Below are 115,343 nucleotides of genomic sequence, written 5' to 3'. Positions count from 1 at the left end.
TCCCTTGCCCGAGACGCCCATCGAATCCTTCATGACAATACGCCCGCCCTGTTCCAGCACGGATTTCATACGTTCAAATCCGGACGTAAGTTCCTCCAGAGAGTAACACTCACAGCCAGGAATCTGACGGATACCCAGTTCGGCATTAAGCCTTCGGGAATAGCCCTTATCATTGACTTTGCGGAAAATGTCAGCCGGAGGTACGGCAAGAGGAATACCCGTGCGTTGGGCTAGTTCTTCTTCATGATCCGAGGCTCCGAAGGGAACCAGATAAGCCTGTATATCCTGTCTGTCTGCAAGTTCACGCAGCCTGTCCAGCGTACGCTGACAATGCAGGATGTTAGCTGTAATGTTCAAGCCCGGTTCATTATATTCAGTAGCAATTAAACGTGATTGACCAAAACCGATGGCCTGTGCATCTGCTATAAACCCGGAATCCGGCAGCTCCTTGAGCAATACGACATCCTGTTCACCTGCCAGAAAAATCCCCAGCTCCTCCATCCGGTTTACAACGTCAGCACCCGAACCAACACTCAGGGAAGGCAACTTCAGTACCCCCTGCTCATTCCAGTATTCTTCGACTTCAAAATTGTTTATATAAATAAAAACAGCTTCATCATGACCTGTAAGCGCCTGCTTCAGCTTTCTCGAAAATCCGGTCAACAGTGCGGTCAATCTCATCACCTCGTTCTTCTGCGAACTGCATCACCGCCACGCTGAATGTTGCTCCCAGCCCAACCGTGACAAGCAAATAGTAGTCGTCCTTCTGCAAAAGCCCCTGATCTGAAATCTCTTTCAGATTGATATAGGGATCGGAACAGAAGCAGTGCCCGATTTCTCCCACATTGGATGTGTACACACGGTCCAATGGATAGGACAATCGTGCAGCAACCTTTTTCCAGGAAGACAGATTCACATTGTGCGGGACAATATAACGGATATCCTCCAACGTCAGGCCCGCCCCATCGATTGCCTCGTGAATGACATCACAGAGCTGGGGTGTATAGATTTCCTGAAATTCCTTGAGCGTCTCGGGATCACCTGTCAGCACGTTGCAGAATTTTCCAAGGGTTACGTTCGTAAGCCCCATCATCCTGCTTCCCGGCCCGGATTTACCAACCAGTATGGCGGCCGCAGCTTCGCCCATAACGGTTGTATTGGGGATGAGCTGTACAATGGGACTGAATGTTTTTTCGCCTGTTACGATTAAAATATGATCATCCTCTTCCAAAGAGGGCAGCAATGTTGCAGCAACATCCAGCGCAATCAGACCCGAGGCACAGTTCTGCTGTGTCAGTGAAAACGCTATGGCATGATGCATATCGTAAGCCTGCTTCAGACCTTGCAATACCTTCATTGGAAAGGGGAAATTTTCCTGAATTGTGTGGCAATAAATGATATACTTGATGGAAGATGGAACAACCGTCGGACTGTTTACCACCTGGGCGAGCACACGTCCTAACAGCTTAGTCAGATCACCGTCTTTGTCTTGCGGAACCTGTTTCAGACCGTGAATTTTCTCTAACACTTTGGTCTGGGCTTGTTTGAGTCCCAGATGTTCGTTCAACTCCCGGACAGGAACGACGAACTTGGGAATGTATGACCATATTTGCTTGATATGCATCGGTTCAGGACACCTCGTTATACCCATCATACGGAGCACTCTCAATATAGGGAGAGAGCTTCATCCGAAGCTCTCATCTATTGGACTAACCATAATGCCATAGTAGATACAAGGGATTATGCACGAGCCGATACTGCACGAGCCGATACTGCACGAGCCGATACTGCACGAGCCGATACCGCACGAGCCGATACTGCGCGAGCCGATACTGCGCGAGCCGATACTGCGCGAGCCGATACTGCACGAGCACTAACTTCACGTGTTTCGCCCAGCACGTTCACTTCCGATTGTACTGCTTCCAACTCTTTGTTCTTCAATTGTTCCAATGTAATGGGAGTCGCTTTAATGACCATTGATTTATTCCTCCTTTCGTCTTGGATACTATCATTCTATAATCTCCCAATTTGGAATGAAACTGTAAAAGGAGGTAAATGGATTTCTCGCATGCCTTACCCCTTACTGATGCCAACTCCAAGCATTCAATATACAACTCACAATTTCACAACGTAATTACAAACTAAATCAAGGGACGGTGAATGATCATGATCGGACCCAAAATTCGGGAAATCCGGGAGCAACTTGGACTGTCTCAGAAACAACTGGCAGGTGAGGACATGACACGCTCTTACATCAGCCTCATCGAAAAAGGCAGAGCCGTTCCCTCTCAGCGTATGTTGAAAATCATTGCTAGAAGACTCAATACACCAATGGAGTACTTCTTGGGAGGAAGTGCGACAACAGACACCGATATTGGTGAAGCTGTCCTGGACAAAGCCAAAGCCTACTATGCTGAGCAGAATGATCCTGCCTGTATTCGTATGGCTCACAAAGTTCTGACTCTGACGGAAGATGCACTGGATCAAACGGAAGCCTATCTGCTCATCATGCGAAGCCACAATAGGCTTGGCGATTACCGCCAAGCTCTGGATGATGGGGAAACTGCCGCTTTTACAGTCACCCGAACAGGAGACCGGGAGCGCATTGTCGACTATTACCTGGAAATGGGAAGAGCTGCATTTCATGCAGAACTGTTTCACGCTGCCCGAAAATACTACGAACAGTCCTATACGTACAGCAGCAAACTCAAACATCTGCAAGATAAACATATCCGTTCGTTAACCTTTCTCGGAACAACCCATTTGCGGCTCGGTAACGTGGATAAGGGACTGGATTATTATCTCAAGGCCGAAAAAGAAGCCCAATTGACCGGGCAACCGGAGTTATATGGCGAGATTACGCTAGGTTTGGGCAAGGCCTATTATATGTCCGAACAGGACGGACACTTACTCTTAAGTTATGACTGGACCAAGAAATCGGTAGATTCATATAAACAGGCCAATAGTAAATCCTATGTACTTGCTCTTCACAATCTGGCTGTCATTCAACTTCATATGGGACAAAAAAAAGAAGCCCTTCCCTTGCTGGCAGAATGCGCCGATATCTACGACACACGCAATCTGCCTCACAAGAAGGCTTCTATATTAGAGGAAATCAGCAAAATTTATCTCGAAGAACGGCAACTTTTACTGGCCGAAACAGCCATCAAAGAAGCTCTTCAACTGCTGGATCAACGAGATGAAGGCATGCTCCGTGCAAAACTATATCGTCTTCTCGGCATTGTATTTCATGAGAAAGACAACACCAATGAAGGCTATTACTTCCTTCGAATGAGTTACGATCTGCTTAAACGCATTCATGCAGATCGTGAGGCTGACATTAGCCACAAACTTCTATTGCTTAGCGGACAAGAACAGAAGATGAGCTATGACGAATATAAAGCCTATATCAAATAAAACGGCCCCCATCTTCTCCTAACAACTATTCAGGAATAGGATCATTCAGATCAAGCGGGTGCACCGTTATTTGCTTATATGACGAGTGGCCCAAGGATATACGGGACTGAAGAGCTTCCCCTGAATTTTGAAGATGTCCATTGTACAATGAAAACAACATGACAATGGCCATAGACAACCCGCTCGCAACAATCCGAGGCTTGAATCTTTTATTATCCACGTCCATCTCTCCTTGTGCATATGGTTTGGCAGCCGAACATACCGTGTACACTTCAGCGAACCTAAGATGTATTGTACGGATAATTGCAATGACTTTAAATACGTTAATTACCATTTACCTCCACTTGCACATGAAACTCACGTATAAAAGGTCATATGAGCTTTGTCTTCGCGATAATAATTCAGCCTTTGCTTCATCGTACCTGTATGCAGTTCGAACAGATGACCATCCGGATCGGTAAAATAAACAGATAATGCATCCCGCGGATCTCTTGGCCTTCCGGGAAGAATGTCAGCCCCGGCTGCTCGCAGCTGCTGCACAGACTCGTCGAACTCCTCTTCTGTAACGGTAAATGCAATATGGGTATAGGTTCGTTCCGTATAGTTGCGAATAACATCCTCCTGATTCAGGGCAATCCACAGACCGGCCAGCTCAAAATAAGCCAGTTTGCGTCCTTTCACCTGAATTCGGGCACCGAGAGCCTGCTCATAAAAGGTAATGGCCCGCTCCAGATTGGATACGGAAAAGCACAAATGATTAATTCCTTGAATATTCATGTGGCTCCTGACACCTCCATCGATTTAAGGACCTATCCTTATTATGGTATATTCTGTGCAAAAAACAACCGCTCTGCTGCTTCCTCCCGCACCTTCTTCTGGGCGAATGCATAGGTTATCCGTATCAATGAACGTTCGAGGAGGATGTAAAGCGAATGAATCCTGTTTATCCTTTTTATGGTGAGAGAACGGTATGCAAGGAGCAGAAGTTGGCATTTCCACCCCAGCATCAGGACCAGCAACCCGGTCTGGAAACCCTGATGGTGCCTGAACCGATCAGTGAAGATCCTGCCTATATCGGCAGCTGCAAACTCCAAGGTAAAGTTGCCATTATTACGGGTGGTGACAGTGGAATCGGCCGGGCGGCCGCCATCGCTTTTGCCAAGGAAGGTGCGGATATCGTCATTGCTTATCTATATGAACGGACAGATGCCGAAAGGACTCGTGAACGGATCGAAGAACTGGGACAGCGCTGTCTCTTAATTGAGATTGATCTCCGCTTAAAGAAAAACTGTGAAGCTGTCATTCGCACAACCATGGAAACCTATGGGAAGATTGATATTCTGGTCAACAATCATGGCGTACAGTATGTGCAGCCAAGCATCGTTGATATTACAGAAGAACAGCTGTATCACACCTTTCAGACAAATGTGTTCGCCTATTTCTTTCTGATTCAGGCCGCTCTCCCCCATCTGTGCAGAGGTGCCTCCATCATCAATACAGCTTCCATTACGGCATATAAAGGCAATACCCAACTGATCGATTACTCTTCTACCAAAGGAGCCGTCATATCGCTGACTCGTGTACTCGCCCAATCGCTCGCTGCACAGGGAATCCGTGTGAATTCCGTCGCCCCGGGACCCATCTGGACACCGCTCATCCCTGCCAGTTTCTCCGCGGAGGATGTACAGGTATTTGGAACAGATACGCCCATGGGTCGGGCTGGTCAGCCTTACGAATTGGCGGCAGCCTACGTTTATCTCGCTTCCCGCGATTCATCCTACGTCACAGGTGAATGCATTCATGTCAATGGCGGCGATATGGTAACGACTTAGGTTGATGTCAGGTTGGATTTGGCAGGTGTGACAGGATATCGGTTGTCCGGTTGCGAAGAGGGGTAGGAGTATGATCCGGTTATGCCGGAAGCTGACATCTAGCGACAAGGAGCTGAACAACCTGATAAACTTCGATCCACTCTACCAACCGTACCCCTCTTACCGCGTGCCTGTGTATGCCAAGCAAGGCATGGTCGCCACGTCACAGCCACTGGCTGCACAAGCCGGGCTGGATGTTTTGAAAAGAGGCGGCAATGCCATCGATGCCGCCATTGCAACTGCGGCAGCACTCACGGTGCTGGAGCCAACGTCCAATGGCATTGGAGGCAATGCTTTTGCCCTCGTGTGGACCGAGGGCAAACTGCATGGCCTGAATGCCAGCGGCCCTGCGCCTCAGGGCATATCCATTGAGGCGCTTCAAGCGGCAGGCCATACGGAGATGCCGAAGCTTGGAGTTGTTCCGGTGACGGTGCCTGGCTCACCGGCGGGCTGAGCTGAGCACAGCACATTGCACAGGCACTCGCCCGCTAAGGGCATGATATTCAAGTGGCGCTTGATCCATCCCAGTTTGGAGGCGGTCAGATCATCTGGTGCAACCCGGACAATGGCGTATTATGCGGGGTACGGAAACGCGAGCCGACGGCTCGATCGCGGCTTGGTAAACTCGCGTAATTTCTATACAGCCATAATCCTCCTATGATCCGTATAGGATCTTATTCAAAGACACAACAGAGATGATTCATGTCATCGCTGTTGTGTTTTTTCGACTTTTAACGTCAGTAAACAACATACTGTTGTTATTCACGCATCCTTTTAACCAGATAAATGTAAAACTAATGTGTAATTCATGAAAAATACTTATTTTTTCGTAAATTCTCACTACATACCATAAATCACAGTGCCTTTCTGACCGATATAGATAAAGGGAAATCAGTAAAAAGCGACTATAGAAATGAGGGTACCACACATGAAAACAAACAAGAACAGACGCGCGGGTCTCACACTAATGATGATGCTGACGGTACTGATCCTGGGGGCATGTTCAGCCAATAATACAACAACGGGAACAGACACAAGAACAAAGGTCGGAATCGTGCTTACGGAAGTGGGTCTGGGTGATCGCTCTTTTAATGATGCTGCTTTTGATGGACTGGTTCAGGCCAGAAATGAGAAAAGCATTGTCTTTGACTATCGTGAACCGGGCGAAAATGGATCTACTGAAGCTGCATTTGAGGAATTTGCGGAAGCCAAATTCGATCTGATTATCGGCCTGAGCGATACGGTCCAAGCGGATATGGAGAAAGTTGCAACCAAGTATCCTGACCAGCAGTTCCTCATGATTGACAGTCAGTCCGAACTGCCTAACATTGCCTCCATTTCATTCCGGGCGGAAGAAGGAAGTTATCTGGCAGGTGTTATTGCCGCTATGGCTTCAACGGAAGATCATGTGGGCTTTCTTGGTGGAATGGAGATAGCTGTCCTTCGTAATTTCGAACAGGGCTTTAAACAAGGTGTTCTGGCTGTCAAGCCGGACGCAACCGTTGATGCTGTCTACGCAGGGGACTTCGGTAATGCCAAGCTCGGTGAACAACTGGCTGCACAGATGATTCAGGAAAAGGGCGCTGACGTGATCTACGTAGCTGCCGGTCTCACAGGCGTAGGCGCACTGACGGAGATTCAGAAATTAGGGAAATACGCCATCGGTGTAGATACCGATCAATTCTTTTTGGCAGAGAAAGCCATTCTTACGTCCATGCTAAAAAATGTGGATGTCTCTATCTATAATGCCGTTAACACGTTTATTCAAAACAATCATACCTTCCCTCAAAAGGAAATCGTGGAGGGGCTGGCGGAGAACGCCGTGGGTCTGACTGCTCTACATAATATCACGCTCAGTGATGAACAACAGCAAACCTTCGAAGATCTGAAGGCAAAGATCTCTTCCGGTCAAATCAAAATTACGCTTGATCAATAACCCATCGGATACGAGGAGGTACGCACATGAAACTACAGGGAAAACTGATACTTAATGCTCTAATTTCACTACTACTATGTCTTGCGCTGGTAGCTTATATCATCATGCAATTGCTCGGTATGAATGCCAAAAATCAAAATCTGGTACCTGCCATGCTCAAGGTGAGTGAACTGAATGCCAATCAGATTCAGACCCAGCAGGCACTGGACGTCTATTCGTTCTCCATGACAGCAGGAAACCAGGACGCCGTGCTTCGCTTGCTGGATGAAGGTCAAACGATGATTCAGGAGCTTACGGACGGATTACTGGAAACGGATCAGCAGTTGCAACTTATACAGTCCATCGATACTAAATTACAAGCTCTCAACGAGGGAGCCACCGAAGCGATGAGCGCGATGAAAAGTGCGGAAGCGAAACGTTACAGCACTCGGGTTCGGGGCATACAGAATGATATCTATTCGTTAGATGAGATAACTCGGGATCGTTATGATCAATACACCGTCGATTTGGAACAGGATATCCAGCAAACGTGGCAAGTCGCTCTCGGTGGAGCCATCGTATTGCTCGTCGCCGTGATGCTGTTTAATATGTATACTTCACGCCAAATTGCCCGGCGTATTCGTACACTCAAAGACGCCGCGGGACAAATTGCGGACGGTGACCTGACCGGACAATTACCGGAAGCTCGGGGCAAAGATGAACTCGATGACCTGAGTCGCTCCTTCGGGATCATGACTCATAATATCCGCGGTATTATTCAATCGATTGGTGCGGCGGGTCATCGTGTTGATCTAATGGCGCAAGATATTGACCGCGGCAATGATACGGCCCAAGCGATTGTGCAGCAAGTATCCCGCACCACGGAGGAACTCTCGATTGGCAGTCAAAAGATTGCCGAGGATCTGAGTGAAACAGTAATGGTTGTGGACAAGATGCAGTCTACCTTCAATAGCAATCTGGAGGCCACTTCCCAATCGGTAATCGATGGTCGTGAAGTATTAACTACCGTTGAGGAAGGCAATAAGGCTGTAGCAGAGCAACTCCGTCTGGCCGAAGTGAATCGCATGGCGATGTCCGAGGTGGAACAAACGGTGCGAGAACTGGAAGAAAGTGCGGTTCGAATCACGACGATGACGGCATATGTATCGGAGATTGCCAAACAAACAACCATGCTCTCGTTAAATGCCTCCATAGAGGCTGCTCGCGCTGGAGAAGCCGGACGTGGCTTCGCTGTTGTTGCGGGCGAGGTGAATAAACTCGCCGAACAATCTGCAAAATCGGTCAAACATATCTATGCGGCTGTGGGCGAGATCACAACCTCCATGGACAAGGTGAAGAACTCTGTAGCGCAAAGCATGCAGTTATTCGGCGAACAGGAACAAGCCACCAGCCAGACTCGTGAATCCTTCTCCGCCATTCGAGAAAGTGTGGAGCGCATTAGTACCGGCATCCATCAGCTTGCTGAGGACATGCAACACTCCAATGAACTCAGTACACAGGTGCAACAGGCCATCGAAAATATCAGTGCCATCACCGAGCAGTCGGCTGCCAGCAGTGAAGAGATTACCGCCTCCACGTCGGAACAACAACGTTCCTTCGCTGATGCAAGTATTAAGGTGAAGTCATTGCGTGATATCAGTACAGAGATGCATCAGGAACTGCTTCGTTTCCGGCTGTAGGCAGGATGCAGGGATAATTCAGACCCGAAGCAGGCAGGATGAACAACCAAGCAAATAAAGGGGAGCCTCCGTCATGAATCATGACAGGGCTCCCCTTTTCAATAGCTAATCCTCGTTATTTCATCTAATCATTGTTCCCAAAACACGCGCAAGTCGGTAACCAGACACGAAAGTTGATAACAAGGCATTAGCGTTTCAGATCCAAACGTTTAACGAACTGAGCAAACCTTATTGGACCACTAATTGTCCCGTCCTCACAGTGCATCGATGATGTCTCCGGCCAGCAGGGACGAGGGGTCACCACGCAGCAGGGCTGCTCGTTCGGCGGCCTGTCCATGGAGATATACGCCGAACGCGGCGGCTTGCTCCGCGCTGAGCCCTTGGGCAAGCAGACCGGCGATGATGCCGGTCAATACGTCTCCGGCACCGCCAGTTGCCATACCGGCGTGCCCGGTGGTGTTGATGTACGCCTCGCCGGTTAGCGTTGCGATGACCGTTCGTGCTCCCTTGAGCACAAGGGTCACGCCCTGCTCGCGGGCGTATTTTGCAGCGTGTCCAATGCGGTCACGCTGCACCTCTTGGGTCGACATGCCCAGCAGTCGACCCATCTCGCCAGGGTGCGGCGTCAGGATTGTCGCCGCACTTCGCTGGCCCCAGTCGCGAGGCCCATGTGGGCCAGCGTCTGCCAGCATGTTAAGGGCGTCCGCGTCGATGACGAGCGGACGATCCGATTGTTGCCACAGACGGCGCAGCCAGTCTGTGTCGCCCTGGAAGCGGCCGAGGCCCGGGCCGGTCGCGAGCACGTCGCGGCTCTCCGCGAGACGCAGCACGGCGTCGGCGGAAGCCGCGTTCCATTCGCCGCTGTCGCCATCGGAGGCGGCAGCAAGCATGAGCTCGGGCACGGTGCCGATGACATACGGCAGCAGTGCCGCGGGCAGCGCCCATGTGGCGAGCCCGCAGCCTGCGCGCAGCGCGGCTTTGGCCGAGAGCAGGCCAGCGCCGCTCATCGGCAGACTTCCTGCGGCCAGTAACACGTGGCCGTAGGTGCCCTTGTGGCCGTCCGGTGCCCGGAGGCGGCCTGTATCCACGCGCAGCGCACCGCGCAGCACCTCGTCCGTCAGCAGACGGACCGAGGGGCCATGCTCTGGCGCAAGCCGCGCGGGAATGCCGATGGCGCGCACCACAATGCGCCCCGCGGCAGAAGCGCCCGGGTACTGCACCAGCCCGCGCTTGAGCAGCGCGAGGCATACGGTCACCCGGGCTTGAATGCAGGGCTCGTACACCTCTCCCGTGTCGGCGTCCAGCCCGCTTGGCACATCGGCGGACACGATCGGCTTGCCGCTGTCGTTCGCCGCCTTAATCAGCGCCGCGTAAGCTCCGCGCGGCGCCCCCCGTGACCCGGTGCCCAGCAGCGCATCCACGATGCCTGTGCACCGGCTGAAGTCCACGGCTTCGCGCCCGTGGACAAGAGCGGGGATGCCAAGCTGCGCGGCGGCATCCCGTTGCACTGCGGCTTCGCCCCGCAGTGCACCTGGGCCATCGGCGTAGACCAATGTCACGCCAAGCCCTGCTTCAACCAAATGGCGCGCGGCCACCAGCCCATCGCCGCCATTATTGCCCTTGCCGATCAGCATGTACCACTGCTGATCTCCCGGGCGCTCCATCACCAGCGCCGGATCGGCGATGATGTCGCCACCATAACCTTGCCGATCACCGGGCCCGGTGTGTGCCCGCCTCGCTTCTGTCTTGCTGCAATAGCCAAGCTGCCCCGAATCCACAAGCAGCCTTCTGCCTGCACTTCCCGGCACAGCTTGATGACTTCCTCAGCTATGGCGCGGCCTGCATTCTCCATCAGACTCGCAGCAGGAATACCGAGCTGATGAATGGTATGTTCATCCACAGCTCTCATCTGTTCAGCGGTTACGATAAACAACGTTCATCCCTCCCCGTGACAAGCTCTTCTCATACCCAAAAGCAACAACTTCGCACCTAAACGCTGTATCCTATATGTCTATCTATATCTTCCCTTTACCTCATATAGTTACCACGATGCGCTCCATGCATCATTGGAAGCTCTATCGATCACGTTTACGAAATCTTAAAATTCAGCCTTCCAAAACCTGTCTACGCTTAATAACCTACCGTAAACCGCGCTTGGATAAATTGCGGATCGTCCAGTTCGTCCACCAATGCCGCTGCAAAATCACCAACCGAAATCGAGCTTTCTCCGATATCATCCGTAATCACACGGTTCATGCCAACCCGGAACTGGCCTGTACGACGTCCTGTTGTGATTGTCGCAGCAGGGCTCATGTAGGTCCAGTGAATACCCGATGCTTCAATCAGGTCATATGCATCTGCATGGGCTTTCGCCAGTGGTTTGACTTCTTCCGGGAATCCTGGCGTATCCATCAGCATCTCACCGGAATCGGTTAGCAAACTTCCCGCTCCACCAACTACAACCAGACGTCCTGCTTTTGCCCGGCGCACACCCTCGATTAACGAACGTGTCACTTCCAGCATCTCTTCTTCTCCACCGAACTTCGGTCCATATGCACTCACAACCGCTTCCTGACCCGCTGCAAAATCAGCAACCTGATCCGGGTTAAGCAGATCTCCCTGTTCTACACGCAAACGCTCATGAACCATCTCAACCTTCGAAGGGTCACGCACCACCGCTGTCACTTCATGCCCACGATCCATCAGCTCCCACAGTATCATCTTACCAATCGCTCCGGTTGCTCCAAAAATGGCTACTTTCATATGAATTCCCTCTTTTCTGTAGATATCATCTCATCAACTTACCGTTATTTTAATACTTAATCCTATTGTTATATACCTTAAACGGCTCACGCCATCTTAAACCGGATGTGACATCTTGTAAACGTTAATGTTCATTCGCTTAACCTCTCCAACTATGCACCAGACCACGAACAACACTTCCCCAATCGCTTTTCCTTTCCATATCATTACCTTAACCATCGCCAAAAAAGCCGCATTTGCGGCTTCAACATCACGTATTTATCTTACGTGGATACGCTACTGCTGGTTAGAAAATCAACAGCCTTCTGCGCCCAGATTCGCTCCGAATAAGCCTCATGCGCCATATCCTGTACAATATGAAGCTCAATCCTGCTTACAGCTCCAGACAATCGCTTGTTTTCCATAATGTCCCGATATAACCTCTCTGTCTGCTCTACAGGACACAATTGATCAGCCTGTCCGTGAATGAGTTGAATATCCACCTCACTAAGCCCGGATACATGAGCTGTTGGGCTTCTATCCCGCAGGGCAGATTGATCATGCAAAAGCTCACCAATTTCCGTTTGCAAGAATGATCTCAGCTTCGCTCCTCCGCCTGCGTACAGTCCTTCCAGATCCGTAAACGGTGCACAGGCAACCACAGTACTCCATAGCGCCGGACTTTTACCCGCTACCAGCAATGCAAGATAAGCCCCATAACTCACTCCATAGAGAGATACGTTTGAATAGGAAGATAACATCTGCTCCCGCATGAATTGGATGACATCTGCATCCACGCCGCCCCAATCATTCTGAATGCGCATCCTGTAATCCGTGCCGAACCCTGAACTACCAGGATAGTTCAGCCCGATAACCCGCACTCCTGCCTGATATAATCCGCTGATGACCGGACTAAAGCTGTCAAACAGGCAATTATGAGGCCCGCCATGAAGATAGATGACCACCTGTTCTGCACCCTCCGGATGTATGTCCATGTACGGAATCATGTCATGCCCATAAGGAACCCATCCATAGATTACATCGGGTTCCTCGTCAGGATGCTTGCCAATTCTCTCATCTCGCTCAACCGGGAAACGGGTAATCGTACGCGTTTGTTCCGAAAACCGATATATCCCCGGCACTGGAGGACGTATGATAGATTCATATTTTCCGATCAATCCCTGCCTGTCCCTGCTGAGCACCGCCTGTGTCAAGATTCCAGGATAATCATACAGCTCATACCTCTTCTCTCTGTCCAATGTATATTGAACATATTGCCATCTGCCAGAGGTGATCCCTTCACAGAGGACGAGCTGCTGATGTGGATCGAGTTGCATTCTAATCAGTTCAGAGAAGGGTTCGCTATCCCTTGAACATACATGTACCAGCTCCTCTCCTTGCCTGATCCATCCAGGCTGGAAGCCACCTTCCACAGGAATCGATACCGCTACCAGATCACCCTGCTTATCCATCACAGGGTAGACATATTCCGTATAGGGGATTTCGGATGATGGAAGGATATCTTCGGAATACGAATACACTCTTCCAAATCCACCAACGTTTACGCCAACCTCTCGTGTTGACGCAGACCATAATACAAATTGCGGATTATCCAGATCAGGAGTAACCCATCGTGCCTCATCCTTTTCTGGATCATAAAGACCTATACGGACAGTTCCTGAACGATGTCTAATGGAAAATAGCAGGAGTAATTTCTCCTCTTGCCAAGCGGCCTTCATCACAGGAAATGGAAACTTCACAAATAGGCTTTGGACCAGAATTACTTGCTTCTCATTCTCGTATATATGAAGCCATTTCCCCGACTTGTTCTGTGTGATCACCAGAACACGGTTCCTGCCCATAAACTGAATATGCTGCGTGTGCTGATCTGACTCTGTCCCATGTTCAGAAAGGCTCTGACGGCTATCCATGCGGCCTGTATCATCAAGAGTGCACCATTCACATGTATTGTCATCATAGCCCAAGAGCATACTTGTTCGTTCCTTACTCACACTCATTCGTGTCAGGAATGGATAGCCCAACCGGATTTCCTCCTCTCATTCCAGTACTTTAACTGCTCCCATCCCTCCAATTGCGATTTCAGTTTATCAATATACTGGTCCTGCGTGTATGCATCTAGGGGCATAACGGTCCCCAGTCTGCCTAATGTTTCCCGTATCAATCTGATCTGTGGCAGACTGGCAGCCGGCAGCCCCATCATCAATAGACGGTACACCCGGGATGCCCGTTCCTCTGATCCTTGAGTAATCAGCGCTCCAGCGATTTCCACCGCACGACCAAGCAGTTTCGAATGGATAGTGTTTGTCTTCATACGTAATAATTGAATCAACAGTTCATATTCCTGCTCCTGCTCACCAAGCTGTTGATGTAATACCATTTTTAATTGCAGTACATGCCCCAGCCAATCACCATACGCATCAACACATAACTTCTCCGCAGCCAGCAACGTCTTACCTGCCTCTTCATAGTGATCCGCCCGGAGCTGCAAGCCCGCAATGTTTAGTAACGTCTGAATCTGAAAAACTTGCTTATCAGGTCCATCAGGAAGCTGGTGTATACGCTGGCCCGCCTGTTGCTCCAACGTAATTGCACGTTCTACATTGCCCTCCTGCATCTCAATTAATGCTTCACCATTATCAAGCGCAGCCCATTTCCCAGTACGATACGTTTCCGTTAGTTCTTCATCGACAAGGATTTCCCGAGCTTTCGAATAACAGTGTCGCGCTTCGGCATACTGCTTCCCGTTTTTGGTCAACAGCTGCCCCAGCTCAAACCAGAGTACTGCCTGCTGTGTCACTGACAGACGTTGAAATAACGAATTATGGTCAAAAAAATGAAAACAGGACCTGTAGCGGGCCGAATCAGCCGATTTGGACAACAAAACCCAGGCCAGCCTATTGTAGAGCGCCAATGCTGCCTCTTTTTCCTTCCCTTTATCCTTGCTTACCATTTGTAGCTGTTCTTCCAACAAACGTCGGGTCTGATCGGGCGTATCCCTGACAAGGGATACCGGAAGTTTGGGTATGTCCTCAGGATGACTCGCCATGGTTGGATAGCGATGAAAAAAAAGCACTACACTTACTCCCCTTAGCTTCTGTCGATACAGGATATAGTGGATGGCTCCCAGATCTGCAGGGTGAAGGTAGGAAGATACTTCAATCAGAACCCATTTCCTATTGCCAGGCGTCCATCCTGATCTTTGGAATCTCAATAACGCATTTTTACATGCCACAAGATCATCTATTGGCTGAACTGGACTTAGTTGATAGATCAGCGGGAGAGTAGCATACGGATCACCAACCGCGATTTGTATAACCATATCCTGCCAATGCGTTTTCAGTTTGTGAATTTCATGCTTCACCGCATCTGATGTCCCTTCAACAACAAACAATCCAGGTTCATGACTCACACGAAACCATTTACTTCTCAGATCATGATAATCCGTACTTTCCAGTGAGACAGGTATCATGAAAGCTCACTCTCTTTCGTGATGTGGCATACGTGTATAAGTTCAGGTACCTGTTGTAAATTCAGTGCCGTCATCAATTGATAACTGCCCCGGTTGTTTGCATCCAGTGAAGCTTTAATCCGCTGATTCGGATCGGAACTGCACCGATGGAGACCATATGCAGCAAGCCATCGGGCCCATCCTTGACGTTTCGCTTCTGGTATTGTGAATATATGAGCAAGGAGTACACTGCCAAATTCATCGCTTAACAGGCAGCCCCCGATCTTCCTTGCCTCCAGTTTCACAAGCCCGGAACCTTTCAGCAACTCGCCATATACACCCTGATATATATCTCCGATAGCTTGACGAGCAGCTTCCCAACCTGGACAGGTAGGATCACTGGCCTGAAGCAAGTGTGCAAGGGAATCCTCCTGCCCCTCCGCAGACATCCAAACCGCGTCTTCATTAGGCATAGCCGGCACGGGAACGTCCTTCAACTTGCCGAAAAACCGATACCGATGGGCAAGAACATCTACCCGGTATCCAAGCTTCTCCCACGGAAATGAAGCAGGAGCAGTTGCATATAGAGAGGACCATGTGATTGTATCCAAAACGGATGACATCCGATCTTCCCAATAAGGATTGGAATGTGCTTCACTCCATAAATCCAATGTATACTGCCCTTCACCCTGATCAATTAGCATGAATGAAGATAGGGTTTCGTCGTTTCCAGGTCCAACTGCATAATAGCGATCCCCCGTCTTCCCCGATTCGTGCTGGCATTGTGGCAGGATATCAGATATGGACGTTAGCATCATACGCTCTCCCCTCCCTGTTATAATCGAAACCTGAATAAACCAGTGGTTCGGATGCAACAGACGGATAAAACCGGCGTAGCAGGAATGTATAGATCCCCATATAACCGGTCATATAATCCGGGGAGAAGGACTCCATGTCCTCCAGAGGCCACATCCATATGTCTTTCTGTTGATCACTTCGCAATACATGCAAGCTCCGCGTGTACTCCGCTAGTTTGGTTTCATACCTGCCTGGGAACCTGCGGTTGGCCAAAAGTAGAAAATCTCCATTGCCTGCAATTCCGTGACACTGCCCAAAAGAAGCAAATACCGTTGCCTGTGCCACTGCATCCGCTGCTTGAAGTCCAAGTCTGGTACAGAGGGGATCTTGCAAAATATCAGCCGCTGCCATTAGAAATCGACCAATACCCGCCGATCCATTACACCAATGCACCCAAAGTGTATCCGGTTTTTCCGGCGATGCAGGCCACAGACTCACGCCATTCTGTCCTCCATGACTCGTACGATCAAGTGTATCTACAATTCGCTTCACAGCAGAATAGTACGCTTCCTTTCCTGTACGCTCCGCCAAGGCAAGCAGATAATATCCGATACCTGCGATGCCATGAGAAAATCCAAGGGAATGATGGCCTTTTTTGTCCGATTTATCTTTCACTCTCCACAAACTCAATGATTCATCTGTCTGCTCTTCTTGTTCCAAAATATAAACACCCAGTTCCTCTGCTCTTGCCAGAAGTTCAGGGCGGCCTCCAATACGGTATATCTCAAGCAGCATCAATCCCAACCCCGCCGCTCCATGGCTAATATTGGTCTGCACTGGCTCATGTCGGGTGATTTCCAATGCCAGATCCTCTGCACGTCGAAGCAACGATGGATCATTTATTCGTTCAGCCGTCTCTGCCATTGCCCAGGGAACAGCACCATATCCAAAGTATAATGCTACAGGTGTCTCATCTGGAACGTAACGGTGATTCGTCAAAATCCATTCCAATACTTCACGTGCATATTGATGGTATTGTCTGTTTTGTGTAATCTGACCAAGCTGATTAAAACCAAAGATCATCCCTGTCCAGCCAAAGTTGAAATTCGCCGGATGAAACATCTTGCTCATGCTGTTTTCCGGGAACAGCTGCAAAGGGTTATTAAAATCAAGAGAAGTATACAGTGTGTTTACCATACACTCGGCCTGACGGAGTACTTCCTTTGCCTCCATGCCTGATGTGTCCTTCTCTATTACATCCCTGCTTCCTCCTGAATTGACCTCTTGCTGCTCCAGCAATGCAACCAGTGTTTCACGAATTTCTGATAACTCCCCATATCCGCCAGACATGATCTCGATGCCCAGACTTCCCAAGCCACGAAGCTGTGTATTACTCTGATGATCCAGATAAGCCTGTGCAGCTTCCAGGTGGGATTGGCGATATTTCAGATAGGGGTCGATGGATGAAGCCATGTAATAGAAGACGCCTCCCAGCGCATACAGATCATCCGCATAACTGGATCGCCTGCTGTGCTCACGTCCCCGTGGTACATAGCCCGGAGTATGACCGGTCAATGGATCGGCCTGACTCTCATCACTTCTGACATAAGCCAGTTCAAGATCAATCAGGCGTACACTTCCGTCCGTCAGCACAACAATATTGTTGGGCGTCAGATCATTGATCACAATTCCTTTATCGTGACATTGCTGCACCATATCGAGAATATGTATACCCATCCGATGCATATCCGCCCGGTTGTAATCTGCGGCTACATGTCTGCGATGGATATATTCACGCAAGCTGATGCTTTCAAAATACTCCAGGATCAGATAGCGGTTATTTTCAGTACTAAACAGATCAAGCGGCCTTGGGGTAACCCCCGTATCCTTCATCAGATCAAGCACGCGATATTCATTATCCAAATAGTTATGAGCAGAGCGCCCGCCACCGTCTACACGCATGCGGTAGACCGCTTCTTTCATGACAGCCTGTTCATAGGATGTGCCAGAGATGAGAAATACTCCTCCCTTACCGGACTTCTTGAGCACACGTCTCACACGAATATTTCGTATACCAAATTCATTGTTATTGGAATCGGAATAACGAGAAGCAGCCCGATTCTTCTCCATCGCCTGAATCCGCAGTAACTCCTCAGGTTCATTCACCCACTCCGGTTTATACCTGCCAGGTGTTCTTCGATCCTCCTCCAGCTTACCTTCTGGATTCTGGATGGCATACACTTTTGCACCCGAATAACGGTCGTAATAGAAACGATCAGTGAATGCACCATAACGATAAAATACACACTGGCTACCGAGGTATGCCCGATCTGTCGGAATAGCTGGTCCTTTCAGATCGCTTGTATATGAATGCATTAGCTCAAGTAACTTAAGGAATTGCTCTTCGTCTCGTGCGTAGATGGTAACACACTTCCCAGTCTGAGGGAGAGGTATCGAACCGTTAGATGTTTCAATCAGTTTCAGCCCACTGCTCACTACTTTCCATTGCACATCATTTTCTGTGAGAACAGGTGCAATGCGTCGCAGCAATTCAGCTCCTTCCACAGGAATAACCGATAAATGGATTTTCCAGCCTTGTGCGGGAAGCCTTAATTCCTCCGGTCTAAAACAAATCCAATGGCCGTCATTCGACCATTGGATGGATTGGGGAAGTTCCCGGATTATATGTTCCAAAGCGTTCTCAAAGGCGTCCTTCTTGGGCGTTACGCTTGCGAATTTCAATGAGAATCACTCCTTTTTGGATAAAGTAAGAGGGGGAGGTACAATTATTTTAGTAATGCGCGAAAATCAAAGACTTATCTTTCAAATGATTCAGTGAATAGAGCGTGTAAAGAAGTTCCTAGCTCTCAACAACGATTGTTTGTGAGCTAGTCCAGCTGCACACTGTACACAAGCTTGTTTCTTCAAACATGTTGTTATCTTCTTCAACCTCTAGCGCCATCAAATCCTGTACAGATAAAATTTCCTTGTTTTCCATGATATATTACCTCCCATTTGTCTCCCCCTCTTAATAAACCAAATTCTACATAAATTTTGATATTCCTTCTTTTTAATTGAATTATTTTACATAAATTATTTATCAAATCCATTTATCTCACCTGATCATGTCAAATGATATGTTTCTTTGGACTAAAAAGAGGCGCAATATGACACCAAATTCCAAACTACATCGAGGTCGTTTGTTGCTGGGTACGCTTGCTACGTTCCTCACGGAAAGGTCGGACAAACAGGCTTGCCATGCCCATACAAATAACAAATGTACCAATCCCCATGTACACCCATGAAGGGTTGTAGGTTTCAATGAACCACCCTCCCAGTAACAACCCAAGCGGATTACTAATGCCACTCATCAAGACACCCATACTGTTCATAACACGTCCTCTTTTTTCTTCCGGAGTGGATAGAAGAATGGAGGTAACCAATGGCACATTCACCAGAGCAAGTCCCATCATCAACAAAAATGAACACGCAATCGCGATATACAGGTTAGGAAACATCGGCATGAGCAGCAAACTTGTGCCTGAGATGAGATAACTGATCAAAAACCAGTGAGCGAGTGAGAGTCGTTTGGCATATTTGCCACTGAGCAGAGAGCCTGCAATACTGCCAGCGGCAAAGGCTGACTGAAGCAGACCGTAGCCTTGTGGTCCGGCTTGCAGCACCATATTGGCAAAAATCGGCGTGAAAATGTGCAGTGGCGCACCCGCAAAATTGATAATAGCTCCAAAGATAATGCAGCAGGCCAAAATTTTACGGGAAAACAGGAATGTAATCCCCTGCATGCTATCTTTAACAAAACCGGAGACTCCTTTTTGTTTCACTACTTTGGTTACAGGGATGCGGATAAAGAAAATGGATATGGCGGACAGCAGAAATGTAACGGCATAGATGAACAGGATGGACTGAACGGAGATGAGCGCGATCAATATCCCCCCCATGGCGTATCCAAGTAATTCAATCGTTTTGGAGGAAGAGTTCAGTAGTGCATATGCTGGAGCTAATTGTTTGGTAGGCTCTGGCAAAATAGCGGGGATGACTGTTTGGGTTGCCGGATTGAACAAAAAACCAAGGATTGCAATGAGCAGATTGGCTGCGTAAATATGCCACGGAAGCATGGATCCTGTCATGAACAAAAGCGCCAATATGCAAGCTATGCCTGCACGCAATATATCTGTCCAGATCAAAAGCTGCTTTTTCGGCAGGCGATCACTGATCGTAGCCAGGGGAATGCCCAAAAATGCATAGATCAAGTACGGCAACATCGGAATCAGTGCGGCAGCAAGTGCCGACTCTGTTAATTGAAGGATATACCACATCGTCGCCATAGAAAATAAAATCTGTCCTGCACCCGAAACCAATCTGCCAACAAGAAGCACAACAAAAGAAGGAAGGCGCAAAACCGCTCGATAGCTGTCGCTGCGAACTTCATTTTTCATCTTTTTCACGCACCTCTCCCTCGTACGTAACAGATTCATCATCACTCGTACGATGCAGACGCGTAACCAAACCTGAATCTCGAATGGTCTGTTGTATCTTGGCTTTTACCCGTTCCAGTTCAGCCGTATACTCGCGTATCTCGTTCAATAAGGTCTGATGGGTTCGTATACCTTCCCTAATCAACATTGCAGTCGCATCAGAACGGTTTTTGGCAAGTTCAAGAAATACAAGCTGATCAATGATATCAATCTCTTCCTGACTTAATCGAACGGAAACAACTCCCTTCGCTCCCGAAAGATTTTTGTTCGCCTGCTCCACAGATCGTTCCACCATCTGGTTAAACTGAGCTTTCTGGTCATTGTACATATTCATTTCCTCCATTCTTCACGAGTGCAACCGTATATCGTAATTTGTAAATCGTAAATTGGTTTTAATTCACATTATACCTGTAAATAAATGGTTGTAAAGCAAAAAACCTTTGGATTTATCCAAAGGTTCGCCGAATATGTTATTTAACTAGTTCACTAGTCTCCCTGCCTCCACCACATACCCTCCGATTTTGGGCTGGTGTATTCAAATCCAAATTGAGCATACAGCCGATCAGCGGGAACATCCGCCAGTAGACTGACCAAACCACGGGCAGGTACTGCTTCACGCAGATAATTCATAATCTCGCTCATGATCAGTTTTCCATACCCCATTCCCTGAACATCCGGGTGTACAGCAATATCGACGACCTGAAAGAAACAACCTCCATCTCCAATCACTCGCCCCATGCCTATCAGCATATCCTCTTCACGCAGACATACGGCAAACAGGCTATTCGGTAGTCCAATCTCAGCCCCCTCCCTGCTCATTGGACTAAGGCCGGCAATCTGCCGCAGGGCAAGATACTCCAATGCTGCGGGTGGTGTGTGTTCAATATTCACATGATCCATGAATTGTGCCCCTTTCTGCTTGAATTCATCTAATTCCTGTGTAATAGTGAGAGAAAGCTTACGTGAAGCGTGTTTCATGATACGTGAAGTTGCTGCAAAGGAGGAACAAGTGTGTTTCAACGCTGGATTGAAGATCTAACATCGCGCCCAGGCGCTGTGGCTGTGCTGTTTGGCGTCATGGCTGTGCTTCTGGGGATATACATATGGTCTGCCACTGAAGTTCGCCGTAGCCACGAAAGGCGAATGAGAAGGATACGAGATACATTATACATAAGTACAGCCCTCTTGGGACAACTTAGCATCCAGGAAAATCGGAATTATGAACGGTCGGAACACGAACATAATGATCTGATCACAGCAATGTTAGCCTGCAAAGCCGCATCTTACCTATCCACTCAACTGCAGGATCAGATTCGTGACTGTATCAAGGAACATGACCCTGCCAAACTCGGACTCATGCACAGAGCACTGGAACGAGAATGCACCGTATTATCGGATGAACTCAGCCGGGATACGCATGCAGATCATTGGGGCACAGCGGTCTGGACCATCCTTCGGCCCGTAGCCGAACCAGCCGCATTGGCGGCTACAGGGTTTCTGGTTACAGATCTGGTATTTCGTCAACGGATGTTGGATGTGCCTGTAGACTCATGGGAGAGCATGTTGCCATGGATTCGAGCAGTTTCTCTAATGATCACCATAATATATGGTTACCTGCTCTGGGCCAGCCCACGCCGGGATACACCAGGTACAGTAACCAAAATGCTCTCCTTGCTGATCGCGCTATGCTGCTTGCTCCATCTGATTGGACTTGTTGCTGCGCCCTATGCCCTTGGATTACAGCTGATTCTATTCACTACAGGTTTTGGAGTTACCGGAACCCGCTCTCGCAGTGATCGCCCCTACGCAGGACATACGGATCTGGAACCAACGAAGCAAGTCTCTACGGAGATGGAAGGGAATACACGTCGTACATCTGGTACCCATACTGGTGAATAACTTATGCTTGGCCCCTCCATATTATTGAACTTAGATGGCTGGACTTTCATTAACTATATCTTGCGTGTCTCTTAGTCACGTAAAAAAGGGCTGAAACTACGTTGTAGTTTCGGCCCTTTTCTATATACTACTCTTGTATTGCGAAGAATGATCGGAATGTTATTCTGTCATTGAAGTTGCATGTGTAACATTCTTCAGTTCACTTTACATAACGGATAATTGCGTCACTTATTTGGCTACAACATGTGCAATGACGCGGCCCTTTTCGTACGTGACAGTCACGTCATAACCATCTGCCGTTACACTGTCGAACTCACCTGTAATTCCATTCGCCGTGATTAACGTAATATCTTTGGAACCTTCGATTTTATAGTTGGACAAGTCCAGATTGAGACTTCCTCCATCAATATAGAGCTTTCTGCCGACATTCAGCTGACTGCTGTCATCATCCATGACCAATTCCAACGTACCATTATCCATGGTAAAGTTTCTATTTAAGTTGAGTGCTCCATCGACATTCACAACAACTGTTCCATTTTCTACATACAGATCACCTGTACCAAAAGCCGTTGCAGATTCGGCTACCAGCGTTCCTGCTTGCAGTAAGGTTCCGCCAGTGTAGCTATTTTTTCCCGTCAATGTAAGAGTTCCTGTTCCCTTTTTCGTGAGCATTCCATTACCGGTGATATCATTTCTCCACCAGTCTTCTGCATTGAAGCGCCCTTTGGAAGCGTCCATATCCACAGTTACATTGTTCAAGAATGCCCCGTATCCATCCGCAGCCGTCACCAGATCAATTCTACCCCAGCCCTTGGATTCATCCAGTACAGGATATCCAGAGTCAATGGATGTTGTATACAATACTTGTCTGCGTTGTTCATCTGTTAAATACGGTTGACGTGTTTCTAACAGGGCTTCTGCTCCTTGCGGTACAACTGGAGCCAAACCTTTGGTTCCCGTTTGTGGCAGACCATACGTCATCTTTTCTCTATAGAAGGCTTTATTGGCATCATGATCTTCCCATTTGCGTTCATCGTAAGCACTCTTGAACGTGTAATCCTCTGTTACGGTGTGTGCATACTCATACAGACTCAACTTTTTATCCTTGGCTGCAGCTCCAAATACTTCTCCTGCATTCTCATAGCCCTTCTCTAACACTTCTCTGTTATCAGCCTGATTAAGTGCATATGCAGCCATGGCTGTGGATTGTATTCTGCCTCCTATAACATCAAGTGGTGAGTGCATCCCTGCTACGATGCGATTCTCACCCAGCTGAGCTGCTCTCGTTAACAATTCAGCGAATCGTTCTGGCGTAGCGTATGCCAAAGGAAATACGGATAAGTAGGCTGCGCTTGTATGTCCGCTCGGAAATCCGCCATCTTTTCCTCTTCCATCTTCAGCGATTCGTTTGACATAACTTAATGCAGGAATAAGCTTAACGTTGGTTTCGTATTGCTGGTAATGTTTTTCGCCAGTTGATTTGGTGCCGCCTGAAGCCAAAGGTACTTCTTTTTTCTCACCTTCGCCCAAGGTTGCCCACACAGGCAGTCCTTTGCTGTCAACCACCTCTTTCACTTCTCCATTGGAATTCATTCTCCACGGTCTAGGGGAAGAGTAGAAATACTTAGAGGGATTAGATGAGGCAGGAATTTTGAATCGAACCAGATCAACTAAAGAGATCAAGTCTGAAAGTTCCGTCTTTGCTTCCCAATCTCCAATACCTTGGCTTTCATCTTCCACTGTTTCCTCGGTCAATACCACATTCATCTCGTCCACCGTTCGTTCAACGTTTGTCTTTGGCTTGATAATATCTACATACGTGTTAGCCAACGGACCCAAGCCCTCCATCACGCTATAGATCTTATCTCTTTGGTCATCATAGTACGCTGCCAAAGCCTCTTCAGCCGTGCGGTTTTGCGTGACCTTTTCTACATATTGGATATTGGCTTCCCAAGTCGCTTTGTCTCGGATCTCTTCATTTGCATATGTTTTCTGATCAGCGACGGCTACGGTTGGATCATTCTTAAAGCCGTCATAATATGGGGACGGTCCATCTCCATACTTTGCATTTTTTCCGTCAGCTCCAATTTTGGTTGCCGCTGTTCCATCTCTCCAGTCCGCTTGGTTCATGGACCATACTTGATCAAAACCGTCCAAAATATCAATGAACGGATTGGTTTCCGCAATATTTTTCAAGGTGTCGTCTCCGGCATTGGCTCCGTGCTTCACGGCAGATAAACGAGCTTCATCTGCTGGGGGATTAACATTCAGTACGGATGCGGTTCCTTTTGGCTTAGCTGGTTTGGCAGCTGTAGTAGCATCTGTTTCCACCGCCTTAACGAGCGCAGACACGGCTTCGGCACGAGTAATTGAATTAAGCGGTTTGAAGCTTCCATCTGCATAACCAGCGATAATTTTCGCTGCTGCCGCTCCACCTACAGCTCCCTTGCTCCAAGCTGCAATAGACGATGAATCGCTAAAGACATTCGCTGCTGTTTCATTCAATTCCAAATTTAGAATACCGGCAATCACTTTAGCTGCTTCCTGACGTGTAATCGGATCTTGTGGCTTCATGGTGCCATCGGTGTATCCATCTATATATCCATTCGCATTTGCAATAGAAATTGCTTCGTAATACCATGCACTCGCAGACACATCGTTAAAGGTAATTTTAGCTTGTCCGGAATATCCAAAAGCACCGTTTACCAAATTCATAAATTCTGCTCTGGTAATATACGTGTTCGGTTTGAATGAACGATCCAGATAGCCTCGAATCAATCCTTCATCGCCCCAAGCTTGAATGTTTGCTTCCGCCCAGTGTCCCTTAATATCAGAGAACTGAATCTTCTGATCGGCTGCAAAACTCTTCTCTGCAAACGTCGGACCTACCATAGACAACATTAGAAGTAGTGCCAGTGACTTTTTAAGTGGTTTTCTCATGGCTTGCAAATACACGCTCCCATTATGGTAAATTATTTTTTGCTTCTGCGTCAGCAAATGAGTAAGAAAGTCTCTATACAGATGTCTGATCTGCCGTTACTTTAGCATTAGGGAGCATTTCGCATCTATAGAACAAATTCCGTTTTATATCAAAATCGTACGTTCCGATGATTTTCTGCCCTCAAAAAATAGAGGAGATACTACTTTCGTTAATTATAATATCCTTTTATGTAAACGCTTTATTAAAATAGTGTAAAATGTGGAGATGGAGTTTGTTAAATTTCGATCAACATGATTTCTAGTCCTCGGCCTGCTATATAATGATGAAGTTGTTTAGACACGAGAAACGAAGGGGGAAAAAGAATGCTTAAGCCATTTCAGTCTGTGAGATCCAAGATGGTTCTTTCCTACCTTGCTGTCGTTCTTGTCATTGCGCTTCTTTTCGGCTCCATTCTATACCTCTTCTTCTCCCATCAATACAGCAAAGAGATCCGAATCAATAATCAACTTTCGCTGAAAAGTACTGTCAATTATATTGAAAGCTCTGTGATCCAGAAGGTGAATCAGGTCTATCTGTCCCTGGCACTCGGTAACGCCGCAAGTATCGATTTAGATAGCTTAAAAGGAAACCATAGCAAAATCCTGGACATCGAACAGTTCCTCAAAAATATGGTGCAAAATTATTCCGATCTCATTGAAGCTATTCATGTGTACGATACGAAGAACCACTTCATCGTCTCATCTGTATATGGACTGATGCTCTATGAGGACACGCCTTCGAGTATGGATCATAAGACGGATTGGATTGCTGCGATGAAAGAGACTCCAGAAAGCTCCTTATGGATGAAGACTCGCATGGTGCCTCAGGATGCTTATATCGAATCACGGGAACAGAGCAACATGAGTCCTCTAATTTCCTATGTCCATAGTTACCCGTTTCAATCGTCTGGACAAGACAGTAAGGCCATGATTGCGATTGATATCAAAGAATCAGCGATCAGTCAGATCATTAAAAATATGCTACCTGCTGACTATGCGAATACATTAATCATCGATCAGGACGGAACCGTCATATCTGCCGCGGACAAAACGTTGCTAGGCAGCTCCACGGAGGAGAATCTAACACAGTCGCTGCTCACCTTTCATTCATCAGATGAGAGCTTCACGCCTGTATTTAACTATAACTCGCATGTCGTTACCCAAGATCAATTTAAAGGAAATGCATGGAGAATCTACACAACCACACCTAATGAAAGCTTCTATTATAAGTTGGATAGCTTGAAAGAAGTTTCGATTCTTCTTGGCTTGCTGGCTGTTGCAGTTGGGATCGCGATGTCGTCCATTTTTACCACGGCCAACTATAGTCCTCTTAAGCGAATCCTGAATAACATCAAGAGCCGGATGGATAGCCCAACCAGCCTAAAGCAGGACGAATACCGGTTCATCGATACAACGTTTAACAGTCTGTCCAACAAAGTTGATAGTCTTGAAGAAACCTTACAGGCCAATCACAGAATGATTAAGCATAGTATTATGCTTAATATGTTAAATAATCGATTTACACCGGAGGAGCTTACGGAGCAACTGCAATCTATTCATATTTCGATGGCCTACACTCGCTTCCGTTGCATCGTCATTGACCCCGTCAATGAGCAGTGGAAGGATCTGCAGCCACGACATTTGCAGCATACGTTGTATACGATGATCCGGCAACTGGAGATCGCAGAAATGGATGGAACTCAACTGCTGGCAGAGGAATTGCAGGATCACAAAATAGCCGTAATCATCTGTACCAATCAACCTGAGGAACCTCTCTCTGATCACATTGTAGACTTTATTCACGCTGAGGCGAGCAGCAGATTTGGTCTGGAATTTGTACTATCGTTAGGCGGATGGGTAGAACACTTCACGAAGATTCACACAAGCTATCATCAGGCGAATACCCTGATTCGATACAGCTACTTCTTTCCCGAGAAGTCTGCCATTCAGGATCTTAATCTTCTGAACAGGGAAGCCAGCACTTTGGAAGTTCCGGAGTCATACCTCGTAAACTTTGAAAAGAAATTGCAGGCTCGGGATGTGCAAGGCACGGTTCAGGCCATTCAGGAATTGGTCGCGACAATAAGGGAAGGCCCCTATTCAGCCGAATACAGTCGTATCATCTTATTAAAAACGGTATCTATTTACGCTGAGTGTATTCATCAGATGCGACTGCAACCTGCCGAGGCGAGTTCATTGAATTTGTACAAGCAATTTTCATTGTTCTACAATATCAACCGCTATTCGGAATGGATGATTCATCTCGTGACCGAATTTGTGATGCATATGGAGAAGCGAAGTGAGGTACGAAGTGTGGATACCATCTCGGCTGTCAAAGCCTATATTCACGAGCACTTATCGGGCGATCTTACACTGGATCATATCTCAGAGCAAGTATTCATCAGCCCTAAATATCTCAGTAAACTTTTCAAGGAAGAAACCGGGATTGTTTATTCCGAATATGTTACGAATCAGAGAATGGAACGCGCACGGGAACTCATGACACAACGTGAAATCACGGTTGAGCAGGTCGCAAGTACGGTCGGTTACCGTACCCCTGCTTATTTCATTAAGAAGTTCAAAGAAATTCACGGCTGTACACCAAAAAACTTCATGCGCAGTTTAATGGAACAGAGATCTATATAGGGTCAAATAGGAATATTTACACGGACACTCCGATGACAGAACAACCTTCCGATCGCTGTTATTCCCAGATTTCTTTTAATCCCTTTTTAAAAAGGGGAAATCCGGGAATAAAGGCGCAGCATATGCTTACGATGCAGCTTTCTTTCAGAAAGCTTTTAGCTTCGCTTCTTCAGGTTCTTTCTGTCCTCTCCGTTTTTGTGTAAATGTTAAATTGAAGCTATATAGAATTTAAAATTAGGAAAGGAGCTGCTATGAACCTCAACCTTTCAAGAAAGCTATGTCTATATTCCGCAATGCTTCTCCTTCTCGTATTTACAAGTGGGTGTACCTATCTAGGGAGAGAAACAGCACAAGTTCAGCAGCAGGACCATTTGGCAAGCGCTGAGAAGGATACAGCACCGCAGTATACGATATCTTGGACCATGCATCAGAATATCCCTGTTCCTGAAGACGCGGAGATGATTGCATATATTGAGGATCGGTTTGTTGTCGATCTGGAGGTGTGGAATCTTGAGAACAAGCGGTACGAGGAACTGCTCGATCTGGAGCTTGCTCAAGGGAAAATACCTGATCTGTTCCGGATCAGACAACCGCATGATCTGCTTAAGTATCAAATGCAAGGCGTGTTAGCAGAAATTTCTCCGGAAGTACTTGAACAATATGCGCCAAATATCGTACAGCGAATTCGCGATTATGATTCACGTTATCTGGAGTATGGAAAAATAAACGGTAACTTATATGGAATTCCGTCCATTAATCAGACCAACATCTATCGAACTCCTGTTGTATACCGAGAGGACTGGCTTAAGCAGCTTGGTCTGGACGTTCCGAAGACATTGGATGAATTTGAAACGGTCATGTATGCCTTTGCCAAAGGTGATCCGGACGGAAATGGTAAACAGGATACGTATGGCCTATCCAGAGAGGGCTTAAATGTGGTTTTTGGCGCTTTTGGACAGTCCGTTTTCACCGAGCAACTGTATTTTAATGAAAAAAACAAGCAACTCGTGATCGGCGCTTTGGAGCCTGAGATGAAAAAAGCCCTGACTTATATGCAAAAGTGGTATCGGGACGGGATTATCGACCCTGAGTTCATAACCGGCGAAAATAAAGGTGGATATAAACATCTATCCCATGCTTTTATTAATGGAAAAATTGGGATGACCTCGATGGGCAACTACTATCATTGGAATCAAGAGGGAGACTACAGTGTCCTTAATGAAAATGGCCAAGAAACCCCTGTAGGGGCCTCGTTCAATGTTAATGAGCTGCTACAGAAGAACGCAACTGCAGAGGTTGTATTTGGTTCTCCTGTTATTGGTCCTGATGGGCATAGCGGTTCAAAAGGGAATAATCTGCTGATGAATTTTATTGCTATAGGCGCTGAGGCTGCGAAGGAGCCGGGAAAACTGAAGAAAATTTTGGAGATTCTCGATTATGTAAGTGCCAACCCCGATCCGGAGGAGCAGATCAAAATGGAGTATGGCCTTCCAGGAAAACACTGGAATTGGAGCACTGATTCAAACTCGTTCCATTTACTTTACCCATACAACAGAATGGAGAATTATATGAATATGATCGGCTCAAGTATCGGCATGACGGTTCCAGGTACAATCTCGGATAACCGTGAAAAGTGGGCTGCATCTGCAGGGTTGACGGAGAATGGGATCTATAATCGTCTGGAGGTTGCAACCCCTGCCCTGATTCATTATTCATCTGAGCTGATTCGCATGAGAGACAGAGCGTACATCTCCATCATTACTGGCGATCAACCTGTGGGGTATTTCGATACCTTTGTGGAAGAATTCATGGATGCAGGTGGGCAGCAGGTGCTGCTTGAAGCGAATCATTGGTATAATCCCTGACGCCACGGCACTCTCTATCCCTTTGTACTCGCATTTGATCCGCGATGTACACACCCCAGCCTTGCTTCAACGCTTCCATGAGCACAATGGCCAGTGGCAAAATAAGCAGCCATGTAAGTACCAGGCTTGCCAGTCCAATCAACAACCATTTGACCCATGGAGCGTCCGTTGTTCCCTTCAGCGAATCCCATGCTTCGCTGGCTACTGTAAACATAAACGGAATTGGACGGCCACACCTTGTCCATTCCTCATCTGCCCGCATACCGGATATTGGGTACCGTTGGTGTGTTCATGCCTTCTCCCAGATAAAAGCCGGTGTGTGGCGGTTGATTGTAAGCTACATTTTGCCAAGCGACGCCAAGACGGTACACCGGATCATGCATCAGCGTATAGATGCGTTTGTCCGTAACTGCTGTTGTGGTATAGATCCGCAGCGCTGAACTGTCATTGGTCCGCCATACCACTTCCTCTCTCCAGTCCCCGAACAGGTCGGCCTGCAGATTCGGCGTAGACTTGGTTCCGTTATTGGAAGATACGCCGGAAGCGGTGAGCAGGTTCATCGTTGTGCTGTTGGCATAATTCCACTTGTCGATTCGGTTGCTGTCCAGCAGTTCACGGAGCAGATCCCCATCCCACCAGATGCCAAAATTCGTGGAGGACGGCAGGGTTGTCCCGAGTTTCTGCCCTTTGGCTGTGTACAGACTACCGTCTGCCCAGACTTCGGCGCCTTTATATCTTGGATCAATATCTGCCGCCATGCCGCGTCCAATATCCTTTGTTGTTTTAACTCCCCAGATTAACTGGCCTGTACCTGCATCCCGGAATTCCACTCCGGCATTGGACGGTGTCTCATGAACCTGAAATACCTCAAGTCCAGGGCGATCCGGGTCGAGGTCGCTCAAATGCATGGCATCGCCATGATGAAGTCCTGTCGTGTACAATCCTTTGCCGTTGTCATCCACCGCCATGGCACCATAGACGATCTCGTCTTTCCCATCCCCATCCACGTCCGCTACGCTCAAATTGTGATTGCCCTGCCCAGCATAACCCGAATTACCGGAGGTATTGGAATCAAATGTCCATTGTTTGGTCAGCTGTCCATTCCGCCAGTTATAGGCCACAAGCACACTGCGCGTATAATACCCGCGAGCCATCACCAGACTTGGCCGCTCTCCATCAAGGTAAGCAATGGCAGCAAGGAATCGGTCCACCCGGTTGCCGTAGTTGTCTCCCCAACTGGATACATTGCCACGTGCTGGTTCGTAGTTCACCGTGGAGAGCGCTTTGCCAGTCTGTCCATTGAAGACCGTCAGGAATTCGGGACCAGACAACACATAACCGCTGGAATTGCGGTAATCCTTGCTTGCATCCCCGATGACCACGCCAGTACCATCCTTGGTGCCATCGGCTGTTTTCATGGCAACCTCGGCTTTGCCGTCACCGTCGAGATCATACACCATGAACTGGGTGTAGTGAGCGCCGGCACGGATATTTTTGCCCAGACTAATACGCCAGAGGCGTGTTCCGTTTAATTTGTAGGCATCGATAAACACTTCCCCGGTATAACCACTCTGGGAGTTATCCTTGGCGTTGGAAGGGTCCCACTTCACGATCAATTCATACTCCCCGTCACCATCCAGGTCACCTGCACTGGCATCGTTGGCACTGTAAGTGTAGGCTACTCCATCGGGCGTTGTCCCACCAGCGGGTATACTGAGCGGTACAGATAGATAGTTATTGCCCCATACGCTTGCTGCCGCTGAAGCAGCCTGCTCCGTCCCACTGACGACAGCGCGAACCGTGTATTTGGAACTGCTTGTCCCGCTTGCATCCTGAAGGTTGGTGCTGTTTGTTATGGGCGTAGCGTTCACCTTGGTTCCATCTCGATATACGTTAAACGATACATTCGATCCTTCCATTCCCAGAAGCCGCCAACTGACAAACACACCTGTCCCGGTCTTCACAGCCACCACGCCGCGATCGAGATATTCCATCTGTCTTGCACCCGCTGCATGTGTTACAGGCGTGTTGCCAAGGCCAAGCGAAGTGACCAGTAACGCGGAACTCAGCAGGGATATTCCCGCTGTACGTAATGTGCGCTTCCACAATGATGATCGATTCCCCATAAACAATTGCCCCCCCAATTGTATTGGTAAGCCCGATGCCCTTTGTAGCGCCATCTTTTTATGTAAGCTCTTTAATATATTCATTTTAAATTAAACATATAATTCCATCTATAGGTCTAATTTAGTATTTGAATGGTGTGCATGAAAAAAGCCAAAGGATTTCTCCTTCGACTTCGCAACAAAGGGATGGATTAATAAATCCGCTCCATTTCATATCCCTTTTTCTCAAGCTCTCCTGGAACACTGGGTTCAATCAAAACATGAGCAGCGCCGATGAAGACAAAATAAGTCTGTCCATCATCCGTTTGTAAAATTTCATCGAGCTTATGAGCCATATGAATATTCCGAGTATCATTGATTGCCTGTTGATACTTTTCATCAACACTTTCAAAACCTTCAGTTAACTGATTCTTAAACGCATCTTCATTTCCATGAACCCAATTATATCCCAGCTGGTTTAAAAAACTCGCTGTCTCCTCATGATCTGCTATAGAACCTTCTAACATTTGTACTTGGGTTTCCATACTAAAACCAGATTGCACTTCATATTGCATCTCAACGGTTTCTAAGTCAACTATTTCCTTATTGTCTTCTAACGCACGTTGAAGAAAATATAAATCAACCCCATACTCCGGCGCTAGTTCACTTTCTTCATTACTAATTTGGTTTAATAAGGTTCCTAAAAACCAAGGCTGGAAGTGATTATAATCGGCTAAAGTCATTTCATGCGCTTCAAATATTTCTGAAAGCTTGGCATAAGACGCCTCCGATAACACGTCATCCAGCGTGGTATCATCCTCAAATAAAGCCATCTCCTTTATTTTTTCTTCATTCACATCTACTTTAAACATATTGATCTCTGGAAGAATGACGTCTGCGTCCTCATATGCCTTTTCAATTCCCGAAGCAAGCGGATAAAAGTCTGGATGACCCAAATGAATCGTTCCATACACATACATGGTTGTTTTGCCGTGAAGCACCTTCCACAGAAATCCTCCATTTCCCTCATAATCAAGAGCCGGTTCACTTATTTGCTGTTCGTTATCTTGTCCCTTAGCCCCTTCACTCTCGATCAGTTCATGATTGGGGCTTGAACAACCTGCTACTACAAGTACTACGATCAACAAGAATATCGCCATGAGTCGTTTCATCATCGTAACGTTCATCCTTTCTTCATTTTCATTGATCATCCTAATGTGTGCTTTCCATATCAATTAACCAATGGTTTTTGAGCATTAGAACCCGTTCTGTTCCTGCAATTGCTGCGGCAATACCAATCGCAAAATATGTCCAAACGGACAGTTCGAGCGGCGATTCAAATACACCTACATTTTCGGAAACCCATGGAATAGCAGAGATGGACTCTAAGACTTGGGAGATGCTTAAAGCGATGGAGATTAACAAGATGATAATTGCGATCATACCGATGAATGCGCTGAGGGTAGGAAATCGTCGATGCACCCACATTCGAAAACCTCGTATGGAACGTCTATCCGGAGATACGGTAAAGGTGTCTTCGCTAGCCCTGATATAATGAATACCATTAATCCCGGTCGAATTGTTTGTTATTTCGATCACGCCATTCTCGACTGGAAAAGCTGCTGGAAGCTTAGAATAGGCAACATGTTTATTTTCGTGGTATAAATCAACACGGGGCTTTTCTACAAAATATTTAGATTTTATGGCATATGAAGTGGTTTTCCCACTAGTATGATTCGTTATTTTGATGTGAAATAAGGAGTGAGTAAATATACTCCACAACTGATACTTTTGTAAAAGATGACCATCGCCTGCTTTCACTTGTTCTAATTTCTTACGACGTTTACGTTGACGAATGAACTGAAACATGGGATGAACGGAACCTCCTTTATATTTAATACTGAACAATCATTTTTAATTCTGATCAACCAGTCAAATTTAAGTTAAAAAAAATTACTTGTCTCTAGGTGTTATTGAATCATTTTTAAAACGTTCTTTGTCACCTTTTCTGTGTAATCTTTAAAGCTCATTATACTCTCGTTTTGAGGCAGGGACATCGATAGCGAAACAGCCCCTCTGATCATCATGGCAATGACTTTGGGATCAAAATCTTGAAATTCTTTCGATTTTTGTCCTTCTTTCAGAATCTCTTCTACCAGGACGATTAATTCATCTTCAGGATTGATTTCTAACCGAAAATAAGGAACATTATCTGGTGTGCGAACATTAAACACAATTTCCAATAATGCCGTGGTGTTCCCACGTTTTATAGCGCGATAGGTGATTCCCGCTTCTATATAGGCCATCAATTTTTCCAGACTGGAAGATTTTTTTTCTACTCTCTCTATCATAAAAGCTTTCTCTTGTTCAACCAAATAGAGCAACGTATTGTTCATCAAATCTTCCTTGCCAGAAAAATGATACGAGATGAGTCCCGTACTCGTATTCGCCCTTTTTGCTATTTTGGATAGGCTGGTGCTAAAATATCCAATCTCTGTGAGAACCTCAATCGCAGCATGAATGATTTGTTCTTTGCGGGCATCGGCTATTAAATACTGCTTGTTTTTCATCTTTTCATCTACCTTCAGGGAATTGATTGATTATTTTTTATTTTGATTGTTCGATCAGTTATTATGATAACGTTCGCTTCCTCTCATGTCAACTTGCTAAAAAGGATGACAGACTCATTTTTATCACATGAAAACACTAAAAAAGCTGTAAAACCATGTATTTCAACATGATTTCACAGCTTATAGACAACTTTTCAGATGTAATATTTCACTTTCGCTTCACCGTATTACAACTTTTATACCACAGGAGCAATGCATACCGGACGAGGCAGTTCCAGCTTGAACCCGTTATGCGTCAGCCGTCCGTCTTCTTCACTGATCTGGAAGCCTACGAGGTTATTGCTGTCCTGATTCGCCACGACCAGAATCCCACCTGGCAAAATATTAAAGTTACGCGGTGTCTGCCCAATCGTGGATGTCCACTCTACAGCTTCCAGCTCACCGCTCTCCTGGTCAATATGATAGAGTACGATGCTGTCATCTCCCCGATTAGATGCATACAGGAAACGTCCACATGGAGATACACGGATGTCCGCAGCCGTACCCTCTCCTTTATGGCCTTCTGGAAGTGTCGAGATGTGCTGCACCGTAGTGAACTCCCCTCTGCGCTCATCGTACAGGAATGCCGTAACCGTATTGTTCAATTCATTGATTACATATGCCCACTTCGAGTTAGGATGGAACACAAGATGCCTTGGACCTGCGCCCGGTGGCTGATCCGTCTCACGATGGGTAACCAGACGTCCCTCTTCCAACCGATACACAATGATCTGATCCAGACCGAGGTCACATACGACAGCATACTGCCCGGACGGATCAGGTTGAATGGAGTGTGCATGCGGCCCTTCCTGGCGTTCTTCGTTGATTCCACTTCCCGTGTGCTCCACCCATGCACTCATCTCACCAAGCGTCCCCTGATCGCCAACCGGGAATACATTGACACTGCCACTGCTATAGTTGGATGAGAACACCCACTGACCATCCGTGGAGACAGACACATAACATGGAGAAGCCCCTCTGGTCTGTTTTCGATCCATCAGGTGCAGCTCACTCGTTGCCGTATCTCTCCGATAGACCAACACCTCTCCCTCGTCTGTCTCACTCGCCACATACAGACAGTTTCCATCGTGGCTTAGCGCCAGATAAGACGGATTATCCACACCATCCATGTGATTGACCATTCGCATCTCTCCTGTATCCGCATTCAACGTACATAGGAATATTCCAGGTTCATCCGCTGACGCATACGTACCTGTATAAAAAAGCGTTTCCTGAGTTGTGACTGGTTCCATAACTAGATCTCTCCCTTATCCTGTATATTCACTGTTCTGATTCTTCCCACTGATATGTACTTACCCAATTCACGGGCAACTGCTTCACTTCCTGTAACGTGGCTTTCTAAATTAGATCATAATTGGTGAGCGCTCTCATTCTGTCATTGACTCCCTTATTCCCTCTCACCATAATACAGAGTATGAGACCTAACAACAGACCACCCTTACTTCGTAAATCTGACGGATTTCGTATGCAAAAACTCATTGTGCTTCCGGACCCGCTGCTGCAAGAAGCCGCAGCTTATCCAGTCACGTCCGGGTTATACGTTACGGATATCGGTTACTTTCACGAAGCAGAACATCATTACCGTGATCGCCCCGATGGTTGTGAATCACACATTCTGATGTACTGTGTCCAAGGCACAGGCTGGTATACGATGGATGGCAGTAAGCCATATGATGTCAGCTCGGGAAACCTCGTCATATTACCCGCTCATGTCCCTCATGTGTATGGTGCCAACGCAACTGAACCATGGAGCATCTTCTGGATTCATCTGCGCGGGGAGCACGCTTTATCCTACATCGAACCCTTGTTAACTCATCATATTACTACCATGCCACCAGCCAAGGCGCAAAAATGGCTTGAGCTGTTTCATGAATGTTACGGCGCGTTAGAGACGGGTTACTCCATGCAGACGATGACATATGCCTCCCAGATTATTGGTTATATGCTTGGCATGCTCGCTTATGGACCGGAAACGACAGGAACAGATGGCGGGATCGTGAGCAGCAAACGTGCGGCTGAACAATCCGTTCAATATATGCTGGAGCACCTGGAGAATGGAATCACCCTCAAGGAACTGGCGGCACACGCGAGGCTGTCTGTCCCTCATTACTCTCAGTTATTCAAGCAAGCTACGGGGCATTCGCCCATCGATTATTTCCTGCGGCTCAAGATTCAGCATTCCTGCCGTTATCTGGATTTTACCGATTGGACCGTGAAGCAGATCAGTTCCGAGCTTGGATTCAAGGACCCATACTACTTCTCCCGTCTGTTCAGCAAAATGATGGGACGTTCACCCACGGATTATCGAAATAAATCCAAAGGTTAACGGCAGTGCCCTCTCTTAGCCCTATCTGAATGATTATGAATTCAGTTGGAAAATTGCAGCAACCTTTTGAACGGAAGGGTCGTCTATAGGGGCAAATAACTTTTATATAAAGGGATCATCCCTGGAAAAGTGAGGCGAACCTATCATGAAAAAAAATATACTTGCTACATTAACTGCGGGAGCTCTGCTCACGCTGTCTCTAAGTGCAGGCCCGATTAACGCAGCGCAGGCCCAATTTACGGATATTCAAGGTATCGCAGGAGCAGACAAAATCGAATCTCTCCATCAGGATGGATTCATCAAAGGCGTGAGCGACAGCTTGTTCAAGCCTGAACTGGAGTTAAATACCGCTCAGGGCATTCAACTGATTGCGGACGGACTGAATCTGAATCTGGACACCATTCGTTTTATCAAAATGCCAGTGCCAAGTGACCACTTCGCCAATGTAAAAGATGGCGTATGGTACAGTGATGCATTTATCCGCGCTCAATATAATGGCATTCAGATGCCACCGGATATCGATCCGTCCAAACCGCTTACTCGTGAACAATTCACACTGTTCCTGATGCAGGGCATTGAAGCCAAAGGCGGTCTGCCGATGATTAATATCAAACCTGTGGACATTACCGACGAACAGGAACTTACGCCAGAGTATCAAGGTGCCATTCAGCGTTCACTCGTTCTCAAGATCAATGAACTGGATGCCGACGGAAACTTCAATCCCAAACAAACGATTACTCGCGCTGAAGCAGCAGTGATGATGTATAACGCAATCGAGTACATGGAATCGTTCCATGCACCACAAATCCCGGAAACACCTGAAAAGTAATCATTTCCTTGGTGGAAGCTACGAACTCACTTTAGTGTTGAATCTGATCTATTGGAGTCCCAATGAATGGCCTTTTACACACAAACTCCAATATGGCAAACAGCCGCACCTTCCCTCAACAGGAAAGTGCGGCCGTTTGTATTATACCTATATCACTGATGCAATCATCAGATTTACCTTTTTAACTTAGAAAGAACCTTTAACAACGACCTCAGACAACGGTAAACGTCCTGACGGGCGAGCTGGCTGTGCAGCTTTACCTACAGTAATCAACAACGTTGGCACAAATCGTGCAGGAATGTTGAATGTTTCGATCAGTTTTTGTGGATTATATCCACCGATTGGACATGTATCGTAACCCAGGGAGCGTGCAGCAAGCATAATATTTTGGGAAGCAAAAGATGCATTACGGATCGCTTCATCGCGAGCGATTTGCGGGCTTTGGTAAGCACCGTTGATCTGTTTAACCAATGCGTCACGAACCTCAGCAGTCAGTGCGCCTGCTTCAACAGCTTGATCGTAGATTACGGTGTTACGGTTTGCTTCCAAATCTCCGAGAACAGCAATCGTAACTGAACTTTCGACGATCTGACTTTGACCATAAGCAACTGGCAGCAATTTCGCTTTGTCTGCTTCGGATTCAATCACGAGGAATCTCCAGTGTTGCAGGTTCCATGAAGATGGTGCTTCTGCAGCCGCTGTCAAGATCGCGTTCAGGTCCGCTTCAGGCAATTCAAAACCTTTTTCGTACTTTTTGACAGCATGGCGCTCGCTAATAACACGAAGTGTTTCATTTTTTTCAATGCCTGACATGTGTTCCACTCCCCAGAATCTAATTTGTTTATACTTCTTTACTTTCGCAAGGTGAAATTGATGTATACTCTACCAAGGATTTGCCTTCCGAAAATAACATCAGCGCAGACGATCTCTCCCCATCTGTGTTCACGTTATGCCCGGAATCGCCTGAGAACATTAATGGATCTTTCACCGGAGCATACGCCAGTACCATAATTTGTCCACCATGCCTGACTAAACCATGGCCATGTCATGAAGGACCATTCGTTGTGGACTCCGTCAGGACTTCTCCTTTGCAGGCAATCCATTGAGCGACAGGGTTATCGCCTCCCCATGACCTATGCGCTCTTTCACATCCTGAATGGAGATACGATCAAAATAAGCGCTGAGCGCCTCTTCGCCTCCATTATATATGTTCCCCATCACATCCTGCATATTGGAAGATACCACGCACGATGAACCGGATTCCCCTGAGCACCAGTTGGGACCAAGTGAACCACCAGCTACCAGTCTATATAATTCTCCGAGCTTGATCTCTTCACTTGGACGGCTAAGCAAGTACCCACCATGAGCACCTTCCTTGGTCGTCAGGTAACCATGCTTGCGCAGAACACTAAGTACCTTACGGACTCTGGCCGGGTGTGTACCCACACTCTGGGACAAATCTTCACTATTGGCCATACATTCATTTTTCATCGACAGAAAAACAAGACAATGCACCGCTATGGTAAATTCACTGTTCATCACTTACTCCCTTCCCGGCTTACAACACCGATGAACTCCAACTCAAGGTAAGTATAACTGTCATTATATGAATAACAGTTATGTTTGTCAACTTTCACCCAGCATGGAGATCAAACGTGATATTTCCTGTTATACCAATACTTACAGCTTATCAACACAATTAAGCTAGGATTAACATCCCGTCTTCATTTTAATCTAAAAAAGACAAAAAAGTGAGCCTTCCGCTACGCGAAGGGCTCCAATAAGATAGACATATGAAAGGGCTTACGTGATTATTATAATCGGTAATCTCCGATTTGAAAACGCTTTTTTTGTAAAGTGCATCATTATTTTAATTTTTTTTTATTTAAATAAAATGAACAACAGGTATTGCTAAAACTAATCCCATTAGTTATTATACTAATATCATTAGTTTTAAGGAGGGTTTAACAATGCGTATTACCCGAGAATTTGATGTCGTTCAAGTTACGTTTTTCCCAAGACTCTTCCCTGTGAACGTATACCTGGTTGAAGAGGAAGATGGATTAACCCTGATTGATGCCGGAATGCCATTCAGTCTTAAGGGGATTTTGGCAGCTGCCCAGTCCCTTGGGAAGCCCATTACCAAAATCATTCTGACTCACGCTCATAGCGACCATATTGGTGCGTTGGATCGTCTCAAAGAGGCACTGCCCCAAGCCGAGGTTTTCATCTCCAGACGAGATGCACGGCTATTGGCGGGTGATACTTCCCTTCTTCCCGGTGAGCCTCAAACCCCGGTACGCGGCGGCGTGCCCAAGCCCAAAGCGGTGCACACCCAGCCCAACCACTTGCTGGATGACGGTGACCATATTGGTTCACTGGTCGCCATTGCCTCACCAGGACATACGCCGGGACATATGTCCTTCATGGATACGCGCAGCCGCGTGCTCATCGCTGGCGACGCGTACCAGCTGCACGGCGGCCTTGCCGTATCCGGCCGCATGCGCCCGCTCTTCCCGTTCCCCGCGCTGGCGACGTGGAACCGCGAAGCGGCTCTGGCCAGCGCGAAGCGCCTGGCCGAGCTGGAAGCGTCCGTGCTGGCTGTAGGCCACGGACGGATGCTGCGCCAGCCCGCGGCCGCTATGCGCGCGGCAACCGCTGATGCACAGCAGCGGTTTGATCTTGCCGGGGGGCAACGATGAGCCCCCGGCAAGGGCTGGATCGCGGCGCTCTGCTCAGCGCCGCCGCCCAGCTTGCTGACAGCGACGGCTTTCAGGCGCTGACACTGGCCGCGTTGGCACAGCGGCTGGATGTGCGCTCACCGTCGCTCTACAACCACATCAGCGGACTTCCCGGGCTTCGCCAGGAAATGGCGCTGATGTCCGTACAACAGCTTAGCCGCGCATTAACCACGGCTACAGCTGACCGCACAGGCGATGATGCCATTCAGGCCATCGCTGCAGCATACATTGGCTTCGTCCGTGAGCACCCCGGGCTGTACGAAGCCTCATTTCATGCCCCGGACCCCGAGGAGCCACAGCTCGCCGCGGCCAGCACAGCTACGCTGGAGTTACTGCTGCACAGCTTGCAGCCCTACCCGCTGACCGAAGCGGAAGCATTGCATGCCGTTCGTGGTTTGCGCAGTCTCTGCCATGGATTTGCCTCCATTGAGGCACAAGGCGGCTTCGGCATGAACTTTGATCCGGACGAAAGTCTGCGTCTGACCGTATCCGCCTTCCTCCACGGACTCCGGCATCTTCAGCAGGACTAGTAAGGCACGCATTGCATCATGAAAAAAGGACTGCATAGGATCTGCAGTCCTTTTTACGTTACCTCTCCACATCGGTGCCCTCTGACCAAAATCTAACGAACCGAGGACACGCTATAACGCCAATTAGAGCGAATTACAACAACTAACGAACTCCACACGTCCAGACACACATTGTGTTATGGAGTCTAGATACGCAGCGAGCGTAAAGTGATGCGATGCCATTTGCAATGATTATGCGGATACAAATCTAGATATGTAGCTTACTCTAATCGTAATGCACATGGTAGTACATGTTTTATTACCATTCATGTATAGATCACGCTACAGTTAAGTGCACACATTGGGGATTCTCGATACGGAGCTTACCTTGGTAGTGATGCACACTTTAGTACTTTTTTTAATACGTGTTCTAATACGAATCATTTTATAGATCACACCACATGTACGCCGCAGTGCGATGATTAAAGTTGAGGATCTAGCTACAACTCCCATTGTTCATGGTGGTAAGAGTCTGAAACGTATTCAATCTACCCAGTCCCATTTCACCTGGCAATCTGCTCCTTACTTGATCCTCCCTGGTCCATCGAGTCGGTTCTCGATAGCATGTCTATGGCCATTGCTGCCGTCCATCCTGCACTTCATTCAAAATATGCTTCATCACAGGCACGTACACCTTCCAGTAGAACATGTCCGGAATATCTTTCTGATCGGGCGTAAGCTTGGACCGGACGACCTCCCATCCCCGGATTCGGCGCCAGAAGGAATAATGCTTCATCTCTCCAAAGGACCCTGCGATGTAATACGACCGATTATAGTCGTCATATCGGACAAGTGCAGCAAATTCCGCGGGAATTCCTGCATCCACCAGTTTCTGCTCACCTGTTTCCGTCAAATCCGTCTTATACCAAGCCAATATGGAATCCTGCTGTTGCGGCAGAATGATATCGAACCAGGCACTGTAATGTATATCCTGGGTTATGCCACTCCAATCCCTGCCTTCCTGTGTGAATGCAACCTGTACATTTCCTGTCTTTACATCCGGGCCTTTCTCCAGCACTATGACCTGCCCATCTACATGAACTAGCAGAATACCAGCTCCGGAATAAGGCCACTTCCTCTTCTCCCGCTGCTCATAATTCGCCCGAACCCACCGGGGGACTTCTTCCATACTTTGCAGATTAGATACCGATTTCCCCTGCCATCCACTGCTGTCCACACCCAAGATGGGGTATAGTTGCTCTCTTGTCATCTTGGAAGCCGTATTCGCCAATGCACTGTATTCGGCAACAATCGTTACGCCTTTATACGCAGCCTCGCGAATCTTCTGCACATCATATATTGTTAATCCTTCATAGATTTCGTCTTGCTTCCGTTCATTCTTGTGTGCAGACAGACTACTCCGATTTGCCGTCAGATAGATCAGGTCCGTGTCCGTCACCTCATCAGGCAGCATTCGTTTCATCCGAGGAAGCCCGTCCTGAAGATCATAGCCGTAATAATCCTCTTCATAGGAATAGTGTTCCCCTGTATGCTGTACGATCTTCTGCTGATTCAAAAGCCAGACCAACCCCTTGTGCCCCTGATAGGACAAGTCCGGTCTGCTCTTGTCAATAATCATGATGTTCAGTGGAACAGGGGCCTGAGATTGCCACATAATCCAGGGGACAACCAGCACCACCGATACCACGGTAAAACAAGCCAGCGTCCACATCGTGGCTGGCCTGTAACTTTTTTTCATGAAGCGTATTCCTCCTTGCTCTGTTCCAAGGTATTGTCAGGATCGGTCGTTGGGTTACCCTAATCCATGTCTACTGTCCTTTTCCTCTGCCTTCCGCATCCCATAGCCTGCTCGCAAGCTGCATATACCAGCGGGTACGATGTGTGCGCAGCTGACGCCATGTACCGGGTACTTCTCCCCTGCAGATCGGATCGGGAATATATAATACCACTACGTTCCCGAGTTCGGTTCCTGTATGATGTGAGCCGATAAGCTTGATATACATCCATTGTTGTCCAATCATTGCATGATTTCCCCTTAATCGAATAAACAGCCTTACAACGGGCACAATAATACAAAATTTTCAAATACACCCTGTGAATACATATCGGGTATATGATACACTAAGCTTTCTATCGGCTTTCTGCGTTTGTGATATAATAGGAACTGAAAATTCCGGCAATTCGTACTGGGTTCCGGATCACCGGATAACATATTATTTCAGAAAGAGGGAGTTCTACGTGGCTCAAATCAGTCCGTACTACCTGCAAATCGGAGCAACCGTGGGCATGCTCGTCATGGCACTGCTTGCCATCTTCATCCGCTTGAAAGCCAGTCACAGACCGGTGACCATTCGTAAAATCCTTATTCCGCCGCTCGGCATGAGCACAGGATTTCTTATGTTTGTTGTACCGGAGACACATGTTCCTCTACTCTGGGCATTCATTGCGTTTCTGGTGGGCTGGTTCCTCTTCTCCTATCCCCTCATTCGCAGTACACAGTTTGAACGAGTAGGTGAAGAAATTTTTGCCACACGTTCTCGCAGCTTTGCTTTTATCTTGCTTGGATTGCTGGCCGTACGCCTGATCCTGCATGAAGTCATTCAGCGATATGTAAGCATTCCGCAAACAGGCGGATTGTTCTTCCTGCTGGCTTTTGGCATGATTGTACGCTGGCGTGTATATATGTACAAACACTACAAAGAAGTGCTGGTCGCCGAACACTAGTCACCCTACATAGACCACGCACAGATTTACAGATAAAAAAGACACGTTCTGCTGCACCATCGGTGTGCAGAACGTGTCTTTTCATTTTCAACCTAATTGTACATGTAAACCATTCGATATCTATTCAGGATCTGCAACCTTAACCAGTTGCTTGCCCAGATTATCTCCCGAGAAGAGGCCCATGAATGCTTCCGGCGTCTGTTCGAACCCGTCCACAATGTTTTCTTCATACTGGATATGACCTTCCTTGATCCATTTCGCCAACTTGGCGCGGCCTTCCTTGAAGGATTTGGTGTAGTCACCCAGCAGGAAACCTTTCATTAATGCTGTGTTCGTTAACAGCAACGTCTGTGGCCGCATCCCGATATCCGGTTTCTCCAGATTATAGGACGAGATCTGACCGCATAACGGAATACGTGCATTCCGATTGATGTGGCGCAAGACTGCATCCGAGATGTCGCCGCCCACATTGTCAAAGTAGACATCTACGCCATCGGGGCAAGCCCGTTCAATGGCCGCTGACATATCCTGCTCCTTCTTGTAGTTCAACACCACGTCGAAGCCCAGCTTTTCTTTCAAATAAGCGCATTTCTCATCAGAGCCTGCAATACCAACCACACGTGCTCCCACAATTTTACCAATCTGACCTGCAATCATGCCTACCGCTCCGGCTGCTCCCGATACAACGACCGTCTCGCCGTCTTTGGGTTTACCGATGTCTTCCATACCAAAATAAGCCGTTAGACCCGTCAGGCCCAGCGCACCCAGGTAAGCCGTGATTGGTGCTTCTTCCGTATCGATCAGCGAAAGATCAGTCGTATTCACTGCAGCATATTGCTGCCAGCCCCACATACCGGACACGAGATCTCCTTTGCGCAGATTGGGTTCCGAAGATTCCACAACCTGTCCAATAGCTCCACCCTTGATCACTTCATTTAACGCGTAAGGTGCAGCGTAAGATTTTGTATCTTTCATGCGGCCCCGCATGTACGGGTCAACCGACAAATATAATGTACGTACCAGGACCTGCCCAGCGTCCGGTTCAGGAAGGGGTGCATCGATGAAGTTGAAATTCTCTCTGGAAGGGGCACCTTCGGGACGAGACGCAAGTACGATCTGTTTATTTAAAGACACCAAAATTACCTCCTTGTTGCCAAGTGGACGCAAGGTTAACCCTTGTCAGCTGAAATCACTTACCACTGGCTCTGTGTTATCACTTCTTAATAGTTTAAACCGAAACAGGCGGATCACAAACGTGGGCCGCCATGAAATATGCAAATATCGTCACATTGTAGCTGCATTTGGCTATTATTGTGCTGTCAAAATCACTGGACCATCCGCCGTAATCGCAATCGTATGTTCATACTGGGCAGACAGACTTCCATCCATAGTACGAGCAGTCCATCCATCTGAATCCAGCTTACTTCGGAACGTACCAATATTCAGCATCGGTTCGATCGTAATAACCATGCCTTCCTTCAGACGCGGACCCCGATGAGGCGGACCGTAGTGAGGGACTTGTGGTTCCTCATGCATCTTCTCACCAATGCCGTGCCCGATAAACTCACGCACAACCGATAGGCCTTCACCTTCTGCATACACTTGAATCGCATTGGAGATATCACCGATCCGGTTGCCCACAACGGCAAGTTCAATGCCTTTGTACAGAGAGTTTTTGGTTACATCCAGCAGATGTTGTGCTTCCGGAGTCACTTCACCTACGGGATATGACCAGGCCGAATCCGCCAGCCAGCCATTCAGATTAACCACCATGTCGATTGTGACGATATCGCCGTCTTTGAGTGCATATTTTCCCGGAAACCCGTGACAGATCACATCATTAACCGACGCACATGTCGCATATTGGTATCCGTTATATCCCTTTTGTTCCGGCGTAGCGCCATTTTTCTTCATAAAAGCTTCTGCAAACTGGTCGATCTCCTGTGTCGTAATGCCTGGACGAATCATCTTTGCAATTTCTCTATGGCATGCGGCGAGAATTTCTCCGGCTTTTTTCATATATTCAATCTGTTCTTTGGTCTTCAATGTAATCATAATAACTACTCCTGTCCGTTAAAATCTTATCCTGTCCTCTATTGTAACGCTAAACGCTCAAAATAAAAAATTCCGTGCAATCAGCAACATCCTATTATACTCCTGGCTCCTGTCCAATGAATATACTTTTCCATAAAAAACTCGAAACCCCTACAGATCTGGCCACGTATATGCTTAAAACAGTTGAAGTCGAAAGGGTGAAAGCTCATGTTCAAAAAGATTATCGGCAAACTTATCGATTCCAAATCTTCATCTCACCGCAAACGTTACAGTTCCTCGGACAGGCGCTCATATAAACGTCACAGCAGTTCCTCAGGCAAGCGTTCCTACAAGCGCTATTCTTCTTCGGATGTGAAATACCGGGATAACCGCAGTGGCTCCGGGTATTACAAAAACAGAAAATACAGCTCCAGCTAAGCTGCTTTCACAACTGCTTTCAAAGAGCAATGATCACACCAGCTTATTGGATGCTACAATAAATGAATATATATAAAGGGGTGTCCGGTAGCCATACACACGGCTAACAGAACACCCCTCTACTGTTTTTATATAGCAAAAAGGAAAAAGACCCCTACAGATATCATACGAAGAGGTCACGGATAACAAATGCAGGTCCGCCCATAGAACTTATTCATCTCACCTTCATCAACACACGTTCCATCTCTGCCCGTAACTCCATTGCTCCGCCTTCATAACCCGGACGAAGTCCCAGGAGTCGCTCCAGCATCTGGTGCAATTCCGGTGTAAGCTTCAGTTCCTCCTGCCAGCTGGCGGGTTCACGGCCCTTCTCTGGCTCATAAGCCGAATACAGCATAAAGAGAAGAAAGTGGCCAATATCCTGCAGATCATGATCCGGTGTAGCCGGTTCATCTTCAGGCTCAGGGATTTCACGCATACGTCGCTTTAGCTCCGGCAACAACGGCTCCCCCAAGCGTCTCGCCAGGCCAAAGTCAATTAGATGCACCATCCCTTCACGTAAAATAACATTGGGAATCCGCACATCTCCATGAATATATCCCTGCTCATGCACATGAGCCACCGGAGCCAGCAGTTGACCTGCCAATTGCAGACATTCCCGCTCCGTATATCGAAGACCTTGCTCAAATATGCAATCTTCCAGCGTCTGTCCACGAATATACTCGGTAACGATATAACTTCGTCTCCCGGATGTGAACACATCCAATAGATCAGGGATCGCCGGATGATGAAGACGGTTCATCACGTCCGCCTCCCGCTCCAACAGGTGCGCAGAGAGTCTGCCCTTGCTAGGCTTGGACTCCTTCAACGCCACTTCCCTGCCGTTCTGGTCATCTGTACACAGGTATGTCAGCCCATAGCTCCCCATACCCAGCAATTCCTGTATTGTATAACGCTCGGCAATGGTCGTGCCTTCCCGCCGAGGACGATCCGTCCATAGTCCGAGCAATCTTTGAAAGCTTCGTCGCAGCTCCACAGATCCTCCCACGCCAGCTTCCCGATCAACCCGGTCCGGTTCTATACCGAGCGATCCATTGCCAGTCTTCATGTTGTATGGAGCTTATTATATCAGGCCGCTACTGCAAAATCACGAGGGGCAAGAGCCTGTCGCTCAAGCTTCCTTATGCTTCTTGGGCAGTAGTCCAAACAACATGCGCAGCGATACGCCTTTTGGTTTGCGTTTTCTTCCCTGAAAGTTTCGCAGATTGGTCACGAGTTCGCGATCCCGCTCTTCCTCCAGCTTCTCGTTCATCCATAGACGCTGTTTCTCCATCTGTTCCTGAAGAACCATGTATGTCTCTGCCAGATGCTGAAGGGTCAATTCCAGTTCATCGACTCGCTGTTGCAGTAGCTGTACCCGATCATCCTGCTGTTGTTCTACAGCACCATAAGTCACCTCACTTACCAGTTGTCCCAGACCCTGATAGGATCTCAGGTTCCCGATTGATTCCGCGCCCTCAGGATATGTTGATGACATCGATGTCGCTGCACATTCAGGCGCTGACAGACCTTCGATCCCCATCACCGGTACATCCACTTGTACTGCATCTACAGGTACTTCTGGAGCCAATACAGTCACCACAGCATCAGCAAGGGGCAGATTATGCTCTCTGAGTTCAGTCATCAGGCGTTCAATGCACTCGATGTCGTCGGACTTGAATAGTCTGGATTTGTTGGCGGAACGTTCGAACCGATATCCCTGCTCTTCCAGTGCCGCCGCATATTTACGAAGAGTACTGGCACCTATGCCCAGGCTCTTGGCCGTTTCCGTCGTTGCTCCTGCTTCTTCAATCATCATTAATTCCCTCCCGGAATGAAGTCTTTTGGAAATCAATTTCATAATACCTTTAGTGAGTTATGAAATTGATTCTTGGATAAAAACATTATGGCTTCAGCGTTCCTTTTTGGAACCGTCATCGGATCGGGGCAACCTGTCTCAGGGATCAAGTCTGTTTTATCTTTTGCTTGTTCGTATGTATTCGTCAACCTCTCGGTATATCCCTTTGGCGGTTTTGTTCTGTTTCTGCGGATTCCTAAGAACTTTTGTCAGGTATACGATTCGCATAAATCACCCTCAATCCGACAACGAGCATGAATGCTGTCATGTCGAATGATACAAGTGCAAACGCCGTCAAATCATATGATCATAAATTATTCATGTCAATTTTGTTAACTCCGTTGCTCCAATACGCTCCCGCGATAACGGATATCATTGCTGCACAGCTTTTCCATGTGTTATCTTATGTAACGTAGAAGTGCATTAAAGCATAAAACAAAGGACTATACTTAACATAGGATGCGTAAGTGACGAATCAATATCAAAGTAAATGGGGGCTGAACAGCAGTGTTAGGCAAATCAGGTAAAGTAGCGGTGATCGGGGCAGGTCTGGTCGGTTCGAGTTGTGCGTATTCCATGATTAATCAATCGATATGCAGGGAAATTATGATGGTGGACCGGACGTATGACCGTGCTGTAGCACAGGCGCTGGATTTTTCTCATTGTATGGACTTCACACATAACCGTACCAAAGTATATGCAGGAACGTACGCGGAATGCGGCAATATGGATGTTATTATCTTAACTGCCGGGGCGAATCCCAAGCCAGGACAGACAAGGCTGGATATTCTGGAGGAAGCGGAGTCGATTACCAAAGACATCGTGGTTCCGATCATGAACAGTGGATTTAACGGGATTTTTGTCGTCGCTGCCAATCCGGTTGACATAGTAACTTATATGGTATGGAAATTATCAGGCCTACCGCGTGAGCATGTCATCGGTACAGGAACGTCCATTGACTCTTCAAGGCTCAAAACACTGCTGTCTGAAGTCTTCTCCATTGATCCACGCAGTGTGCATGGTTATGCTCTCGGGGAGCATGGAGAATCCCAGTTCGTGGCCTGGTCGCATGTGACCATCGGTGGCAAACCGATTATGCACATTATGGATCAGCACAAGGAGCGTTTCAAACATCTGGATCTGGACGATATTGCACGCAAAACGAAGGATGCCGGATGGGAGATCTTTACCCGTAAAGGCTCCACTCAATTCGGAATCGGCAACGCCCTCGCACACATCACCCGTTCCATCCTCAATGACGAACATAAAATCATCGCCGTATCGGCTATTCTGGACGGAGAGTACGAGCAACACAACGTCTGCGTCGGTGTTCCCGCAATCATCGGTGGCAATGGTATTCAAGAAATTATCGAATTGAATCTGGATGCAACGGAACGTGAGAAATTCAACCATTCCTGTGAAATCCTATCAGGTAACATCAATCGTCTGACACTGGCATAACCCATTCGTATACAGCTCAACTTCATATGCTTCAGTTACTTCAATCGCTCTACGCAAACACGCCAATAACACTCCATCTGAGGAGGTCTATTGGCGTGTTTGCGTTGAATATTTTCACAGTTAGACTGTTGTTCAACTTGGGGCAAGCTGAGGTTCGTCCCTTGGTCCCCATTGCTGTAACACCCGCTTCAGCTCACTCAGCATAACCGGTTTGCTAATAAAGTCACGCATACCCCTTTCCAGACAAGCTTCCTTATCTTTACGTTTGGCCTTGCCTGTAACTGCAATGATTGGAGGTATGCGATCCTGTGGAATTAGGCGGTGTAACAGGTCTGTCGCCTTCAATCCATCCATCACAGGCATATAAATATCCATCAGGACAATATCATAAGCATTCTGAGAGATGGCATCAATCGCCTCCACGCCATTAGTACACACATCTGCATGGTACCCTAGCTTCTCCAGATATTCTCGCAGAATTTTCCGGTTCACCGGATGATCCTCCGCCACCAGAATACGCATGGCGACCTTATCACTCTGACGTGTACGATCATGATGGAACTGACTTGCTGTCTGTTCTGCTGAAGCATCTACACTCGCCGCAGGAATAGCAAACCGGAAGGTTGAGCCTTCCCCTTCTATACTCTCGACACGGATACTGCCTCCCATGATCTCCACGAGTCGCTTGGAGATGACCAGTCCCAGTCCGGTACCACCATACTTCCGGTTAATCACCGGGTGTAGTTGAGAGAAGGACTGAAACAACTGATCCAGCTTGTCAGCCGGGATGCCAATTCCCGTATCTTGCACTGCAAAATCAAGAACGCTGTCTTCAGGCTTTCCGCCCTTGATAATATCCACGGTAACATCAATACTTCCCTGATCTGTGAACTTGAGCGCATTGCCAACCAAGTTCACCAGAATCTGCTGGATACGTATCGCGTCACCGACCATGAACTCAGGGATGCTTGGATTGAGACGATACCTGATCTCCAGATGTTTTTCATCTGCACGCGGTTTAAACAGTTCGGCAACCTGTTCCAGCATCTTGCGTAATGCAAATGGTTCATAAGCCAGTGCCATTTTCCCGGATTCCAGCTTACTGAAGTCCAAAATATCATTAAGGATGTTCAGCAGAGCATCGCCGCTGTCTCGAATAATCTCGGCATACTCACGCTGTTCTTCCGATAAATCGGTACCGATCAACAATTCGGTCATCCCAACGATCCCGTTCATCGGTGTCCGGATCTCATGGCTAACCATCGACAGAAATTCTGACTTGGCCTGAGCTGCCAGCTCAGCTGTTTCTTTGGCACGTACAATTTCACGTTCGCCAGTCACATCATTAAACACAACCACCGCGCCCTGAATCTGTCCCTGTTCAATAATCGGCGTCACCTGATACTGCACCAGAAAGCTGCTGCCATCTTTACGCCAGAACACATCTTCCTTGATTGAACGTCTCTGTCCATCCAGCACGGTCATGTGGATCGGGCACTCTTCTTGTGGCAAATGACTTCCGTCCGCACGGGTGTGATGGATAATGGGATGTGAGTTTTTGCCAATGAATTCTTTCGCCTCATAACCAAACATCGAAGCTGCTGCAGGATTCATAAACATGGTGATTCCATCCGCATCCAAACCATATATTCCTTCCGTAACCGTGTTAAGAATCAGCTCATGTTGCTTGCTAAGCTCCTGAATCCGTTCCGTATATTCCTTGCGCTCGGTAATATCGGACACGATCCCATAGACGCCTACCATTTCCTTATCCACAATAATGGGCACATTCGTAACAGATACTTCAATCTTCCGACCACTTGAATTGACGATTCGGGTCTCATAATATTGCGGTTCGCCTTGCTTCACCATTTCAAAGTAATGCTTACCGTATTGCACTTCGCATTTATCCAGATTGGATAAAAAAGATTGACCAATAAGCTTATTGCGAGGGATATCCAGCATTTGCACCAGTTTGCTGTTCACTGCGCTGTATTTACCTTCCAGATTCAATGAATACACAGCTGCCGGGTTATGTTCGAACAACGATCTGTAACGCTGACGACTGTCTCGAAGACGTCTATCCGCATCCTTATGCTGGGTAATATCCCTGCTGATGCTTACAATCTGGACACTCTTGCCACGCTCTCCAGCCACAGGCTTCGCCAATGTCTCCATCCAGATATAATGTCCCTTCTTGTGCAACACACGCATCTTGCAGCCATTGCCGATCTTGGAAAGGTCCATCGGGTCCGGATAATCTCCCGGATAACAATAATCCTTGAAGGATTTTCCGGTAACTTCCTCGGGTTTATAACCCAGCAAGGTGTACACGGAAGGTGAGACGTATAACAACTCGCCATCTGTAGCACAGGTCGTAATCAGATCTTGGGCATGGTCAGCGAGCACCTGATATTTCTGCTGTGCTTCGTGGAGCTCACGTTCCACTTTCAGGATATCAGTAACATCTTTGGCAATGCCGTAGATGCCGACAACTTCCTCACTCTCTGTTATGGGCACATACGTTATCTCTGCCTGTTTCAGGGAACCATCTTTATGATAAAAAGTAATGGAATTACTGACTGAACGTCCAGCCAGTACTTCTTTAATATATTCTTTGCGTGAATTTTCACTGTCCGGAGGACAGATCTGATTCCGATTCATACGAATTAAGTCATCCAGTGTATGCCCTGACATCCGCTCTACTGAAGGATTAGCATCAATATAATTTCCATGGATATCCATCACATAAATGGCATCCGGGTGATTAAAAAACAATGATTGGTAAGAACTTCCCTCAGAAATAATGCGCTTCAGGGTTTCCGTTTTATTAACATCCAAGGCTTACCCCTCTTTTCTCAGCCAATTTCTTCATCTGAATAACAGGAATTAATAGTCCCGTAAAATTAGCCCTACCCTCGAATAACCATGTAAGCCTGCCTAGAAACAGCTTTCTTTTATTTTATCGAATTCTCTTTTCGTATTTACGTACAATCTATGATTCAATTCACATGATGTGTGGAGAAATCGTTGGAATTTGAAAAATCCCCCTGAAGCGCACATACAATAGAGCTTTGCATGTTATGCTTCAGAGGGTTTTGATCTACAATATCCAATTGTGTAACGGATTATTCAAATTTCTTTTTTCGCAAAATACATCATGCCGATTCCAATGAAAATGACAGCACTGCCTCCAACAACCGCCAGCATCGTTATCAGTGGCACGTTGTAGGCTCCGAAACCTCCGCCGTCTACGGGTGTCATCAGAATCATCGGTTGTGCCCATGGATAATACGGCCCATATGTCGCCGAGTTTACAATGAGAATATTCGGTATGGTCAGTGCAAAATTCAGTGCAAGCGGTGCGGCAAAGCTGCTCCAAACCAATGAAACGAACATCTGCAGGGCAGCCAAGGGTACACAGGCCAGCAACCCAAGCAGCAGTTTGCTCACCAAGAATCCCCAAGGTACTGGCATCGTAATGCCGTGAATCATGCCTGCCAGCAGAATGGACATCAGCAACAATACTTGCGTACCCGCCAGTAGCATGAGTACAATCGTCAGTTTGCCCGCATATACACCTGAACGTGTGAGTGGCAAAACCAGCATCTGCTTCCACCCTCCCCCTGCATGTTCGAAACGGCAGACAAAGGACGTAAACACACCGGTCAGCATCGGCAACAGGAGTAATCCGTGCAGGAAAACCATGGTGCCCATCAATACCTGCCAATTCCCCGATGGTGTGGACAACAATCCGATGAGCAGTGCAATGAGTGGACTCAGCAGAATCAGGAGCCATATGGGCGATTTGCCCATTTTCAACCGTTCAGCGGACAAAATCCGAAAATACGTTGTCGCAAAGCTCATATCAGGCCACATCCTTCCGGCTAAAGTGCACCATACCCAGCAACAGGATTAATAACCCCAGACCTGCCCCCATGCCTGCATACAGGTATGGATTAGGCCCATTCCAGGCCATCTGTGCCCATGCGAGCGGAAAGATCGGTGAGATACTGAGTGAGAACATACCCGTTATCGCGAGAACGATGCCCAAGGTGACGGGAAGCGCCTGATTCTTGTTAACCATGGTGAGCCACAACTCCAGTGACAACACCGGAAGTGCACCAGCCAAAGGCAATAGCCCCAGCTTGATCGCATGTGTCCAAGGTATTTCGCTGGCATGGAATCCGAGGATCAGACCCAGACCCACAATGCCTGCGGTTAACAGCAGGCAGGAGATCACCAGCAGCACACAAGCAAGCAGGAACTTGGCTAAATACACAGCTGGTCTGGGAATCGGCATCGCGAGTAACTGTTTCCACGAACCCTGTTCATGCTCGACATTAGCGATCATGGAGCTGAGAATGGTTGCTCCCAGCATCAGAGACAAGGGCACAAAGACAACCACATTGCTGAGCAACTCGCCCCACAGGTTATCGGCATACTGCTCTTTCAGATAGTCCAGCCGTAAGCCAAAATTAAGCGCCTGCATCGCTGTTAATCCAAGAGGGGCCAGAAAGACGAGAAACCAGATTCCTTTCCCCCGAATCTTGATCCAGTCCGACGATAACGCACGCCCGGTCATATGGAAGCCCCCTCACCAATGACTCGCATGAACAGATCTTCCAGCGACTGACGCTGTTCCTCTACACGATACACATCATGATCCTGCTCAATCAATCGGCGCACAAGCAGTGCAACCGAAGGGTTATCCATATAAGGGAACGTTAACACAGAACCTTGTTGCTGACCGAATTGTCCCTGTTCTCTCGCCAGCTTCATAGCCTCTTCCGGCTCGGAAACCGTTAACCGGATAGAACTGCCCGTCTGACTGTGCAGACTCGCGATGGTATCCTGAAGCACCATCTTGCCTTCACGGATAATACCAACACGACTTGCCATCTGTTCGACTTCACTCAGCAAGTGGCTGGAAACCAGAACGGTAATGCCATGTTCCAGAGGCATGCGTTTGATCAGCTCCCGAATCTCCTGAATGCCAGCTGGATCAAGCCCATTCGTTGGTTCGTCCAGAATCAGCAGCTCCGGTTCACCCAGCAAAGCGCTGGCAATACCCAGACGTTGCTTCATCCCAAGGGAATACCCCTTCACTGCACGTTTGGCATCCTTGGTCAGATCTACAATGGACAGTACTTCAGCAATTCTTGATTTTGGTACATTGATGATACGACGCAAAGTTTCCAGATTCTCTACTGCGTTCAGATGTCCGTAATAGGACGGGTATTCGACCAAGGAACCCACTCGTCGCAAAATATCCATGCGATCCTTGCGGATATCCTTGTCGAAGACACGGATTATGCCTTTGGTTGGTTTAATCAAGCCGAGAAGCATGCGAATCGTTGTTGTTTTGCCGGCACCATTGGGACCGAGGAAGCCGTAGATATCTCCCTTTTTAATATGCAGATCAAGTTCACGGACCGCTGCACGGTCCCGGTATGTTTTCCATAAATTCGCCGTTTGAATAATATTTTCACTCACTGTATGATCACCTCGGAACTATCGTAACCTTCCAAGGTTAAAGCCAAAGTAGTCTCTAGTTTAAGTTTAGTTTAAAAAAACTATTTCAGCGGTTGGTTGTTCCCCTGTCTCCCTTACCACTGTAGATATATGTCCGAACACCCGTATCGGAACTGTCTACCCGCTTGCGCAGACCCATCTCACGAATTAACAGATCTACAATGGATAAGCCCAGACCTGTACCTTTTGTGTCGGAATCCGGTTGCATTCCCGGACCCCGATCCTGAATAACAATGGCCGTCTCACCCTGAATCTCCCGGGTTGATATGCCAATATATTTCCCGCTGGCAGCATGACGAATCACGTTCTGGAACAGATTATCGAGAATACGGCGCATGCCCTGTTCATCCATATGCCAGATCAGCGGTTCCTCTGGCAGGTCAATATCAATTTCGAATTGCTCTTTCTCCCAGACCGGGTACCAAGCCGCCACCGTTTCCCTGACAATGCGCAGCATATCTTTCTCTTCCAGCTTCAGCGTATATTTCCCACTTGTGAGCAAATTGTAGGATAACATATTGTCAATGAGCCCGCCGAGGTCCTCCATCTTCGCTTCCATGCGATGTAATGAACGGTCACCTTGCTCGCTCAGCGATTCCTTGTGCAAAGCATGCATATGTCCACGAATCACCGTTAGCGGGGTGCGCAGATCGTGGGAAAGCCCCGCAATCAGACGTTTGCGTAATTGTTCTTCCTCACGTTCACGGTAGCGGCTGTCGGACAGTTGATGCACCATCTGATTAAATGATTCCTCCAGTTGACCAATCTCATCTGTCCGGCGGATATCAACCGGAAGCGGGATGCCTTCCTTGCCCGTGGTCATCATGGCCGTCTGCAATCGTATAAGCCTTTTGCGAATGCGTGCAAAGAAAAGAATCGACATCATGATGAAGATCAGAAAAATGAGGGTCATTACGATGCCGAGATACAAAAGTTCCAGCGGCCAGTTACTCTGATTCATTTGCAGAAGGGATCGCGGCACTTCAATGATCATAAAGCCCTGTCCTTTGTCCTGCTCATCTCCGCCAATATATGCAACTACGGTTAGTGGATCGCGAAAGGAAGCTTCTTTCATGAATTGCACCGTATTGTTCACATTCCATAAGGCTGGAATATGAGTCTCTGTCGTTTGCCCGGAATCCAGTGACCATCTCAATGTCGTGTCTGTCCTGCCATCCGGCGACGTGGATTTCAGAAGCGTTACATCCTCACCGCCGAGAATAAAGAGGGTTTCACCGCTCACATTCACACGATACATGGAAGATTTGGGATACGAGCCATGTAATTCCTCCAACCGGGCCTTAATCTCTTCATCCGAAGCACCATCCAGGTTCTCCGCTTCACGCGACCAAAGGTTACTGATCCGGGTAACATCACCATATGGTGCAGCTTGATTCGTATTCGTGTTATTTACCACCACAACATATATGATGGAGATGATCGGAAGAACAACGGGGACGAATAATACTGCCGCCAAGATCAGGAGGATGTATCTGGACATCAAGGACCGCCCAAAGCGTAGCTTGCGCCGCCCGGACTGCTTTTGAGTCATGTTTCGTTCTCCCTTCATGATCTTCCTTTCTCTGTACCACCGGATCATGGCTTCTTCACGCGATATCCCACACCGCGGACCGTCTGAATAACTACAGGATTGGCCGGATCAAGCTCCAGCTTTTCGCGCAGATGTCGAATATGTACCATCAAAGTCTTGTCCCCATCCAGATAGGGCTCGTTCCAGACGGCTTCATAGATCTGCTCTTTGGTTCGAATCATGCCCATATGTCTTAGCAGGTAGGCGAAGATATGAAATTGTTTTCCCGATAAAATAATCTCATCTCCCGTCTCCTCATTGACGATCCGGTTGTCCTTCTCATAGATGGAGAGATGATCCAGCTTCAGGGCTGTATCCGATGAGACCGCTGTTCCTGCCTTACGCAGTTGTACTTCAATCCGGGCAGCCAGTTCATCGGGGTGAAATGGTTTGGTCACATAGTCATCGGCAAAATCAAGACCGTGCAACTTGTCGTCAATGGACGTTCTGGCCGAGAGCATGACAATGGGCACGGCGGGATGTTCTTTTTTCAGTCGCTGACCCACCGTAAATCCATCAAGCCCGGGCAGCATGACATCCAGAATAATGAGTGAGCAACCAACAGCAGCCTCCGCTGCACCTTCACCACTGCCGAGCCATACTACCTCATAACCGCGCTCCTCCAGATCGGCTCTGACCCAACTCGCAATTTCCGTATCATCTTCAATATATAACAGTTTGGTTTTCATCCGAATATTCGTTTCCTTTCTGCCCCCATTGGGTTAATGATATATCTGAGCATAATAATGATAAAAGCTGTCTATAACAAATGAATTCAAGTCTGTTGAAATGTTGAAGTCTCTTACGTTACCACGCATTCTAATTATAGCTTATCCATTCACTTGGGTAACGTCATATCCATCAAGTCTACCAAGTACATATTAGTTCTACACCTGACGGGAGGAAATTCATTATGCTGCTGGAAGCCATCTATCATCAACCGAAACGAAACTGGGCCTATGCCTATGACCAAGATACAATCCATCTGCGTCTGCGTGCCAAAAAGAATGATCTGACCGAGGTACATGCCTTGACCGGGGACAAATATGCGTGGGATGCAACCAAAGCGCTGGTTCCTTTAACGAAGTTCACCTCTGACTCCATGTTCGATTACTACGAGGGTGAGGTGAAGCCTCCCTACCACCGACTGAAGTACTCTTTTCTGCTCAAAAACGGAGACGAACAGATCTGGATGACCGAGACGGACTTCCAGGAAGAAGAACCGGACGATCCGGGTCGTATGTTCCAGTTCCCTTATATTCATGCCGGAGCTGTATTCACACCCCCTGCGTGGGTTAAGGATGCGGTGTTCTATCAGATTTTCCCTGAACGATTCGCCAACGGCAACCCGGATATTAGTCCGGAGAAGGTGGAGCCGTGGGGTGGAGAGCCAACACCTTTCAATTTCTTCGGCGGTGACCTTCAGGGCGTGATCGACCATCTGGATTACATCAGCGATCTTGGCATTAATGCGATCTACTTCACACCCATCTTTGAAGCCACCACCAATCACAAATACGATACCGAAGACTACCTGCGGGTAGATCGTCACTTTGGCGATGCAGATACCGTGAAACGACTGGTCGAGCTGTGCCATGCACGTGGAATTCGCGTACTTCTGGATGCGGTGTTCAACCATTCCGGGAAGACGTTTGCGCCATTTGTGGATGTACAGAAGAACGGAGAACAATCCAAATACAAGGACTGGTTCCATGTGCACGAATACCCGCTGGACGTGAAGGACGGCATTCCTACGTATGAGACCTTCGGATTCGAAGCGCACATGCCAAAGCTGAATACGGAGAATGCCGAGGTGAGGGCCTATCTGCTGGAGGTTGCTGAGTACTGGATCAAGGAAGTGGGTGCCGACGGATGGCGGCTGGATGTGGCAGACGAAGTGGACGATGCATTCTGGCGCGATTTCCGCCGAGTAGTCAAGGCCGCTAATCCGGATGCCTATATTCTGGGCGAAGTATGGAACGAGTCCTCCTCCTGGCTGCAAGGCGACCAGTTCGATGCGTCCATGAACTATCCGTTTACAGATGCCGTAAATGCTTTCTTTGTGAAAAATACAATGCACGCCGAACAGTTCGCGAACTCCATCGGGCGACAGTTATCCCGTTATCCGCTTCAGGCCAGCGAGGTGGCGTTTAACTTGCTGGACAGCCACGATACCCCGCGGTTGCTCACACTGTGTGAAGGGGACCAGCGCAAGATGAAGCTGGCTGCGTTATTCCAGTTCAGTTACATGGGTGCTCCGTGCATCTATTACGGAGACGAGATTGGCATGGACGGCGAACATGATCCGGGCTGCCGTAAATGCATGGAATGGGACGAAGCGAAGCAGGACCGTGAGCTGTTCGACTTTTATCAGAAACTGATCTCCCTGCGTCATGCTCATCCTGCCCTGCGTGCAGAAGGCACCATTCGTTTCCTGCAGGCTCGTCCCGATGGAAGCCAACTGGTATTTGAGCGGCAAAATGAGGAGGAACGCATTCTGATTCTGTTCAATCGCTCAGAAGAAACGGCTATCGTCGAGCTGGAGGCTGGTGACGAGGAATGGACTGAGCTGTTTGGCGGAAACCATCGTACTGCCAAGGAGGGTGGCGTGCTTGCCATTGAATTGCCTGCGTATGGATATGCCGTACTGAGTACGGTTGTGAGCCAGGATTAGATTCATAATACACATACATCTGAAGTCACATCTAAGCAGCCTATCTTCGCTTCATCTGGCAGCATAAAACAAGCGTCCTGCAGAACCCGGATTCGGGTTCGCGGACGCTTGTTTTTGTATTCGTCGTTATACTTAAAATGTCACTGATTTATATATCGGTGATCCCGGTTCAGCTTAAACCTGATTATCCTTGTCCACTCGAGCATTGTCCGTCCCACTTGTCGTTGTGTCAGAATCCGCTGGCTTTGACTCCTGCTCAGGCTCGGCACGCTTTGCCTTTGGTTTAGCCAGCTTCTGCATCATTTTGCGGCCGGTTGGCGTTTGGGCCAACCCGCCCTGGGCTGTCTCCCGATGGCGGCTTGGCATCGCACTGCCTACTTCCAGCATGACGTCGATGACTTCGTCTGACGGAATGGCACTACGCACTCCGGCCAGTGCCATGTCAGCCGCAGCCAGCGCCGTAACTGCACCCAGTCCGTTACGGACGATGCATGGAATTTCAACGAGGCCTGCGACCGGATCGCAGATAAGGCCCAGTGTATTTTTTAACGCCAAACCAACGGCATGAACGACCTGTTCCGGTGTACCTCCACGCAGTTCAACCATAGCACCCGCAGCCATACCAATCGCAGAACCCACTTCCGCCTGACAGCCCCCCTCGGCCCCGGAGATAAACGAATTGTTGGCAATGACATAACCAATCGCTCCCGCACAGAACAACCCGTTCACCAAGTGTTCGTCCGTCCAGCCAAACCGCTCCTGTGAACTGATAAACACACCCGGAATAATGCCGCAGGAACCAGCTGTTGGTGTTGCCACGATCCGGCCCATGGAGGCGTTCACTTCAGATACACACAGGGCATACGCCATGGCAAGTGCCGAAGCATCTCCTGAGCAAGTCTCACCCTTGCGAATGTAATCAGCCATTTTTTTCCCGTCTCCACCTGTTAATCCACTGCGTGATGTCGTATCTTCCGTTAACCCTTTGCGTACCGCTTCCTTCATCACTTGATAGTATTCAGACATCTGCTTCACAACATCCGCTTCCGTCGTATTGGTCTCCTGAACCTGCTCCTCGATCATCAGCTGAGCAATGGTTTTGGATTCCGCTGTACAGATCGTATTCAATTCGTGCAAATGTTTAAATCGCATCCGAATCAACTCCTCTCTTCAAATCGATAACACGAATATCAAGCACATGGTCCAGCTCCTTTAGACACTTGAGCATATCAGGATTAGGCACACCATCCATTTCCATCGCGGTAAGTGCTTCGCCATCACGGGCTTTCCGGTCCACCTGCATATAGCCGATGTTAACCCCGGATGAACTGATCGTAGACGTTACCGATGCAAGCACCCCTGCTTTGTCTGCATGTCGCAGAACAAGTGTCGGAAACTCACCACTAATCTGAACACGAAAATCATTCATCGAGTGAACCGATACACTGCCACCACCAATGGAAGCCCCGATCAAGGAGCAGGCACGTTCTTCGTGCCACAACTCAATTTTGACCGTATTTGGATGAGGAGCAGGCAGGCCGCTTGTATAAAACTCAACCTCCATGCCCGCTTCCTCTGCGTATTGCTCCGCATCCGGAATACGCGGATCGTCTGTGACATAATCCAGCAGACCGCCGATCAGTGCCAGATCTGTTCCGTGCCCCTGATACGTATCTGCGAATGAACCGTACAGCGTCAGCCGGGCACGTTCCGGCGTACATCCCAGCCACTGACGAGCAATTCTTCCTAACCTTGCTGCTCCAGCTGTATGTGAACTTGAAGGCCCCGTCATGGACGGACCAATAATTGAAAAGACATCTTTAAATCGCACCTGCAACCCTCCATTATCAATCATGATTCATATTGGTAACATGTATTCGTCATTTCGATCCCGGAGTTTCATCCGCAATTCCCTTTGTTTAGGATATAATGACATCAAAAAAAAGGACAGAAGAAGGCCCAGGCCCTCTCTCTGTCCTCGATACCTGAGAGTTTCACGATCAGCAGTGTCTCACGACAAGGTGCATTGCCTGCGATTGCAGACAAGTTCACCGGTCTGATCATATACCCCTTGGGTGGCGCAGTTCGCGCACTCTCCAGAGTTGCGTCCAACGATGGTACATTTACCTGAGAGATTAACCGCTGCGCCGGGTGCGCAGCAGCTTGCTCCTTCGGTGCCTGAACACTAGCCATTTTGCCCGGCTAACCCAGGTCTCTCCCGCTCGTTATCATCCGCTTATATTCACTTCCTCGTTCAACTCACATCGAACGTGTGTCTTCTATATCAATTGGATCATGCCTGGATCATATCTGGTACATATACTTACAGATTAATATGCTACATATTATATGTCAATAAAAGTGACGTATAATTATCATCTTTACCACTCATTAGGAATGATTAGGCAGCTTCAATCTCTTTATCCAGGCTTGAAGCTTCTCTTTCGTCCATCCTTCGTTTTCACCCATGATGGAGTACCGCAAGCCATTCTCACTCCATGATATGTTCCGAATGCTCTTCATATATGAACCCTCGGTGTTACGAACCTTAATCTTGGCTTCATCCGGCATTAGTGTATCGTCCACATTTTCTTCCGGCATCTTGAATACCGTCAGGCTGACTTCTACCTTGTCGTTACTTACATAATACAAGGTTACTTCATCTCTGCTCAGCTCACCGCCCAATGTAGACATTTCGATCCGTGATAGTTCGAATTCTCCGCTCATGTCCTGTAAGAACTTCTGTCCCAACGCTTTTTCCGCTTCCTCCAGGGTCACTTCGGAATTCTGCATCAGATCGTTCAAGTCCTTCACATCGACCTCCTTAGGGATGTCAATTACGAAAGTATCTTTTGTGAATTGAGGATCATATTGAATCGGATCATAGACCATTTCTGATTTCCCATCCCCGTACGCGCTGGTGACTTTGACAATCATCCACGTTTTGGGATCTACCCAATACTCTGAAGATATGGAGAATGCGCCTTCTTCTTTTGGTGTCAATTCAATATGAATGACGTCCTGTCCATGAAGTTTCTCCTGTCCCATCATATTCACATCATGCGTAGTACGTAACCGCTCTAGTTGATCAACCAATATTTGTTTTTGGGTCTGATTAGGCTGCTGTGACATGGATGATGCATCCATAGAATATGCTGCTCCTGTTTCTTTTTCATAAAGGATGATCTCCTTTCCATCATTAACCGCGTAACTGACATTGCCTTTCTCTGATGTTTCCGTGCGCTTTCGGCCGGTTTCACCATCTACCCATTCCTTAATTTGCATCGTGTTAGTCAGCTTGTCGTCCGCCCATATCTTCATCACACCTTCCGCATAATATGAGGCAGGTTCTGTTTCTGCAGAGACAACCTTCTCAATCATTTCATCTCCTGACATAGCCAGCATATCCTTCTCCGCGCAACCTCCAAGCAGGGCGCCTGCCAACACAGCAGTACCCAGCATCATCCATCCCTTTTTCATCATCTTATCCACCCTCTCTGCGTTTACATTCTCCATGTTCAGGCAATCGGCATGCTGCCAGCGTTCCATATCCTTCGTATGACCACATGCGCATATCCCCTCCGTGCTTTATTGCAACCCTTTTGGCTATACTCAATCCCAATCCCGAACCACCTGCATACGTCTTCTCCTCCTGATTCTGGTGTTGAACATAGGGTTCGAAGATACGAATGAGCTGTTCTTCAGGAATAGCAGGACCTTCGTTTTGTACTATGATCAATGTTGCTCCCTCCCTGTATTGATCCAATTCAGCTCCAAGCGAAGGAATGGTCCATTCAGGAAGCTCCCAATCTGAAGCAATAACTCCTAGTCCCATTACACCGTTCGTCTTTGTGTGGCGTAGTGCATTATTTATCAGATTATCTGTCAGGCGCATCAGTTGTTCGGGATGAACTCTGTACAGTTGATCTGTGAGGACATCCATCTTCACATCAATCTGTCCACGCTCGACTAGTCCCTCATAGCTCCCAAGCAGCATATCGAAAAACTCTTCACCTTCCACCTTAACCATGGCCATCTCCGATTCACTGGAACCCAGCGCCGTATACATCTCAAGTTCACTAATCATCTGTTTCATCCGCTCCACATTCCCGAGCAGCACATCCTGATATTCCTGCCTTTCAAGGCGTTTCAGTTGACGATCACCGTTAAGTACTTCCGTATAGGCACTAATGGACATCAACGGTGTTTTCAGATCATGGGATAACGAGGCGATCATGAGCTCTTTTTCTTTTTGCTCCCTCTCCACATCGGCCTGAGTATGTCTGATCTTGTCTTGCATTGCATCAAACTGTTGGAGCAAGATGCCCATTTCATCATGACGAACAGGTACCACATCCGTAGCAGCCTCTCCCCGTGCAAAAGCATCCATTCGTTCTATGAGATATTTCATCGGCCGAAAGAGCTTTCGGGATAGCAACCACAGCACTGTTCCGTATAACAGGATAAAGAAAGTGGCAGCGAGACCCATGACCCAGGTTGTCCGCAAGGATATGCCTTCCAGCCAATCTCCACGCAGCATGACGATTTCGTAAATGCCGACCAACTCACCTTTTTCCCATACGGGTTTCTTCAACGAGAATGTACGATGACGAATCTGTAAGTTGTACAAATTACGATACAGCTCCGCCCCCCCAACGGTGTAAGCTCCAGCAGACCATGTACTCCCCCCTGATGTGTACACCCGAATCCCTGTTGGTAAATACAGATCAAAGTTCACCCGACCATTCTCCAATTCGGAGAGTGCAGCGAAAGCATCAGGCGATTGCAACTGGTACAGTCCCGGGTCAGATAAAGCCAGTTCAATAGGAGCCAATTGTCCGGATAACTCTACATATTCCGTTACGGCACGCTGATCATTGTAATAGTTATACAGGGAGTACAGCGCCCACCCAGCAGCGACAGGCAGCAGCATGACAATAAGAAAAGCAATCATCAACCAGTATTTCAGCTTCATTCCATCGGCTCTCCGACAAATCGGTAACCGCTGCCCCATACCGTCTGAATCCAGCGTGGATGATGCGGTTCGTCACCAAGCTTGCCACGAAGACTCTTCACATGAACCGTGACCGTACTGGAATTCCCCGCTTCCGGCTGGTTCCAGATATGTTCATACAGTTCCGCCTTGGTAAATGTCCGCCCCGGATGAGCGGCAAGCAGTGTAAGTAATGCATATTCCTTGTTAGTCAGTGCCACTTGTTCCCCATGAAGCTGCGCCCGCTGATTCAAAGGATCGATCGATAACCCATCGTTATACTGCCGATCTGTCGAATCCGGCTCTATGCCCTGATATCTGCGATACCTCTTCAAATGGGATTCAATACGAGCACTAAGTTCTGCCAGACTAAAGGGCTTCGTAATATAATCGTCAGCTCCCAAGCCAAGCCCTCTGACTTTGCTCTCTTCCTCAATCCGAGCACTCATCATGAGCAGCGGAACATCGCTGATCAGTCTAATGTTTTTGCATACCATGAACCCATCCATTTCCGGCAGCATCAGATCCAACAAGACTAATTGATAGGTTCCCTCCCTAAAGTCTTCCCAGCTCTCCAAACCGCTTGATGCCCAAGTTACCCCATAACCCTCATGACGTAGATGATCTCTCAAAATACGGGCAATCTCCGGATCATCCTCCACCAGCAATATATTCTCGCTGTCTCTCATCGCTGCCTCATCCTCCCATGACTATATTGTAGCTAAGAAAAGTTGACTCTCCTCAGAGTTTATACTTTCTTCATAAATGTCCATTACGATCGTTATCTAATGCATGCAAAAAGAGCACCCCGATTGTTCAGGACGCCCAGGTAATATTCACAATCTTAATCCTAAGTTATAGCTCCTAGAAAAGGAAACACCTCATAACTCATAGAAGATGCTCTCGTTCTGTACATAGGGTCTACAATACTTGCTGCACAGCTTCGGCATGCGGTCTTTCATCCATTCGTGTCTCGATTCATTTGCCATCTGAAAGGCATAATAACCCAGTGTAAAAATTAACATGAATCCTTCCATTAACCGGATATCCCGATCCGTTAGCGGTTCACTCTGTTTCGTGTAACCAGATAAAAACTGTTCACGCTCCTCCCGGTTGAACATAAGTGCTGCTCCTCCAGCATCAAAAAGATAGTACCCATACCCGTATAGACAAAAATCGATCATAGATATGCCCTGATCCGTTATCAGCAGATTATTGCGAGTAATATCCCCGTGAATGACTCCCCATGTCTCCGCATGCTGCGGGTACGTTGCCAGTTGTTCATTAATGTTCTCGAACGTCTCTCGAAGCAGATCAAAGTCTTCCGTTGTAAAAATCCCTAGTCGGACGCCTTCCTTCAGTTGATCCAGCATCACATTATTTTCTTGGATGCTTCCGTAGGCTGGGCGAACAGCCATCTGAGCTGTTTGCCTTTGCTCGCTGTCCCCTTGATGAACTCCACTCATCCCGGTGCTTTCATCCGTACCCCTGGCCTCTTCAGATGTTTCCATTACACGACCCAATTGATGAAGCTTCTGCAGTTGTGCACCCAGGTCATTGATTTGCTCTGTTGTCAGGCGCTCTCCCTGCTGGATGTCCCTGCCCTCAATCCACTCCAGTACCGTACAGCAGATTTCTTTCCCTGCTTCACTTGTCCATACCGTTACCCATTCACCCGATGCATTACGTACCGGATGCTGAACGCGCAATGCTGTCGTTGCGTTTAACTCATGAAGCAGGTTCATCTCTGCCTCCAGCGCAGGAAGCGTATGCTGAATGCCTGTCATACTTGCATATGCAGCTTGATGGATACGTAGCAGATACTTCTGCCCACTTGCTTCATCAACGACATGATATGTCAGATTCTCATTATGACGAATATATGAAACGACAGGTTTCTCAATAGTGTAGTTCTGTATAATCTGAGATGCCATATGGTCGTAAAACATCTGATCCGTAGTGATTATCAACATCTCCTTCAAAGTAATGTAAACGTTCTCTTAACACTAAATATCGTAGCATGATTGCTTTGCATACAGCAAACTCTTCCAAAATGAAATTAAAAAAGCACAATCCCCGAACAACCGTCCAGGTTTTGTGCTTCCTTTTGTCTCTATTTATTTCCAATCTCTCTGTCTGTTGCTCTATGTGACACTCCTTGATCCAATTAACCAAAACGGCCCATAATGTATTCTTGCGTCAGACGATTGTCCGGGTTCGTGAAAATATGCTCTGTATCCCCGTGCTCAATCATGTTCCCCAGATAGAAATAAGCCGTATAATCTGAGATGCGCGCCGCCTGCTGCATATTATGGGTAACAATGACGATCCGCAGATCCCTCTTGAGCTCAGTGATCAATTCCTCAACCTTACCCGAAGATACCGGGTCAAGTGCAGATGCCGGTTCATCGAGCAGCAGAATCTGCGGATCAACCGACAGGGCGCGGGCAATACACAGGCGCTGCTGTTGTCCACCCGAGAGAGCCAGGGCTGACTCATGCAGCCTGTCTTTTACTTCGTCCCATAGCGCAGCACGACGCAAGCTTTTTTCCACAATTTCATCCAGTGCCTTCTTACTCTTCGTACCACGGTAGCGGGGGCCAAACGCGATATTGTTGTAGATGGACTTATGAAAAGGATTTGGCTTCTGCCACACCATGCCAATCTTCTGGCGAAGCTTGATTACATCGGTTCCAGGCTCATTCAGGTCGTTACCGTCCATCCAGATATGTCCCTCTGTACGGGAACCGGCAATCTCGTCGTTCATCCGGTTGAGTGACCGGAGGAACGTGGATTTACCGCAACCAGACGGCCCAATAAGAGCCGTTACGCTTGCTTCAGGAAACGTCAGGCTAATCTGCTTGACCGCCTGGAAATGTCCATAATATATACTTAACTGTTCCGTACCAAAAGGTATGGCCATGTTGGTTCCTCCTTATTTCGAAGCTGTCATGCGGCGGAATACAACCCGACCGATCCAGCGTGCACTTAGATTGAACGCCAGCACGAGAATGACAAGCACGGCAGATGCCCCTGCTGCCACTTCTTTGGAATCTGGCCCAATACCTTCACTATTGACTTTCCAGATATGGACAGCAAGTGTCTCTGCCGGACGGAAAGGATTAAGCGGTGATCGCGGACTCGTTGGATTCCAATCTGTAAAGTCCAATGGCGGACTACTCATACCTGCCGTGAACATCAGCGCGGCTGCTTCACCGAAGATCCGGCCCGATGCCAGGATCGTACCCGTAATCAAGCTCGGTAATGCCACAGGTAGCAGAATCGAAGTAATAATCTTCCACTTGGACAGTCCAAGCGCCAGACCTGCTTCCTTCTGTTCCTTTGGAACGGCCCGGAAGGCCTGCTCCGTTGTCCGTACCATCAGTGGCAAGTTAAAGATCGCCAGAGCCAAGGCACCCGAGATCAGGGAGAAACCAAGACCAAATGTATTTACAAGCAACAGGAGACCAAACAAACCGATAACGATGGAAGGGAATGATGACAATACTTCAACGACCAGACGAATGAAGCTGGTAATCTTGCCTGGTTTGGCGTATTCCGCCATGTAAATCCCGCCGCCCCATCCGAGTGGAATGGTAACAATCAAGGTCAGAACAAGCAAGAATATGGAGTTGAAGAGCTGTGGACCAATCCCGCCGCCACCCTTAAGCAACTGAGGTGCGCTTGTCAGGAAGTTCCAGCTAATATGCCCAATGCCTCTATACATGATGAAGCCAAGCAGACCGAGCAATAGAATAACAATGAACAGGGCCAGTACAACGATAACGGATGTTGCAATTTTATCTACCGTCTTTGCCTTCATTTTCATACCCGGTTCCTCCTTTCAAGCAGGCGAACCAGAATGACGAAGACAAATGTCATCACCAGCAGGACAAGCGCCATACTCCACAGTGCATTGTTATGAACAGAACCCATCGTGGTGTTACCCATGCTGAGTGTAATTACACTTGTTAATGTTGAAGCCGATTCGAGCAAGGATGTTGGAACATGCGGCGCATTACCGATAACCATCTGCACAGCAAGAGCCTCACCAAATGCACGGGCCATCCCCAATACGACACCTGTCAACAAGGCAGGCAGAACTGTCGGGATAATAACCCGGTAGATGGTTTGCCAGCGAGTGGCACCCAGTGCGTAGGAGGATTCACGCAATCCTTTTGGCAACGCGGACAATGCATCTGCCATAATACTTGTCACCGTAGGAAGAATCATGATGGACAAGACCAGACATCCGGCTGCAATCCCGACGCCCGCTCCACCAAAGATACTTCGCAACAAGGGCACAATTACACTCAGACCGATAAATCCGTACACAACGGAAGGGATACCAGACAAGAGCTCTATCGCAGGCTGTAAAATCTTTTTACCTTTACCCGGCACAATCTCTGTCATGAAGAGCGCTGCACACAAGCCAAGCGGACTTGCGATCAGTGCTGCAAGCAAGGTTGTAATGAAAGAACCTGTAATGAACGGCAATGCCCCGTAGAAAGCAGGTTCCCCCGTTGGATTCCACGTTTTCCCACCAAGAAATTCACTTATGCTTATTCCATTTTGGAAAAATGTCGATAGTCCCTTGGACGCTACAAAATAAACAATGGAAAACATGACAACGATCAGGAAAACGACACAAATCGACGTATAGATCCGTCCCGTCCACTCTTCCCAATAATGTTTCTCTTTTAAGGGCCGGCGCGGTTTCAACTTGTTATTCATTACCGTTCCCCCTTCGGTCTGTTCCATAACAACCATCCTTCTATAGTAGAATTAATGCAAAATATGGGATTATTTCAGAGCAAACCGCGTAAAGAGGCGGGACCTAAGTCCGCCTCTTTCGCTGTATGCGCAAGTTCAAAGATTACTGAACCATATTACCTGCTGCATCGCGTTTTACTTTCATACCGGATACCGGGATATAACCAAGCTCAGTCACGTCTTTTTGTTGAATTTCATCACTCAGAATATAGTCGAGGAATGCTTTTGTTGCTGCATCCGGTTCACCTTTGGTGTACATGTGCTCGTAAGCCCACACTGGATAAGTTCCTGCTTCTACGTTCTCAACTGTTGCTTCTACACCCTCGTATTTCAGAACCTGCAAGCTATCATCCAGGTAGGACAGAGCAAGATAACCAATTGCGCCTGGAGTCTCTGACACGAGTTTCTTAACTGTACCTGAGGAATCTTCCTGGATCGAACCCTGAATATCTCCTACTTTTGTTCCCAGTGCAAATTTTTCGAATGTTGCACGAGTACCAGAACTGCTTGGACGGTTAACGATGACAATGGCTTGATCTGCACCGCCAACGTCCTTCCAGTTTGTAATTTTACCGGAGAAAATGTCGATCAGTTGTTGCTTCGTCAAATCTTGTACACCTGCATCTTTGTTGCTAACTGGCGCGATGGCTACAACAGCTACTTGATGATCCTTCAGTTCACTTACTTTTGCCGCGTCATCGATTTTTTCTTCCGCAAACACGTCAGAATTACCAATTGTAGCTTGTCCGTCAGATACTTGTGTCAGGCCTGTACCACTACCGCCGCCTTGTACTTGTACTGTTACTTTCTTATATTCATCAACTGCCATAAATTTCTGTCCAGCTTGCTCTACCAGAGGTTGCAGTGCTGTTGATCCAACAGCCAGAATGTTACCACTAAGCTCAGTAGCAGCTTCTCCTGATCCATTGCTTGCAGCACCCTCTGTACCCGCGTCATTTTTCGATCCGCATGCTGCGAGTACCAGTACGAACGTTAAGGTCATCAAAATAAACGGCAACTTTTTAAACATGTTTTGTTTTCCTCCCCCAATGTAGTGATGGCGTTTTGTGAATTTGTTTGTTCACCATCAACTCTTTACTTATTGTAGTTTCGGTATGTCATCTTAAAATCAGTGTTTTGTAAACGCAATGTTAAAAATATCGGCTGTTTATTGAAATTTATCTCAGACAAATTGCGCTGAAGTGGCCGCTTCGGGAACGGACGTTGTTTCAATCCTTATTGTGTCCAGATTTCCATGAAAAAAATTTACTTATTGATCGCTGTTTTCTCCAAATTTCTTAGATCAATAATTTTAAATGTTGTAATTAGGAGACATAGGCGAACGCTTCGCTTCTTCAGAATCGATTCCGTCCCCTCCACTACGATCGCGGTTTCCCTGCGCTTTGTCAGCGCTCGTTGGATCTCAGCCATTTCAAATCTCCTGCCTGGGAAGTAAGCAAAGAAGGCCAACCCTACAATGGGCTGGCCTTATGTAAATTCTTTGTTGATTCTTTGATAGAGAAAGAAAATCTGTTTCTTCTATAGAAGGTACAAAAGAAGGAAACAAAAAACTGCCTCGCTGCCAGTGCGTAGCACCAGCTGTGAGAGCAGCCTTTTATATTACAACAGAATTATCTTATTCATACTTAATGTAAAATCTAATTTTACTAACCCAGAATCCATAACCACAATGCCAATCCGGCTAGGGTAATTAACAATGTCGGGATCGTCAGGATAATACCTGCCTTGAAATAATACCCCCATGTGATCTTCACACCTTTGCGGGATAACACATGCAGCCACAGCAATGTGGCAAGAGATCCAATCGGGGTCATCTTGGGACCCAGATCGGAACCAATGACATTGGCATAGATCAATGCTTCTTGAATGATACCTTCGGTATGTGCGCCCTGGATGGCTAGCAGGTTAATCAACACGGTTGGCAGATTGTTCATCACCGATGATAATACAGCAGCGATGATGCCCATCCCGAGCGAAGCAGCCAGCAGACCATGCTCTGCTATGGCATCCAGCCAGCGGCTCAGATGATCCGTTAAACCTGCATTACGCAGTCCATATACGACGATATACATGCCCACCGAGAACACCACAATCGACCATGGCGCTTCCTTAATTACCCGTTTCAGATCAACAGCCTCACTCTTGCGTGCCAATAAACCGAACAGCAACGCAACGGAGCCAACGATAACCGACACGGGAATCGGCAGAAACTCACTGGATGCATAGGCAACCAATAACAGCCCAAGCATGAACCAGGCAATTCGGAACATCCGTGGATCACGTATCGCTTCCTTCGGATCACGTGCCGCGGAGATGTCGTAGCGAAGGGGGATGCTTTTGCGATAGAACAAAAACAACATCCCCGTACTCGCTACGATTGAGAACAGATTGGGCACAACCATGCGTACCGCATACTCCAGAAATGTAATACCAAAGAAATCGGCCGATACAATGTTAACCAGATTGCTGACAACTAACGGTAACGACGTGGTATCGGCGATAAATCCACTCGCCATCACAAAAGCCAACACCATGCGCTCATCAAACTTCAAGGCACGCACCATCGCCAGCACAATTGGCGTCAGAATGAGCGCTGCACCGTCATTCGCGAACAGAGCAGACACGGCAGCTCCCAGCAGAATGGAGTAAAAGAACAGTCTGCGACCGTCACCTCCAGCCAGCCTTGCCATATGAAGGGCAGCCCATTCGAAGAAACCCGTCTCGTCGAGAATGAGAGAAATCATAATAATGCCGACAAAGGCCAGCGTTGCATTCCATACAATGGATGCCACATCCGAGGCATCGTTTAAGCTGACAACTCCACACAGCAGGGCAAGTAGTGCCCCACCAGAGGCAGTCCAACCGATCCCCAACCCACGAGGTTGCCAGATCACCAAGGTGATCGTCACTGCAAAAATCAGTATTGCTACGTATACCATAAAGCCTCCTGCTGTACCCTGTATCCATATATTATTTCGTTAATCGATCTTGTTTTGTAAGATTACACCACTCTATATGCGGAATAACCAGACGATATATTTATACAGGGCTACAGGAGCAATGTCTATCTTTATTTTCTTTTATTATAAAATGTGTGGTAAGTTATGGTGTTCCAATGTTAGGATTTATCGTTACCCTTATCCTTCGGTGTATCCTCTACCATCTTGAACATGCCAAGCAGTCCTTGTAATTGTTCTGCCATGCTGTTCAGATGTGCCGAAGACGAAGCAATCTCTTCTACCGATGCCAGTTGTTCTTGTGAAGATGCAGACACGGATTCTGTATTCGCAGCCGATTCCTGGGTCACATTCGAAATATCACTCATCGCCTTGGCAACGTGGGATGCACCACTCTCCAGTTGTTTCGTTGTTGCGGACAAGTCATCCAATGTATGAACAGCATCTTCCACCGCCTCCCGAATCTGAGCAAAGGATTGTCCAGACGTATTCACGGCCTGGATTCCTTCTCCTACCCGAGTCTGAGCCGCATTCATGGCGATTAGAGCGGCATCCATGTCCTGACGGATATTATGAACCACCTCACCGATCTGCGCTGCCGAACTTCCAGATTCTTCTGCCAGTTTGCGTACCTCACCGGCTACAACTGCGAACCCACGGCCTGCATCCCCTGCTCTTGCCGCTTCAATAGAAGCATTTAATGCGAGCAAGTTCGTTTGTTTGGAGATGGATGCAATAACGTCAACCATGCTACCAATCTCAACGGAACGGGCATTCAGAGATTGAACCACCGTTCCCAGCTGCTCCACGGTTTCCTGGATGCTGTTCATCTGCTCCACAGCCTGTCCTGCTGCCTCATTACCAGAAGAAGCTGCACCAGATGTATTCCGCATATTTGCCGTAATTGATTGCACACGCTCCGACATCATTCGAACATCTTCGGCCATTTGGCTCATCTGTCCCGATCCGTCTTTCACACTGTTCACCTGCTGCTCTGCACCTTCGGCGAGTTCCTGAATGGCCTGTGTTGAATGTTCAATCGCTTTGGTGGTTTGTTCTGCACTGGCAGACAACTCTTGAGAAGAAGCTGATACCTGCTCTGACGTTTCCTGTACACCAAGAATCATCATCCGCAGGTTATCGACCATACGTTCAAAATACTTCGCAAGTTCTCCCACTTCATCTTTACGTCCTGTTTCCATTTTCACGGTCAAGTCACCTTTACTCACGGCTCTCGCTGATTCCTGCAGACGCTTGATTGGGCGCAGCATGGAGCGTGTAAACCAGATAATAAAGAGGAGCGTCAGGAACGTTGCCGCCAGAATAACAATAAATGTGGCCATGCGAATATCCTTACTCGCATTGGTTATCTCACTCTTGAACATCGTGCCGGCAATTTTCCAGCCCGTTGCTTCATTTGTTGAAAAAATCATCATCTTCGGCTGATCGTTGAACACATAATCGAATTGACCTTCTGGACCTTCATACATCTCATCCAGCATACCACTCGTTTCCGGCGTACCTGCATCTACTGCAGGGGATACGACATAATTTTTGTTCGCGTCCATAATAATGACGTAGCCTTCTTTGCCCACCTTAATGGATGCCTGCTCTTGCAGGTCTGTCAGGTCGAGAGACAAACCGACAACACCGGATTGGTCCTTTAATGTTTTGGAGATAAACACAACGGCAACGCCGTCCGTGTTTTTGGAAACAGCTGACACAACGGCCGTACCCGGCTTCTCCATCGCAAGCTTGTACCAACCCCGTTCCCGCGGATCATAATTGGCCTCTTGAGCATTTCCAGTCTTGGCCTCACCACGTACCATAACTCCCTCTTGGGTTCCTACAAAGATGTTCAGAGCATCGGGATGCAAGCCCAGATATTGCTCCAGCTTCACCTGAAGCTCGGGACTATCGTTCTCTCCTTTGACCAGGCTCGGATCAAGGGCATCCGCGAAATAGTTAATGTCATGAATCTTGTAATTCACTTGGCTTTCTACAATGGTATTGGCAGTGCTCACACTTTGCATGGCACTATCCACTAATTGTCCTTGTACGCCATCTTCAGCCATCGTTAGTGTGATCAAACCGATTGCCAAGCTTGGCAGGAGCAGAACGGCCAGGAAGGAGACCAATAGTTTGTTCCTTATATTCCAGACGAAACCTTTCTTTTTCTTCTTTTTATTTTGATTATGTTTTGGTTTGGCAGGTTTCGCTGCTTTCATTGGTTTATTACCCTGAGTTTCACTCATGTCTTTCTCCCCCTCTAAATATAAAAATGCCCTCTTTCTTTGTATGTATGGATCAATCTAAAAGGCTTATCTTATATATCGGCTAAATGAGGGTATTTATTTGAGAGAAAAATGTGCAGGCATGCCAAACAAGCCACCTCTGATCAGAAGTGACTTGCACAAGGTACAGGTTACTAATTATTCTATGAATTAGATGAAGTATTGCAGTAAGGACCGCCTGGGGGTTGTGCCGAGGGTTTACCAAAATAATAGCCCTGTGCAAGCTCAATACCTATGGAACGACAGAATTCAAACTCTTCCATCCGTTCGATCCCCTCGGCAAGGACTTGCCCTCCAAATCGACTCGACATCTCAACAATATGAAGAATTTTCTGTTGTTTCGTCGAATCCTGATCACAACGGTCAATAAGACTCCGATCTATTTTGACAAAATCCGGTTCTAACCGATTCATCAACTCTATTGTCGAATATCCGGCACCCACATCATCCAGTGCAACCGACATTCCACGGGAACGATATACCTCAAATATTTGCTGCAAGATGGGCATATGCTGAATCTGCTCTGTTTCCACGACTTCAAACACAAAATCTTTAGGGTCCAGCGAAAGACGTTCAATCGCTTCAAACGTATGTGTGAGGCAATATTCGGGATTATATATGGAGGAAGGCAGGAAATTCACGAAGCGTTTGACTCCATGCGGCAGAAAAAGGGCACTAGTCTCAATGGCGGTAATACGCGCAATGCGATCCAAAAAAGAATGTAGCCCAGTCTCACGCGCAACTTCAAATAATTCATAGGAACTGAAGGATTTTCCATTCTCAGCAGGACGAAGCAAAAACTCATAGCCGATAATCTGCTCCGATGCATCAACGATGGGTTGCATATGACTGCTGAATTGATGCTCCAGAATAATGGAAACAAGCTCCGCATGCTTGAAACGGGACTCCTGCATGGTTAGATTAATCCAGCTTTCTTCGTTAGCCTGTTCGTAAATAGGCATAATCTGAACAGTTAGGGAATCACGTAATGTCGGATCAATTTCCCCGATCTCTTCTATTAAGCTCTGAACCGTCTCAAGATTCGAAAAATGCATCCACATCATGTCATCCGACGTATCGATAAGTCTTCCCGGCGTTTGTAGCGCTTCCAGCAAAGCAGGGGAAATGGGACGAAGGTACAAGGTACCTTGGCCCTCTATAGGATAGATTGGACTGCAGCCACTGCAATTCATGTAGGACCCCCTTGCCAATTTATGATTCCATGTCCATTAATGTTCACTGGTATATACCCAAAGTTTGTAAATATTATATCATGGGTCTTAAAATTAATCTCTACTGTTTTGATGACTTCCTGTATGACGGTTATTGGAACAAATATATTCAATTTTGCAGAAAAAAAGACCAACAGTCTGATGACTGTCGGTCTCCTTTTCACCGCTTATTAAACTTTAAGAAGCGGGAATCACGATTTTCTGTCCAACTTTCAGATTATGCACATTGGAGATTTTGTTAGCTGTCGCAAGCTTGCGCCAGTCCACACCATATTTCAAACCGATGCGGTACAAGTTATCCCCTTTTTTCACTACATATACAACCTTGTTGTTGGTTGCCGGTTTCTCAGGTTGTGGCTTAGGCGTCGGTGTTGGCGTTGGTTTAGGCGTTGGAGCTGGCTCCACACCTGTCTCAGGCGTTGGCGTTGCTTCACCTGTCAGTTTCAAGCCATACTCTGCAAAACCTTCTTTGTTCGTACCGATGAACGACATCGCCGGATTCGCTTCAACCAGACCTTTCGCATCCGGGGAAGAAGCAAACACAACTTCAAGATCGTTCAGCGCTGCTGCCGTTACACCCGTAGATGGTTTGATTGGTGCCAGGGACCAGTTGCCGTCCGCTGCCGGATTAATCGTTTTATTCTCACGGATGTAGTCAATGATCACTTGACGGTTCTCATCCGGTGCAGCCAGAACGATCCGTTTGCCGTCCGGGTTAGCCAGTTTGGATGAAGAAGCACGATAGTTATTTGTCGCTACAATGAATTTTTGTGCTGGGTCAACCGGTTTGCCGTTAAAGCTCAGGTCCTTGATTCGGCTTGCGGAGGCATTAATAATCGTAGCTTTGCTATCGTATTTGGCTGGTTGGGTCACATCAATCTGATACGTTACACCATCGATAACATCGAAGTTGTACGTTGGGAAGTCGTTGTTGATCAGTTGTTGTTGTCCACCTTTAGCCGGGTCGATCTGGTTGAACTGGCCTGCAGACCATTCCAGCCATTCTTTCAATTCTGCACCGTTAACCATTACAGCATGTACTGTATTTGGATACACGTACAGGTCAGCAACGTTTTTGATCGCAATGGTGCCTTTAGGGATATTCGTGTAATACGAAGCGCCTGAACGTCCACCGGCTTTGAATGGTGCACCTGCGGACAATACAGGGATTTTCTCATATTCCGTACCTTGCATATGTTTTTCGACATACCATTTCTGTGCATTCGTTACAATTTGAATGGATGGATCATCCTGAACCAGAGCGAAGAAGCTGTTGATAGGAGCAGTCGTTTCACCCACCGGACCACGAACATACTCCAATGTACCTTCATGCTCTTCATGAACCGCATCAATGATGTCCTGATCCGCATCTACCAGTGGCTTTTTATTGGCTGTGTCATAGATTGGGCGAGCTTCCGTTTTGGAATCCACCACTTTCCATTTGCCATCAACCAGCTCCAGATCGAGGTCGATGATACCAAGATGATCACCCCAGAACCCTGGCTCTACAGCAGGAACGCCATTAATTGTACCTTTCTCAAGGTCTACCCCTTTTTTACCGGCAAAATCAGCACTTGGAAATACTTTGTGAGCATGTCCAAACAGAATGGCATTAATACCTTCTACCTGACTCAGGTACAATACAGAGTTCTCCATCAGATCCGTTTGAGGGATATCCTCAAATCCGGAGTGAGGGATGGCTACAATAATGTCGGCACCTTCGGCCTTCATTTTCGGAATGAATTTTTTCGCGGTAGCAATAATATCCTTGGCGATTACTTTGCCTTCAAGGTTAGCGCTATCCCACTGCATGATTTGTGGCGGCACAAATCCGATCACACCCACTTTGATCGTATGTTCTTTGCCAGTCTCATCCGTTACTTTTTTGTCCAGAATCTCATACGGTGTGAAGTAGTTCTTGTCATTTGTCTCATCATCATCACCATCGTCTGCATAAACATTGGCATTAATGTAAGGGAAGTTTGCTCCCTCCAGCGTCATGTCCAGGAAGTCCAGACCATAGTTAAATTCATGGTTACCGATGTTACCTGCATCATAATCGAGCAGATTCATCGCTTTATATACAGGGTGAGTCTCACCCTTTTTCAGTGGATCAATCTTCGCAGAGTAGTCTCCCAGCGGATTCCCCTGAATCAGATCCCCGTTATCAAACAGCAGGCTGTTCTTCGCCTCGTCACGGGCTTTCTTAATCAGTGTAGCTGTTTTGGCGAGTCCATACTGGTCTGTCTCTTTGTCGGAATAGTAGTCATAGTTAACCAGGTTGGTATGAATATCTGTTGTCTCCATGATCCGCAGTTTAACTTTGGAAGCATCCGCAGCCGATACAGGTACTGGAAACACCGCAAGCACGTTTAATGCAACCAAAGCGGCAGTCAGGCTTGATAATACTTTTTTACTCGTTTTCAAAATAACCCCTCCCGGTTATGTACATTGAATCATGCATTAATGAGCAAACGAAGAGCGCAGAAAAAAGATAGATTTCATGGGTTGTGCGTACTGACGCTCTGATGACATGCATCGGAATTTCAGGTAAGTTTATCTCACATGAACATCTATTTATGTCTGTGCTTGTCGTTTACATTCCAAATCATAACGCAATGTTCAGCCATTGAAAAGCATTATTTTTTACATTACCCGCATGTACCCAGGAAAGTTTACATTATCATGCGTGATTTCGACATTTTTTTCAACATTTTAGTAGGTATATCGTGCTTATTATCTTTAAAATACGTATATTACATACGTCTTACATGTATATCCAACTCAGCGTTATTCATCCATACTAAAAACCGTGAAACCTTAATGGCTTTCACGGTTGGATTAAACTCTGCGCGTATTTTCGCATAAGGACGCTACTTTGCAGATGTTATTTTCATGTTCGGATTATTGTTCCCACACATGATGTTCATGATCTTTCCCTGTGTATTCAATACGAGTCGGAGTGATGTCCAGAATGACATAGTTTGGATCATTAGGTCCATCGAACCACGCCTTTAGTTCGTCGTTCCACACTTGTTCACGCAAGCCTTCGTTCTTTGTCACTTCACAGGTTCCTTCGATCTCAACTACTTCCTTGGAACCACCAGCCTCATAACCAAGTAGCAGGCTAACATTCGGATTATTCTCCAGTTCCTCTACTTTGTGTGTACGGCGGTTCGTTGCCAGATGAATGTTCAGTCCATCGTTGAAAAGCGCCATATAGCGGGATTTCGGTTTACCATTCTCCACAGTGGAGAAGCTGCAAAAAGGGTTGTTTTCCAATGATTTTACAATGTTTTGTTCCAATTCAGTCTGGTTCATGGGAAGTACTCCTTTCGGTTTGGGGGATATTTGAAGAACTCTTGTAGGCGGCCGTTGCGGGTACGGATCGTTCTTTGGATCGCTGTTATCGCCGGATTTTTTTGATTCCCTTTTCTCAAAGGGAAAATCCGGTGATAAAGGCGAACGCTTTGCTTCCTCAGAATCGATTCCGTCCCCTCCACTACGTCTACCGTTCTTCCAATTTGAGGAGTGGGTAAGCTAAAGTTCAAACAGAAACCTGTACTTAACTTTGCAGGTTTCGTTTCTTTAGGTTTTATCCGCTCCGTTGCTGTGTATAAGTACAGTCAACTTACGTTAGGTGTAATAAGCCTGTACTTATAGTGTACCCACCTCACCTATGGTGAATCCATGAACCGATACGCAAACGTGACAAAATTGGAAAAGTTCTTTATAAAAATGTTTACATAAAGGGATTATCCCTTATTGTTCCTAGGATCATTTTAATTCAAATCTCCAAGATAAATTGAGGAAGAACCCGATTTAAGCAGCAGCTCACCAATGGTTTTTGGATATAAACGAATCCGGGACAGCTCTTCAAGTGCAATCCATTCCACGGCGACTTGGTGGTCGTCAGGATTGGAGCCTGCAAAAACGGTTGCCTCCGGATCGATCAGGCTGCACGCAAAATAAAATTCAACCTGGTGGATATCTGCATCCCACTCGGCGAATTCATGATTTTTTCCGATATACTCCCGGATATGTAACAGCTCTCCCACGTTCACGGCCTGACCAATCTCCTCCAGACATTCGCGCGCGACCGCATCCTTGAGTTCTTCACCTTTCTCCTGTCCTCCACCTGGGAACACATAAGCAGTACCATATTGATCTTCCAGCCGGATGACCAGCAATCGGCCATCCTGCACAATCACAGCCTTCGCCGAGTTGCGTATGGGTTTCATTCTGTTCATTCACTCCTTGTCATTCCTAATTTATGCGCGGATAACGTAATACCCTCCGATTCCAGCACACGACGAATTTCTTGAGCAAATGTGAGAGCGTTAGCTCCGTCACCGTGGATACAGACCGTCTCTGCCTTAATGGGAACTAGCGTACCATCCGTGGATACAACCACGCCGTCTTTTACCATCTGGAGCACTTGTGCAATCGCTTGTCCCGACTCTTCAATGACAGCTCCCGCTTGGCTTCTAGGGGTGAGCTCACCATCCGCACCATAGGTTCGATCCGCAAACACCTCGCTCACACTGTGCATACCGATGCGATCCGCAGCGTAAATCAGTTCACTGCCCGCCAGACCATACAAATACAGATCAGGCTGTACTTGATAGATCGCCTCCACGATGGCTTCAGCAAGCTTCGTATCTTCTGCAGCCATATTGTATAAGGCACCGTGTGGTTTCACGTGATGCATGTGCCCCCCACTTGCACGGACAAAGGCAGCCAGCGCACCGATCTGATACACCACCATGTCATAAGCTTCCCGTGGCGTTATGTCCATACGTCTTCTGCCAAACCCTTGCAAATCCGGCAACCCGGGGTGGGCTCCAATTGCCACCTGATGCTCCAATGCCCTCTCCACCGTTATCCGCATCGTAGCCGAGTCCCCTGCATGAAACCCGCAGGCAATATTGGCTGATGTAATTAAGGGTAGAATGGCTTCGTCCGATAACGTACGATATACACCATAACTTTCGCCCAGATCACAATTGATATCCAAGGTTTTCGAGGTATTCATTAGTGCCCCCCATTCCTGCCATTCTTCTGCGTATCAGCTTATCTATGAGTTGCATATTGATTTCCTGTTCCATATACAACTGTCCGGCTTGATCATGCGTAATCTTTTTAAAAGAAATTTGGGTTCCTGGCCTAGCCTGAGCCAGGATTGGCATATCCACCCGAGCTACCTGTGCTATAACAGGATAACCTCCAATTGTCTGATGATCTGCCATCAAAATGATGGGCTGACCATCAGGTGGCACCTGCACCGTGCCATAGGTAACGGCTTCAGACAGCCGATCTGGCGGCTGATCCAGCTCCAGTATGGAGCCTTGCAAGCGATAGCCCATCCGATCGGATTGTGAAGAGATCACGTATTTTTCGGTATAGAATTGTCCCAAACTTGCCTTGCTGAACAGCGAACTATCCTTACTATCCATCACACGAATAACAGATTGCCCATAATAGTCAGGTCTTTCCCGCTCAGATAAAAACCACGCAGGCGCCAATAATCGGTGGTCCCGCTCACTCTCCTTTACCTGCTGCTCCATACGCTGCATCCAACCTTGCGCTTCGGCGGAAGCTTCACCATTGGATAACAGATCTGCCACACGCAGGGCTCTTCCTTCCAAACCGCCCAGACCTGTCTTGAGATCTGTACTTCGACTGCCCATCACTTCCGGCACAGCTATTCCACCCGCAAACGCCAGATAACTGCGCAAGCCATGACGACACGGGCCAAACTTCAATACACTTCCAGCCCGCACCAACACAGGGCGCCACAAAGGTACAGGCAAATGATCCACCGTTGCCGTCAGATCGGCTCCACATAATGAGATGAGCTGGCTCTCCTGAAATCGAAGCTCCGGCCCCGTCATCGTCATCTCCAGCACTGCCGCATGACGGGAGTTGCCCACAAGCATATTGGCTGCTCTGGCTGCAAAGGTGTCCATGACCCCGCCAGGATGAATACCATACCGGCGATAACCGGTTCTGCCTTCATCCTGAACGGTAGATAACAGACCAGGGCGAATCACTTCAATACTCATTATTCGTCCTCCTTCCGCTTCAACGCCAGATAGTCCTGCATCGTAATCTGTTCAAATCGAACCCGATCACCTGCTGCCAGCAAACTCGGTATGTTCTCACCCGGCCGAAACAACCGGAGTGGCGTTCGTCCAATACATTGCCATCCCCCGGGTGTATTCACCGGATAGATTCCCGTCTGTTTGCCACCGATACCTACTGTACCCGCCTCAACCCTAAGCCTTGGCGTTGCTCTTCTGGGCGTAGCAATCTGTTCGGATAACCCCCCGAGATACGGAAAACCCGGTGCGAATCCAATCATGTGTACGAGATAATCACCGGATGTATGAATCGCAATAACTTCCTCTGGGGTCAGTCCATGTTCACTCGCAACATAATCAAGATCAGGCCCCCATTCGCCACCATAACATACGGGAATCGTGACCGTCCTGGGTTTGTCTTGCACGGATTCCTTCATTTGATTCAACTGCTGAAGCAGAATCTTGCATAACTGAGGGTAAGAGGAGATGAACGGATCATAAAATACTGTAACGGACGTATATGAAGGCACCCATTCGATCATGGCTGGCAAAGTGCTTTTTTCCAGCAAAGCACAGACAGATATCACTCTGCGCTGCACCGCATCAGACAATTGATCTCCGCACTGGATGATAACCGCTGCCTCACCCAGCGGAGATAGGATCTTCTCCGTCCATGAATACGGCTGTTTGGTCACGTCATCCCCCCCCTTTGTCCACATCCACATATCTGGCATCCCGTTACTTCTCTCTTTCTAATACCTGCAATATCATAGACCGAACCGCCGGAAACGGCTCAGCTACTTCCGTCCGGATCGCAAAATAAAGTGTCTGCAAAAACAGACGCACATTCAGGCTTATCTGACTGGTTTCCAGAAGTGATCTGTTCTCTGCCTGTTCTCCTTGTTGAAGGGAATTGATCCACACCGTAATATCCTTTTGCTCCAACAGATTGCGACGAAGAATGGTTATGACGGCATGTGCTATTCGTTGATCCTCATCATGAATGTAAACTTCACTTGATTCGGTTATTTTCACACTGATTGCATACAGAAATTCCAACAGATCCGCCTGCTCCAGATATGGCGACTGTGCCAGATCTTCAACTGCGTCAGCCGCGTGTGCCGGAGCATGCGCCCAACCCTTATCATCGACGTAGCCGCGAACATCCTTTTCACATAACAGATATGTAGTCAAACGATGGTGAATACCCGCGATATCCTCCTTGTTCAGGAAAGGCCGCTCACGATCCACATTCAAAATTGGAGGCAGTAGCAACACGGAGAACGTCCGCGTAAATACACTGTCCGTTCCCTGCTCACCGATTCCATAAAAAAGGTGCTGATCGTCCAGCGCCAACTGTAATATATGCCGAAGCTGGTCTTCCGAAAATACACCCTGTCCAATCCAGGTTGCAAACGTAACATAGATCAATTCATCTCGCAGAACAGGGTCGGGACTGCCAATATGATTCATCATATCCAGCGCCAATTCGTAAGGCTGTTCTACGTGGTCGATGGACCAATTAGCCGACTTAATATGCTGCAATTTTTGCTTTAACGTCAGAGCATCCATCTATTAAGACTCCCTTGATGAATCCAAATGCACGCTACAATTATACAGTTCGCATTGCCACGTATCATCTTTCTTGGCGATCCGGGTAATGGATGTGTTGGACAGCTTCACGCTAATATCCAGTTCAGGCACCAGACCTCGCAGTGTATTCCGCAGGACGGCTCCGTGACTGACAACGATCACTCTTCCATCGGGGTGCTGCTGTACAATATCTTCAAGCACCGCACTGCCTCGAACAGTCCCTGCATCCGCAAGCTCCCGTCCCAGATCCAAAGTGCTCCAGTCCGCTCCCCACTTGGCGATCCGTTCCTCTTCCGTCGTTCCTTCGACCTGTCCTCCACCCACCTCGCGAAGTCTAGGGTCCAGATGAATCTCCTGAGTGCCCAAGCGATCACCAATGATGCGCGCCGTCTCACTTGCACGCTCCAAGTCACTTGCATAGATGGCATCCCAGGATTCTTCGGCTAGTCTCGCGGCAAGTAATACCGCCTGTTCCCTGCCATCCTGATCCAGCGGATTATCCGTCTGGCCCTGTGAACGTTTTTCCTTATTCCAAGCTGTGCTTCCATGGCGAATCAATGCGATTTGGGTCATTGTTGTTCCTCACCCTTTTCTATATGAAGTTCATCTTCTGTAAAATGTTTGCGTGCCTTCGGCTTGGCAAATTTGCCGCCATTATATTGAGAAGACCCGTTTCTCGGAATGGAGAGACTGTCCCAAGCTGTTTCTTTAAGCATTTTCGCGGTAAATACAATTTGCCCGACATGATACGGATAATGCGCCAATTGCCGAATAGTAGCCTCCATGACGGTGTGTCCTTCATTGCGAATGTATATGATATGAGACAATTGTTCCGGGGTAAACGAACGAATGGCTTCGAGTAGACAATTCCAGCCTTCCTCCCATTTAACGAGCAACTCTTCACGGGTTGAGATATCATTCACGAATTCGGCATCCCGTTCACGCCACGGTTTCTCACCATCTGTTGTCAGTACGTCCGTCCAACGGGACAGCATATTACCCCATAGATGTTTTACGATTACCGCAATGCTGTTCGCGTCTTCATTCCAGGATTGAAACAATTGCTCGGACTCCAGTTGTGCCATAGCTTTTTCCCCGAGCTGCTTGTAATACAGGAATTGCTTCTCCGCTGTCTCCAGAAAAACCTGATTCATATCCATCCGTTAACCACCCTTCGGAAAAGTATAATGTCCCCAGATCACGTCCAAATAGAAGCGTCACATATTATTTATTCAGGAAATGAAAACGTACCGTCTGCATTCGGTTCAAATGGAATGACTTTGCGAACCGCATCCAGATTGAGCTCTCCATAGATATGTGGATATAGTTCATTCAATTCGTAGAGATCCTCATACACCAGTTCTGGCTCTAACGCCTTCTCATCAATACTAAGTAATAATAGATCCGTGCGGCCTGCATAATATTGCCCGGCTACCCATGGGATCTGTTCCTTGGTGGAACAATGAATGAATCCGTCCGTCTCCAGGCTATCTGGTGCATACTCACTCCCCTTTGACACTTGCTCCCACAACGAACGGGAAATAATACTGTAGATCATGATTCCGCCTCCTTCAATTTCTGCGATGTACCCTATGTGGCATTGGAAATATTATAGATCATCCCGGATACGGGAGTACAATTTTTGATCCGTAAATACACCTTTGATCTTCAACTGTTTGCGTAACAAACCTTCGTACGACATACCCAGCTTCTCCATTACGCGTGCAGAGCCTATGTTGCCTGCATTACATTTCCCATCCAGCCGATTGCAGTCCAGTTCCTGAAAGCAATAATCCACGATGGGTTGCATCGCTTCTGCTGCGAGACCCTTTCCCCAGTGACTGCTGGATATCGCGTATCCCAGTTCAGCACTCTGCATGGGTTCGTTGAGATCAAAGATGCCACCTCTTCCGATCAATGTTCCAGTTTCCTTCAGGACAAAAGCCCAGATATAGACCGTTTTCCGTTCATAATTATCCAATACCCGCTGAATATATTGCATTGAATCTTCAACCGTCTCATGGCATTTCCACAAGCTTTGCTGACTCACTCGCGGATCAGAGGCAAACGCATAATATTCTTCGAGATCATCCATCGCAAGGCGTCTCAGTCTTAACCGCTGTGTTTCGAATTCGGGCGATTCGGCAAAGAGTTTTTCTACATTCATTCAGCACACCTCCATGATTCACTTGAGTTCATGATCCAGCCATCTTATTTCTCAGGAAATAACGATCTATCATAGCCATGCACAGAATACCGACCGTATATCGAATCAGATCGATCACCAGAAACCCATGTCCCAGCATAAGAGCACCTAATACGGTAGAGCGTATCTCAATCAGCCCAGGCGTCTGAATCAACTGCGAGAACTCAATCATCCAGCTGAATACACAGCTCAAACACATCGCCCATACCAAGCTGCGATGAGACCACACCATGCGTACTCCGAAATAAATCATGCCCGCCCAACATGCGTCTCCGAAATGTTCATGCACCCAACCCGGCAATCGTTCACCAAAGTGTCTGGATCCTGCCGCCATGGTCATCATGACTGCGAAGAAATAGATCAGCCTTTCTCTGATAAGTACGCTTTTCAATCAATCACACGCCTTCATCCAGCACTTGTAAAATAAATTGCGTTTTGGCAGCGGTATACGATTCCCTATCTTCCTTGTTCTCATCAGCAAGCTTCGTCTTCAGGACGGCGTAGGCTTTCACCAGATCTGGGCGTTTTCTCAGCACATCCCGAAACCGAATTTGACGATCCCAGCGTTCTTCTCCCGGGCGCATCAGATGAAGGTGTACAGCTCTCTTGCCATCCTTGACCCTGACCCAGAATCGTCTGTATTCCCGTCCATCCAGTTCTGGAGGAACGTAGTTCCAGCCCACCGGATTCAACTGGTCCCCAATCAGATCCATATCGTCCCATGACTGTACCTCTGCCATCAGATCAATAATGGGTTTGGCGGGTAACCCTGGAATGGACGTGCTTCCGATATGTTCGAATTGATGGATATTAAACTGCTGTAGAAGACGTTTGAGTTGCCGGATTTCTTCCTGAGCCTGTGCGTCCCAATTGGGGTTGGCCGGAGCAATCTCTACCGTCTCTGTCGCCCAGGCAGGCCAGTTTTCCGGTTGCATTGGATCTTTCATTAACATGCTCCCTCCTTGATCTCGCGATATAAATTGAACTAAAGAATATTTACACTGCACACTCCGATGACAGAACAACCTTCCGATCGCTGTTATCCCCAGATTTTTTTGATTCCTTTTATAAAGGGGAAATCCGGGGATAAAGGCGAACGCTCCGCTTCTTCAGGTCCTTTCTGTCCTCTCCGTTTTGTGTAAATGTTTAGTTCAATTTATATTGATTTCTATATATCCAAAAAAGGAGCGTATGTCTACGCCCCTTGGTTGTCTATTACCTTGATGATTTTAACGTGTCATGTACTGATTTTATCTTTGAATTGATGCAAAGCACTTCATTATATAAATATTTATTTTACCGTCACAGGGATCGTCACTTTTTTGTTTCCCCACTTGGCCGTGATGGACGTTTTACCTTTGCCTACAGCCACGATCTTGCCATTGGTTACTGTCGCTACGCTCGGCTTTGTGCTGCTCCACACCGCACTGTTGGTCACAACAGTCGTTTTGCCCGTATCATACTGGGCCATCACACTCAGCGTTGTACTTCCCTGTGGAGACAAGACCAGTTTTTTCTGGCCTGTAATCAGCTTTTTGAGCAAAGGTACAACGGTCACCTCTGCCTTTATTGTCTGATTTTGATAAGTTCCTGTCAAGGTCGCTTGTCCTTCTGACAGTGTCTTGACGGCTCCATTTTTCACGATAGCTACATTTGTATTGGAAGAGGTCCATATCACTTGTTTCGAAAGGTTGATCGTTTTACCGTTTGCGTAGGTGCCGATGACCTTCAACGCCTTGGACTTCTTGATGTTCAACTGCATTGAGGCAGGTGTAACCTCGACTTTGGTAATCTCGTCCGTTACTGCAACGGGGACTTTCACAATCGTTGTTCCGTACTTGCCTTGCAGCAATACTCTGCCAGGCGTAACGCCTTTGATTTTACCGTTTTCCAGCACAGCCGAAGAAGTGGATACGGACCACACAATCTCAGACGTCACATCCTCTTCCTTACCATTCGCACGTATAATGCTTACTTTGGGAAGAGTACTTTCGCTACCTTTAACAAAACTATAGGATTTCGGTGAAGCTTTGATGCTTTTGATCTTCTCCTGCACCTGGACAACCAACTGGGCTTTTGCCCCGTCTACCTTTGCATAAATGGTTGCTTCGCCAGCGGCTACAGCCTTGACTTTGCCTTTCACCATCGTCGCAACCGCTGCATTACTGGTGGACCATGTCACACCTGCAGTAACATCCTGCTTGTTATCAAAACCTTCTACCGTTGCCATAACCTGAAGGGTAGCCGTCTCGGATACACTCATCTTCTGCGGGCTGCTATTCGTGATTTCAATCGATGTCACATCACCTGTAGCCGCCAAGGCCAACGAAGGAACCAGTATTGTTATTGCCATAATTAGAGCAAGCATGCCTCGAAGCGCCAGTTTGATTCTATTCATTTCAATTTCCATCTCCCATAATCCAATATTTTACTTCTATTATATTATATCGGATACGAATTGCATAAAGTTGAATGTCGTAAGTGAGAGTCTTGGAACAATTTCATAATTTTCATTGTATAATATGGGAAGGTCGCGTAATACTGTTTTAATAAACCTAAAAAATGGGGTGGGATATTGTATGATCGAAAAGAATTTGCTTGATATGGTTTCACCTAAAAATAACCGTAAACGTATGAAAGCTATCGTCACTTCGACATCCACCAAAATTCGTCCTGAAGACGAAATGGTTCTATTGATGAAAACAGCCCGCAATCGTTTCAAAAAAGCCCTTGAATCTGGACAAATTGAAATCATTAACGAGCGTGAATGGAAGCTGCGTTAAAGAATATAGGTGAACCATGGAACGTATTCAAACACCAGAAATGCAGGAAAGAATTAAATGGGCTAAACGAAAATTGAAGGAACTTGCAGCAGATGTGACTAAAAGTGATTTAAAAGAGTTCTATGTGATGGGTATTATTACTCCTATTCTTGATGAATTAGATGCAGATCCAGCCATTATTGTTGGAGGACATGCTGTTGAACTATACACTTCTGGAAGTTACAAGACCGCTGATGTTGATCTGGTCATGATCAGAGATGATTTGGCCCGAAGTTTATTTGATCATCTGGGTTTCGTTCACGAAGGAAGACATTATTATGTCTCCGAAATGGACATCCCTATCGAAATACCTTCTGATACACTGGAAGGTTCAAAAGACAAGATTATCAAATTATTAACACCTGAAGGCTACTGTTACGTAATTGGAATAGACGACCTTATTTTGGATCGATTGAGAGCCTCCGAGTACTGGACAGATGCCCGAAGCTTGGAGTGGGCACGATACCTGATTTACAGTCAATTTGATACGATTGATTTAACATACATGAGAAAAGTTGCAGCCGAAGAAGATCCCAAATTGGCAGCTCGACTTGAACAAGAGTACCAGTGGGTAACAGATCATATGTTTAATTAGAAGGAACCCCGGTCAAGGGGTTCCTTTGCTGATTCTTCACTTCCTAAAGCGTTACCTATCTTCTCTACTTCACTGCATCCTGCTCTGGCAAAATCAAGCTCTCGGCACCGCCCATATAGGGCCGCAGGGCTGCCGGAATGCGAATGCTTCCATCCTCCTGCTGATGGTTCTCAAGTAACGGAATCAGGATACGCGGCGATGCCACCGCCGTATTATTCAGCGTGTGACAATAGGCCAACTTGCCTTCGGCATCCAGGCAACGAATATTCGAACGTCGAGCCTGAAAATCATGCAGATTCGACGACGAATGAGTTTCTCCATATGCACCGCGGCTTGGCATCCAGGTCTCGATGTCATACTGTTTGTACGTTTTCTGCGACATATCTCCGGTACATACAGCGACAACACGATACGGCAGTTCCAGTAATTGCAGCAATTCCTCCGCGTGTCCCGTAATCTCTTGCAACATGCGCTCCGATTCTTCCGCATCAGGGGCACAGAGAATGACCTGCTCGACTTTGGCAAACTGATGCACACGGTATAATCCGCGTACATCACGTCCGCCGGAGCCCACCTCACTGCGGAAACACGTCGATACCGTAGCCAGCTTCACCGGCTCTTCCACATCGACGATCTCATCTGCATAATATGAAACCAGTGGCACTTCAGAAGTCCCCACCAGCCACTTGTTCTCCCCTTCGAGTTCATAGACCTGATCTCGACCGGTTGGGAAGAAACCAGTGTTCAACAGTGCATCCTCCCGGACCATCAGAGGGACTTCCATCGGTGTAAACCCGTGCTTCAGCAGCAAATCAAGCGCAAGTTGCTGTACAGCCCGATGCAACAACAGGCCTGCTCCCTTCAATACATAGCTTCGTGTCCCGCCAATCTTCACCCCGCGCGTAATGTCGATCAGATCGTGCAGTTCCCCAAGTTCCACGTGATCTTTGGTGTCATACTCAAACGTTGGCACCTCTCCCACACGTCTCAGCTCCACATTATCCGCATCCGACGAGCCATGGGGGGTATCCAAGGATACGATATTGGGCACCAGCCATTGCAGCTTGGTTACTTCCTCCTGCACAGGGGCAAGCCTAGCTTCCACATGTTCCAACTGTTCATTAAGCTGCTTCACCTGAGCCCGCAAACCCTCGGCCTGTTCCCGATTCCCGGCTTGCATGAGCCTGCCAATATCCGCGGATAACGTATTGCGCAATCTGCGACCTTCTTCTGATTCCTGCAAAAGCGCTCTGCGTTCTTCATCCCGCTCCAGCAATGTACGAATACTAATCTTGATTTTTTTCCCGTCTGCTGCCGCCTGAACCTCTTCTGCATGTGCCCGAATCCACTTCATGTCCAACATGGTCACCGTCTCCTTTGGCTGTAAAAATACAAAGAGCGCCCTCATCCCTTGGGACGAGGAGCGCTCTGCTCGCGGTGCCACCCAACTTGCTGAATCAGGATATCCTGCTTCCAGCCTCTTGGTCCGCGATAACGGGCGGTTCCGGTTAACTTGGGGAAATATCGCTCCCCTGGCGAAAACGCCTCCGAGTTGGATGCTCTTCAACGGCATGGTCCGATCTGTAATTGTTGTGTCTCAGTATATACGAACCTTCGTCAGAATTGCAACACTCGTGTGCACAACTTGACATGTGCTGTTATGATAGATTCTTGTCTGCGCAATTTCATCTGCGTAGGGGTACTCAATGCATATACATTGCATATACATGACACATTGCTTATATAAGTAGAAGGAGTTCTTTATGAAAAAGTTACTTTGGATCGGATGTCTGTCCTATTTCCTCATTGGACTTGCCCACGTTGTGCTCGGTTCCATTCTACCGGTTGCACTTGAACATTACGGCAAAGATTATAGCCAGGGCGGGACGCTGATCTTCGCTCAATTTGCCGGATTCCTGGGTGGTGTATCGTTATCTCCATGGCTGAACAGACGCTTCGGTAAAAGGGGAGGCCTGATCACGTATCAATGGCAGAACAAACATGCGGTGGATTCTGCGACTTAACAGTTTTGCATTCATCCATACTTGATTGTTAGAATGGCCTATTTAATAAATGAAAATGTCTACCGTTATGACTTGGCAACGGACATTTTTTTATAGCACTATTCTTTTGCAAGATTGCCCAGGAAATACTTTGGATCTAGTTGAATCAGACACTTTTATTAACGAAAGGCAGGACTACATCTTTGCCCTTGATGAATTTACCGAATACATATCGTACGAGTGGCCCCAGAATAATTAACTGATAGAGGAGCGCCAGTATTTCAAGCAGGGACATCTTACCGAGTAATCCACTGTGCCATAGATTGAAGAACATCATGACTACGACATTCCTGTACATATAAGTGAACATTTATGATTTTTCCAAAGTAAAATCCGATTTGACAACCCCGTAGTACAGCCCTATGATATCCAGTAAAATGGTAGTAAAATTCACTATATAAGGGGATTTTGACGATGAGTTTTCAAAAGCGCATTGACCACGTCGGCATTGCCGTTCGTGATCTGGATACCACACTCCGTTTCTATACGGAAGTTGTTGGATTGGAACTGAAGGACCGGGTAACGCATACCAACGGCGTCATTCAGCTTGCCTTCCTCGGCTTCAATGGAAGTAACGAGACAGAGATTGAGTTAATTCAAGGGTACAGCGACAAACTACCTGCGGAAGGAACCGTGCACCATTTTGCCATCCGCGTAGATGACCTTGAAGCAGAATACCAACGCATTCAAGGCACAGAAGCCGAATTTATCGATGGAGAGATTATTACACTGCCTAACGGTTACCGCTATTTCTTCATCTATGGTCCGGAGAAAGAATGGATCGAATTTTTCCAACGTTAAGTACATCAGCTGGTGTGTGGACCATTAGGACGGTTAAATAATGACCTGTGTAATTCCTTTGATGGATTGCATGCTCCACTCCGACCGCACTCTATCCAGTTCCTGACTGGACACGTTCCACCCGCTGGCCTATAATTACACCTAGTAATGCCCGTAACTTCATAGTTTCCCAGGGGAGTCGGAATTGGCCGGCTGAGAGTGTATCCCACCAAGATACTAACCCTTAGACCTGATCTGGATCATGCCAGCGTAGGAATCGGAGTATATCGAATTGGCACAGCCCTATGGCTGAACGCCACCTCTCTAACGCCTGCACGCGTCCCGGATTACGGGACGCTTTTTTTGTTATTATCAGAAAGTATAAGCTACGAAGCAGGACCTTCCTGATATGGCAAGAAAACTTCCGCTAAACGCGGTCTGGCTTCTTCGAATGACATCGATGGACGTTTTACTTACGTTTAAAATAACGTCATCCGGATCTCAACTGGTATAAATCTGTCGATTTATGCAAGATGATTGGATATGAAGCCAAGGAGTACCCCGTGCCACTCGGCCGGACATACCGAAGGAGAGAATCACAGATGAAATGGCGTAAAACGATGGGGTTGTTGCTCTTATGTTTGCTTGTGGTGACTGTAGCCGCATGTGGCGGCAAAGAAGCTGCCCCGGCAGGACAGAACGGCAACACCAATACAGAAAGCAGCAACGAAGGTGAAACTGCCGCACTGAAAGATATTAAAGTCGTGCTCGACTGGACACCGAATACGAATCATACGGGCCTGTATGCGGCCGTAGATCAAGGTTTTTACAAGGCTGAAGGCTTGAACGTTGAGATTGTTCAACCAGGTGCCGGGGGTGCAGATACGATGGTTGCCTCCAATGAAGTGCCTTTTGGCGTAAGCTATCAGGAAAGTGTAACTCAAGCCCGCACACAGGGTGTTCCACTTGTCTCCATTGCAGCCGTTATTCAGCATAATACATCCGGGTTCGCTGCTCCGGCGGATCGGAATATTAAGTCACCGAAAGATTTTGAAGGCAAAACCTATGGCGGTTGGGGTTCCCCTGTAGAAGAAGCTGTGATGCAATCCATCATGGAAGGCGAAGGTGCCGATGTATCCAAAGTGAAAAATATTAACATGGGTGACGCCGACTTTTTCACCGCAGTGAAACGGGACATTGACTTCGCGTGGATTTTCTACGCCTGGACAGGTATTGAAGCCGAACTGCGCGGGGAACCGATCGATATGTTATATGTAAAGGATTATTCAGATGCACTGGATTACTACACGCCTGTACTCGTAACGAACGAGCAGACGATCCAAAACGACCCTGAGTTGGTGAAAGCATTCCTGAAGGCCACTTCCGAAGGATATCAGTATGCGATTGATCATCCCGAAGACGCAGCCAACATTCTGATCAAGGCCGTACCGGATCTGGATAAGGAATTGGTGCTGGCAAGCCAGAAGTGGCTTAGTCCCAAGTACACGGATGACGCCCCGCGTTGGGGAGAACAAAAACAGGATGTGTGGCAGAACTACACCGACTGGATGTTTAGCAAAAAACTGCTGGATGAACAGATCGATGTGAGCAAGGCATATACGAACGAGTTCTTACCCCAATAAAATCTAACTGTTAAGTTGACATTTATGTACACAAGAACGAAGAGTGCAGAACCCATCTGAAGAAACAAAGTGTTCGCCTTTATCCCCGGATTTCCCCATTGAAAATGGATTGAAGAAATCTGGGGATAACAGCGATCGGAAGAGGGTACTGCAATCGAAGTGGTAAAGTGTACATTCCCTAGGTTCAGCTTATATAACCCAACCCGAAAGGAAAAGTGATCTCTCATGGCAAGCACACTACTTAGCATTCAAGTTATTCCCAAAACGCCAAATGGCGAGAACTCTTACCCTTACGTAGATCGTGCCATCGAAGTCATTCAGCAATCCGGCCTGAAGTACCAGGTGAACCCGCTCGACACCACGATGGAGGGGGAACTGGAGGAACTGCTGGAGGTTGTCCGCAAGATGCACGAGGTACTCGTGGAAGCTGGCAGCCCAAGCATCATCTCCCAAATCAAGATTGCCCATAGCCCTGCCGGCTTCAGCATGGACACCCTGACGGAGAAATATCGCTAATGCATGCCTATTGGAAAAATGTATGGCCGCCCTTTGTGGCGGTTATTCTCTTTATAGCGATATGGCAGGGGGGCGTTTCCCTGTTCCATATCGAGAAATGGATGCTGCCTGCACCGTCCGACATCGCCCGCGAAGCGGCATCCCAGGCCGAGCGACTTGGCATGCACGCCTCCGCAACCATTCAGTTAACGCTGATCGGATTCGCGGCTGGCACGGCGGTTGGATTGCTGATTGCGATGGTGCTGCATTTGGTCCCTTTTCTCAAGTCGGCCCTGTATCCTTTACTTATTCTTAGTCAAAATATCCCGACCATCGCGCTCGCGCCGCTCCTGCTAATCTGGTTCGGATTCGGGCTGCTGCCCAAGCTGATTACGATCATTCTGGTCTGCTTCTTCCCCGTTGCAGTGGCGGCCATGGACGGCTTGACCCGCACCGATGCGGCCATGATGAACTATATGCGCATGGCTGGTGCCAAACGTCACCAGATCTTCTGGAAGCTGGAGCTCCCCCATGCGCTGCCATCCGTATTCTCCGGTGTCAAAATCGCCGCTACCTATAGCGTGATGGGTGCCATCATCGCCGAATGGATTGGTGCAGACAAGGGCATTGGTTATTATATGATGCTGCAAAAGTCAGCTTACCGCACGGATCGTTTATTCGTGGCAATCATGATTATTGTAGCGCTCAGCTTGCTGCTCTTCCTGCTCATTGCACTGCTGGAGAAGCTGCTCGTGCGCTGGCGTCCACAGAAGCGGTAGTATAAATGTGTGGATATACCAAGCAGCTTCACCTTGTGGCATGATGCCATAGTAGTTGTGAACAACACGTATGCACATCCCACAAGGTGAAGCTGCGACGACGAGTAAATAAGAAGATGTAATCTGTATATTAGGAAGTGATGACCATATGAATCAGCAACAGGAGGAACAAGTCCAGCCTGGACGAGGAGCACGCACAATGGAGCCAAAGCACGGTGAAAAGCTTCACCCGGTTACCCCCGACCAACCTGCCAATCCTGCTTCTGCTCCAGTTCCGTCTGCACTGGACGTCGTTGATGTTCACGCCTCATTCCGCGAACGACGGAGCAGGCTACCGGTTCTGAACGGCCTGTCCCTGACTGTCGAGCAAGGCGAGTTTGTCGCTATCGTTGGGCCATCCGGCTGTGGCAAAAGCACCCTGTTCCATATCATCGGCGGTCTGCTGAAGCCACAGGAAGGCCAAGTGCTGATGAACGGTCAGAATGTAACGGGACAGCGTGGCAAGATTAGTTATATGCCACAACAGCCTGCCCTTTTCCCTTGGCGTACCATTGAAGACAATGTACTGCTTGCTGGTGAAGTAGCCACAAATGCTCCCCCTCGGGCCGAAGCACTTGCGGAGGCTCGAAAATGGTTAAGCAGCGTGGGTCTTGCCGGATTCGAACAGGCATACCCACATATGCTGTCGGGCGGAATGCAGCAGCGTGCTGCATTCCTGCGCGCCCTGCTCAGTCCGCAGGAGCTGATGCTGCTGGACGAACCCTTCAGCGCGCTGGATGCACTGACACGTAGTGACATGCAGCGCTGGCTGCTCGATATCTGGGAACAGAACCGCCGCTCGGTTCTGTTCATCACCCACAATATCGAAGAAGCATTGCTGCTTGCGGATCGGGTCTATGTGTTATCCAACCGACCTGCAACCGTGTTGCACGAGGTACATGTTCCTTTTGATCGCCCAAGACGAGAAGAAAATACAGAAGAATCCGCTTTTCTGGAACGTAAACGACAGATTGCACAGTGGATGAGAGAAGAACAGCAGAAAACCCGCCTATCTTAATAGTGCGGGTCTTTAAAGTTATCATTTTCCTTTAATGGGTGATCTATTACAAGAAATCTCACGCACCATAATTAAAATATATATGAACACACAAGGAGGAATCCCCTCATGCATTCTCAAGCATTCGCACCACTGATTGATGCTCATATTCACTTGGATCAGTATGCCCCTGACGAACAACGCGAGATGCTGTTATCTTTCCCGTCTCAGCAGGTCGAGGCAGTCATTGCCGTGTCCATGAGCCTCGCTTCTGCCCAGGCCAATCTGGAGCTTGCAAAGCAACATCCCCGCACCATCTATCCGGCCTTCGGTTTTCATCCGGAGCAGGAACTGCCGTCCGTTGCAGAAATGGACCTGTTCTTTCAATGGATTGAGAAGCATATGGGACAAGCTACAGCCATAGGAGAAGTCGGCCTTCCCTATTACAATCGTCTGGAGGCTGAGCAGGCAGGGCAGCGCTTTGATCAGAGAGGGTACATCGAGCTACTTGAACGTTTCATCCAGCTTGCCAAAAAGCACAACAAACCGCTTGTCCTTCATGCGATATACGAAGATGCAGATATCGTCTGTGATCTACTGGAGCAATATCAGTTCCAACGCGCCCATTTCCACTGGTTCAAAGGATCTAGCGAAACCGTAAGGCGCATGGCGGATAACGGCTATTTCATCTCCTTCACGCCGGATATTCATTATGAAGAAGAGATTCGTGAACTCGCCCGGCAATATCCAGCAGAACAAGTCATGGCCGAGACCGACGGACCCTGGCCCTTCGAAGGGCCGTTTCAGGGACGATTGACACACCCGGCTATGACCAGACAGGTCATTCAGGCATGGAGTGAGATCACTGGCATGGGAACCGAGCGGGCCGCTCGTCTCTTTTATCAGAACACGAAGCGTTTCTACGGCTTAACTTAACGCTTCAAAAATCCCTTGCCTTCCAGGAACGGTCTCACTTGCAACCGGGTAGGCTCAGTCAGGCGCTTCGCCATTAGTTCGGACCATGGAGTCGTTCGTTCACCATTGGTCCGTTCTTTCATGTACGCTGTCGTTGTCTCATCGTAGCGCTCAACACCTTGCAGGCTCTGCTCAGCATTATAACGATTATGATGCAGAACTGCATCCAGTGGCAGACGTGGCCGAATTCCCGTTTCCTGATCTGCAACACCAATGCACATGCCGTACACCGGATATACCCCTTCCGGTAATCCCAACAGCTCAGCGACTTCCTCAATCCGGGTACGCAGCCCGCCAATATATACGATTCCGAATCCAAGTGACTCTGCTGCAAGAGCGGCATTCTGGGAAGCCAGTGCGGCATCAATTGTAGCTACCATGAAATTCTCTGTTGAATCGGCATACGATTCCTTCTCGGGAAGATGACGTTTCGCAGCATCACTCAGTCGATATAGGTCAGCACACCATACGAGAAACACGGGACATTCGTTGACGTAGGCCTGATTGCCTGCCAATTCAGCAAGCTTGGCTTTCTGCTCTAAGTCAGTCACAGCAATCACGGTATAGGCTTGCACACTACTTGAAGAAGAAGCCATCTGACCCGCCGCTACGATAGCTGCAAGTTGCTCATCACTCACCGGGTCTGGCTTGAATTTGCGTACAGAGCGGTGTTTCATCATCAGTTCAATGGTTTCATTCATGGCTGTTCACTCCCAATCCTCGAAGTACGAACTCTACCGTCTGTGCGGCGAGTTCCTCTGTATTCATATCCTGATAATCAAAGCCAAATCGTGAATTCTTGGCCCGTTTGTGTGCCAAAGCCACACCCATAACCTGAAGCATCGCATAAGATACGGACTCAATCTGGAACAATCCCTGATCTTTTCCTTCTTGCAGGAGATCCCTAACTCGGGTCCAGACGGGGTCCAAGAAACGAAAGACGGTAGCTGTGCGATGTGTGCGCAGGGTAATTTCAAGCTGTACAATATCGCTCATTTCCCGGTCCGTCATCGTATACTTCACAACTTCACCAATAATTCGGCGGATACCTTCGACAGGTGAGGACATGGACTCTTCAGCCAGCGAGTTCATCATATGATCCGGAAAAAAATGCTCAAATAATGCTTCGAACACCTTTTCTTTGCCGCCAAAATGATAAGACACCAACGACACATTGGCACATGCCTCATCACATATTTGACGAACACTGGTCCCGTCATACCCTTGCTGTGCAAAAAGCTTCTTGGCTGCAAGCAATATCCTCATTTTGATATCCAACTCCGGTTCAGTCATTCCGTCCCGCTCCCTCTTGTCCGTTCATCTCATTCGCTCCAGCTCAAGGACTGCAGCCAGCGAATCATCTGTCTATTATATTACACCAAGCACCCCGATGAAAATCATCGGGGTGCTTGTTCTATCTATGAAGCCATTACATGCATCTGTTGTATTAGTTCTGTGCTTGAGCCGGGCTTGGAGCCATAGCTGGCATGCGTTGTTTTTTCAACAATGTCACGACCAATGATAAAGCAACTGCAACCAACAGTACAATCACGATGGAACCTGCAGCGGATTGTACTCCTGGGCCTCCCAACTGCACGCTCAGAATACCCTGAACGGCGTATGTTGCAGGCAGGTACTGCCCAATGCCGCTATAGAAGCTGTTGAGCAATTCACGCGGTACCATTGCGCCGGAAGATACCAGTTGCAGGGACAGTGAGATGATGTTGAACAGACTTCCTGCTGGTCCAAAGCAGATCAGGAAAAACTGGGAGAAGAACATGAACGTACACAGGAAGAGCGCCTGGAACAACCAGAATGCGACGAATCCTTGTTCAATCTGTCCGCCCAACGCCACGATCAGTGATGATCCCAGCAGGGAAACGACCAATGCAGAACCTACGTTAATGACTACTCTCGCGCCAAACAAAGTCAAACGTGAATAGGTAGATGACAACATGCCCATCGCTGTCTGGAGATTCATCCCCATAATCATGGCCCCTACATACGAAGCCAGTACCATCATCATTGGCACCATCTGATTATTCATCCCGTTAACCGGGTTGATGGACGTTGTTGTTCCTTCCACTCGGGTAGTCAGGTTTGTAGCGGCTTCAGCAGCCTGATCCGCGGGCGCACCTGAAGCGGTCAATACCGTCTGTACCCCTTGTGCTGTAGCTTGTTTGTTAATCGTGTTTGTCACACTTTGTGATACACCTTGCATCATGCTTTTAATCGTAACCGGGTTCGCTTCATTAATGGTGTATTTAATCTCAGCGGTGGAGCCAGCCGTTTGAAGCAATTCGTTAAATCCAGCCGGGATATCCAGCACCATGTGTACTTGATGATGATTCAGCTGATCCAACGCTTCAGCCGCACTCAGATTGGATACGGTGTGGAAAGGCAGTGTTCCTGCGAGCGAATCCGCTATTCCTTTGGACATTTCACCGTCCTCGTTCACAATCGCCACCGTCAATTCTTTCGTGCGGTCATTTACTCCAGAATATGCGGTCATCCAGATCACGCTAAAGATCACTTGGAACATAAGTGCTGTTACGATCCCTACAATCACTGGCGGTTTTTTAAACAATGTACGTAAAGCCTGTAACATAAAAGGTGTCCTCCATTACTCAAATCGTTCTAATTTGATTTAAACAGTTGTTTGAATCAAACGATCGTTTAAATTTTATTTGAATATGTCCATATTGTCAACTCATTTTTGAAAAATTCAGAAAACGTAAGCTTTATTCATGAATGCAATTGATCCATTTTCATAAAAGAGCATTATGGTATCCTCTTCCCCTAGAGAAAGAACATCTATATCAGCTATATCAACGATCAGCGATTCAGGATGAAATTTCTTGGCGACTCAAACTGTTTTTCCTCAACAAAAACGCGGTCCGCCGCAGCGAACCGCGCATTTATTTATCCTCACTTTATTACAATGAGACGTTGGACATATCTCCATACAAGGGTCGGTCATTCATTTCTGTTCAGTTTCATACGTTGCAGACGCAGTGCGTTCAGTACAACCGACACGGAGCTGAACGCCATCGCCGCCCCTGCCAGCCATGGAGCCAAGAAGCCAACTGCCGCAATTGGGATACCAATAACATTGTAACCGAGTGCCCAGAACAGGTTTTGTTTGATGTTACCCATCGTGCGCCGGCTCATCTCAATCGCATCTGCAATGCTGTTCAGATCACCACGCATCAAGGTAATATCCGCCGCTTCCATCGCTACATCCGTTCCTGTTCCGATGGCCATCCCAATATCAGCAGTAGCGAGTGCCGGAGCATCATTAATGCCGTCACCTACCATCGCAACTTTCAGGCCACTCTCCTGAAGTTTCTTCACTTCCGCAGCTTTACCTTCGGGCAGAACCTCAGCCAGCACTTTACCGATCCCTGCCTGTTCTGCTACAGCGCGAGCAGTTCGTTCATTGTCTCCCGTAATCATGATGACATCAATCCCCATCGCCTGAAGACGACCGATGGCTTCGCGAGAGGTATCCTTGATGGTGTCAGCCACAGCCACGATCCCTGCCCACTGACCATCCACCGCTACCAGCATCGCTGTACGCCCTTGTTCCTCCAGACGGTTCATCTGCTGAACGGTTTCCTCGGAGACATTCACCTGTTCATCTGCAAGCAAACGCCGCGTGCCGACCAGAATTTCCTGCCCTTTTGCTGAAGCTCGCACGCCGTATCCCGGTATGTTCTCGAACTTCTCTGTTGGGGTGAGCTCCAGACCCTTGGCACGGATACCCGCGACAATCGCCTCTGCCAACGGATGCTCGGAACTCTGTTCGGCGGCTCCCACTCGCTCAAGCAGATCAGATTCCGTCCAATCCGAAGCCGTGATAACATCGGTAAGCACTGGTTTACCTTGGGTTACTGTACCTGTTTTGTCGAGTACCACGGTCTGAATCTGTTGTGCCGACTCCAGATGTTCACCGCCTTTAAACAGAATGCCATATTCAGCCGCACGTCCTGAACCAGCCATGACGGAGGTTGGCGTTGCCAGCCCCAATGCACATGGACAGGCAATGACCAACACAGCAATGGCTTTTTCAAGAGAACCGGCGAAGTCACCCGGACTTGCAAACAGATACCAGATCAAGAATGTCAACGCGGCAATACCGACGACAATCGGTACAAATATGCCTGATATGACGTCTGCAATCCGCTGGATCGGTGCTTTGGAGCCCTGTGCTTGCTCCACCACTTTGATAATCTGGGACAAAGCCGTGTCCGATCCCACCCGGGTCGCACGCAGTCGTAATACTCCATTTTTGTTCAGCGTAGCACCTGTAACGTTATCTCCCGGCTTTTTATCCACGGGAAGGCTCTCTCCGCTTAGCATGGATTCATCTACAGAGGATTGCCCTTCTTCAACGATACCGTCCACAGGTATACTATCGCCCGGCTTCACCAGGATCAGATCACCCACCGCAACATATGCGGCAGGAACCATAACTTCCTGTCCGTCACGGATGACACGGGCTTCACGTGGAGCCAGTTCAATCAGGCTTTTGATCGCCTGTGAAGAGCGACCTTTCGCCACAGCTTCGAACCATTTTCCAAGTAAAATTAACGTAATCAGAATTGCACTTGTCTCATAATAGAGTTCTACCGAAGGCATGGCGGCTGTGCTCGTTCCCATCGCCCCATGATCCATCGTCGCCGTAGAAGGTAAGTAGCCACTGGATAGCGTCAGATACAGACTGTAGAAAAATGCTGCGCTGGTACCTAATGCGACGAGAACGTCCATATTGGCGCTACGGTTACGTAGTGCTTTGTATGCTCCCACATAGAACTGCCACCCAATCACGAACTGTACCGGCGTGGCTAAGATCAGCTGGAACCAAGGGTTCATAAACAATTCAGGGACATAGATTCCGGATGTGAACGAGAAATGTCCCACCATTGCCCACAGCAAAGGAATCGATAACAACGCAGATATCATCCATTTCCACTTTTTGCGTTGCAGCTCACGTTCACGAACAGATGTGGTCTCTTCTTGCGTCAATTGCAGTTCAGCACCGTATCCCATCTGCTTGATCTTGGCGGTAATATCCGAAGGTTTGAGTGCGCCAGCGGCATATTCGATATGCCCTGTTTCCAGCGCCAGATTCACATTCGCCTGAGATACCCCCGGTAGTCGGGAAAGACCTTTTTCAATCCGGGCAGAACAGGCAGCACACGTCATACCTGTGATGTTCAGGTCAACCGATTCTGTCACCGTACCGTAGCCAAGCGCCTCCACTTTATCCCGCAACGCATTCACGTTGGTTGTCTTTGGATCATAAGATACAGTTGCCTGTTCGATGGCAAGGTTCACATTGGCCTGCTGTACCCCTTCCATACGGGACAATCCCTTCTCCACTCGCGTCGAACACGCAGCACAGGTCATGCCCTTGATGTGCAGTGTTGTCTTTAGTCCTGGTGCATCTGCCATAGGTGGCATTGGTGTGCGTTCAGATGATCTATCCATTGGTTTATTCGTTGAGTTATCCATCATGTCAGCTCCTTTCATGTCGATTCAATTTATTGTATGTTGCGTCCTATATACCCCCAAGGGGTATAAATTAGACAGAAAATCAGGCTTAAACCTGACTCGTGGAAAAAGGCCACTAACCTCTTTTTCACCCATGAGCATGTTGGGTTTAAGCCTGTGGTTCCGTTAAACTACATCGTATCCCTGATCTTCAATCGCAGCCTTGATCTGATCTACGTTCACCGTCTGCTCATCATATTCCACAGCTACCGTTCCCGCTGCCAGATCAACCTTGCCACTCGCCCCAGCATTCTTCACAGCCTCTTCAACCGACTTCACACAGTGATTGCAAGACATTCCCGTAACGTTCAACGTAACATTAGACATTGTATATTCCTCCTTGGGGTATATTAAAATGATAACTATATAAGTTGAACTAACTTACTTCATTAACTTCCGCATCGTAACCAACAGTTCATCCACGACTTCATGTTCGCCCGCCTGAATGCGCTCAACGATACAGCTCTTCATATGGCCTTCAAGCAGAAGCTTGCCTACCGAATTAAGAGCAGACTGAGCCGCGGCGATCTGCGTCAGCACATCATCACAGTACGTATCCTTCTCAATTAATCCCTTAATTCCGCGAATCTGACCTTCTACACGGTTCAAGCGAGAAACCAGGTTACCCTTCATCTCCTGTGAGTGGTGACTCTTGCGCACATGCTTACCATCACTGCCCTCGGCATGACAGAATACCGCTTCCTGAACTGTAGCCGAAGCTTCCGTTGAATCTGACACGGAGGATTGCAAAGGTTCCTCGGGATGGCTCTGATGATCCATCATGAACACCCCTTTTCTTTCATTCTTTTCTAAGAGTAACATACCCCATGGGGGTATTCAAGGTTATTTTGATATTTTGTTAAAAATGGATGATTTCTTTATTAAATAGAGCGATGCATCTTACAAGGTATACTCCATCCTGCTGCTGCGAACGACCAGACCCATCTGTTCGTAGAAGGCCTGTGCGTCAGAGTTAAACGTGGAAACAGTTAATTCCAAGCTGTGAGCCTGAAGCTTTCTTCCTAGCTCGATTAATGCCTGTATTAGCTGTTTGCCTGTTCCTTGGCCCCGATGCTTGGTATCGACTACAAGTTCATGGATGTATAACATCTTGCGATCCACCATTAATGAGTTATCTTCAATAATACTCAACTGCGCACTCCCGTAACCCAGAATTAAGCCCGTTTCCGAAGACTCGGCAACATACAGGTAACGCTTGTCCGTTTCCAGCAGTTCGGTGAACTCCTTTTCCTCCATTCTGGTCTCTAACGCTCTGTATAGATCCGGGCGTGCATCAACATGCATCTGGTGCAGCTCATCCATCATCAATGACACGCCAGAGTAGTCCCTCATTTCTGCCTTTCGGATGTTAATCGTACCTGTACTCATCCCCATCACTCTTTCATCTAATGAATTTTACATTATTATACAACCAAAAAGCAGATACCATAAGGGTACCTGCTTCGCTAAATTTATCTTCATTCCATCAAGCCCATAGGATGCTCATGTTGTTTATTTTTTCGAAGAAGCATTTCCTTCATTAAAAGCAACAGGTGATGGCTTCGCTGCCCATTCGTCCGCCTCCGGCTCAATGTCCACTCCGCTTAGAATCTTCTTTTTCTCCATCAAGGAATCCCCGTCTTCATCCAGCTTATTGCGAATTTCTGCCTCATCCTGAGGTTGATTGTTCTGTTTCATCATAGAGTCCTCCCTTTTTTCGTATTCATGTTGATGTTCCTTTATATAACGTGCCCACTTTTTGCATTATCATTCTCTTCGAGGGACAGGCCGTCCCCAAGTTATGTGTTATTTGAGTTAAATGATACAATATGAACATTACTTTTTGAGGAGATTTTATTTCATGGCTACAGATAAAAGAGTCTTTACACTAAGGCTGCGAGAAAAGAATTTTGAGAAAATTAAAGTGATTGCGGACAAAAACAAACGATCTATTGCGATGCAGATTGAGTATCTTATTGAACAACATATTGAAGAATTCGAGAAAGAACAAGGTGTTATTTCCCCAGATACACATAATGACGTATAGATTTTGCGCCCTTAGTACACGCGCATCATCCATACGTCATTTTTCATGTTATATCCTGTTCCCCATTAATCGAAATCAACCTGTTTATCCAAAATGATTTCCTCTACTTTGTATTCCATCTCTGGTATTGAGGGAATCAAGGAGAATCGAACGTTTTCCAGAGAAGAAGGAAGGGCAGGAACCACTCGGAAACTAATTTGCGTCTCCCCTCCTCCTCCACGACTGCCATGTCTCATGGTGATATGTCTCTGTTCGCTGAATATTTCCAGAGCCAAATGTGGAACCATTTGTATATGCTCAGCTTCATTCCCCTTATATTGAATCTCCACATATACGAGGCTTTCGCCTTCATATTGCATCGAATGCGTGATCATATACTCACACGAATCTTTGATCATTTTCTTCATAATCGGCACCACACTCGTCAATTGGAGCGGTTCACTTGGATAGTAGTGTCTTTGCGGCATCGGCTGCACGCTACGGAGAACATATCGGATATCTTCCTCCTTCATATCCAGTAAGCTCACCCATTCATCGATGATATTTTGAGGGGGTTGGTATTGAACAGCTCCGGTTATGCACTTTCTGGCTGCAACCAGTTTCAAAAGTTGCTCATCAATCCGCTGTACTTCATCGTTGTATTCATTAGGAATTTCACGTAATTCACTCCATCCCATAATTAATCACTCTCCTAATCTAATGACATGCCGTGCAGATACAATTCGCTATTGTACCTGCATCCCCTCTTCTTTTTCATTTTATTTAGAAGGCTCCACTTAACCAAAAAATGGAGAAATTAAAAAGGAAAGGACGCCCCCTAGGTCATATTCGTGACCTTGCGGGACGCCCTTTTATATTGTCCACCTCAAATGGACATCATCTACTGTTTTGCTTTGTAACAATGAACACAAACGCATCCTTGCCTTAAACCACTCTAAGCCTGATCCTGGCGAGCAAGCGCGGCTAGTGCGCGTAGCGCTGCATTAATCTCTCGCTCCACCGCTTGTCCAACCGCATCCGTATGCGGATCATACTCGGCAGCCAGATCACTGTCCGCGAATCCATCAATTGCGACAATGGCTCCGGCGCGAGCGCCACGCAAGGTGCTGACGATGTAGAGTGCCGCAATTTCCATCTCGGCCGCGAGTGCTCCAGCCTGCTTATACTTGCGGTGTGGAATCTCTTCCACGCCTGCAAAAAATGCATCCAGCGTTACGGTGATACCCACGCCCACTTTGCCTGCAAATGTTGCATCATCTGCGCGTTCTTGCTCACGAGCAGCTTCAATCAACGCTTGTGTCACCCCAATATCCGCTACCGCTGGGAAACCATCCGGCACCAGTTGGCGAGTCAACCCATCCGTACGAACAGCGGCTGTGCTCACAATCACACTACCTGCCGGATAATCGGCTGTATACGATCCCGCTGTACCTACACGAATCAGAGTTGTTACACCCGCGCGAATCAATTCCTCGAAACACACAGCTGCTCCAGGCGAACCTACACCATGGCTGACCACAGCGATCTGTACCCCTTCATACAATCCAACAAATGTACGATACTCCCGACTGAACGCCAGTTCTCTCGCCTGCTCCAGCTTACGGGAAATCTTCTCCGCACGTGCCGGATCACCACAGACGATGGCGTATGCCGGCATGTCTTCCGAATGAATCTGCAAAATAGGCATCAACATATCAATCAAACTCCTTCTTCGTCCACTCGTCTTCCGGAATCGGCAGATCTTCACCGGAGAAGCGTTGTTCCTTGAACGGATCAGCAAAATGGTGGAAACCATTCACTTCCCAGAATCCATTACGGTCTTCTGTCATAAACTCCAGACCACGTATCCACTTCGCACTCTTCCAGAAGTAGAGTTGGGGTACGACCATACGCAGCGGAAAGCCATGCTTGGGCGTTAGTGGCTCACCGTTATATTTGAATGCAAGCAGTACATCATCATGCATCAATTCTTCGAGCGGTACATTTGTCTCATAATCATGATCTGCATGGATCATGACGTATTTTGCCTCCGGCTTAACCCCCAGAAGCTTCACAAAATCGGAGAAGCGAATACCTTCCCACGGCGTATCGAATTTCGACCAACGGGTAACACAGTGAATATCACTCACCGTGTTCACCTGTGGCATCGCCTGCAACTCAGCTAGGGAGAACACCTTCTCCTCTTCCACTTCGCCGAATACCTTCAGGTCCCACGTGGACAGGTCATATTCCGGCACTTCCCCTTCATGCAGAATCGGGAATTTCTCCGTCAGCATCTGTCCTGGCGGCAGCCGATCTCCGTGATCGTTACCTGTTTTGGGTGCCGGGGTTTTACTTTTTTTCAAACGTTCAGCCTTGTTATGCAAGTGGAATCCCTCCTTCTTTTTCTGCCTCTAACATAGACATTCAGGAATTAACGCGAGCTTCCGCCCGCTTTCAGTGCATCCTGTGCATAGGTACGGTCTTTGAAAAAGAACATCGCGACCAGCGTCACAATATACGGCAGCATCAACGTGAAATGCGTTGGCAAGGAGAAGCCTTGCAGACGAATACTCAATGCTTCCATGAAGCCAAACAGTACACTGGAGCCCATCACACCAAGCGGATTCGCTTGTCCTAACATCGTTGCCACCAGCGCGATAAACCCACGACCAGCAGTCATGCCTTCGGTAAACATCGTCACCTGACCGAGCGACAGCTGTGCGCCAGCCAGGGCACACAAGACACCGCACATCAGAACGGCACCGTACTGGATGCCGCGTACCTTGATCCCGATGCTCTGTGCTGCGATCGGGTTCTCACCGACCGAGCGCAGACGAAAGCCGGATACACTTTTGAACAGATAAAATTGCAATGCAATCACGAGTACAATGCCGAGGTAAACCAGAGGACTATGTCCCGATATTACATCGCCGACCCACGGAATGTCCTTAATCAGCGGAATATCCCACTTGGGAAGTCCCACCATGTCTTTGTCGTAGTATGCACCTTTTACATCAAAAATCGCACGCAGTGCAAAGGTCGTCACCCCCGCAGCCAGGAAGTTCAGCGAGATCCCGACCACGATGGCGTTAGCCTTGAGATTAATACTTATAAAGGCAAACAGCGCCGAGAATAACATCACAATAATAATGGAAAAGAGTACAGCCAGCAGTACATTGCCAAACAGATAATTGCCGACAATTGCGGAGAATGCACCGATCAGCACCAGTCCTTCAAGACCGACGTTGAACAGACCGACACGAGAACATAAAGCCCCACCGAGCGCTGCAAGCAGGATTGGAGTCATAATCCGCAAGGTTGAGCCAAACATGGCTGCATCAAACAGTTGTTGCATTGGACTTTTTCTCCTTTCTCCGCTTCAGGAATGAATAACCGATCTGAGCTGATACAAATAACGTCAATACCGCCTGGATGACACTGCCGACTTCCAGCGGCACATCCGTATTCCGCTCCATCCCCATGGCACCTGTCTGTAACGCAGCCAGCAGAATGGCTGCTACAGCTGTACCAAGGGGGTGCGAGCGGGCAAGCAGCGTGGCCATAATGCCGCTCCATGCATAACTTGCGGATGACAGCGAGCCATCAAGGAAACGGTACTGTGTACCGAGCACTTCCCCCGCACCCGCAAGTCCAGCAAGTCCACCACTGATGACCATGGACAGCATCATCATACGAATGCGTCGAACACCACCGTAGGTTGCAAAGGACGGGTTGCTGCCGAGCATGCGGATCTCGTAACCGGTCACCGTTTTATGTGTGAACCAGTAGATCAGAATAGCCGCTACAATAGCAATAATGAATCCGGCATGCAGTCCCATACCCTGGAACAACTTCGGCAACCAGATACTCTGATCAATCATCGGAGTCTGTGCCATCGCTGCAGATCCTGTGCGGTCCTTGAATGGATAGGAGACCATGTATCCGCCAAAATAAATAGCAATATAGTTAAGTAGTAGAGTTGTGATCAAAAGGTTCATCCCAAAGCGTGCATCCAGCCAACCTGCAAACAGGGACCAGATTCCCCCGGCAACAATACCTGCCACAATCGCAGCAATACACACAAACCAGCCTGGCCCTGGCAGATAGAGCGCGGTGAGCGCAGCACTGAGCCCGCCAAGAATCATCTGGCCTTCGGCTCCCATATTGAAAAATCCGGCACGGAATGCCAATGCTACGCCAAGTCCCGCCAAAATGATTGGCGTGGAACGAGCCAACGTATTCGTGAAGAAGTAGAAGTTCCCGAAGGCCCCTTTCCACATCTCCGCATACGTATCCACCACGTTACCGCCAACGATCAGAATCGCCACAGCCCCTGCAAGCAGACCGATGAATACGGCAAGCAGCGGCTGTACGAGTCCGCGAAGTGTTTCTTTTACCCGATTCATATCCGCTCTTTCCCTCCTGCCATTAACAAGCTGATCTGTTCCTCAGTCGCTTCCTCTGCTTCAAGTTCTCCGGCGATTTCGCCTTCATACATGACAATAATCCGATCAGATAATTGCAAAATCTCCGACAACTCCGATGAAATGAGCAGAATTCCCGCACCTTCACTACGTTTGCGCAGCAATTCGGCATGGATTGTCTCCATCGCTCCGATATCCACACCACGTGTTGGTTCGGCGGCAATCAGAAACGGTGTATCCTGTGCAAATTCACGGGCAGCAATCAGCTTCTGCAAGTTTCCACCGGACAGAAACTGTGCCTTGGTTTCCGCAGAACCCGTCTTGATGCTGAACTGTTGGATCCAGCTCTCTACCATCGTTCTTGCTGCTTTGGCTTTGATGATGCCACGTGACTGCAAGCGATGATGATGTCCCATCAGCCCGTTCTCGCGAACACTTGCATCCTTGGCTGCTCCCCACATGTAACGATCTTCCGGGATATGAGCAAGTCCATGCTCCCGGATGCGCCGTACAGGCCAATTGGTTGTATCCTGCCCGGAGAGCACAACGCGACCACTATCCGCCTTACGCAGTCCGGCAATGACCTGAATCAGTTCCGACTGGCCGTTACCCGAGATACCCGCTATACCAACGACCTCACCTTTTCGAACCTCCATGTGGATGTCCTTGAGCGCCGAACGATCCTTCGCTCCGGACAGATTGATCCCTTCCACCTGAAGCACCGCTTCCGCTGGAACCGATGGCTGCTTGTCCATACGCACAAGTTCACGACCAACCATCAGACGGGATAATTCCTCCACATGTGTATCCTTCGCTTCCAACGTACCTGTCACCTGACCATCCCGAAGCACCGTGATCCGGTCGGCTACATCCATGACTTCTTGCAGCTTATGCGTGATCAGTACAAAGGTTTTGCCCAGTTTGGCGAGTGATTTCATGTTCGCCAGCAGTTCCTTCACTTCCAGCGGTGTCAGTACCGCTGAAGGTTCATCCAATATAATGATGTCTGCGCCCTGATGCAGCACCTTGAGAATTTCAACACGCTGCTGCATGCCAAGTGGACACTCGGACACTTTTTTCCACGGGTCAACCGGCATACCATATTGTCTGCCAAGCTCGTTCACCTGGGCCGCTGCTTTTTTGCGATCAAATGCACCTGCCTTCGCCGGTTCGCGTCCAATCACGATGTTCTCCGCCACCGTAAAGGAAGGGAACAGCATAAAATGCTGGTGCACCATACCGATGCCACTTGCCATCGCCTGGGACGGCGTAGCAAAGCTCACTTCGCGTCCACGGACTTTGATTGTGCCTGACGTAGGCTGTTCCATCCCGTACAGCATACGCATCAAGGTTGTTTTACCGGCCCCGTTCTCACCTACAAGGGCATGAATCTCTCCCTCACGCAAATTAAAACGGATGTCACGGTTAGCGGTGAAGCCGCCGTATCTCTTCGTAATCTGCTCCATCTCCAACAGCATATCTCGCGTTCGCTCCCCTCAGTTCAACTTAAAAAGGTTACACTCGCCACTACGATGACAGAACAACCTTCCGATCGCCGTTATCCCCAGATTTTTTGATTCCCTTTTGACAAGGGAAAATCCGGGGATAAATGCGAACACTTCGCTTCTTCAGGTTATTTCTGTCCTCTTCGTTATCGTGTAAACGATAAGTTGAACATATACTGGTCATTTAATAGCAGCAAAACCGGCTGCCTGATCGGGCAGCCGGCTGATCCATTCCATCACTCATTCATTGTAAAGAACATTAGAAACATTCGAACTATTGTTGCAATGGATCTTTGACTACGATTTTGCCGGATACGATATCATCCTTGATTGCTTTAACCTTGTCGATCACTTCTTGTCCAACAAAAGCATTCAATGGAGATTCGCTGTCACGTGTAACGTACGTCAGGCCCACACCGTCTTCTTTCAAGCCGTAGTTTACTGCACCTGCTTTGAAGTTGCCTTCTACGAAATCTTTTACGGTCTCATAAGCAACCGTATCGGTTGACTTCAATTGAGACAATACGATATGTTCCGGGTCTTCAACCGTACGGTCCGTATCCTGACCTGAAGTATAGAAGCCTTTTTCTTTCGCTGCTTCGAACACACCAAGATCACCTACAGCGGATGCGCCAGCGATGAAGTCAGCGCCTTTGCCGAATTGTACCAGCGCCAATTCTTTTGCTTTGGCCGGGTCATTGAATCCACCTACATAGTTCACGAGGAATTCTGCATCCGGATTCACGGATTCCAATCCAGCTTTGAACCCTTCCGTATATTTCTTGATCAATGGTACATCCATTGCTGCGATCATGCCGACTTTGTCTGTTTTGGTGGACAATCCAGCAGCTGCACCAAGCAGGTACGCCCCTTCATATTCACGGAAACCAACGCTACGCACGTTAGGAAGATCAACGGTTGTATCTACAATCGCAAAGGACTTGTCCGGATTCTCTGCTGCGACTTTCTTCAATGCATCTTCTGCCTGGAAAGTTGCTGTAATAATCAGATCATAATTCTCGGCAACCGCAGCACGCAGATTTTGTTCAAATGCTGCCGGGTCTGTCGATTCAATCGTCTTGGTATCTACTTTGAATTCTTCGCCTGCTTTTTTGAAGCCTTCATCCATCTGTACAAAGAAAGGGTTAACCCCTATTTTTTCGGGAAGTACGAGGGCCATCCGAAGAGATTTCTCCGAATCACTGCCTTGGGCGGATTGTTCGTCTTTGGAAGCCGAATTCCCACAAGCTGCCAACAAAATAGCCAACATGATGATCGATAAGACGAACGATAAACCTCTTTTCATTTTGAAAATACCCCTTTTCAACATTCTTTTTTCTTATCCTAGCGGATACTGTCGATCCTTGTCAATAAATCTTTGAGCGTATACACTCAAATAGAATATAATTGACAATTCGCTTTCTACCAAGCTTTGGAAACCGTTCTGTATCAAGCTTTTTTTCGTTGACATCCATCGCGTCTCCGTGCTAAAGTCAATCCAATTATTATATTCATATAGGATTTGTCAGATTTATAACCGGAAGTATCTCATTTTCCAACCCATTTTAAGGAGGCTATTCCTTTGAAAAAAATCACCCAGATCACGTTGGCTGCCCTACTCGCCGCTCCGGTAACACTCGGCAGCCTTAGCTTGCCCGCTTCTGCGTCTGCAGCCACTGCAACTCCGGCTAAACCAACCACCTCACAAAGTGTCAAAGGACCGGTAGCTCAGGCTCCAGTTGCCTATACGGAAAGCGCAGCGGATTTTGCTCAATTCTTGCAAGCGAAATACAACATTCAATTGCCGCAACAGATTACCAAAGGTGATTTCATTCAAGCCATTGCAACCATCACGGAAGCAACTCAAGTAAGTGACAATGCAGCCAAAGCTCCAGTCTTTACCGATCTGTCTTCTGGTGATTCTTCCTACGATGCTGCCGTATCCTTATTCAATAATGGGGTTCTTACAGGTACAGAAGTACGTGCCAAGGATCAACTGAGCACTTATGCAGCGGTCTTCATCGCGGTGAAAGCAGCCGGATTCAAGGAACTCGCTTATACATATCCCACAGAGAAAACAGCCAAAGCCCTTGCCAAAGTTGGCATTAGCCCGAACCGTGTTCAGGGACAAGCCGCACAGGAATTGGCTGCAGCGATCGATACAGGCCTGATTCCCGAAAGCCTGTACCCTGCTCTCCTTAAGGGTGGCGTAGCAAGCAAGGATTTCGCCAACACACTGCTTGGACGTGTCCTGATCAGCCAAGGGAAATACAAACATGAGATTGGGCGTTCCGGCGATGCGGACATCTATTCCAAACTGGTTGCTGCATATCGCACAGCGGACCTAATCGAATCACCTGAGCTGAGAAAGATTGTGGATCAGGCCCTGCGAGATGATCTCGTAACGGGTTATAATCTGAAGGATAGCCGCTTTGATTCCAACTTTATCGATGAACTGACACTTACCTACGGCCACGATAATATTCAACATGCTGTACAGTTGGTTGGTTTGTTGCGTAGCGAAGGTATTAATGCTGATGTGCAATTCCAACCCAAGACATCTGCCTTCATTTATTTGAAGGAATGGGGCGAGCCGAAGGAAACGCCAGACTATAAAGTGACACAGATCGAGAACGGCAACTATATTGCTTCTGCGAAGGAATATGATATTCAGTTCGAGTTCAACAATGTGGCAGACAAAGTCCGCTTCAATGATATTGTGCTGAAATATGCCAAAAAGAACAGTGAAAGTACATCTCCACTGATTCTCAGTTCCTGGTGGCAACCGCTGTATTATTCACCAACCGCTTTGACCAACTATCCGGTCATTTCCAATAATAAGATCGCTCTTGGCAATTACTATGCTCAGTCCTTCTCGCTGAAAGAGAATGCCAAAACCATTCGGGAAGGCTTCTTGAAACTAGCCCCTGATGCTGACATTACTACGTATGACTTCTGGGTAGATCAACCTTTCTTCAATTATCTGAATGGTGGATCCGAATAACATAAACTCTCTCTCCAACCGAATTTAAGCTCATATTTTGGCAACATAAGCAACCGTCCTCTACCGAATTTTACAGGGGTTTCGACCCCTAGATTCGTAAAGGCGGTTTTTTGTTCAGCATTTTGCAAATTTCTTCTACAAAATCATTTTTCTCATGCAGGAATTACCAATATAAGGTCGAATCCTTTATGTACACAAACACGCAATCAACTTGCATATTTCCGCACGAACAGGAGTTACTCCATGGTATATGACGGTATTCTACTAGGCTTGATCGTTGGATTTTTTCGGGGCGGGTTGTGGCATGGGCTCAACCAGTTTGCAGCACTCAAACTGCGAAGTGGCTGGATTTTCCCGGTATTGTTGCTAATCCAGTTCTTTATTTTCTATCTGCAGGAACGATTCGAATGGGTGGCATCCATTAATGGTTATCTCTTTGCTGCCGTCTACATTACAGGGCTCGCTTTCCTCTGGCTCAACAGACACCATACCGGTTTCATGCTCATCTGGATTGGGGTGTTTCTCAATTTTGCCGTTATGGCTGTAAACGGTGGGCGCATGCCAGTTTCTGTAGAAGCTTCTGCTGTACTGGGACCCTATTATGTAGACATGCTCAGGGAAGGCGGCGCCGTATCAAAGCATTTTATGATGGATGCGTCTACACATTTGCCTTTTCTCGGTGATATCATCCCACTCTCCAGCCCTTATCCACGGACTCAGGTCATCAGCATCGGTGATGTGGTCATGAATATTGGCATATTCCTTTTTATCCAATACATGATGGTGAATCGGGACAAAAAGGCTGTGCAACCTGCTAAAACTCATCAGGCTTGAAGAAAACAGGTAGACTCCAAGGAAGGGAGGTCTTCTCCATGAAAAAATTTGAAGGTGTGAAATATTCCCGCTTTGTCATCAACGCAATCATCGTGGCTTCTGTCGTTGTAGCACTAACTTCGGGATACAAGCTGGGCGGCTAGTATCCATACCGCCAAACAAGACAAACAGGCTCCCAGCAGCCTGTTTTTTCTTTCTGGATTTTTGGCAGGCAACTTGGTATGTTAGACATCTATATAGTATATCTCTTCACAAGAACACCCATCATATACACATCAAGAGTAGACTAAACCAAGCAGGAGATTTTTTATGAACTTTATTCGTAACCTTATCCATAAGGCAGATCGAAGCAGTCTGTATGTTATGTTGCTTAGTTGTACCGGGATCGGTGTTTTTCTGTACATGAACAAGTGGTCTTATCTTCATCTAACGACGGCGGATTGGGTTATGGTCTACACCATGCTGGGTGCGGCATTAATTCTGGATTATTTCACGTTCCAGATTCCACCCAAAGGTAATCAGCAATCCATGGATTCATCGGTATACCTTGCCTGTATATTCATGTTTGGCGGAGCTTTCAGTTTATCTGTGCTGCTTCCTGTCTCCATCATCCTGTTAATCAAAGAGCGCAAGCTCACTTGGTGGAAACACATTGTCAATTTCAGCATCTACAGTATCATGATTACGGGAGCAGCTGCCGTGTTTGAGTGGACTGGCGGGCAATCGGGAACGCTGGACGGCTATAACCTGATTCCTTATTTTGCAGCGCTCGCAGCCTACTTTATCATCAACACGATCACACTTGGCTTATTCTTTCATTTCTCAACGAAGGATGCATTACAGCAGATGAAGCGGGCATTCGTTACCGAATCCCTGCTGGTTTATTTATGTACGCTGATTCTGGCGCTTGTATTGACGATTCTGGTTGTGCATAATGGCGTACTCGGTTTGTTGTTATATCTGAGTCTCAGTATTCTGCTCTCCCATGCATTCAAGCAGTTGTTTGTCATGTATCAGAGCATTGAGGAGAAGGCTAACACGGATCAACGCACAGGTCTGTTCAACCATAGTTATTTTGAAAGTATGTTGGAGAATGAACTGACTACCGCTCGTACGCAGGGAACACCGCTCTGTCTGGGACTTATTGATATTGATGATTTCAAAAAGTATAATGACCGGTTTGGCCATCTTCAAGGTGACAGCCTGCTGGCCCTGCTTGGGGATTTTCTGATACGGAAGACGGAAGGTACACCTGTCACCGCCTTTCGTTATGGAGGGGAAGAGTTCACGTTGCTCATGCCAGGCATGGAACTGGACGAATCCTACAGGTTCATGAATA

Annotated in this window: 107 protein-coding genes, 4 pseudogenes and 3 riboswitches (2 of these 114 cut by a window edge); of the genes and pseudogenes, 30 read left to right on the top strand and 81 right to left on the bottom strand. The window is 47.7% G+C overall.

Annotation, left to right across the window (positions count from 1 at the left end):
* The 3 genes from J7E78_RS02340 to J7E78_RS02330 all read right to left on the bottom strand — a co-directional run.
* A protein-coding gene (locus J7E78_RS02340) for a preATP grasp domain-containing protein (RefSeq protein ID WP_215074749.1) crosses the window boundary here: on the bottom strand, positions 1-681 show its 5' portion. 714 nt of this gene lie to the left of the window's left edge; only the first 681 of its 1,395 coding nucleotides appear in the window; it begins with the start codon at positions 679-681; its stop codon lies beyond the left edge, outside the window.
* The gene (locus J7E78_RS02335) at positions 617-1,624 is read right to left on the bottom strand and encodes a 3-oxoacyl-[acyl-carrier-protein] synthase III C-terminal domain-containing protein (RefSeq protein WP_215074748.1); all 1,008 of its coding nucleotides are present in this window, start codon (positions 1,622-1,624) and stop codon (positions 617-619) included. Before J7E78_RS02335 ends, J7E78_RS02340 begins: the two co-directional genes overlap by 65 nt.
* 116 nt (positions 1,625-1,740) lie before the next feature.
* Positions 1,741-1,977 carry a hypothetical protein gene (locus J7E78_RS02330; protein ID WP_215074747.1) on the bottom strand — a complete coding sequence of 79 codons (237 nt, stop codon included), beginning with the start codon at positions 1,975-1,977 and terminating at the stop codon, positions 1,741-1,743.
* A 189-nt stretch (positions 1,978-2,166) separates the two neighbouring features.
* Between J7E78_RS02330 and J7E78_RS02325 the strand changes: the two genes are divergently transcribed.
* On the top strand, positions 2,167-3,417 hold the full coding sequence (locus tag J7E78_RS02325) for a helix-turn-helix domain-containing protein (RefSeq protein ID WP_215074746.1): 1,251 nt from the start codon (positions 2,167-2,169) through the stop codon (positions 3,415-3,417).
* A gap of 25 nt (positions 3,418-3,442) precedes the next feature.
* On the opposite strand, the gene J7E78_RS02320 is transcribed toward J7E78_RS02325, so the two are convergent.
* On the bottom strand, positions 3,443-3,751 hold the full coding sequence (locus tag J7E78_RS02320; protein WP_215074745.1) for a hypothetical protein: 309 nt from the start codon (positions 3,749-3,751) through the stop codon (positions 3,443-3,445).
* A 23-nt stretch (positions 3,752-3,774) separates the two neighbouring features.
* The gene (gene fosB / locus J7E78_RS02315) at positions 3,775-4,194 is read right to left on the bottom strand and encodes a metallothiol transferase FosB (protein ID WP_215074744.1); all 420 of its coding nucleotides are present in this window, start codon (positions 4,192-4,194) and stop codon (positions 3,775-3,777) included.
* Positions 4,195-4,349: 155 nt separating this feature from the next.
* Here fosB and J7E78_RS02310 point away from each other — a divergent pair, with 155 nt between their 5' ends.
* The 4 genes and pseudogenes from J7E78_RS02310 (at position 4,350) to J7E78_RS02295 (ending at position 8,903) form a co-directional block, all read left to right on the top strand.
* Positions 4,350-5,249: a glucose 1-dehydrogenase gene (locus J7E78_RS02310; protein ID WP_215074743.1), complete on the top strand. Its 900-nt coding sequence runs from the start codon at positions 4,350-4,352 to the stop codon at positions 5,247-5,249.
* Positions 5,250-5,373: 124 nt separating this feature from the next.
* Positions 5,374-5,736 (top strand): annotated as a pseudogene (locus tag J7E78_RS02305) (gamma-glutamyltransferase); the annotation flags it as partial.
* A 480-nt stretch (positions 5,737-6,216) separates the two neighbouring features.
* Positions 6,217-7,224: a BMP family lipoprotein gene (locus tag J7E78_RS02300; protein WP_215074742.1), complete on the top strand. Its 1,008-nt coding sequence runs from the start codon at positions 6,217-6,219 to the stop codon at positions 7,222-7,224.
* A gap of 26 nt (positions 7,225-7,250) precedes the next feature.
* On the top strand, positions 7,251-8,903 hold the full coding sequence (locus J7E78_RS02295; RefSeq protein ID WP_215074741.1) for a methyl-accepting chemotaxis protein: 1,653 nt from the start codon (positions 7,251-7,253) through the stop codon (positions 8,901-8,903).
* A gap of 254 nt (positions 8,904-9,157) precedes the next feature.
* On the opposite strand, the pseudogene J7E78_RS02290 reads toward J7E78_RS02295, so the two are convergent.
* The 10 genes and pseudogenes from J7E78_RS02290 to J7E78_RS02240 all read right to left on the bottom strand — a co-directional run bounded on the left by J7E78_RS02290 (position 9,158) and on the right by J7E78_RS02240 (position 21,308).
* Positions 9,158-10,836: pseudogene (locus J7E78_RS02290) on the bottom strand (NAD(P)H-hydrate dehydratase).
* 197 nt (positions 10,837-11,033) lie between these two features.
* Positions 11,034-11,666, bottom strand: a complete 633-nt coding sequence (locus J7E78_RS02280) for an NAD(P)-dependent oxidoreductase (protein ID WP_215074738.1) — start codon at positions 11,664-11,666, stop codon at positions 11,034-11,036.
* 263 nt (positions 11,667-11,929) lie between these two features.
* Positions 11,930-13,687, bottom strand: coding sequence for an alpha/beta hydrolase family protein (locus J7E78_RS02275; protein WP_215074737.1), 1,758 nt, complete (start codon positions 13,685-13,687; stop codon positions 11,930-11,932).
* The gene (locus tag J7E78_RS02270; RefSeq protein WP_215074736.1) at positions 13,669-15,135 is read right to left on the bottom strand and encodes a tetratricopeptide repeat protein; all 1,467 of its coding nucleotides are present in this window, start codon (positions 15,133-15,135) and stop codon (positions 13,669-13,671) included. Before J7E78_RS02270 ends, J7E78_RS02275 begins: the two co-directional genes overlap by 19 nt.
* Positions 15,132-15,932 (bottom strand): hypothetical protein, encoded by an 801-nt coding sequence (locus J7E78_RS02265; protein WP_215074735.1) that lies wholly within the window; start codon positions 15,930-15,932, stop codon positions 15,132-15,134. Before J7E78_RS02265 ends, J7E78_RS02270 begins: the two co-directional genes overlap by 4 nt.
* Positions 15,910-18,654, bottom strand: a complete 2,745-nt coding sequence (locus tag J7E78_RS02260; RefSeq protein WP_215074734.1) for a lanthionine synthetase LanC family protein — start codon at positions 18,652-18,654, stop codon at positions 15,910-15,912. Before J7E78_RS02260 ends, J7E78_RS02265 begins: the two co-directional genes overlap by 23 nt.
* A 118-nt stretch (positions 18,655-18,772) precedes the next feature.
* Complete coding sequence (locus tag J7E78_RS02255) at positions 18,773-18,910, bottom strand: hypothetical protein (RefSeq protein ID WP_161799395.1); 138 nt, start codon at positions 18,908-18,910, stop codon at positions 18,773-18,775.
* Positions 18,911-19,097: 187 nt separating this feature from the next.
* Entirely contained in the window at positions 19,098-20,369 is a 1,272-nt protein-coding gene (locus J7E78_RS02250; RefSeq protein ID WP_251034771.1) for an MFS transporter, read from the bottom strand.
* Positions 20,359-20,736 (bottom strand): ribbon-helix-helix domain-containing protein, encoded by a 378-nt coding sequence (locus tag J7E78_RS02245; RefSeq protein ID WP_215074732.1) that lies wholly within the window; start codon positions 20,734-20,736, stop codon positions 20,359-20,361. Before J7E78_RS02245 ends, J7E78_RS02250 begins: the two co-directional genes overlap by 11 nt.
* A gap of 158 nt (positions 20,737-20,894) precedes the next feature.
* Entirely contained in the window at positions 20,895-21,308 is a 414-nt protein-coding gene (locus J7E78_RS02240; RefSeq protein WP_215074731.1) for a GNAT family N-acetyltransferase, read from the bottom strand.
* A 111-nt stretch (positions 21,309-21,419) separates the two neighbouring features.
* Between J7E78_RS02240 and J7E78_RS02235 the strand changes: the two genes are divergently transcribed.
* On the top strand, positions 21,420-22,307 hold the full coding sequence (locus J7E78_RS02235) for a hypothetical protein (protein WP_215074730.1): 888 nt from the start codon (positions 21,420-21,422) through the stop codon (positions 22,305-22,307).
* 228 nt (positions 22,308-22,535) lie between these two features.
* On the opposite strand, the gene J7E78_RS02230 is transcribed toward J7E78_RS02235, so the two are convergent.
* On the bottom strand, positions 22,536-25,247 hold the full coding sequence (locus tag J7E78_RS02230) for an S-layer homology domain-containing protein (protein WP_251034770.1): 2,712 nt from the start codon (positions 25,245-25,247) through the stop codon (positions 22,536-22,538).
* A 363-nt stretch (positions 25,248-25,610) separates the two neighbouring features.
* Here J7E78_RS02230 and J7E78_RS02225 point away from each other — a divergent pair, with 363 nt between their 5' ends.
* Positions 25,611-27,932 (top strand): helix-turn-helix domain-containing protein, encoded by a 2,322-nt coding sequence (locus J7E78_RS02225; RefSeq protein WP_215074728.1) that lies wholly within the window; start codon positions 25,611-25,613, stop codon positions 27,930-27,932.
* A gap of 371 nt (positions 27,933-28,303) precedes the next feature.
* Positions 28,304-29,797, top strand: a complete 1,494-nt coding sequence (locus tag J7E78_RS02220; protein ID WP_397330447.1) for an extracellular solute-binding protein — start codon at positions 28,304-28,306, stop codon at positions 29,795-29,797.
* On the opposite strand, the gene J7E78_RS29950 is transcribed toward J7E78_RS02220, so the two are convergent.
* The 6 genes from J7E78_RS29950 to J7E78_RS02190 all read right to left on the bottom strand — a co-directional run bounded on the left by J7E78_RS29950 (position 29,739) and on the right by J7E78_RS02190 (position 35,764).
* Positions 29,739-30,059: a hypothetical protein gene (locus tag J7E78_RS29950; protein WP_285229340.1), complete on the bottom strand. Its 321-nt coding sequence runs from the start codon at positions 30,057-30,059 to the stop codon at positions 29,739-29,741. The genes J7E78_RS02220 and J7E78_RS29950 overlap by 59 nt on opposite strands.
* Positions 30,046-31,923 (bottom strand): rhamnogalacturonan lyase, encoded by a 1,878-nt coding sequence (locus J7E78_RS02210; protein WP_397330446.1) that lies wholly within the window; start codon positions 31,921-31,923, stop codon positions 30,046-30,048. The genes J7E78_RS29950 and J7E78_RS02210 overlap by 14 nt, the downstream gene beginning before the upstream one ends.
* A 191-nt stretch (positions 31,924-32,114) precedes the next feature.
* Positions 32,115-33,077: a TraB/GumN family protein gene (locus J7E78_RS02205; protein WP_251034758.1), complete on the bottom strand. Its 963-nt coding sequence runs from the start codon at positions 33,075-33,077 to the stop codon at positions 32,115-32,117.
* 37 nt (positions 33,078-33,114) lie between these two features.
* Positions 33,115-33,771 (bottom strand): hypothetical protein, encoded by a 657-nt coding sequence (locus J7E78_RS02200; protein ID WP_215074726.1) that lies wholly within the window; start codon positions 33,769-33,771, stop codon positions 33,115-33,117.
* Positions 33,772-33,872: 101 nt separating this feature from the next.
* The gene (locus J7E78_RS02195; protein ID WP_215074725.1) at positions 33,873-34,472 is read right to left on the bottom strand and encodes a TetR/AcrR family transcriptional regulator; all 600 of its coding nucleotides are present in this window, start codon (positions 34,470-34,472) and stop codon (positions 33,873-33,875) included.
* 236 nt (positions 34,473-34,708) lie between these two features.
* Positions 34,709-35,764 carry a lactonase family protein gene (locus J7E78_RS02190; RefSeq protein ID WP_215074724.1) on the bottom strand — a complete coding sequence of 352 codons (1,056 nt, stop codon included), beginning with the start codon at positions 35,762-35,764 and terminating at the stop codon, positions 34,709-34,711.
* A gap of 233 nt (positions 35,765-35,997) precedes the next feature.
* On the opposite strand from J7E78_RS02190, the gene J7E78_RS02185 reads away from it, so the two are divergent.
* Together J7E78_RS02185 and J7E78_RS02180 are read left to right on the top strand one after the other, a co-directional pair.
* The gene (locus J7E78_RS02185) at positions 35,998-36,858 is read left to right on the top strand and encodes an AraC family transcriptional regulator (RefSeq protein ID WP_215074723.1); all 861 of its coding nucleotides are present in this window, start codon (positions 35,998-36,000) and stop codon (positions 36,856-36,858) included.
* A 145-nt stretch (positions 36,859-37,003) separates the two neighbouring features.
* On the top strand, positions 37,004-37,687 hold the full coding sequence (locus J7E78_RS02180) for an S-layer homology domain-containing protein (protein WP_215074722.1): 684 nt from the start codon (positions 37,004-37,006) through the stop codon (positions 37,685-37,687).
* 186 nt (positions 37,688-37,873) lie between these two features.
* Here J7E78_RS02180 and J7E78_RS02175 read toward each other — a convergent pair whose 3' ends face one another.
* On the bottom strand, positions 37,874-38,500 hold the full coding sequence (locus J7E78_RS02175; RefSeq protein WP_215074721.1) for a nitroreductase family protein: 627 nt from the start codon (positions 38,498-38,500) through the stop codon (positions 37,874-37,876).
* Between the two features lie 261 nt (positions 38,501-38,761).
* Positions 38,762-39,226 (bottom strand): RrF2 family transcriptional regulator, encoded by a 465-nt coding sequence (locus tag J7E78_RS02170; RefSeq protein ID WP_215074720.1) that lies wholly within the window; start codon positions 39,224-39,226, stop codon positions 38,762-38,764.
* Between the two features lie 431 nt (positions 39,227-39,657).
* Here J7E78_RS02170 and J7E78_RS02165 point away from each other — a divergent pair, with 431 nt between their 5' ends.
* The 3 genes and pseudogenes from J7E78_RS02165 (at position 39,658) to J7E78_RS02160 (ending at position 40,958) form a co-directional block, all read left to right on the top strand.
* Entirely contained in the window at positions 39,658-40,389 is a 732-nt protein-coding gene (locus J7E78_RS02165; RefSeq protein ID WP_215074719.1) for an MBL fold metallo-hydrolase, read from the top strand.
* Positions 40,386-40,514: pseudogene (locus J7E78_RS29785) on the top strand (TetR family transcriptional regulator); the annotation flags it as partial. The gene J7E78_RS02165 and the pseudogene J7E78_RS29785, both read left to right, overlap by 4 nt.
* 51 nt (positions 40,515-40,565) lie before the next feature.
* Positions 40,566-40,958: a TetR-like C-terminal domain-containing protein gene (locus J7E78_RS02160; RefSeq protein WP_311516907.1), complete on the top strand. Its 393-nt coding sequence runs from the start codon at positions 40,566-40,568 to the stop codon at positions 40,956-40,958.
* Between the two features lie 607 nt (positions 40,959-41,565).
* Here J7E78_RS02160 and J7E78_RS02155 read toward each other — a convergent pair.
* Entirely contained in the window at positions 41,566-42,696 is a 1,131-nt protein-coding gene (locus J7E78_RS02155) for a hypothetical protein (protein ID WP_215074717.1), read from the bottom strand.
* A gap of 70 nt (positions 42,697-42,766) precedes the next feature.
* Entirely contained in the window at positions 42,767-42,979 is a 213-nt protein-coding gene (locus J7E78_RS02150) for a hypothetical protein (protein WP_215074716.1), read from the bottom strand.
* A gap of 217 nt (positions 42,980-43,196) precedes the next feature.
* Between J7E78_RS02150 and J7E78_RS02145 the strand changes: the two genes are divergently transcribed.
* A complete protein-coding gene (locus tag J7E78_RS02145; protein ID WP_215074715.1) occupies positions 43,197-43,682 on the top strand; it encodes a CcdC family protein in 486 nt (161 codons plus the stop codon).
* Positions 43,683-43,802: 120 nt separating this feature from the next.
* Here the strand turns inward: J7E78_RS02145 and J7E78_RS02140 are convergent, their stop codons facing one another.
* Positions 43,803-44,816, bottom strand: coding sequence for an NADP-dependent oxidoreductase (locus J7E78_RS02140; RefSeq protein ID WP_215074714.1), 1,014 nt, complete (start codon positions 44,814-44,816; stop codon positions 43,803-43,805).
* A 174-nt stretch (positions 44,817-44,990) separates the two neighbouring features.
* Positions 44,991-45,737 (bottom strand): type I methionyl aminopeptidase, encoded by a 747-nt coding sequence (map, locus tag J7E78_RS02135; protein WP_215074713.1) that lies wholly within the window; start codon positions 45,735-45,737, stop codon positions 44,991-44,993.
* A 207-nt stretch (positions 45,738-45,944) separates the two neighbouring features.
* On the opposite strand from map, the gene J7E78_RS02130 reads away from it, so the two are divergent.
* Positions 45,945-46,154 (top strand): hypothetical protein, encoded by a 210-nt coding sequence (locus J7E78_RS02130; protein ID WP_215074712.1) that lies wholly within the window; start codon positions 45,945-45,947, stop codon positions 46,152-46,154.
* 214 nt (positions 46,155-46,368) lie between these two features.
* Here J7E78_RS02130 and J7E78_RS02125 read toward each other — a convergent pair whose 3' ends face one another.
* Both J7E78_RS02125 and J7E78_RS02120 read right to left on the bottom strand, forming a co-directional pair.
* On the bottom strand, positions 46,369-47,262 hold the full coding sequence (locus tag J7E78_RS02125) for a serine/threonine protein kinase (RefSeq protein WP_215074711.1): 894 nt from the start codon (positions 47,260-47,262) through the stop codon (positions 46,369-46,371).
* Between the two features lie 63 nt (positions 47,263-47,325).
* Entirely contained in the window at positions 47,326-48,012 is a 687-nt protein-coding gene (locus tag J7E78_RS02120) for a hypothetical protein (RefSeq protein WP_215074710.1), read from the bottom strand.
* A gap of 546 nt (positions 48,013-48,558) precedes the next feature.
* Here J7E78_RS02120 and J7E78_RS02115 point away from each other — a divergent pair.
* A complete protein-coding gene (locus tag J7E78_RS02115; RefSeq protein ID WP_215074709.1) occupies positions 48,559-49,512 on the top strand; it encodes an L-lactate dehydrogenase in 954 nt (317 codons plus the stop codon).
* A gap of 132 nt (positions 49,513-49,644) precedes the next feature.
* Here J7E78_RS02115 and J7E78_RS02110 read toward each other — a convergent pair whose 3' ends face one another.
* The 6 genes from J7E78_RS02110 to J7E78_RS02085 form a co-directional block, all read right to left on the bottom strand.
* Positions 49,645-52,353, bottom strand: a complete 2,709-nt coding sequence (locus J7E78_RS02110) for a PAS domain S-box protein (RefSeq protein WP_215074708.1) — start codon at positions 52,351-52,353, stop codon at positions 49,645-49,647.
* Positions 52,354-52,644: 291 nt separating this feature from the next.
* Positions 52,645-53,379: an ABC transporter permease gene (locus J7E78_RS02105; protein WP_215074707.1), complete on the bottom strand. Its 735-nt coding sequence runs from the start codon at positions 53,377-53,379 to the stop codon at positions 52,645-52,647.
* A gap of 1 nt (position 53,380) precedes the next feature.
* Complete coding sequence (locus J7E78_RS02100) at positions 53,381-54,097, bottom strand: ABC transporter permease (protein ID WP_215074706.1); 717 nt, start codon at positions 54,095-54,097, stop codon at positions 53,381-53,383.
* On the bottom strand, positions 54,094-55,008 hold the full coding sequence (locus J7E78_RS02095) for an ABC transporter ATP-binding protein (protein WP_215074705.1): 915 nt from the start codon (positions 55,006-55,008) through the stop codon (positions 54,094-54,096). Before J7E78_RS02095 ends, J7E78_RS02100 begins: the two co-directional genes overlap by 4 nt.
* An 85-nt stretch (positions 55,009-55,093) precedes the next feature.
* A complete protein-coding gene (locus J7E78_RS02090) occupies positions 55,094-56,599 on the bottom strand; it encodes a sensor histidine kinase (RefSeq protein WP_251034756.1) in 1,506 nt (501 codons plus the stop codon).
* A gap of 44 nt (positions 56,600-56,643) precedes the next feature.
* On the bottom strand, positions 56,644-57,327 hold the full coding sequence (locus tag J7E78_RS02085; protein WP_215074703.1) for a response regulator transcription factor: 684 nt from the start codon (positions 57,325-57,327) through the stop codon (positions 56,644-56,646).
* Between the two features lie 224 nt (positions 57,328-57,551).
* Here J7E78_RS02085 and J7E78_RS02080 point away from each other — a divergent pair, with 224 nt between their 5' ends.
* Positions 57,552-59,312, top strand: a complete 1,761-nt coding sequence (locus tag J7E78_RS02080) for an alpha-glycosidase (protein WP_215074702.1) — start codon at positions 57,552-57,554, stop codon at positions 59,310-59,312.
* Positions 59,313-59,486: 174 nt separating this feature from the next.
* Here the strand turns inward: J7E78_RS02080 and sdaAA are convergent, their stop codons facing one another.
* The 28 genes from sdaAA to J7E78_RS01940 all read right to left on the bottom strand — a co-directional run bounded on the left by sdaAA (position 59,487) and on the right by J7E78_RS01940 (position 87,862).
* Positions 59,487-60,464, bottom strand: a complete 978-nt coding sequence (gene sdaAA / locus J7E78_RS02075; RefSeq protein ID WP_215074701.1) for an L-serine ammonia-lyase, iron-sulfur-dependent, subunit alpha — start codon at positions 60,462-60,464, stop codon at positions 59,487-59,489.
* Entirely contained in the window at positions 60,454-61,143 is a 690-nt protein-coding gene (gene sdaAB / locus J7E78_RS02070) for an L-serine ammonia-lyase, iron-sulfur-dependent subunit beta (protein ID WP_215074700.1), read from the bottom strand. Before sdaAB ends, sdaAA begins: the two co-directional genes overlap by 11 nt.
* A gap of 139 nt (positions 61,144-61,282) precedes the next feature.
* Positions 61,283-61,414: riboswitch (glycine riboswitch) on the bottom strand.
* A gap of 4 nt (positions 61,415-61,418) precedes the next feature.
* Positions 61,419-61,543, bottom strand: a riboswitch (glycine riboswitch).
* 160 nt (positions 61,544-61,703) lie between these two features.
* On the bottom strand, positions 61,704-62,795 hold the full coding sequence (locus J7E78_RS02065; RefSeq protein ID WP_215074699.1) for a LolA family protein: 1,092 nt from the start codon (positions 62,793-62,795) through the stop codon (positions 61,704-61,706).
* A gap of 1 nt (position 62,796) precedes the next feature.
* Positions 62,797-64,287 (bottom strand): sensor histidine kinase, encoded by a 1,491-nt coding sequence (locus tag J7E78_RS02060; RefSeq protein WP_215074698.1) that lies wholly within the window; start codon positions 64,285-64,287, stop codon positions 62,797-62,799.
* Positions 64,284-64,994, bottom strand: a complete 711-nt coding sequence (locus J7E78_RS02055) for a response regulator transcription factor (RefSeq protein WP_215074697.1) — start codon at positions 64,992-64,994, stop codon at positions 64,284-64,286. The genes J7E78_RS02060 and J7E78_RS02055 overlap by 4 nt, the downstream gene beginning before the upstream one ends.
* Positions 64,995-65,186: 192 nt before the next feature.
* Positions 65,187-66,278, bottom strand: coding sequence for a phosphotransferase enzyme family protein (locus J7E78_RS02050; protein ID WP_215074696.1), 1,092 nt, complete (start codon positions 66,276-66,278; stop codon positions 65,187-65,189).
* 194 nt (positions 66,279-66,472) lie between these two features.
* A complete protein-coding gene (pstB, locus tag J7E78_RS02045) occupies positions 66,473-67,228 on the bottom strand; it encodes a phosphate ABC transporter ATP-binding protein PstB (RefSeq protein WP_215074695.1) in 756 nt (251 codons plus the stop codon).
* A gap of 12 nt (positions 67,229-67,240) precedes the next feature.
* On the bottom strand, positions 67,241-68,128 hold the full coding sequence (gene pstA / locus J7E78_RS02040; protein WP_091038374.1) for a phosphate ABC transporter permease PstA: 888 nt from the start codon (positions 68,126-68,128) through the stop codon (positions 67,241-67,243).
* Positions 68,129-68,130: 2 nt separating this feature from the next.
* The gene (pstC, locus tag J7E78_RS02035; protein WP_397330444.1) at positions 68,131-69,066 is read right to left on the bottom strand and encodes a phosphate ABC transporter permease subunit PstC; all 936 of its coding nucleotides are present in this window, start codon (positions 69,064-69,066) and stop codon (positions 68,131-68,133) included.
* Positions 69,067-69,181: 115 nt separating this feature from the next.
* Positions 69,182-70,108 (bottom strand): phosphate ABC transporter substrate-binding protein PstS family protein, encoded by a 927-nt coding sequence (locus J7E78_RS02030; RefSeq protein ID WP_215074693.1) that lies wholly within the window; start codon positions 70,106-70,108, stop codon positions 69,182-69,184.
* A gap of 236 nt (positions 70,109-70,344) precedes the next feature.
* Positions 70,345-70,509 carry a hypothetical protein gene (locus J7E78_RS02025; RefSeq protein WP_215074692.1) on the bottom strand — a complete coding sequence of 55 codons (165 nt, stop codon included), beginning with the start codon at positions 70,507-70,509 and terminating at the stop codon, positions 70,345-70,347.
* A 236-nt stretch (positions 70,510-70,745) separates the two neighbouring features.
* Positions 70,746-72,038 (bottom strand): arsenic transporter, encoded by a 1,293-nt coding sequence (locus J7E78_RS02020; protein ID WP_215074691.1) that lies wholly within the window; start codon positions 72,036-72,038, stop codon positions 70,746-70,748.
* Positions 72,039-72,217: 179 nt separating this feature from the next.
* Positions 72,218-74,311 carry a methyl-accepting chemotaxis protein gene (locus J7E78_RS02015; protein WP_215074690.1) on the bottom strand — a complete coding sequence of 698 codons (2,094 nt, stop codon included), beginning with the start codon at positions 74,309-74,311 and terminating at the stop codon, positions 72,218-72,220.
* A 182-nt stretch (positions 74,312-74,493) separates the two neighbouring features.
* Positions 74,494-75,543, bottom strand: coding sequence for an EAL domain-containing protein (locus tag J7E78_RS02010; RefSeq protein ID WP_215074689.1), 1,050 nt, complete (start codon positions 75,541-75,543; stop codon positions 74,494-74,496).
* A gap of 216 nt (positions 75,544-75,759) precedes the next feature.
* Complete coding sequence (locus tag J7E78_RS02005; protein ID WP_215074688.1) at positions 75,760-78,009, bottom strand: bifunctional 2',3'-cyclic-nucleotide 2'-phosphodiesterase/3'-nucleotidase; 2,250 nt, start codon at positions 78,007-78,009, stop codon at positions 75,760-75,762.
* A gap of 477 nt (positions 78,010-78,486) precedes the next feature.
* A complete protein-coding gene (locus tag J7E78_RS02000; protein ID WP_215074687.1) occupies positions 78,487-78,903 on the bottom strand; it encodes a pyridoxamine 5'-phosphate oxidase family protein in 417 nt (138 codons plus the stop codon).
* Between the two features lie 461 nt (positions 78,904-79,364).
* Positions 79,365-79,823 carry an NUDIX domain-containing protein gene (locus tag J7E78_RS01995; RefSeq protein ID WP_215074686.1) on the bottom strand — a complete coding sequence of 153 codons (459 nt, stop codon included), beginning with the start codon at positions 79,821-79,823 and terminating at the stop codon, positions 79,365-79,367.
* 5 nt (positions 79,824-79,828) lie between these two features.
* Complete coding sequence (locus J7E78_RS01990; protein ID WP_215074685.1) at positions 79,829-80,617, bottom strand: LamB/YcsF family protein; 789 nt, start codon at positions 80,615-80,617, stop codon at positions 79,829-79,831.
* The gene (locus tag J7E78_RS01985) at positions 80,583-81,647 is read right to left on the bottom strand and encodes a 5-oxoprolinase subunit C family protein (RefSeq protein ID WP_215074684.1); all 1,065 of its coding nucleotides are present in this window, start codon (positions 81,645-81,647) and stop codon (positions 80,583-80,585) included. Before J7E78_RS01985 ends, J7E78_RS01990 begins: the two co-directional genes overlap by 35 nt.
* Positions 81,647-82,360: a 5-oxoprolinase subunit PxpB gene (gene pxpB / locus J7E78_RS01980; RefSeq protein WP_215074683.1), complete on the bottom strand. Its 714-nt coding sequence runs from the start codon at positions 82,358-82,360 to the stop codon at positions 81,647-81,649. The genes J7E78_RS01985 and pxpB overlap by 1 nt, the downstream gene beginning before the upstream one ends.
* A gap of 43 nt (positions 82,361-82,403) precedes the next feature.
* The gene (locus J7E78_RS01975; protein WP_215074682.1) at positions 82,404-83,237 is read right to left on the bottom strand and encodes a DUF2785 domain-containing protein; all 834 of its coding nucleotides are present in this window, start codon (positions 83,235-83,237) and stop codon (positions 82,404-82,406) included.
* A 3-nt stretch (positions 83,238-83,240) separates the two neighbouring features.
* Complete coding sequence (locus J7E78_RS01970) at positions 83,241-83,831, bottom strand: histidine phosphatase family protein (RefSeq protein WP_215074681.1); 591 nt, start codon at positions 83,829-83,831, stop codon at positions 83,241-83,243.
* Entirely contained in the window at positions 83,828-84,418 is a 591-nt protein-coding gene (locus J7E78_RS01965) for a DUF1572 family protein (protein WP_215074680.1), read from the bottom strand. The genes J7E78_RS01970 and J7E78_RS01965 overlap by 4 nt, the downstream gene beginning before the upstream one ends.
* A 68-nt stretch (positions 84,419-84,486) precedes the next feature.
* On the bottom strand, positions 84,487-84,816 hold the full coding sequence (locus tag J7E78_RS01960) for a DUF952 domain-containing protein (RefSeq protein WP_215074679.1): 330 nt from the start codon (positions 84,814-84,816) through the stop codon (positions 84,487-84,489).
* Between the two features lie 51 nt (positions 84,817-84,867).
* Positions 84,868-85,425 carry a GNAT family N-acetyltransferase gene (locus tag J7E78_RS01955; RefSeq protein ID WP_215074678.1) on the bottom strand — a complete coding sequence of 186 codons (558 nt, stop codon included), beginning with the start codon at positions 85,423-85,425 and terminating at the stop codon, positions 84,868-84,870.
* Between the two features lie 28 nt (positions 85,426-85,453).
* Entirely contained in the window at positions 85,454-85,855 is a 402-nt protein-coding gene (locus tag J7E78_RS01950) for a ribosomal maturation YjgA family protein (RefSeq protein ID WP_215074677.1), read from the bottom strand.
* Between the two features lie 4 nt (positions 85,856-85,859).
* Complete coding sequence (locus J7E78_RS01945; protein WP_215074676.1) at positions 85,860-86,411, bottom strand: GrpB family protein; 552 nt, start codon at positions 86,409-86,411, stop codon at positions 85,860-85,862.
* Between the two features lie 344 nt (positions 86,412-86,755).
* Positions 86,756-87,862: an Ig-like domain-containing protein gene (locus J7E78_RS01940; RefSeq protein WP_215074675.1), complete on the bottom strand. Its 1,107-nt coding sequence runs from the start codon at positions 87,860-87,862 to the stop codon at positions 86,756-86,758.
* A gap of 181 nt (positions 87,863-88,043) precedes the next feature.
* Between J7E78_RS01940 and J7E78_RS01935 the strand changes: the two genes are divergently transcribed.
* Together J7E78_RS01935 and J7E78_RS01930 are read left to right on the top strand one after the other, a co-directional pair.
* Positions 88,044-88,247 carry a hypothetical protein gene (locus tag J7E78_RS01935; RefSeq protein ID WP_076253873.1) on the top strand — a complete coding sequence of 68 codons (204 nt, stop codon included), beginning with the start codon at positions 88,044-88,046 and terminating at the stop codon, positions 88,245-88,247.
* A gap of 16 nt (positions 88,248-88,263) precedes the next feature.
* A complete protein-coding gene (locus J7E78_RS01930; protein WP_215074674.1) occupies positions 88,264-88,881 on the top strand; it encodes a hypothetical protein in 618 nt (205 codons plus the stop codon).
* Positions 88,882-88,945: 64 nt separating this feature from the next.
* Here J7E78_RS01930 and serS read toward each other — a convergent pair whose 3' ends face one another.
* Complete coding sequence (gene serS / locus J7E78_RS01925) at positions 88,946-90,244, bottom strand: serine--tRNA ligase (RefSeq protein ID WP_215074673.1); 1,299 nt, start codon at positions 90,242-90,244, stop codon at positions 88,946-88,948.
* Between the two features lie 400 nt (positions 90,245-90,644).
* Here serS and J7E78_RS01920 point away from each other — a divergent pair.
* Positions 90,645-90,860, top strand: a pseudogene (locus J7E78_RS01920) (MFS transporter); the annotation flags it as partial.
* Positions 90,861-91,050: 190 nt separating this feature from the next.
* Here J7E78_RS01920 and J7E78_RS01915 read toward each other — a convergent pair.
* Positions 91,051-91,221, bottom strand: a complete 171-nt coding sequence (locus tag J7E78_RS01915) for a hypothetical protein (RefSeq protein WP_251034753.1) — start codon at positions 91,219-91,221, stop codon at positions 91,051-91,053.
* A 137-nt stretch (positions 91,222-91,358) separates the two neighbouring features.
* Between J7E78_RS01915 and J7E78_RS01910 the strand changes: the two genes are divergently transcribed.
* From J7E78_RS01910 to J7E78_RS01885, 6 genes are all read left to right on the top strand, one after another.
* Positions 91,359-91,745, top strand: coding sequence for a VOC family protein (locus J7E78_RS01910; protein ID WP_215074671.1), 387 nt, complete (start codon positions 91,359-91,361; stop codon positions 91,743-91,745).
* A gap of 161 nt (positions 91,746-91,906) precedes the next feature.
* Positions 91,907-92,019: riboswitch (TPP riboswitch) on the top strand.
* A gap of 307 nt (positions 92,020-92,326) precedes the next feature.
* Positions 92,327-93,367, top strand: coding sequence for an ABC transporter substrate-binding protein (locus tag J7E78_RS01905; protein WP_215074670.1), 1,041 nt, complete (start codon positions 92,327-92,329; stop codon positions 93,365-93,367).
* 225 nt (positions 93,368-93,592) lie between these two features.
* Positions 93,593-93,883, top strand: a complete 291-nt coding sequence (locus tag J7E78_RS01900) for a thiamine-binding protein (protein ID WP_091018435.1) — start codon at positions 93,593-93,595, stop codon at positions 93,881-93,883.
* Positions 93,883-94,641, top strand: a complete 759-nt coding sequence (locus J7E78_RS01895; protein ID WP_215074669.1) for an ABC transporter permease — start codon at positions 93,883-93,885, stop codon at positions 94,639-94,641. Before J7E78_RS01900 ends, J7E78_RS01895 begins: the two co-directional genes overlap by 1 nt.
* Before the next feature lie 148 nt (positions 94,642-94,789).
* Positions 94,790-95,698: an ABC transporter ATP-binding protein gene (locus J7E78_RS01890; protein WP_215074668.1), complete on the top strand. Its 909-nt coding sequence runs from the start codon at positions 94,790-94,792 to the stop codon at positions 95,696-95,698.
* Between the two features lie 108 nt (positions 95,699-95,806).
* A complete protein-coding gene (locus J7E78_RS01885) occupies positions 95,807-96,613 on the top strand; it encodes a TatD family hydrolase (protein ID WP_215074667.1) in 807 nt (268 codons plus the stop codon).
* Here J7E78_RS01885 and nfsA read toward each other — a convergent pair.
* From nfsA to J7E78_RS01845, 8 genes are all read right to left on the bottom strand, one after another.
* On the bottom strand, positions 96,610-97,353 hold the full coding sequence (gene nfsA, locus J7E78_RS01880; RefSeq protein WP_215074666.1) for an oxygen-insensitive NADPH nitroreductase: 744 nt from the start codon (positions 97,351-97,353) through the stop codon (positions 96,610-96,612). The two genes, J7E78_RS01885 and nfsA, sit on opposite strands and share 4 nt — an antisense overlap.
* Positions 97,346-97,945 carry a TetR family transcriptional regulator gene (locus J7E78_RS01875; protein WP_215074665.1) on the bottom strand — a complete coding sequence of 200 codons (600 nt, stop codon included), beginning with the start codon at positions 97,943-97,945 and terminating at the stop codon, positions 97,346-97,348. The genes nfsA and J7E78_RS01875 overlap by 8 nt, the downstream gene beginning before the upstream one ends.
* Before the next feature lie 154 nt (positions 97,946-98,099).
* A complete protein-coding gene (locus tag J7E78_RS01870) occupies positions 98,100-99,260 on the bottom strand; it encodes a YhgE/Pip domain-containing protein (protein WP_215074664.1) in 1,161 nt (386 codons plus the stop codon).
* Between the two features lie 368 nt (positions 99,261-99,628).
* Positions 99,629-102,118, bottom strand: a complete 2,490-nt coding sequence (locus J7E78_RS01865; RefSeq protein ID WP_397330448.1) for a heavy metal translocating P-type ATPase — start codon at positions 102,116-102,118, stop codon at positions 99,629-99,631.
* 216 nt (positions 102,119-102,334) lie between these two features.
* On the bottom strand, positions 102,335-102,535 hold the full coding sequence (locus J7E78_RS01860) for a copper ion binding protein (protein WP_215074663.1): 201 nt from the start codon (positions 102,533-102,535) through the stop codon (positions 102,335-102,337).
* 54 nt (positions 102,536-102,589) lie between these two features.
* Complete coding sequence (locus tag J7E78_RS29220) at positions 102,590-102,988, bottom strand: metal-sensitive transcriptional regulator (protein ID WP_251034766.1); 399 nt, start codon at positions 102,986-102,988, stop codon at positions 102,590-102,592.
* A 120-nt stretch (positions 102,989-103,108) separates the two neighbouring features.
* Positions 103,109-103,597 (bottom strand): GNAT family N-acetyltransferase, encoded by a 489-nt coding sequence (locus J7E78_RS01850; protein WP_215074662.1) that lies wholly within the window; start codon positions 103,595-103,597, stop codon positions 103,109-103,111.
* A 123-nt stretch (positions 103,598-103,720) separates the two neighbouring features.
* Positions 103,721-103,906, bottom strand: coding sequence for a hypothetical protein (locus J7E78_RS01845; RefSeq protein ID WP_215074784.1), 186 nt, complete (start codon positions 103,904-103,906; stop codon positions 103,721-103,723).
* Between the two features lie 163 nt (positions 103,907-104,069).
* Here J7E78_RS01845 and J7E78_RS01840 point away from each other — a divergent pair, with 163 nt between their 5' ends.
* Entirely contained in the window at positions 104,070-104,255 is a 186-nt protein-coding gene (locus J7E78_RS01840) for a hypothetical protein (RefSeq protein ID WP_076329734.1), read from the top strand.
* A gap of 65 nt (positions 104,256-104,320) precedes the next feature.
* Here J7E78_RS01840 and J7E78_RS01835 read toward each other — a convergent pair whose 3' ends face one another.
* The 7 genes from J7E78_RS01835 to J7E78_RS01805 form a co-directional block, all read right to left on the bottom strand.
* A complete protein-coding gene (locus J7E78_RS01835) occupies positions 104,321-104,932 on the bottom strand; it encodes a hypothetical protein (RefSeq protein WP_215074661.1) in 612 nt (203 codons plus the stop codon).
* Between the two features lie 257 nt (positions 104,933-105,189).
* Positions 105,190-105,948 carry a nucleoside phosphorylase gene (locus tag J7E78_RS01830; RefSeq protein ID WP_215074660.1) on the bottom strand — a complete coding sequence of 253 codons (759 nt, stop codon included), beginning with the start codon at positions 105,946-105,948 and terminating at the stop codon, positions 105,190-105,192.
* 1 nt (position 105,949) lies between these two features.
* A complete protein-coding gene (locus tag J7E78_RS01825; RefSeq protein WP_017691010.1) occupies positions 105,950-106,621 on the bottom strand; it encodes a sulfite oxidase-like oxidoreductase in 672 nt (223 codons plus the stop codon).
* A 47-nt stretch (positions 106,622-106,668) separates the two neighbouring features.
* Positions 106,669-107,592 carry an ABC transporter permease gene (locus tag J7E78_RS01820; protein WP_017691011.1) on the bottom strand — a complete coding sequence of 308 codons (924 nt, stop codon included), beginning with the start codon at positions 107,590-107,592 and terminating at the stop codon, positions 106,669-106,671.
* The gene (locus J7E78_RS01815) at positions 107,576-108,643 is read right to left on the bottom strand and encodes an ABC transporter permease (protein ID WP_062837193.1); all 1,068 of its coding nucleotides are present in this window, start codon (positions 108,641-108,643) and stop codon (positions 107,576-107,578) included. Before J7E78_RS01815 ends, J7E78_RS01820 begins: the two co-directional genes overlap by 17 nt.
* Positions 108,640-110,139: an ABC transporter ATP-binding protein gene (locus J7E78_RS01810; RefSeq protein ID WP_215074659.1), complete on the bottom strand. Its 1,500-nt coding sequence runs from the start codon at positions 110,137-110,139 to the stop codon at positions 108,640-108,642. Before J7E78_RS01810 ends, J7E78_RS01815 begins: the two co-directional genes overlap by 4 nt.
* A 301-nt stretch (positions 110,140-110,440) precedes the next feature.
* The gene (locus tag J7E78_RS01805) at positions 110,441-111,472 is read right to left on the bottom strand and encodes a BMP family lipoprotein (protein WP_017691014.1); all 1,032 of its coding nucleotides are present in this window, start codon (positions 111,470-111,472) and stop codon (positions 110,441-110,443) included.
* A gap of 276 nt (positions 111,473-111,748) precedes the next feature.
* Here J7E78_RS01805 and J7E78_RS01800 point away from each other — a divergent pair, with 276 nt between their 5' ends.
* From J7E78_RS01800 to J7E78_RS01790, 3 genes are all read left to right on the top strand, one after another.
* Positions 111,749-113,170 carry a hypothetical protein gene (locus J7E78_RS01800; RefSeq protein WP_215074658.1) on the top strand — a complete coding sequence of 474 codons (1,422 nt, stop codon included), beginning with the start codon at positions 111,749-111,751 and terminating at the stop codon, positions 113,168-113,170.
* 243 nt (positions 113,171-113,413) lie between these two features.
* Positions 113,414-114,004, top strand: a complete 591-nt coding sequence (locus J7E78_RS01795) for a DUF5317 domain-containing protein (protein WP_215074657.1) — start codon at positions 113,414-113,416, stop codon at positions 114,002-114,004.
* A 309-nt stretch (positions 114,005-114,313) separates the two neighbouring features.
* Positions 114,314-115,343: the 5' portion of a bifunctional diguanylate cyclase/phosphohydrolase gene (locus J7E78_RS01790; protein WP_215074656.1), read on the top strand. It continues 797 nt past the right edge of the window; the window shows 1,030 of its 1,827 coding nt (coding positions 1-1,030); its start codon is at positions 114,314-114,316; its stop codon lies off the right edge, out of view.

It is taken from the genome of Paenibacillus polymyxa (assembly GCF_018614975.1).
GTDB classification, from domain to species: domain Bacteria; phylum Bacillota; class Bacilli; order Paenibacillales; family Paenibacillaceae; genus Paenibacillus; species Paenibacillus polymyxa_E.
Note: the sequence above shows the minus strand (reverse complement) of the source record. Positions and strands in the feature narration are given on the sequence as shown.

Coding starts and splice junctions, on each gene's coding strand:
- J7E78_RS02335 (WP_215074748.1), bottom strand. CDS start 1,624: ATGCATATCAAGCAAATATGGTCATACATTCCCAAGTTCGTCGTTCCT.
- J7E78_RS02330 (WP_215074747.1), bottom strand. CDS start 1,977: ATGGTCATTAAAGCGACTCCCATTACATTGGAACAATTGAAGAACAAA.
- J7E78_RS02325 (WP_215074746.1), top strand. CDS start 2,167: ATGATCGGACCCAAAATTCGGGAAATCCGGGAGCAACTTGGACTGTCT.
- J7E78_RS02320 (WP_215074745.1), bottom strand. CDS start 3,751: ATGGTAATTAACGTATTTAAAGTCATTGCAATTATCCGTACAATACAT.
- fosB (WP_215074744.1), bottom strand. CDS start 4,194: ATGAATATTCAAGGAATTAATCATTTGTGCTTTTCCGTATCCAATCTG.
- J7E78_RS02310 (WP_215074743.1), top strand. CDS start 4,350: ATGAATCCTGTTTATCCTTTTTATGGTGAGAGAACGGTATGCAAGGAG.
- J7E78_RS02300 (WP_215074742.1), top strand. CDS start 6,217: ATGAAAACAAACAAGAACAGACGCGCGGGTCTCACACTAATGATGATG.
- J7E78_RS02295 (WP_215074741.1), top strand. CDS start 7,251: ATGAAACTACAGGGAAAACTGATACTTAATGCTCTAATTTCACTACTA.
- J7E78_RS02280 (WP_215074738.1), bottom strand. CDS start 11,666: ATGAAAGTAGCCATTTTTGGAGCAACCGGAGCGATTGGTAAGATGATA.
- J7E78_RS02270 (WP_215074736.1), bottom strand. CDS start 15,135: ATGATACCTGTCTCACTGGAAAGTACGGATTATCATGATCTGAGAAGT.
- J7E78_RS02265 (WP_215074735.1), bottom strand. CDS start 15,932: ATGATGCTAACGTCCATATCTGATATCCTGCCACAATGCCAGCACGAA.
- J7E78_RS02255 (WP_161799395.1), bottom strand. CDS start 18,910: ATGGAAAACAAGGAAATTTTATCTGTACAGGATTTGATGGCGCTAGAG.
- J7E78_RS02250 (WP_251034771.1), bottom strand. CDS start 20,369: ATGAAAAATGAAGTTCGCAGCGACAGCTATCGAGCGGTTTTGCGCCTT.
- J7E78_RS02245 (WP_215074732.1), bottom strand. CDS start 20,736: ATGTACAATGACCAGAAAGCTCAGTTTAACCAGATGGTGGAACGATCT.
- J7E78_RS02240 (WP_215074731.1), bottom strand. CDS start 21,308: ATGGATCATGTGAATATTGAACACACACCACCCGCAGCATTGGAGTAT.
- J7E78_RS02230 (WP_251034770.1), bottom strand. CDS start 25,247: ATGAGAAAACCACTTAAAAAGTCACTGGCACTACTTCTAATGTTGTCT.
- J7E78_RS02225 (WP_215074728.1), top strand. CDS start 25,611: ATGCTTAAGCCATTTCAGTCTGTGAGATCCAAGATGGTTCTTTCCTAC.
- J7E78_RS29950 (WP_285229340.1), bottom strand. CDS start 30,059: ATGCGGGCAGATGAGGAATGGACAAGGTGTGGCCGTCCAATTCCGTTT.
- J7E78_RS02210 (WP_397330446.1), bottom strand. CDS start 31,923: ATGGGGAATCGATCATCATTGTGGAAGCGCACATTACGTACAGCGGGA.
- J7E78_RS02205 (WP_251034758.1), bottom strand. CDS start 33,077: ATGATGAAACGACTCATGGCGATATTCTTGTTGATCGTAGTACTTGTA.
- J7E78_RS02200 (WP_215074726.1), bottom strand. CDS start 33,771: ATGTTTCAGTTCATTCGTCAACGTAAACGTCGTAAGAAATTAGAACAA.
- J7E78_RS02195 (WP_215074725.1), bottom strand. CDS start 34,472: ATGAAAAACAAGCAGTATTTAATAGCCGATGCCCGCAAAGAACAAATC.
- J7E78_RS02190 (WP_215074724.1), bottom strand. CDS start 35,764: ATGGAACCAGTCACAACTCAGGAAACGCTTTTTTATACAGGTACGTAT.
- J7E78_RS02185 (WP_215074723.1), top strand. CDS start 35,998: ATGCAAAAACTCATTGTGCTTCCGGACCCGCTGCTGCAAGAAGCCGCA.
- J7E78_RS02180 (WP_215074722.1), top strand. CDS start 37,004: ATGAAAAAAAATATACTTGCTACATTAACTGCGGGAGCTCTGCTCACG.
- J7E78_RS02175 (WP_215074721.1), bottom strand. CDS start 38,500: ATGTCAGGCATTGAAAAAAATGAAACACTTCGTGTTATTAGCGAGCGC.
- J7E78_RS02170 (WP_215074720.1), bottom strand. CDS start 39,226: ATGAACAGTGAATTTACCATAGCGGTGCATTGTCTTGTTTTTCTGTCG.
- J7E78_RS02165 (WP_215074719.1), top strand. CDS start 39,658: ATGCGTATTACCCGAGAATTTGATGTCGTTCAAGTTACGTTTTTCCCA.
- J7E78_RS02160 (WP_311516907.1), top strand. CDS start 40,566: ATGTCCGTACAACAGCTTAGCCGCGCATTAACCACGGCTACAGCTGAC.
- J7E78_RS02155 (WP_215074717.1), bottom strand. CDS start 42,696: ATGAAAAAAAGTTACAGGCCAGCCACGATGTGGACGCTGGCTTGTTTT.
- J7E78_RS02150 (WP_215074716.1), bottom strand. CDS start 42,979: ATGATTGGACAACAATGGATGTATATCAAGCTTATCGGCTCACATCAT.
- map (WP_215074713.1), bottom strand. CDS start 45,737: ATGATTACATTGAAGACCAAAGAACAGATTGAATATATGAAAAAAGCC.
- J7E78_RS02130 (WP_215074712.1), top strand. CDS start 45,945: ATGTTCAAAAAGATTATCGGCAAACTTATCGATTCCAAATCTTCATCT.
- J7E78_RS02125 (WP_215074711.1), bottom strand. CDS start 47,262: ATGAAGACTGGCAATGGATCGCTCGGTATAGAACCGGACCGGGTTGAT.
- J7E78_RS02120 (WP_215074710.1), bottom strand. CDS start 48,012: ATGATGATTGAAGAAGCAGGAGCAACGACGGAAACGGCCAAGAGCCTG.
- J7E78_RS02105 (WP_215074707.1), bottom strand. CDS start 53,379: ATGAGCTTTGCGACAACGTATTTTCGGATTTTGTCCGCTGAACGGTTG.
- J7E78_RS02100 (WP_215074706.1), bottom strand. CDS start 54,097: ATGACCGGGCGTGCGTTATCGTCGGACTGGATCAAGATTCGGGGGAAA.
- J7E78_RS02090 (WP_251034756.1), bottom strand. CDS start 56,599: ATGACTCAAAAGCAGTCCGGGCGGCGCAAGCTACGCTTTGGGCGGTCC.
- J7E78_RS02085 (WP_215074703.1), bottom strand. CDS start 57,327: ATGAAAACCAAACTGTTATATATTGAAGATGATACGGAAATTGCGAGT.
- J7E78_RS02080 (WP_215074702.1), top strand. CDS start 57,552: ATGCTGCTGGAAGCCATCTATCATCAACCGAAACGAAACTGGGCCTAT.
- sdaAA (WP_215074701.1), bottom strand. CDS start 60,464: ATGCGATTTAAACATTTGCACGAATTGAATACGATCTGTACAGCGGAA.
- J7E78_RS02065 (WP_215074699.1), bottom strand. CDS start 62,795: ATGATGAAAAAGGGATGGATGATGCTGGGTACTGCTGTGTTGGCAGGC.
- J7E78_RS02060 (WP_215074698.1), bottom strand. CDS start 64,287: ATGAAGCTGAAATACTGGTTGATGATTGCTTTTCTTATTGTCATGCTG.
- J7E78_RS02055 (WP_215074697.1), bottom strand. CDS start 64,994: ATGAGAGACAGCGAGAATATATTGCTGGTGGAGGATGATCCGGAGATT.
- J7E78_RS02050 (WP_215074696.1), bottom strand. CDS start 66,278: ATGTTGATAATCACTACGGATCAGATGTTTTACGACCATATGGCATCT.
- pstB (WP_215074695.1), bottom strand. CDS start 67,228: ATGGCCATACCTTTTGGTACGGAACAGTTAAGTATATATTATGGACAT.
- pstA (WP_091038374.1), bottom strand. CDS start 68,128: ATGAAGGCAAAGACGGTAGATAAAATTGCAACATCCGTTATCGTTGTA.
- pstC (WP_397330444.1), bottom strand. CDS start 69,066: ATGGAACAGACCGAAGGGGGAACGGTAATGAATAACAAGTTGAAACCG.
- J7E78_RS02030 (WP_215074693.1), bottom strand. CDS start 70,108: ATGTTTAAAAAGTTGCCGTTTATTTTGATGACCTTAACGTTCGTACTG.
- J7E78_RS02025 (WP_215074692.1), bottom strand. CDS start 70,509: ATGGCTGAGATCCAACGAGCGCTGACAAAGCGCAGGGAAACCGCGATC.
- J7E78_RS02020 (WP_215074691.1), bottom strand. CDS start 72,038: ATGGTATACGTAGCAATACTGATTTTTGCAGTGACGATCACCTTGGTG.
- J7E78_RS02015 (WP_215074690.1), bottom strand. CDS start 74,311: ATGAGTGAAACTCAGGGTAATAAACCAATGAAAGCAGCGAAACCTGCC.
- J7E78_RS02010 (WP_215074689.1), bottom strand. CDS start 75,543: ATGAATTGCAGTGGCTGCAGTCCAATCTATCCTATAGAGGGCCAAGGT.
- J7E78_RS02000 (WP_215074687.1), bottom strand. CDS start 78,903: ATGAACCAGACTGAATTGGAACAAAACATTGTAAAATCATTGGAAAAC.
- J7E78_RS01995 (WP_215074686.1), bottom strand. CDS start 79,823: ATGAAACCCATACGCAACTCGGCGAAGGCTGTGATTGTGCAGGATGGC.
- J7E78_RS01990 (WP_215074685.1), bottom strand. CDS start 80,617: ATGAATACCTCGAAAACCTTGGATATCAATTGTGATCTGGGCGAAAGT.
- J7E78_RS01985 (WP_215074684.1), bottom strand. CDS start 81,647: ATGAGTATTGAAGTGATTCGCCCTGGTCTGTTATCTACCGTTCAGGAT.
- J7E78_RS01975 (WP_215074682.1), bottom strand. CDS start 83,237: ATGGATGCTCTGACGTTAAAGCAAAAATTGCAGCATATTAAGTCGGCT.
- J7E78_RS01970 (WP_215074681.1), bottom strand. CDS start 83,831: ATGACCCAAATCGCATTGATTCGCCATGGAAGCACAGCTTGGAATAAG.
- J7E78_RS01965 (WP_215074680.1), bottom strand. CDS start 84,418: ATGGATATGAATCAGGTTTTTCTGGAGACAGCGGAGAAGCAATTCCTG.
- J7E78_RS01960 (WP_215074679.1), bottom strand. CDS start 84,816: ATGATCTACAGTATTATTTCCCGTTCGTTGTGGGAGCAAGTGTCAAAG.
- J7E78_RS01955 (WP_215074678.1), bottom strand. CDS start 85,425: ATGAATGTAGAAAAACTCTTTGCCGAATCGCCCGAATTCGAAACACAG.
- J7E78_RS01945 (WP_215074676.1), bottom strand. CDS start 86,411: ATGAAAGATCCAATGCAACCGGAAAACTGGCCTGCCTGGGCGACAGAG.
- J7E78_RS01940 (WP_215074675.1), bottom strand. CDS start 87,862: ATGAATAGAATCAAACTGGCGCTTCGAGGCATGCTTGCTCTAATTATG.
- J7E78_RS01935 (WP_076253873.1), top strand. CDS start 88,044: ATGATCGAAAAGAATTTGCTTGATATGGTTTCACCTAAAAATAACCGT.
- J7E78_RS01930 (WP_215074674.1), top strand. CDS start 88,264: ATGGAACGTATTCAAACACCAGAAATGCAGGAAAGAATTAAATGGGCT.
- serS (WP_215074673.1), bottom strand. CDS start 90,244: ATGTTGGACATGAAGTGGATTCGGGCACATGCAGAAGAGGTTCAGGCG.
- J7E78_RS01915 (WP_251034753.1), bottom strand. CDS start 91,221: ATGATGTTCTTCAATCTATGGCACAGTGGATTACTCGGTAAGATGTCC.
- J7E78_RS01910 (WP_215074671.1), top strand. CDS start 91,359: ATGAGTTTTCAAAAGCGCATTGACCACGTCGGCATTGCCGTTCGTGAT.
- J7E78_RS01905 (WP_215074670.1), top strand. CDS start 92,327: ATGAAATGGCGTAAAACGATGGGGTTGTTGCTCTTATGTTTGCTTGTG.
- J7E78_RS01900 (WP_091018435.1), top strand. CDS start 93,593: ATGGCAAGCACACTACTTAGCATTCAAGTTATTCCCAAAACGCCAAAT.
- J7E78_RS01895 (WP_215074669.1), top strand. CDS start 93,883: ATGCATGCCTATTGGAAAAATGTATGGCCGCCCTTTGTGGCGGTTATT.
- J7E78_RS01890 (WP_215074668.1), top strand. CDS start 94,790: ATGAATCAGCAACAGGAGGAACAAGTCCAGCCTGGACGAGGAGCACGC.
- J7E78_RS01885 (WP_215074667.1), top strand. CDS start 95,807: ATGCATTCTCAAGCATTCGCACCACTGATTGATGCTCATATTCACTTG.
- nfsA (WP_215074666.1), bottom strand. CDS start 97,353: ATGAATGAAACCATTGAACTGATGATGAAACACCGCTCTGTACGCAAA.
- J7E78_RS01875 (WP_215074665.1), bottom strand. CDS start 97,945: ATGACTGAACCGGAGTTGGATATCAAAATGAGGATATTGCTTGCAGCC.
- J7E78_RS01870 (WP_215074664.1), bottom strand. CDS start 99,260: ATGTTACAGGCTTTACGTACATTGTTTAAAAAACCGCCAGTGATTGTA.
- J7E78_RS01865 (WP_397330448.1), bottom strand. CDS start 102,118: ATGCCACCTATGGCAGATGCACCAGGACTAAAGACAACACTGCACATC.
- J7E78_RS01860 (WP_215074663.1), bottom strand. CDS start 102,535: ATGTCTAATGTTACGTTGAACGTTACGGGAATGTCTTGCAATCACTGT.
- J7E78_RS29220 (WP_251034766.1), bottom strand. CDS start 102,988: ATGGATCATCAGAGCCATCCCGAGGAACCTTTGCAATCCTCCGTGTCA.
- J7E78_RS01850 (WP_215074662.1), bottom strand. CDS start 103,597: ATGAGTACAGGTACGATTAACATCCGAAAGGCAGAAATGAGGGACTAC.
- J7E78_RS01845 (WP_215074784.1), bottom strand. CDS start 103,906: ATGAAACAGAACAATCAACCTCAGGATGAGGCAGAAATTCGCAATAAG.
- J7E78_RS01840 (WP_076329734.1), top strand. CDS start 104,070: ATGGCTACAGATAAAAGAGTCTTTACACTAAGGCTGCGAGAAAAGAAT.
- J7E78_RS01835 (WP_215074661.1), bottom strand. CDS start 104,932: ATGGGATGGAGTGAATTACGTGAAATTCCTAATGAATACAACGATGAA.
- J7E78_RS01830 (WP_215074660.1), bottom strand. CDS start 105,948: ATGTTGATGCCTATTTTGCAGATTCATTCGGAAGACATGCCGGCATAC.
- J7E78_RS01820 (WP_017691011.1), bottom strand. CDS start 107,592: ATGCAACAACTGTTTGATGCAGCCATGTTTGGCTCAACCTTGCGGATT.
- J7E78_RS01815 (WP_062837193.1), bottom strand. CDS start 108,643: ATGAATCGGGTAAAAGAAACACTTCGCGGACTCGTACAGCCGCTGCTT.
- J7E78_RS01810 (WP_215074659.1), bottom strand. CDS start 110,139: ATGCTGTTGGAGATGGAGCAGATTACGAAGAGATACGGCGGCTTCACC.
- J7E78_RS01805 (WP_017691014.1), bottom strand. CDS start 111,472: ATGAAAAGAGGTTTATCGTTCGTCTTATCGATCATCATGTTGGCTATT.
- J7E78_RS01795 (WP_215074657.1), top strand. CDS start 113,414: ATGGTATATGACGGTATTCTACTAGGCTTGATCGTTGGATTTTTTCGG.